88 protein-coding genes, 1 pseudogene and 1 riboswitch (1 of these 90 running past the window's edge) are annotated in these 115343 nt (G+C 45.1%); of the genes and pseudogenes, 38 read left to right on the top strand and 51 right to left on the bottom strand.

The window, feature by feature from the left end:
- The 9 genes from ASG16_RS28010 to ASG16_RS27965 all read left to right on the top strand — a co-directional run.
- Positions 1–7840 carry the 3' portion of a non-ribosomal peptide synthetase gene (locus ASG16_RS28010; protein ID WP_111914527.1) on the top strand. 110 nt of this gene lie to the left of the window's left edge, so only the last 7840 of its 7950 coding nucleotides appear in the window; its start codon lies off the left edge, out of view; its stop codon occupies positions 7838–7840.
- 4 nt (positions 7841–7844) lie between these two features.
- Positions 7845–12524, top strand: coding sequence for a type I polyketide synthase (locus tag ASG16_RS31425; RefSeq protein ID WP_056487435.1), 4680 nt, complete (start codon positions 7845–7847; stop codon positions 12522–12524).
- Positions 12524–17221 (top strand): type I polyketide synthase, encoded by a 4698-nt coding sequence (locus tag ASG16_RS27995; RefSeq protein WP_056487432.1) that lies wholly within the window; start codon positions 12524–12526, stop codon positions 17219–17221. Before ASG16_RS31425 ends, ASG16_RS27995 begins: the two co-directional genes overlap by 1 nt.
- Positions 17222–17244: 23 nt before the next feature.
- Positions 17245–18327 carry a hypothetical protein gene (locus ASG16_RS27990; protein WP_056487430.1) on the top strand — a complete coding sequence of 361 codons (1083 nt, stop codon included), beginning with the start codon at positions 17245–17247 and terminating at the stop codon, positions 18325–18327.
- A 106-nt stretch (positions 18328–18433) separates the two neighbouring features.
- A complete protein-coding gene (locus tag ASG16_RS27985; protein WP_056487427.1) occupies positions 18434–19537 on the top strand; it encodes a Gfo/Idh/MocA family protein in 1104 nt (367 codons plus the stop codon).
- Positions 19534–20475, top strand: coding sequence for an ROK family protein (locus ASG16_RS27980; RefSeq protein ID WP_056487424.1), 942 nt, complete (start codon positions 19534–19536; stop codon positions 20473–20475). Before ASG16_RS27985 ends, ASG16_RS27980 begins: the two co-directional genes overlap by 4 nt.
- Complete coding sequence (locus ASG16_RS27975; RefSeq protein ID WP_056487422.1) at positions 20472–21656, top strand: DegT/DnrJ/EryC1/StrS family aminotransferase; 1185 nt, start codon at positions 20472–20474, stop codon at positions 21654–21656. Before ASG16_RS27980 ends, ASG16_RS27975 begins: the two co-directional genes overlap by 4 nt.
- Before the next feature lie 127 nt (positions 21657–21783).
- A complete protein-coding gene (locus ASG16_RS27970; protein ID WP_056487419.1) occupies positions 21784–26079 on the top strand; it encodes a non-ribosomal peptide synthetase in 4296 nt (1431 codons plus the stop codon).
- Between the two features lie 53 nt (positions 26080–26132).
- Positions 26133–36299: a non-ribosomal peptide synthetase gene (locus ASG16_RS27965; protein WP_198674284.1), complete on the top strand. Its 10167-nt coding sequence runs from the start codon at positions 26133–26135 to the stop codon at positions 36297–36299.
- 346 nt (positions 36300–36645) lie between these two features.
- On the opposite strand, the gene ASG16_RS27960 is transcribed toward ASG16_RS27965, so the two are convergent.
- Both ASG16_RS27960 and loaP read right to left on the bottom strand, forming a co-directional pair.
- Positions 36646–37335, bottom strand: coding sequence for a 4'-phosphopantetheinyl transferase family protein (locus ASG16_RS27960; protein WP_056487416.1), 690 nt, complete (start codon positions 37333–37335; stop codon positions 36646–36648).
- 78 nt (positions 37336–37413) lie between these two features.
- A complete protein-coding gene (gene loaP / locus ASG16_RS27955) occupies positions 37414–37998 on the bottom strand; it encodes an antiterminator LoaP (RefSeq protein ID WP_056487414.1) in 585 nt (194 codons plus the stop codon).
- Positions 37999–39816: 1818 nt separating this feature from the next.
- Between loaP and ASG16_RS27945 the strand changes: the two genes are divergently transcribed.
- The 10 genes and pseudogenes from ASG16_RS27945 (at position 39817) to ASG16_RS31420 (ending at position 49354) form a co-directional block, all read left to right on the top strand.
- Positions 39817–40494 carry a TnsA endonuclease N-terminal domain-containing protein gene (locus ASG16_RS27945; protein WP_056487411.1) on the top strand — a complete coding sequence of 226 codons (678 nt, stop codon included), beginning with the start codon at positions 39817–39819 and terminating at the stop codon, positions 40492–40494.
- The gene (locus ASG16_RS27940; protein ID WP_056487409.1) at positions 40472–42454 is read left to right on the top strand and encodes a TnsB C-terminal domain-containing protein; all 1983 of its coding nucleotides are present in this window, start codon (positions 40472–40474) and stop codon (positions 42452–42454) included. Before ASG16_RS27945 ends, ASG16_RS27940 begins: the two co-directional genes overlap by 23 nt.
- A 13-nt stretch (positions 42455–42467) precedes the next feature.
- Entirely contained in the window at positions 42468–43496 is a 1029-nt protein-coding gene (locus ASG16_RS27935) for an ATP-binding protein (RefSeq protein ID WP_241970846.1), read from the top strand.
- On the top strand, positions 43483–45099 hold the full coding sequence (locus ASG16_RS27930) for a hypothetical protein (RefSeq protein WP_056487406.1): 1617 nt from the start codon (positions 43483–43485) through the stop codon (positions 45097–45099). The genes ASG16_RS27935 and ASG16_RS27930 overlap by 14 nt, the downstream gene beginning before the upstream one ends.
- A 240-nt stretch (positions 45100–45339) precedes the next feature.
- On the top strand, positions 45340–45663 hold the full coding sequence (locus ASG16_RS27925; protein ID WP_056487403.1) for an ArsR/SmtB family transcription factor: 324 nt from the start codon (positions 45340–45342) through the stop codon (positions 45661–45663).
- 16 nt (positions 45664–45679) lie between these two features.
- The gene (locus tag ASG16_RS27920; RefSeq protein ID WP_056487400.1) at positions 45680–46978 is read left to right on the top strand and encodes an arsenic transporter; all 1299 of its coding nucleotides are present in this window, start codon (positions 45680–45682) and stop codon (positions 46976–46978) included.
- Positions 46979–47015: 37 nt separating this feature from the next.
- Positions 47016–47441 carry an arsenate reductase (thioredoxin) gene (gene arsC, locus ASG16_RS27915; protein WP_056487399.1) on the top strand — a complete coding sequence of 142 codons (426 nt, stop codon included), beginning with the start codon at positions 47016–47018 and terminating at the stop codon, positions 47439–47441.
- Between the two features lie 11 nt (positions 47442–47452).
- The gene (locus tag ASG16_RS27910) at positions 47453–47920 is read left to right on the top strand and encodes an ArsI/CadI family heavy metal resistance metalloenzyme (protein ID WP_056487397.1); all 468 of its coding nucleotides are present in this window, start codon (positions 47453–47455) and stop codon (positions 47918–47920) included.
- A gap of 57 nt (positions 47921–47977) precedes the next feature.
- A pseudogene (gene trxB / locus ASG16_RS27905) lies at positions 47978–48919 on the top strand (thioredoxin-disulfide reductase); the annotation flags it as partial.
- The gene (locus ASG16_RS31420) at positions 48914–49354 is read left to right on the top strand and encodes a protein-tyrosine phosphatase family protein (protein WP_255413064.1); all 441 of its coding nucleotides are present in this window, start codon (positions 48914–48916) and stop codon (positions 49352–49354) included. The pseudogene trxB and the gene ASG16_RS31420, both read left to right, overlap by 6 nt.
- An 85-nt stretch (positions 49355–49439) precedes the next feature.
- Here the strand turns inward: ASG16_RS31420 and ASG16_RS27900 are convergent, their stop codons facing one another.
- The 3 genes from ASG16_RS27900 to ASG16_RS27890 form a co-directional block, all read right to left on the bottom strand.
- Entirely contained in the window at positions 49440–50486 is a 1047-nt protein-coding gene (locus ASG16_RS27900) for a flavin-containing monooxygenase (RefSeq protein ID WP_056487394.1), read from the bottom strand.
- A gap of 63 nt (positions 50487–50549) precedes the next feature.
- Positions 50550–50834 carry an ArsR/SmtB family transcription factor gene (locus ASG16_RS27895; protein WP_198674283.1) on the bottom strand — a complete coding sequence of 95 codons (285 nt, stop codon included), beginning with the start codon at positions 50832–50834 and terminating at the stop codon, positions 50550–50552.
- A 718-nt stretch (positions 50835–51552) separates the two neighbouring features.
- Positions 51553–51882 carry an ArsR/SmtB family transcription factor gene (locus ASG16_RS27890; RefSeq protein WP_056488493.1) on the bottom strand — a complete coding sequence of 110 codons (330 nt, stop codon included), beginning with the start codon at positions 51880–51882 and terminating at the stop codon, positions 51553–51555.
- A gap of 145 nt (positions 51883–52027) precedes the next feature.
- Here ASG16_RS27890 and ASG16_RS27885 point away from each other — a divergent pair, with 145 nt between their 5' ends.
- The 5 genes from ASG16_RS27885 to ASG16_RS31710 all read left to right on the top strand — a co-directional run bounded on the left by ASG16_RS27885 (position 52028) and on the right by ASG16_RS31710 (position 55510).
- The gene (locus ASG16_RS27885; protein WP_056487388.1) at positions 52028–52477 is read left to right on the top strand and encodes a MarR family winged helix-turn-helix transcriptional regulator; all 450 of its coding nucleotides are present in this window, start codon (positions 52028–52030) and stop codon (positions 52475–52477) included.
- Between the two features lie 54 nt (positions 52478–52531).
- The gene (locus ASG16_RS27880) at positions 52532–53398 is read left to right on the top strand and encodes a permease (RefSeq protein WP_056487386.1); all 867 of its coding nucleotides are present in this window, start codon (positions 52532–52534) and stop codon (positions 53396–53398) included.
- Between the two features lie 186 nt (positions 53399–53584).
- Positions 53585–54109, top strand: a complete 525-nt coding sequence (locus ASG16_RS27875; RefSeq protein ID WP_056487383.1) for an arsinothricin resistance N-acetyltransferase ArsN1 family A — start codon at positions 53585–53587, stop codon at positions 54107–54109.
- A 478-nt stretch (positions 54110–54587) separates the two neighbouring features.
- Positions 54588–55082 carry a hypothetical protein gene (locus ASG16_RS27865; protein ID WP_056487376.1) on the top strand — a complete coding sequence of 165 codons (495 nt, stop codon included), beginning with the start codon at positions 54588–54590 and terminating at the stop codon, positions 55080–55082.
- 89 nt (positions 55083–55171) lie between these two features.
- The gene (locus ASG16_RS31710; RefSeq protein WP_056487375.1) at positions 55172–55510 is read left to right on the top strand and encodes a Tn3 family transposase; all 339 of its coding nucleotides are present in this window, start codon (positions 55172–55174) and stop codon (positions 55508–55510) included.
- 436 nt (positions 55511–55946) lie between these two features.
- On the opposite strand, the gene ASG16_RS27855 is transcribed toward ASG16_RS31710, so the two are convergent.
- Positions 55947–56408 carry a hypothetical protein gene (locus ASG16_RS27855; RefSeq protein WP_056487372.1) on the bottom strand — a complete coding sequence of 154 codons (462 nt, stop codon included), beginning with the start codon at positions 56406–56408 and terminating at the stop codon, positions 55947–55949.
- A gap of 138 nt (positions 56409–56546) precedes the next feature.
- On the opposite strand from ASG16_RS27855, the gene ASG16_RS27850 reads away from it, so the two are divergent.
- The 4 genes from ASG16_RS27850 (at position 56547) to ASG16_RS27835 (ending at position 59857) form a co-directional block, all read left to right on the top strand.
- Positions 56547–57059, top strand: coding sequence for a DUF4367 domain-containing protein (locus tag ASG16_RS27850; protein ID WP_056487368.1), 513 nt, complete (start codon positions 56547–56549; stop codon positions 57057–57059).
- 590 nt (positions 57060–57649) lie between these two features.
- A complete protein-coding gene (locus tag ASG16_RS27845; protein ID WP_056487365.1) occupies positions 57650–58282 on the top strand; it encodes a class I SAM-dependent methyltransferase in 633 nt (210 codons plus the stop codon).
- 529 nt (positions 58283–58811) lie between these two features.
- Positions 58812–59243 (top strand): RES domain-containing protein, encoded by a 432-nt coding sequence (locus ASG16_RS31705; protein ID WP_157966786.1) that lies wholly within the window; start codon positions 58812–58814, stop codon positions 59241–59243.
- Between the two features lie 170 nt (positions 59244–59413).
- On the top strand, positions 59414–59857 hold the full coding sequence (locus ASG16_RS27835; protein WP_056487358.1) for a hypothetical protein: 444 nt from the start codon (positions 59414–59416) through the stop codon (positions 59855–59857).
- Positions 59858–60891: 1034 nt separating this feature from the next.
- On the opposite strand, the gene ASG16_RS27830 is transcribed toward ASG16_RS27835, so the two are convergent.
- The 9 genes from ASG16_RS27830 to ASG16_RS27790 all read right to left on the bottom strand — a co-directional run bounded on the left by ASG16_RS27830 (position 60892) and on the right by ASG16_RS27790 (position 68081).
- Positions 60892–61581, bottom strand: coding sequence for a DUF4241 domain-containing protein (locus ASG16_RS27830; protein WP_056487357.1), 690 nt, complete (start codon positions 61579–61581; stop codon positions 60892–60894).
- Positions 61582–61662: 81 nt separating this feature from the next.
- Positions 61663–62370, bottom strand: a complete 708-nt coding sequence (deoD, locus tag ASG16_RS27825) for a purine-nucleoside phosphorylase (protein WP_056487356.1) — start codon at positions 62368–62370, stop codon at positions 61663–61665.
- Positions 62371–62554: 184 nt separating this feature from the next.
- Entirely contained in the window at positions 62555–63328 is a 774-nt protein-coding gene (locus ASG16_RS27820; protein ID WP_241970845.1) for a glycosyltransferase, read from the bottom strand.
- Positions 63276–64142, bottom strand: a complete 867-nt coding sequence (locus tag ASG16_RS27815) for a glycosyltransferase (RefSeq protein ID WP_056487354.1) — start codon at positions 64140–64142, stop codon at positions 63276–63278. Before ASG16_RS27815 ends, ASG16_RS27820 begins: the two co-directional genes overlap by 53 nt.
- A 185-nt stretch (positions 64143–64327) precedes the next feature.
- Positions 64328–65548 (bottom strand): D-alanyl-D-alanine carboxypeptidase family protein, encoded by a 1221-nt coding sequence (locus tag ASG16_RS27810; protein ID WP_056487349.1) that lies wholly within the window; start codon positions 65546–65548, stop codon positions 64328–64330.
- A 71-nt stretch (positions 65549–65619) separates the two neighbouring features.
- Complete coding sequence (locus tag ASG16_RS27805) at positions 65620–66435, bottom strand: GTP pyrophosphokinase (RefSeq protein ID WP_056487348.1); 816 nt, start codon at positions 66433–66435, stop codon at positions 65620–65622.
- Between the two features lie 14 nt (positions 66436–66449).
- Positions 66450–67325, bottom strand: a complete 876-nt coding sequence (locus ASG16_RS27800; RefSeq protein ID WP_056487346.1) for a M23 family metallopeptidase — start codon at positions 67323–67325, stop codon at positions 66450–66452.
- A gap of 104 nt (positions 67326–67429) precedes the next feature.
- Positions 67430–67687: a hypothetical protein gene (locus ASG16_RS27795; protein ID WP_048033057.1), complete on the bottom strand. Its 258-nt coding sequence runs from the start codon at positions 67685–67687 to the stop codon at positions 67430–67432.
- Positions 67688–67874: 187 nt separating this feature from the next.
- On the bottom strand, positions 67875–68081 hold the full coding sequence (locus ASG16_RS27790; RefSeq protein ID WP_048033056.1) for an alpha/beta-type small acid-soluble spore protein: 207 nt from the start codon (positions 68079–68081) through the stop codon (positions 67875–67877).
- A 250-nt stretch (positions 68082–68331) separates the two neighbouring features.
- Here ASG16_RS27790 and ASG16_RS27785 point away from each other — a divergent pair, with 250 nt between their 5' ends.
- Positions 68332–69210 (top strand): 5'-3' exonuclease, encoded by an 879-nt coding sequence (locus tag ASG16_RS27785; protein ID WP_056487345.1) that lies wholly within the window; start codon positions 68332–68334, stop codon positions 69208–69210.
- A gap of 62 nt (positions 69211–69272) precedes the next feature.
- Here ASG16_RS27785 and ASG16_RS27780 read toward each other — a convergent pair whose 3' ends face one another.
- The 3 genes from ASG16_RS27780 to ASG16_RS27770 all read right to left on the bottom strand — a co-directional run bounded on the left by ASG16_RS27780 (position 69273) and on the right by ASG16_RS27770 (position 72764).
- Positions 69273–69572: a MarR family transcriptional regulator gene (locus ASG16_RS27780; protein WP_056487342.1), complete on the bottom strand. Its 300-nt coding sequence runs from the start codon at positions 69570–69572 to the stop codon at positions 69273–69275.
- 159 nt (positions 69573–69731) lie between these two features.
- A complete protein-coding gene (locus ASG16_RS27775; protein WP_056487330.1) occupies positions 69732–71450 on the bottom strand; it encodes a hypothetical protein in 1719 nt (572 codons plus the stop codon).
- A gap of 12 nt (positions 71451–71462) precedes the next feature.
- Positions 71463–72764 carry an AAA family ATPase gene (locus ASG16_RS27770; RefSeq protein WP_056488486.1) on the bottom strand — a complete coding sequence of 434 codons (1302 nt, stop codon included), beginning with the start codon at positions 72762–72764 and terminating at the stop codon, positions 71463–71465.
- 234 nt (positions 72765–72998) lie between these two features.
- On the opposite strand from ASG16_RS27770, the gene ASG16_RS27765 reads away from it, so the two are divergent.
- The 3 genes from ASG16_RS27765 (at position 72999) to ASG16_RS27755 (ending at position 77280) form a co-directional block, all read left to right on the top strand.
- A complete protein-coding gene (locus ASG16_RS27765; protein ID WP_056487329.1) occupies positions 72999–74393 on the top strand; it encodes a hypothetical protein in 1395 nt (464 codons plus the stop codon).
- A gap of 156 nt (positions 74394–74549) precedes the next feature.
- Entirely contained in the window at positions 74550–75581 is a 1032-nt protein-coding gene (locus tag ASG16_RS27760) for a YkvI family membrane protein (protein ID WP_056487328.1), read from the top strand.
- A gap of 466 nt (positions 75582–76047) precedes the next feature.
- Complete coding sequence (locus ASG16_RS27755; protein ID WP_056487325.1) at positions 76048–77280, top strand: hypothetical protein; 1233 nt, start codon at positions 76048–76050, stop codon at positions 77278–77280.
- A gap of 100 nt (positions 77281–77380) precedes the next feature.
- Here the strand turns inward: ASG16_RS27755 and ASG16_RS27750 are convergent, their stop codons facing one another.
- From ASG16_RS27750 to ASG16_RS27730, 5 genes are all read right to left on the bottom strand, one after another.
- Positions 77381–78316, bottom strand: coding sequence for a DUF4261 domain-containing protein (locus tag ASG16_RS27750; protein WP_056487320.1), 936 nt, complete (start codon positions 78314–78316; stop codon positions 77381–77383).
- A 45-nt stretch (positions 78317–78361) separates the two neighbouring features.
- Complete coding sequence (locus ASG16_RS27745) at positions 78362–79003, bottom strand: hypothetical protein (RefSeq protein ID WP_056487319.1); 642 nt, start codon at positions 79001–79003, stop codon at positions 78362–78364.
- A 173-nt stretch (positions 79004–79176) separates the two neighbouring features.
- A complete protein-coding gene (locus tag ASG16_RS27740) occupies positions 79177–79635 on the bottom strand; it encodes a DUF2628 domain-containing protein (protein ID WP_056487315.1) in 459 nt (152 codons plus the stop codon).
- A 352-nt stretch (positions 79636–79987) separates the two neighbouring features.
- A complete protein-coding gene (locus ASG16_RS27735) occupies positions 79988–80185 on the bottom strand; it encodes a hypothetical protein (RefSeq protein ID WP_056487312.1) in 198 nt (65 codons plus the stop codon).
- A gap of 28 nt (positions 80186–80213) precedes the next feature.
- The gene (locus ASG16_RS27730) at positions 80214–82619 is read right to left on the bottom strand and encodes a peptidase G2 autoproteolytic cleavage domain-containing protein (protein WP_056487309.1); all 2406 of its coding nucleotides are present in this window, start codon (positions 82617–82619) and stop codon (positions 80214–80216) included.
- A gap of 583 nt (positions 82620–83202) precedes the next feature.
- On the opposite strand from ASG16_RS27730, the gene ASG16_RS27725 reads away from it, so the two are divergent.
- Positions 83203–83961: an SDR family oxidoreductase gene (locus ASG16_RS27725; protein ID WP_056487306.1), complete on the top strand. Its 759-nt coding sequence runs from the start codon at positions 83203–83205 to the stop codon at positions 83959–83961.
- Between the two features lie 47 nt (positions 83962–84008).
- Here ASG16_RS27725 and ASG16_RS27720 read toward each other — a convergent pair whose 3' ends face one another.
- The 7 genes from ASG16_RS27720 to ASG16_RS27690 form a co-directional block, all read right to left on the bottom strand.
- Entirely contained in the window at positions 84009–84374 is a 366-nt protein-coding gene (locus ASG16_RS27720; protein WP_056487304.1) for a MerR family transcriptional regulator, read from the bottom strand.
- A 73-nt stretch (positions 84375–84447) separates the two neighbouring features.
- Positions 84448–86955: a DUF4097 family beta strand repeat-containing protein gene (locus ASG16_RS27715; protein WP_056487303.1), complete on the bottom strand. Its 2508-nt coding sequence runs from the start codon at positions 86953–86955 to the stop codon at positions 84448–84450.
- 248 nt (positions 86956–87203) lie between these two features.
- The gene (locus ASG16_RS27710; protein WP_056487301.1) at positions 87204–87452 is read right to left on the bottom strand and encodes a hypothetical protein; all 249 of its coding nucleotides are present in this window, start codon (positions 87450–87452) and stop codon (positions 87204–87206) included.
- A 2-nt stretch (positions 87453–87454) separates the two neighbouring features.
- Positions 87455–87871, bottom strand: coding sequence for a MerR family transcriptional regulator (locus ASG16_RS27705; RefSeq protein WP_056487298.1), 417 nt, complete (start codon positions 87869–87871; stop codon positions 87455–87457).
- Between the two features lie 260 nt (positions 87872–88131).
- Positions 88132–88917 carry a CsxC family protein gene (locus tag ASG16_RS27700; protein ID WP_048033040.1) on the bottom strand — a complete coding sequence of 262 codons (786 nt, stop codon included), beginning with the start codon at positions 88915–88917 and terminating at the stop codon, positions 88132–88134.
- 98 nt (positions 88918–89015) lie between these two features.
- Entirely contained in the window at positions 89016–89900 is an 885-nt protein-coding gene (locus tag ASG16_RS27695) for a hypothetical protein (RefSeq protein ID WP_056487295.1), read from the bottom strand.
- 136 nt (positions 89901–90036) lie between these two features.
- Positions 90037–90261 carry a Ger(x)C family spore germination C-terminal domain-containing protein gene (locus ASG16_RS27690; RefSeq protein WP_157966785.1) on the bottom strand — a complete coding sequence of 75 codons (225 nt, stop codon included), beginning with the start codon at positions 90259–90261 and terminating at the stop codon, positions 90037–90039.
- 203 nt (positions 90262–90464) lie between these two features.
- Here ASG16_RS27690 and ASG16_RS27685 point away from each other — a divergent pair, with 203 nt between their 5' ends.
- On the top strand, positions 90465–91181 hold the full coding sequence (locus tag ASG16_RS27685) for an EAL domain-containing protein (RefSeq protein ID WP_056487290.1): 717 nt from the start codon (positions 90465–90467) through the stop codon (positions 91179–91181).
- A gap of 88 nt (positions 91182–91269) precedes the next feature.
- Here the strand turns inward: ASG16_RS27685 and ASG16_RS27680 are convergent, their stop codons facing one another.
- The 8 genes from ASG16_RS27680 to ASG16_RS27645 form a co-directional block, all read right to left on the bottom strand.
- The gene (locus ASG16_RS27680) at positions 91270–91458 is read right to left on the bottom strand and encodes an alpha/beta-type small acid-soluble spore protein (protein WP_056487285.1); all 189 of its coding nucleotides are present in this window, start codon (positions 91456–91458) and stop codon (positions 91270–91272) included.
- 65 nt (positions 91459–91523) lie between these two features.
- Positions 91524–92828 carry a hypothetical protein gene (locus tag ASG16_RS27675; RefSeq protein ID WP_056487282.1) on the bottom strand — a complete coding sequence of 435 codons (1305 nt, stop codon included), beginning with the start codon at positions 92826–92828 and terminating at the stop codon, positions 91524–91526.
- Positions 92821–93306, bottom strand: coding sequence for a hypothetical protein (locus ASG16_RS27670; protein WP_056487279.1), 486 nt, complete (start codon positions 93304–93306; stop codon positions 92821–92823). The genes ASG16_RS27675 and ASG16_RS27670 overlap by 8 nt, the downstream gene beginning before the upstream one ends.
- Positions 93307–93475: 169 nt before the next feature.
- Positions 93476–93751: a hypothetical protein gene (locus ASG16_RS27665; RefSeq protein ID WP_056487278.1), complete on the bottom strand. Its 276-nt coding sequence runs from the start codon at positions 93749–93751 to the stop codon at positions 93476–93478.
- A 115-nt stretch (positions 93752–93866) separates the two neighbouring features.
- Complete coding sequence (locus ASG16_RS27660; RefSeq protein WP_048035835.1) at positions 93867–94325, bottom strand: GreA/GreB family elongation factor; 459 nt, start codon at positions 94323–94325, stop codon at positions 93867–93869.
- 155 nt (positions 94326–94480) lie between these two features.
- Positions 94481–96391 (bottom strand): EAL domain-containing protein, encoded by a 1911-nt coding sequence (locus ASG16_RS27655; RefSeq protein WP_056487276.1) that lies wholly within the window; start codon positions 96389–96391, stop codon positions 94481–94483.
- 351 nt (positions 96392–96742) lie between these two features.
- Positions 96743–98332 (bottom strand): catalase, encoded by a 1590-nt coding sequence (locus ASG16_RS27650; protein WP_056487274.1) that lies wholly within the window; start codon positions 98330–98332, stop codon positions 96743–96745.
- Between the two features lie 80 nt (positions 98333–98412).
- Complete coding sequence (locus ASG16_RS27645) at positions 98413–99153, bottom strand: 2-phosphosulfolactate phosphatase (protein ID WP_241970860.1); 741 nt, start codon at positions 99151–99153, stop codon at positions 98413–98415.
- A gap of 114 nt (positions 99154–99267) precedes the next feature.
- On the opposite strand from ASG16_RS27645, the gene ASG16_RS27640 reads away from it, so the two are divergent.
- On the top strand, positions 99268–99714 hold the full coding sequence (locus tag ASG16_RS27640) for a hypothetical protein (protein ID WP_048033030.1): 447 nt from the start codon (positions 99268–99270) through the stop codon (positions 99712–99714).
- 156 nt (positions 99715–99870) lie between these two features.
- Here the strand turns inward: ASG16_RS27640 and ASG16_RS27635 are convergent, their stop codons facing one another.
- A complete protein-coding gene (locus tag ASG16_RS27635; protein WP_007729289.1) occupies positions 99871–100074 on the bottom strand; it encodes a cold-shock protein in 204 nt (67 codons plus the stop codon).
- A gap of 431 nt (positions 100075–100505) precedes the next feature.
- Here ASG16_RS27635 and ASG16_RS27630 point away from each other — a divergent pair, with 431 nt between their 5' ends.
- Both ASG16_RS27630 and ASG16_RS27625 read left to right on the top strand, forming a co-directional pair.
- Positions 100506–100844 carry a rhodanese-like domain-containing protein gene (locus ASG16_RS27630; RefSeq protein ID WP_056487265.1) on the top strand — a complete coding sequence of 113 codons (339 nt, stop codon included), beginning with the start codon at positions 100506–100508 and terminating at the stop codon, positions 100842–100844.
- An 84-nt stretch (positions 100845–100928) separates the two neighbouring features.
- A riboswitch (cyclic di-AMP (ydaO/yuaA leader) is annotated at positions 100929–101085 on the top strand.
- 7 nt (positions 101086–101092) lie between these two features.
- Positions 101093–101809: a YkwD family sporulation-associated protein gene (locus ASG16_RS27625; RefSeq protein WP_056487263.1), complete on the top strand. Its 717-nt coding sequence runs from the start codon at positions 101093–101095 to the stop codon at positions 101807–101809.
- 64 nt (positions 101810–101873) lie between these two features.
- Here ASG16_RS27625 and ASG16_RS31090 read toward each other — a convergent pair whose 3' ends face one another.
- The 3 genes from ASG16_RS31090 to def all read right to left on the bottom strand — a co-directional run bounded on the left by ASG16_RS31090 (position 101874) and on the right by def (position 103695).
- Entirely contained in the window at positions 101874–102029 is a 156-nt protein-coding gene (locus tag ASG16_RS31090) for a hypothetical protein (protein WP_186380574.1), read from the bottom strand.
- Positions 102030–102129: 100 nt separating this feature from the next.
- Positions 102130–103140 (bottom strand): homoserine dehydrogenase, encoded by a 1011-nt coding sequence (locus tag ASG16_RS27620; RefSeq protein WP_056487258.1) that lies wholly within the window; start codon positions 103138–103140, stop codon positions 102130–102132.
- A gap of 3 nt (positions 103141–103143) precedes the next feature.
- Positions 103144–103695 carry a peptide deformylase gene (def, locus tag ASG16_RS27615; protein ID WP_056487255.1) on the bottom strand — a complete coding sequence of 184 codons (552 nt, stop codon included), beginning with the start codon at positions 103693–103695 and terminating at the stop codon, positions 103144–103146.
- 178 nt (positions 103696–103873) lie between these two features.
- On the opposite strand from def, the gene ASG16_RS27610 reads away from it, so the two are divergent.
- Positions 103874–105181, top strand: coding sequence for an aminotransferase class I/II-fold pyridoxal phosphate-dependent enzyme (locus tag ASG16_RS27610; RefSeq protein WP_056487252.1), 1308 nt, complete (start codon positions 103874–103876; stop codon positions 105179–105181).
- 135 nt (positions 105182–105316) lie between these two features.
- Here ASG16_RS27610 and ASG16_RS27605 read toward each other — a convergent pair whose 3' ends face one another.
- The 9 genes from ASG16_RS27605 to ASG16_RS27565 all read right to left on the bottom strand — a co-directional run bounded on the left by ASG16_RS27605 (position 105317) and on the right by ASG16_RS27565 (position 115154).
- Positions 105317–106216, bottom strand: coding sequence for a DMT family transporter (locus tag ASG16_RS27605; protein ID WP_056487248.1), 900 nt, complete (start codon positions 106214–106216; stop codon positions 105317–105319).
- A gap of 61 nt (positions 106217–106277) precedes the next feature.
- Entirely contained in the window at positions 106278–107453 is a 1176-nt protein-coding gene (locus ASG16_RS27600; RefSeq protein WP_056488483.1) for an acyltransferase, read from the bottom strand.
- Positions 107454–107582: 129 nt separating this feature from the next.
- Entirely contained in the window at positions 107583–108377 is a 795-nt protein-coding gene (locus ASG16_RS27595) for a YqjF family protein (protein ID WP_056487245.1), read from the bottom strand.
- 5 nt (positions 108378–108382) lie between these two features.
- Positions 108383–109795, bottom strand: a complete 1413-nt coding sequence (locus ASG16_RS27590) for an FMN-binding glutamate synthase family protein (protein ID WP_056487239.1) — start codon at positions 109793–109795, stop codon at positions 108383–108385.
- Between the two features lie 220 nt (positions 109796–110015).
- Entirely contained in the window at positions 110016–111221 is a 1206-nt protein-coding gene (locus ASG16_RS27585) for a DUF418 domain-containing protein (protein ID WP_056487237.1), read from the bottom strand.
- 128 nt (positions 111222–111349) lie between these two features.
- Positions 111350–112693, bottom strand: coding sequence for a branched-chain amino acid transport system II carrier protein (gene brnQ / locus ASG16_RS27580; protein ID WP_056487235.1), 1344 nt, complete (start codon positions 112691–112693; stop codon positions 111350–111352).
- Between the two features lie 188 nt (positions 112694–112881).
- The gene (locus ASG16_RS27575; protein ID WP_056487233.1) at positions 112882–113574 is read right to left on the bottom strand and encodes a YheC/YheD family protein; all 693 of its coding nucleotides are present in this window, start codon (positions 113572–113574) and stop codon (positions 112882–112884) included.
- Between the two features lie 38 nt (positions 113575–113612).
- Entirely contained in the window at positions 113613–114005 is a 393-nt protein-coding gene (gene panD / locus ASG16_RS27570; protein WP_056487231.1) for an aspartate 1-decarboxylase, read from the bottom strand.
- Positions 114006–114089: 84 nt separating this feature from the next.
- Positions 114090–115154, bottom strand: a complete 1065-nt coding sequence (locus tag ASG16_RS27565) for an Ldh family oxidoreductase (protein ID WP_056487221.1) — start codon at positions 115152–115154, stop codon at positions 114090–114092.
- Between the last annotated feature and the right edge of the window lie 189 nt (positions 115155–115343).

The following is a 115343-nucleotide window of genomic DNA, read 5'->3' as shown; positions in this document are numbered from 1 at the left end:
TGAGGCCGAAAAAAATACCAGTACGGATATCGCCATCATTGGCATTTCTTGCCGGTTTCCTTTTGCAGACAATCTAGAGCAGTATTGGGCCAACCTGCTAAACGGGATGAATTGTATAACTGATTTTCCACTCAAGCGACGCAGGGATACAGACCCCTTGCTACAGAACCGCTGGGGTGAGCCTGAATATGCGAAAGGCAGCTATCTGGAAGACATAGATCGATTTGACGCAGACTATTTTCGTGTCTCTCCGAAGGAAGCCGAGTTCATGGACCCGCATCAGCGCTTGATGCTGGAAGTCACAGCGGAAGCGATTGAAGATGCGGGATATATGGGTGATAAAATATACGGTTCCCATACGGGAGTATTTATCGGAAGAGATCACCATTCTTCCGGTCTTTATCAACAATTCATCGATTCTTCCAACGAATTGGCCATGACCGGCAATCTGCCCAGTTTTCTCTCTGGCAGGATTGCCTTTTTCTTTAATCTTACCGGACCGAATCAAGTCATTGATACCGCTTGCTCATCTGGTTTAGTGGCGGTCCATCATGCCTGCGAATCCTTGATTAAAAAAGAATGTCAATTGGCCATCGCCGGAGGCATCAGTTTGAATTTGGTGCCGATTGCCAACTCCTCTTTTAAAATCGTGGAAAACAATGACGGCATCGTAAGGCCATTTGATAGCCAAGCCAAAGGAACCACATGGGGGGAAGGACTGTCGGCCATCCTTCTGAAGCCTTTGCAGGACGCCTTGAAAGATGGGGACCGGATTTACTCGGTGATCAAAGCCAGTGGAGTGAACAGCGACGGGGCTTCCAACTACATCACCGCTCCCAACCCGCAGGCACAGGAGCAGCTCCTGATTGATGTGTGGAACAAAGCAGGGATTCATCCCGAAACCATTACCTACATCGAAACACACGGTACCGGTACCGTTATTGGCGATCCGATCGAAATTAAGGCGATGAGGCACGCTTTTCATCAATATACGAGCAAAAAACAGTTTTGTGGAATTGGTTCCGTAAAATCTAACATCGGTCATCTGGTAGGTGCTTCGGGGATGGCATCGCTGCTTAAAGTAGTTTTGTCGTTGAAGCATAAACAACTCGTTCCCACGATAAATTTTGAGGAGCCAAATCCCTATATCCCTTTCTCCGAATCTCCATTTTATATGGTCGACCAGCCTATCGCCTGGAAAACCGGTGATATGCCGCGTCGAGCTGGTATTAGCTCGTTTGGCTTCAGCGGCATGAATTGCCACGTGCTATTGGAGGAATGGAAACAAAATGATACGCAGAAGGACGAGCATGAGACACCCCACATTTTTACCGTGTCTGCCAAAAACCGTACAAATTTATTGGATTTATTGCAACGATACTGCCAATATTTGCAATCGAATCAGCAGGAAAATTTCCGCAATCTCGTCTATACGGCACAAGTTGGACGGGAGCATTTTTCTCATCGCTTAGCGATTATTGCACAGAGCACCAGCGAACTGTTGAACAAAATCGCTTCGGTTCTCTCGCTGGACTTGGACAATTTGCCTGAAGTGCTTGGATATTATGGACATTCTCCTATCGCTCAGAAAGCAAAAAATCATATGATTCAACCAGACGCATGGGAGAAAGAAAAACAACCAATCCATGAAAAAGCTAGCCAAATGATTCATAACTGGACAGAAATCGGGGCAATGGCTAATGCTGACTCTCTCCATGAATTGGCGAAATTGTATGTACAAGGTGCCCGAGTTCACTGGAGGAAGCTATACGGAGGTCAAACTCTCAAAACAGTCGAACTGCCTTTCTACCCATTCAGCAGGGTGAGGCATTGGCCGACCGATAAGAAGACAGAGACAGCTACTGAAAAAGGACAGTCATTAACGGGAGAGTGCGTCATCTCTACCACCGGTTTGCGCGTTTACGTAGCGAAGGCATCGATGCGAGAGCTTTGGATGTTGCAGGAGCATCGCATTTTCGATAACGGAGTATTGCCAGGAGTGGCCTATCTGGAGATGGCAAAGGCCGCAAGCGAGTACTTTTTCCCGAAAGCAACCGTGGTGATTAAGAATGTTACTTTGCAAAGTATGCTGACATGCTCTTTGGATGAAACAAGGATTGTCCATACAATCATCCATGAAGAGCATGATCACATCACCTTTACGATCGCCAGCATGAAAGAAAATGATCCTACAGAGAGTTGGATCACTCATGCACAAGGGGAAGTTCATCGGCAGGAAGATCGCAAAAAACAGACTCACTCGATTGAGCAGATCATCCGCAAGATGGATGAACAGGACGTAGAAAAATTCACCCCTCTCTATTCGGGATTCATTCAGTACGGTTCACAATGGAAATGTATCGATCAATTTTATGAAAACGCAGGATCTGCACTGCTTCATGTCCGATTGGCAGATGAGCGAGAGCGTGGCCAGTATTCGCTTCATCCGGCAATGCTGGATACGGCACTGAGCTTCTGGCATCTGTTGAAACAGTCCGAAGAAACCCACGTGTCTTATTACTTCCCGTTTTATTACCAAGCGTTCCATCTCTACCGGGACATGCCCACTTCTTTTTACAGTTATCTGCGAAAGAGGGAAGCGCGGGGAGATAACCGGGAGACGGTTTCCTACGATATCAGCCTGATCGACGAGCAAGGAAATGTATTTGCGGAAGTAGAGAACTATACGTTAAAACGTGTCTCTTCTGCCATGGTCGCCCAAGATTTGTTTTATCAGATTCGCTGGGTGCAATCACCGCTTAAAGGAAGCGAGAATATCACAACGGATGGCAGTGTGCTGTTGTTTGGTAACGAAAACAGGACAACTCGAGAGTTGATGCAACGTTGGGAAGCGAGTGGAGTTGAGCTGATTCAGGTCGCTAACGGCGATGGCTATCGAAAAGAGCGAGAAACGAAGTATGTGGTAGGCCACGATGAAACCGATTATCATCAACTCTTTTCCGATTTGAAAGAGCGAAAGATAAGCCGGATTGTTCATGCCTATGCCCTCGACGAAAACAGTCCAGCCCCCAGCCTTTCCAGACTGAAAACGATTCAGGCACACAGTATCCAGAGCTTGTTTTATTTGGTGAAATCACTCGTTCAGGCAAAATACAAGCAAGAGCTGGAGCTTGTCGTACTGGGCCGGAACGGCTGGGAAGTGACGGGAAGCGAAGAAGAGATTGAGCCGTGTCATACGGCACTGTTCCAACTGGGAAAAGTAGTGAATACGGAGTACCCTAATGTGAAGTGTCGCAGTATCGATCTCGATGTGGATACGGATTGTGAAAGTCTTTTGGCAGAAATATACACGGAAACAGCCACTTACCAGGTTGCCTATCGTGGAAATGAACGGTATGTGGAGGAATTCGGCCGTTGTGCAGTTGAGGAGCCTGTTCAGCCACTGGAGCTGCAAGAAAACGGGTTGTATCTCATTACCGGCGGAACTGGCGGGATTGGATTGGAAATTGCCAAACATCTGGCATCCCGAAGCAAAATCTGCCTGGGTTTAATCAGTAGAAGCGGACTTCCCCCTCGTGAAGTTTGGGAGGAGCTCAAGCAAAGTGACACGGATAAGAAAACACGGCGAATCATCGAGAGTGTGGAAGAGATTGAGCGATCAGGTAGCAAAATTATGGTCTGCTCGTGCGATATAGCCGACGAGCAGCAGGTAGCAGCTACTTTGAAACAGCTACGTGAGGAATTCGGCGAGGTCAAAGGAATCATTCATGCGGCAGGAGTAGCAGGCAGCGGTTTTCTGTTTACGAAAACATGGTCCGACTTTACGAAGGTCACCAAGCCGAAAATCGAAGGCAGCTATTTGCTGTACAACTTGCTGGAAGAGCGCCCTGACTTCTTCATTCTGTTTTCCTCCGTGGCGACCGTGGAGGGCAGCCCGGGACAGAGCGATTACATTGCCGCGAATGGGTATCTGGACGGCTTCGCCTCTTACCTACGCAAGCGAGGCATTCGTGCCACGACGATCAATTGGACCGCGTGGGAAGAAACTGGCATGGCGGCGGACTATGGCGTGACAGACGGCAACGGACTGTTCAAGCCGCTGAGAACGGCTCAGGCCATTCAGGCATTTACCTCCCTACCTGAGCATCCACGGGTAATCATCGCGGATATACGCTTTGAGCAGATAGATGAATCACTAGCCAAACGTTTCCCGTTGCGGTTGGCACCTGGCATGGTCCGGAAAGTTACCAATCGAGCAGCATCGTCTGCCGCTGGGGATGCTCTTTCTATCGACATTTCCATTGTCGGAAAAAATCAAGATGAACTCACAGACACCGAGAAAAAATTGGCACACGTCTGGGCTAACACATTTGGGTTATCAGAGATTGATCTGCAGAAAAGCTTCTACGAAGTCGGCGGAGACTCTATTATCGCTACGCAAATGGCGAATCTCTTAAATACGCATCTGAATAAGCCTATCTCTATCGCTGAAATTTTTGAATTTCCAACGATCCCTGAGCTTTCGGCTTATTTGGACCAATCTTTGCTACCATCACAAGCGACACCTGTGAAGCCATCCGCAACAACTGAGCAAAGCAATGGGCATGATCTCTCCAAAGCACAGTATCGGATTTGGTTTTTGCAAAACTATGATCGACAAACGACCGCCTATCATTTACCAGTCATCAAACACGTGAAGATGGCGGTTGACCTGGATGTGCTGCAGCAAGCCCTAGACGTCTTGACGAAGCGCCACGCCTCGTTGCGTACCGTCTTCAAAAATGTCGATGGTATTCCGAAACAATTCGTTTTACCTGATTGGAAAAATGTCATTCATTACAGAGATTATCAACAGGAACCTCTTCGAGAGGAGCTGTCAGCCAAACGACTGGATGAGCAGAATGCCACTCCGTTTGATTTTGAGCAACCATTGTTCAGGATGGAATTGCATCGTTTGTCTACTGTTGAACATCGTATTTGTGTAAATATGCATCACATCATTTCGGATGGCTGGAGTGTCGGTTTATTTTTCCAGGAATTGATGGAGCTGTATGAGCAAATTCGTTCGAAGCGTGCAATCCAGTTACCAGCGATTCCTTTACAGTATACAAACTGGGTGGAGCAGGAGAGAAGATGGCTCGATTCTGAGGAATTCCAGCACATGGAAAACTATTGGATGAACGAGCTCGCTAAGCCGCTTCCGGTACTCAACTTACCAACCGATTACGAACGCCCTTATTCTCTCGTCTACGACGGCAGTTATATCAAATTCATGGTATCGAAAGAGAAAACCGAACAATTACGTTTGCTTGCGAGAAATCGATCCACCACTTTGTATATGACAGTCTTGGCTGTCTATTTTCTTTTCCTGCACAAAATTAGCCAAGAAGACGACATCATTGTCGGGTTCCCAGTTTCCGGCAGAGAAAAACAGGAGTGGGAGAACGTCATCGGTTTATTTATGAACATGGTTTGCATTCGGGTCGATTTTGGTGGACTTTCCCGTTTTGACGAGGTTCTAGAGGCCATCAAACACAAATGTGTCAGAGCTTATGCTAATGGCCGATATCCGTTCAATACACTCGTCGAGAAGCTGAACCCGGATAGAGATCAGAGCAGAACGCCTGTTTTCTCCACGATATTCCAGCTATACGATAACGTCCCGCAAGATAATGACCGCATCAGCCTCTATGATCTGAGCTGCATTTGCAAAATGGAGCAGGAGCAAATGGAAGTAAGGATGGAATACAAGACGACGCTGTTTGCAGAGGGGACTATTAAGAAATATGTTGACTATTTTTCATTTTTAATTGATCAGGTCATTGGTAATCCGGAAGCCTTGCTTAGCCGCTATGAGTTATTGGATGCCGAGCACAAGGCAAACATGTTCGGAATGTTCAATCCGCCCTCTGTCGTCATGGATGCCCCGAACCAGGTACATCGGTTATTTGAGGCGCAAGTGAAGAAAAATCCCGATCAGATCGCAGTGGTTTTTGAGGCAAGGAGTCTTACCTACAAACAAATAGATGAGCAATCCAACCAATTGGCCGCATTCCTTACGCAAATCATCGGTCATGAGTCGCGGGAACCAATCGGCGTCTATTTGCCAAGAGGCATCGAGATGGTCATCGCGCTTTTGGGGATACTTAAGTCCGGTCGTCCGTATATACCGTTGGATGTTGATTTTCCGAACGAACGCATTGCTTATATGATCCGTCATAGCCAACTGAAAACGGTTTTGTCGGAAAAGGGCTTCATTCCAACACTGGAGGAAATCGCAGGGACTCATCTGGAGACGATTGTGGATGTATCGGGGGATGTCTTATTAGCAGAAACGACTGGTCATCTTCGGTACTATGGCAATTCACATATCCGCAAGCAATTGACGGATACTGTTGATGGACCGGAATCTGAGTTAATGTACGTTATTTATACCTCAGGCTCGACTGGAACGCCGAAAGGGGTCATGGTTACCCAGCAAAATGTCATCAATTATCTCTTATGGAGTCAGCAGCAATTCCGTTTGGGATCTTCGCACAATATGATGCTGGTGACTTCCATCAGTTTTGATATTTCAGTTTTTGAAATGTTTGGCTGTTTGGCGAGTGGAGCAACCTTGCATATTGTGTCACCAGAGCGCTTAAGGGACCCCGCTTTGTTATTTTCCTATCTAGCGGAAAATCGGATTAATGTCTGGCATTCTGTTCCTACTTTGATCAGTCAATTCATGCTTGGTCTTGCTCAACAGGATGGGCAACAATTGGCTTGCTTGCAACAGTTTGAAACTATTCTGATCGGCGGAGAAGCCTGGAGTCCTATGCTAGCCAAAGAGATTCGAAGCTATTTCCCCAATGCCAAACTGTACAACATGTATGGACCGACGGAAGCAACCATTTGGGCTACGTGTTACGAAGTGGAAAGTGATTTGAAGGGAAAATCGATTGTTCCGCTTGGTCAGCCAATTCTGAACAACCAAATTTATATTTTGGACAAAGATGGAAATTTATGCGGAACTGGCGTATCGGGTGAAATTTGCATAAGTGGTGCTGGTGTTACCCCTGGGTATTTCCGTGACAGGGAGAAGACCGCACAAGCATTTCGCTCCCATCCCTTTACGGATCAGATCGTCTATCATACCGGAGATCTGGGCAAATATGGGATGGATGGACAGATTGAATATATTTCACGCAACGATGGAATGGTCAAAGTAAGAGGATACCGGATTGAAACGGGGGAAATCGAACATAAAATCGAAGCAATGCCAGGGATCAAGTCCGTTGTCGTTGTAGCTGTCAAAGAAAGTGAATCCAATAAATTGATTTGCTATTATACATCGACCCGAGACATCGGGGCTCCGGAATTTCAAGAATTTTTGCGTCAGTCGCTTCCTTCTTATATGATCCCGGCGAGATTTGTACGCCTGGAGGCGATGCCCGTCACCTCCAATCAAAAAATCGATCGAAAAACGTTGCAGGCTATGACTCTTCCACATGATTCTGTGGAGCAAGGTGAACTGCATGTGCCTGGAAATGAAGTGGAAAGCTTTTTGCTCCAGATATGGCAAGAGTTGCTGGGCATCGAACAGATCGGGACAAAACAGAACTTTTTTGATCTCGGAGGAAATTCGCATCTGATCGTTCAATTGCAAGCCAAAATTGAAGAGAAGTATCCGCATCGAATCAAGGTCATCGATTTGTTCGAGTGCAAAACGATTAGTGCCATGGCGCAGCACATCCAAAAAGTCCAGTCAGATCAAGGACAGCCAAGAGTGAAGAGGGAAGGGCAATCAGAAGAAATCGGCGATATTTTACAGCTATTGGATGAATTTAGCGAAGGGGAAGCATCGGTAGAAGATATCCTGAAAAAATTAGGAGAGTAAGCTTATGGCAAAAAAAGAAGAGATGTACTCCTATATCCTGAAGCATGTCGGCTCTGGCCAGTTAGATAAAAACATTGCCGCCCACCTCATTCATTATTTGCGACAGGATCAGCAGAAGGAAGTAGAAAAAGATATTGCCATTGTGGGAATCGCGTCTCGGTTAGGCCATGCTGACAATGTTTCCGGGATGGAAAAGCTTCTCCACTTGGGCATAGACTCCATCCAGGATATTCCGGCAAACCGGAGAGAAAATGCCGCCCTTTTTCTCCCGATGCTTCAGGTTGAAAAAGAAAAAGCACGTTTTGACCGCGTGGGATATTTGTCAGAGATTGATCAATTTGATCCTGGTTTTTTCCAGATATCCCCACGAGAAGCCAGCTTAATGGACCCGAATCAACGCTTGTTTTTGCAATTGGCTTGGGAAGCAATCGAAGAAGCTGGCTACGGAGGCTTGAAGTTAGCAGGAAGCAAGACAGGTGTATTTATTGGCTATAGCACGGATTTTGGTGAAGTGTATAAGAGGGGGATTCAGCTCCTAGCACCGGAAGCTATGGGCATCGCTATTCCTGGCAATATCCAATCCATTATCGCCAGCCGGATTTCTTACCTGTTGGATTTGAAGGGGCCAGCCATCGCCATCGACACGGCGTGCTCTTCCTCTCTTGTCGCGATTCATTTTGCTTGCCGCCAACTCATCGAAGGGTCTTGTGACTTGGCGTTGGCAGGGGGAATCAAGCTGAATCTGTTCCCGCTGAAAAGCCACGAGCATGTAAAAATCGGAATTGAATCATCTGACGAGAGAACCAAAACATTCGATGAGAGCTCCAATGGAACCGGAAAAGGCGAGGGAATGGGTGTCGTTTTACTAAAGCCGCTGAAAAAAGCTTTAGAGGACCGGGACCATATACATGCCATCATCAAAGGCAGCGCAATCAACCAGGACGGCAATTCGATCGGCATCACCGCCCCCAATTCCCAAGCGCAGGAGGAAGTCATCTGCCAGGCATGGGAAGATGCTGGAATCGACCCTGAGAACATCACCTATATCGAAGCTCATGGAACGGGAACGAGGCTAGGCGATCCGATCGAAATAGAGGGAATTACACGTGCTTTTTCCCGCTATACAAAGAAAAAACAGTTTTGCGCCATCGGTTCCATTAAGACCAATATTGGTCATCTCGATCATGCGGCCGGGATTGCCGGTTTAGTAAAAGTCATCTATTCCATGAAAAGCCAAAAGCTGTTCCCTTCTCTCCATTTTAAAAAGCCGAATAAAAATATAGATTTTAGCTCGTCGGCTGTCTATGTGAACGACCAGCTACGAGAGTGGACGCCTTCTGGAGGACCCCGAACGGCTGGCATCAGTTCATTCGGATTAAGCGGGACCAATTGCCACATGGTATTGCAAGAGGCCCCGCCCGCACCTTTTAAGCAAAAAAACGGAGCGTCACTCTATTTGCTACCGTTATCTGCCAAGGAAGAACAGGTGCTAACGAGGCTAGTTGCGGAATATACCGCTTATTTATACCAAAACCATCAAGTTGATCTAGAGGACCTTTGCTACACGGCGAGCACGGGACGCGGTCATTACAGCCACCGATTGGCGATCATTTTTACAGATCACAACGATCTGATCCGTAAATTGGAGCATCTGAAAAGACACGGCCTTGCATCGGGGGAGCAGGTGTTGTACCAGGTTCATGAAGGGGAGAGTGGCAACGTTACAGCAGCGGTTCACGACGCTTCAGATAAAGATTTGTCTTCCTATCTGTCCTTGGGTGAGCTATACGTAGCGGGGGCCGCAATCCATTGGGAGCGTTTATTTGACGGGGCTTCGTGCAACCGATTAAGTTTGCCGGTTTATCCGTTTCAGAAAATTCGTTGCTGGATTAATCAGGAGGATTATGCGGATAACAAGCTACTAAGCTCACCGAAGTCCCAGCATCCACTACTCACAAGTTTGAGTGAAAATACTTCTGATCAAGTTACTTATGTAGTCGGATTGTCAGTCAAAGATGACTGGGTCCTGAATGAGCACATGGTCGGAAACGAATATGTCTTGCCTGGCACGGCGTACATCGAGATGCTGCTAGAGGTAGGAAGACAACAAGGCGAGTTCACTGTCATCAAGGACCTTGCTTTTTTGCAGCCTTTTTCACTTCAACAATCTGAGAGTCATGAACTGAAAATCACGATGAAAAAAGAAGGCGACGAAAATCACTTCTCTATCGCTAGCAAGGATCAAACAGATGGCTCCTGGCGCCAGCATGCGGAAGGAAAACTGTGCCGCTCGACGCGTGAGCAAAAGCGCTTAGACCTGTCTGCTCTGCAAAGGACGTTCCATGCGGCTCCCAGCACAACCGATGTGGAATCGAGCGGGGGCTATATTACGACAGGAGCACGCTGGAACAACATGAAGGAGCTGCAAACGGGCGAGACGGAATGTCTAGTTTCCATTCAACTCGCAGATTCCTATCGCGAAGAAACGGCTCATTTCCACTATCATCCGGCCATGCTGGACAATGCCGCCAATATTGCGATACGGAGCATCGATGCTCATTTGTATCTGCCTTTTTACTATCAGGAGATTCGGGTCTATGCCCCTATACCACCTGACATTTACAGCTATGTGAAAAGGCGAGCACAAGGGGAAGGAAACCAAACGGCAACATTTGACATCGACATATTGAATCCCGATGGCGAGGTGCTCGTTGAAATCGAAGGGTATACCATTAAGCAGGTAAATGCCCAGATGACTACAGCGAGCTATTACGAAAAGGATTGGATTTGCAAGGAAGCCCCAACCCCATCCGATGAAAAGCAGCAAGCCGCTTCTGGCGAGACAGTGGCAGTGTTTAGAGGAAAAGGAGAGCTTGCCGAGCGGCTTCGGAAGTGTCTGAGCAATGTTTATGAAGAAATCGTTGAAGTCGCCTACGGGGATGCAATTGGCCAAGTCAAGGATCGTGAGGACTATCACCGCTTGTGGTCGCAATGGCAGGCGAAAAAAATAAAAAAAGTCATCCATTTCATGAGCATGTCGGACACGGAGATTCAGGATATAGGGGGACTCAACGAAGCGGAAGAAAGGGGCTTTTACAGTCTGTATTACTTGCTTGACAGTCTCTTTGTTCATTCTTCTGGTGAAGAGCTGGAAATCATCCTCGTGTGCGATCATGGCAATCGTGTTACGGGGGACGAAACGACCCTCCGTCCCGAACATGGGTGCTTGCTGGGCCTTGGTAAAGTAGGGCGAGAAGAATTCCCTCATGTCCGTATCCGTTTTATCGATATCGATGCATATACCGATCCAAATTTGATCGTCGAAGAGTTTGCTGTAGCAGATGCGCCGTATCAAGTAGCCTACCGCAACAACAAGCGATATGTGGAACGATTAAAGGAAACGACGCTGGAAGTAACAAGCGAAGAACCCGTTATTAAATCTGACGGTGTGTATATGATTACTGGCGGGACCGGGGGATTAGGCCTGGAAATCGGCAAGCAGCTCAGCCGTCTAAATCAGGTAAACATCCACCTGATCAGCCGACAAGGATTGCCAGTCCGAGAGATGTGGGAGGACATCGTAACCCACGGAGGAGAGCAAAGACAAATTGAGCAGATTGCTGCCATCCGCGAAATGGAGAGTAACGGCGCGAGTGTTCAGATTCATGCAGCAGATATCAGTCAAGAGAGTCAGATGCGCCAAGTGATCGAAAAAATCCGCTCTGATTCTGGAGCTATCCACGGAGTGATCCATTGTGCGGGAGTGGCGGGAGAAGGACTGCTCGTTCGCAAGCCAGAAAGCCGCATCCGGGAAGTCATGGCGGCCAAAGTGAGAGGCACATGGATATTGGATCAGCTTACAGAAGATGACGACCTTGATTTCTTTGTGATGTTTTCCAGCATGAACACGGTGACAGGCGGCGCTGGACAGAGCGATTATGTGGCGGCAAACAGTTACTTGGACATGTATGCAGCCTCCATGCGTCTAAGAGGCAGAAAGTCTCTTACCATCAACTGGCCACTGTGGCGAGACGTTGGAATGGGGAAAGCGTACGAGGTGGACAATCGGCATAGCCCGTTCGAGAGCCTTGCGCCAAGACAGGGAGCAACGATTTTCACAGAGCTTTTGCATGCAGACCAAAATCAGGTGATTGTCGGTCAACTGAAACGCCGACTCACCAAGGAAGCCATTGGACACAGCTTGGGGCATGATTATGTGTTAAGCGACCAGTTAGCGAGCTTTTTACGAACGCAGTTGGAATCTCCGCAAGAGGAAAAAGCGGATCGTCCTGCTCAGAAAGAACATCTACACATCTTGGATAAAGATGAATCTGCCTTGTCCGCTACAGAAAGAGAAGTCGCCATGATTTGGGCACAAGTTCTCGGTGTCAAAGAAATTCGCCTTTCTGCCAAATTTAATAGTCTGGGAGGCAATTCTATCCTGGCTGTCTATCTATTCAGGCTCTTGGAAGAAAAATACGGACCGATCTTGAATATCTCAGATGTGTTCACCTATTCAACGATCTCGGAAATGGCGGATTACATAGAGAAAAAGCACCAGCAACTCAATGGCAGCACTGTCAGTGCAGCAACGACACTGGATTTGTTGCAGCGATTAGCCAGTCAAGAAATATCCGTGCACGAAGCACTTGATGCCTACAAAAATAAGGGAGGAGGTGTGTAATGACGGCAGTAGAAAAACTTATTTTTGAACTAGTCGCTACCAAAAAAATGAATCCGACAGATGCAGCAACGCTATTGGAGCAGTGTCAGAAGCTTACAGAGCCGATGATCGACAAAGAAATTGCCATTGTCGGCATGGCAGGCAAATTTCCGAAAGGAGAGGACCTGGCTCACTTTTGGGAGCAACTGAAGCATCAGCAAAATTGCATCGATGAGTTTCCCGATTCACGCGTTCGGGATTGTATCGATGAACGTCTATTGGGGCAAGCGGAAAAAAATCAATGGTTCTTTAAGGGCGGGTATCTGGATCGCATTGATCAGTTTGACCCTGCTTTTTTCCAAATCTCTCCTGTCGAAGCAAAATTCATGGACCCGATGCAAAGGTTGATGTTGGAAACTTCCTATCAAGCCCTGGAAGACGCAGGGTACTATTACAAAGACATCAGCGGAACGAATACTGGTGTATATATCGGTACGGATCATACCTGGGGACAATGGTATCGAGACAATGCGGCGGAAAAAGATCCTTTGTTGCTATCTGGCACGTGGTCAGCCATTCTGTCTAGTCGAATTTCCTATTGGTTTAATTTAAAGGGTCCAAGCCTTGTCATCGATACTTCATGCTCGTCCGGACTGGTTGCCGTCCATGAAGCGTGCCGAGCCATTCTATCGGGCGTTTGCGACATGGCGATCGCAGGTGGGATTCACATTAATTACAGCCCAATCAAAAATCCGATGCTTGGTCTAGTCGAGTCGGAAGATTATCTGATCCGCACATTTGACAAACAGGCGAATGGAACAGTTTGGGGAGAAGGGGTGGGTGCCGTCATCCTCAAGCCTCTTCAGCATGCAATTCGGGATCGAGACCAAATCTACGGCGTGATTAAGGGAAGCGCAGTAAACAATGATGGAACATCAGACGGGATCACGGCACCGAATGCTCGTGCGCAGGAAGAAGTCATTTGTCGAGCATGGCAGGAGGCGGGCATCGATGCCGAAGCGATTACCTACATCGAAGCGCATGGAACAGGAACCCAATTGGGAGATTCGATTGAGATTGATGGTCTTGTCAAAGCTTTTTCCCGCTATACAAAGAAAAAGCAGTTTTGTGCCATTGGAACGGTTAAGACGAACATCGGACATACGGTCGGCGCATCAGGGCTAGCATCCTTGCTAAAAGTGTTGCTGGCTATGCGCCACCGCAAAATTCCGGCGAGCATCAACTTTCTGGAGGCGAATCCTTTTATTGATTTCTTTGCTTCACCCGTCTATGTGAATGATCGTCTCCGGGATTGGACAACTTCGGGGGGACCGCGAATCGCGGGTATCAGTTCATTTGGCTTTAGCGGAACCAATTGTCACATGGTAGTAGGGGAGGCTCCAGAAGTTCAGCTATACACGAAAAAGGACGAGCCCTCTCTCTATTTGCTTCCGCTATCTGGAAAAGATGAGCAGGTACTATCCAAACTGGTGGCAGACTATGTCGCTTATTTATACAGGAACAAGCAAATTGATTTGCAGGACCTGTGCTACACAGCGAGCACGGGACGCGGCCATTACAACCATCGATTGATGATCATCTTCACAGGTTACGACGATCTGCTCAGCAAGCTGGAATATCTGAAGAGACATGGTCTTGCCTCTGGTGAGCAGGTATTGTACCAGATTCACGAAGTGGTTGTCAGCAGAGGATCATCTGCCGATCATCCGCACGAGCTGAAGAAGAAATGGACAGAACGAGAAAAGCAAGAGCTGTCCTTGCAAGCTAGAGACTTGCTCACTTCTAAGGCTACCCGGGGAAAAGAAATGTCCTTCTATCTCTCTTTGGGTGAGCTATATGTTTTGGGAGCGGCTATTGAATGGAAGCGATTATACGACCCGTCCATGTGCAATCGACTAAGTCTCCCCGTCTATCCGTTTCATAAAACTCGTTGCTGGGTAGAAAGCAGCAATCAAGGATATCGACAGACCGCTCCACAAACGTTAGGACACCCCCTGCTTCGCGGATATACTTGCGACACTATCGAGCAGACGGTGTATACGACAGCCTTTTCCGTTACAACAGACTGGGTCTTCCACGAGCACATGGTGGGTAGCGAGTATGTCTTGCCCGGCACAGCGTATATTGAGATGCTGCTCGAAGTTGGCAGACAACAAGGCGGTCTCACTGTCATCAAGGACCTCGCCTTTTTGCAGCCCTTTTCGCTTCAGGAAGAGGAGAGCCATGAACTGCAAATCACGGTAAAAAAAGAGGGCGACGAAAATCACTTCTATATCGCCAGTAAGGATCAGGCAGATGGCTCCTGGCGCAAGCATGCGGAGGGTAAACTGTGCCGTTCCACGCAGGAGCAAAAACGCGTAGACCTGCTGGCCTTGCAAAGTACGTTTGCTTCCAACACAACTGACCTGCAGCCGAGCGGTGGCTTTATTACGACAGGACCACACTGGAACAATATCAAAGGACTTCGAATAGGAGCCACGGAATGTTTGGTTGCGATCCAACTCGCAGATGCCTATCGTGAAGAAACGGCTCACTACCACTATCATCCAGCTATGATGGACAATGCAGTCAATATCGCGATACGCAGCATGGATGACCTTCTGTATCTGCCTTTTTACTATCAGGAGATTCGGGTTCACGCCCCTATCCCTCCTGCTATTTACAGTTATGTAAAAAGGCGCGCGCAAGGCGAAGGAAACCAAACAGCAACTTTTGACATCGATATTTTGAATGCCGATGGAGAGGTACTCGCTGAAATTGTTGGATATACCATCAAGCAGGTAAATGGCCAGATAACCAGGGCGAGCTATTACGAAAAGGATTGGATTCTCCAGGAGGCACCATCTTCCTCCCGTGAAAAGCAGCAGACTGTGCTTGACGAGGCCGTGGCAGTGTTCAAAGGGGAGGGAGAGATTGCCGAGCGACTTCAGGAGCATCTACGCGACATTTATGGAGAACTGAGCGAGATCGCTTACACACAAGCCAAGGATCGTGAAGACTATCATTGCTTGTGGCCGCAATGGCAGGCGAAAAAGATTAAGAAAATTATCCATTTGATGAGCATGACGGAAACGGAGATTCAGGATGTTGACGGACTCAGCAAGGCGGAGGAAAGAGGTTTTTCCAGTCTGTATTACTTGCTAGACAGTCTCTTTGCTCATTCTGCTAGTGAAGAGTTAGAAATCATCCTCGTGTGCGATCAGGGCAACCGAGTAACGGGAGACGAGATGCCCCTGCACCCAGAGCATGGGTGCTTGCTGGGCCTTGGCAAAGTAGCACGAGAAGAATTCCCTCATGTACGTATCCGGTTCATTGATATCGATGCTTATACCGATCCGAAATTGATTATCGAAGAATTTGCGGTCACAGATGCCCCGTACCAAGTTGCCTATCGCAACAACAAGCGGTATGTGGAGCGATTAAAGGAAACGACGTTGGCAGCCACAGGCGAGAAGCCAATTGTCAAAGCAGGCGGCGTATATGTGATTACGGGTGGGACCGGAGGATTGGGTTTGGAAATCGGCAAACAGATTAGTCGTTTGAGTCCTGCGAAAATCCACCTGATCAGTCGGCAAGGATTGCCTGTGCGAGACATGTGGGCAGACATCGTATCTAAGGGGGAAGATCAGAGAAGGATCCAACAGATCGCCTCTATCCACGAGATGGAGAAAAACGGCGCGATCGTGCAGATTCATTCAGCAGATATTAGCCAAGAGGACCAGATGCGTCAAGTGATTGAGAAAATTCGCAAAGAGTTCGGAGCCATCCATGGCGTGATCCATTGTGCAGGGGTAGCAGGGGAAGGATTGCTCGTGCGCAAGCCAGAGAGCCGCATCCGGGACGTTATGGCAGCGAAGGTGAGGGGCACCTGGATATTGGAGCGAATCACACGGGAAGACAATCTCGATTTTTTTGTGATGTTTTCCAGCATGCATACGCTGACTGGCGGTATCGGTCAAAGTGATTACGTGGCGGCGAACAGTTACATGGATCTGTATGCGGCCTATATGCGTCAAACAGGGAGAAAAGCGCTTACCATCAATTGGCCTCTGTGGCGGGATGTTGGAATGGGTCAAGCGTACGATACAGACAATCAGTACAACCTTTTCGAGAGCATCTCGCCAAGTCAGGGAGCGGCGATCTTCACAGAGCTTTTGGAAGCAGACCTTTGCCAGGTCATCGTCGGTCAATTGAAGCCAAAACTCTCAAAGGAAACGATTGGACACAGCTTGGCAAAAGATTATGTGCTGGCGGAGAGTATCGAGAAGGCAATCGATCGCGCACTTGGCAGTAGTATCACACTCGAACACTCGTCTATCCGAGAAACGGCGATCATAAAAGAAGCTGATCATCAGGGGATAACGAAGTGGGATCAGGAAATCGCGCTCATCTTGGCAAAAGTGCTCGGTCTTGAGGAGATCAGCATCTTTGCCAACTTCGAAGATTTGGGCGGAAATTCACTGCTTGCGGTCAGGCTCCAAAAGGAATTGGATGCAGCCTATCCTGGTGTGTTTATGATCTCCGATATTTTCTCCTATCCGACCGTACATGATATGGCTGGCTATCTTGAGAGAAAACGAGCTACTCCGGTAAAACGGAACATGACGATTGAACAAATCATGAATGATTTGGAGCAAGGAAAAATAACAGCGGACGAAGCGGACCAGTTCATCAGAGAGATGAGTGAGCCGGTCTAGGATAAGCGTGGAGGTGTAGATCGTTGGAAGCGTTTTCGCTCCCGGTGGAGCCCTTTAATGGAACATGGATAAATTGCGTCAATAACAATTTGATCTCGATCCTGATGAATCACGATAAAAATTTTGAGTTTACCCCATGCTTAGCAGAAACAAAGTATCAGTTACATTCGCTGGAAGAAGACGATAGGGATAAAGCGACGGAAAACAAAAGTCAAGCACAAGAAGAAGGAATGCTGCTGCTAGATGTTGTTCGCGTGTTAGATCTTTCTTCCGTTTTGGATTTCCAAACCTATTCCTTCGCAAAAGAAGAAAGTGGTCATCCCGCCATCAAGGAATTTTTACGAAACGGCTACTATGTATTTGTGGATTTGGACCGCTTTTATTATCCCTCCGGTGTAGACTCGGAAAAACAGCATATCGTTCACCCTGCTTTTCTTTATGGTTACAACGAAGAGACGAAATCATATCTTTTGATCGAGGATTGCATGCAGCCAAGTAAAATGGAGAAATACATGCTTCCCTACGATTGTTTTGATCGGGCCTTTGCATCTGCACAGGCCCCGTCTCTCTTAGCGACGCGAATCAAAGAGCAAGAAGAGCAACAATTTTTTTCCAGATGTACAAAAGAGCTGATAAAAGGGAATCTCCATTCTCTCCTTCTGGAAGAACGCACCCAAATCAAGGGGATACATTCGGAAAATTCACCAATCTATACAGAGTATGGACTGTCAGCCATCAAGCGATTTGCAGATAGCATCGATCAAAGATTGCTAGGGATATCCCTTCCGAATTTTCAGCGTAAGGCCGTGGCGATCAAAAATCCGTATTTCTTTCGGAAATCTACCATTCATTTGCCTCTGATTCTGTATAAAAATGACTGGGTGAATGAGACTGCATTCGACCGGTTGACCAGCGAATATAAAAAACTGTGTCATGATTGGGAACTATATGGAAACACGCTCATTAAACTATATTACAAGTCCAGTTACAGTAGGGGTGCCAACCAATCGCACCAGAGCGAAATGGAGTCATTACGAGAACTACTTATGGGTATGTGCGAAAAAGAAAAAAGGGTGACTTCCTTCACGCTTGAACTGTTGACATAATCCATAGTACCAAGTAGAGATATGGTAAAATTTGATAAAAATGAAAAAACGTGAAGGGTAAATGTTTCCTAGAACCGAATGAGTCAAGAGCAGGAACATACGACAAATGAAAAGGATGAATGCTTTGGCCCAAAAGAGTCAGATTTCCATAGGGATTATTGGAGCGGGTTGGATCGCAGAATACGCACATCTCCCCAGCTTTATGTCGATGGATAACGTGTCAGTTCAAGCGATTTACGATACAGATGCAACTCGCGCTGGCCGTTTGGCGAAACAAACAGGCGCAATGGCGTGTTCCAGTCTTAGTGAGATCGGACAAGTTCCTTTGGATGCGGTGATTTTATGTACCCCCAATCATACTCATTTCGAATTGACGAAATTTTTCTTGGATAGAGGAATCCATGTCTTATGTGAAAAGCCGATGACGACGACAGCAGAAGACGCTGTAGCTCTGCGCCACATTGCACAGGGAACCGGAACTGTTTTGTTGATGGGGTTCGTGAATCGTTACCGTGACGATATTCAAGAGTTGCGGTCAAGAATTCGGTCTGGACAGATCGGCAAGATTCAAATCTGTGAAGTCAGTTGGCGTCGAAAGAAAGGAATACCCCGTCCAGGTAGCTGGTTTACCCAAAAACAACTTTCCGGAGGCGGGGTCCTTATTGATCTGGGCAGCCATATGATTGACCAGTTGCTTTATTTGACAGAAGCCGATGAGCCAGTTGCTTGCCTGGCGAGTATTTATTCTCGCCCTGTTTCCACTCAGGAGGGGTATAGCAATTGGCTGGGCAGTTTTGAATCAGAAAAGGTTGAGGTGGAAGATACTGCAGTAGGCATGATTCAGTTTGCCAACGGCGTGCTCGGCAAGCTTCATGTAAGTTGGCAAGATGATGTAGACGGGGATTTTGTGGAGATTCATCTGAAAGGCGAGCGGGGAAGCCTGACTTTACGCACCCTGTTCGGCTTTAGCGATCAGGGATTGTACAAGCAGCCCCATCTGCTGTTCACTCAAGCTGGTCAAGAAGCGCAGTATATACCTTTCCCTACGAAACCAGATCCGCTCCTTGCTTTTAAGCGCCAAGCTGATCATCTTGTGGCGTGTATCAGAGAAAAAAGTCAACCAGGCATCTCGGTAAGGGACGGGGAAAAAGTCGTTCAGCTCATCCAGCTTCTCTATCAATCTGCTCGTAAAGGACTTGTTGTCACATGAGAGAATGCCTCGTTACGATTGATCTTGGAGGCTCCACAGTAAGAATGGCTCTTGTTGATCTCGAGAGTGCAACGATGATGGAATCCATGAGGATCGATTTGGATAAGGACACGGGTCCGCTTCAAGCGATTTCGCAAATGGCTGGTGTAATCAGTAATTGGGAAGAGCTGGCGCAAAGAGAAATCCGCGGTATTGTAGCTGGACTCGCTGCGTTGCATGATGCCTCAGGAACGATTGTCACCTGGCCGAATCGTCCCGAATGGAATGGCTTTGCTTTTCGTGATACGTTCGCAGCCTTGGTGGGCAAGCCTATCGTGCTGTTTGATGATGCCAATCTTGGAGCCTTGGGAGAATACGCATTTGGACTCGATCACTCGGTTCAACAACTCCTGTATGTAGTAGTTGGGACCGGAATCGGCAGCTCGCTGGTCTTACAGGGAAATTTGTATACGGGGGCAAGAGGAGCAAGCGGCGAGTTGGGCCATATAACGGTTGATCCTTGGGGAGAGCGCTGTCCTTGCGGAGGTATCGGCTGCTTGCAAATGCACGCATCTGGCAGAGCGATTGAACGAACAGCTCAATCCAAAGGACTGTCTATTACGAGAGCGAGCGAAGTGTTTCATTTAGCCTCTCAAGGAAATGAAACTGCCCAGTGGATTGTAACCGATTCCCTTCGAATGCTGGCTATTGGTATTGCAAACGCTATACGTCTCTTTGACCCCGAAGTGGTGGTCGTGGGAGGCGGCATGGCTAGCAGATTCCCTGACCATTATCGATCCCTTGAGAAACACATTCAAGATTTCCTGGGGACTCTGCCGCAACGGAATGTCAGCGTAAAACTTTCCGCCCTGGGAGAGGATGCGGCGCTTTGGGGCGGTATTGCTTACGGTTTACGAATGTTTGGAAAAATCGAAGAATTGGAAGGTGTTCGCAAATGAGTAACCTGACAGAAAGATTCCCAAGCTGGCCGATGGCGAATGAAAGCGAAGAAAAAGAATTGTTGGAAGCCTTACGCAGTCATCAGTGGTGGCGCATGTCTGGCACTAAAGTAAAAGAATTTGAACGAGTATTCGCCGAGATGCATCAAACGAAGCATGCTTTGGCCGTTACAAACGGTACACACGCGATCCAGTTGCTTATGTCGAGCTTGGGAGTAAAACCGGGGGATGAAGTGATTGTTCCCGCCTTTACCTTTATCTCGACCGCATTGCCTGTAATGAGCCTTGGGGCAATTCCTGTCCCCGTGGACGTCGATCCCGGTACTTTCTGCCTCGATCCCGAAAAAGTTCGGGAAGCTGTGACTAGTCGTACAGTAGGGATGATTCCGGTGCATATGGCAGGACATATGTGCGATATGGACCTACTCCAGCAGATTGCTGATGAGTTTCACCTGTTTATTATCGAAGACGCTTGCCATGCACACGGTGGAGAATGGAAGGGAAAACGAGCAGGTAGCATAGGAGATGCTGGGGTTTTCAGCTTTCAGCAGTTTAAATTGATGACGGCAGGGGAAGGCGGCGCGCTGACCACCAAGTCACAGGATCTGTATGAACAGGCTTTTCTGTATCACAATGTCGGCCGACCTTTTGGAGATAAGAAATATCAGCACCTTGTCGAAGGCTCCAATTATCGGCTTTCAGAGTTCCAAGCAGCTGTCTTGTTGCCGCAAACCTCCCGTCTCACTGAACAAAACGAGCTTCGCGAGCGCAATGCTCACATTCTTGATGAGGAAATGAAAAAGATCGAAGGAATCATTCCGCAAAGCCGTCAAGAAGAGTGTACGATTCATACGCACTACATGTACATGTTCTACTACAATCCTCTAAAATTCGGCGGGATCCAGAGAGAGCGGTTTGTTGAAATGCTGAACGAGCAAGGCATTCCAGCCTTTATTGCATATACGCAGATTCACGATACGCCAATCTTCAAAGAATTCGTCGCCAGTCTGGGGGATACCTATACTTTCCCTAATCAGTTGAACTGCCCTGTTTCTAAAAAAGTAGCGGAAGAAGTGATCTGGATTCATCATCGCGCACTGTTGGGTGATGCAGAATCAGTAAAGGGTATCGCCCAAACTGTTAAGGAACTGCAAGCCGGCGCAGAAGCAAAGATATCATAGCAGTTGCATTTGCATGCTGTGCCTGATGGGTTGACGATAGCTGATGTGTTGGGAGAACGGGTACCGGAGCTAATGACTCTGGACCCGTTCCTTCTTTATCCAGCTCCAAAAGGAGGAAATGCGGACGATGAACGGAACCACCCAGACAAAGCTTGACGATGTCGAAGAAAAACTAAAAGCGATTTGGATAGATGTTCTTCAACTAAATGACGTAGGCATTCAGGACAATTTTTTCGAAGTGGGTGGACACTCACTAAAAGCGTTGGAGCTTGAGGTCCGAATTGGTGTCGAATTTGATATCGAAATCTCTTTGGAAAATATCTTTAGCTACCTTACGATCAAGGAGTTAGCTGAATATATCCGCAACTCACAGGAAAACAAGTTTGCATTAATAAAACCTGTCCCGGACAGACCTTATTACCCTGTTTCCTGGATACAAAAAAAGATGTACTTAGCTTACTTCGACGGACTTGAGAATGCCGTTCTCGATTTTCGAAAAGTAGCGTATGAAATTGATCCTTATGTGCTTGAGAGGGCTTTTCAATACATAATCAAACGGCATAAATTGCTGCGTACCACGGTTGGGATCAAGGATGATGCCATCGTTCAGTTTGTTCACGATGAATCAGAATCGGATACGTTTCGCCTTTTCTACTGGGAAGCTCCTGGGGAAAAAGAGTTGCAGGAGGAGTTTATTCAAAAGTGCGTGGCAGAAATCAATCAGCCTTACACACTTGACCAGCTTCCACTCTTTCGCGTTGGTCTTGTTCGTTTGCCCGGAGAAGGGAGTTTATTGATTCTTCATTTTCATCATATTATTTTTGATGCGTTTTCCCTGAAACTGGTGTATCACGAGTTGGATTGCATCAGCCAAGGAAGGTTGTTGCCTCAGCTCCATCTGCAATATGCCGATTACTGCGTATGGCAAACCGAACTTGAGCACACGGAAGCCTACGAAGAAAAGAAAGCTTTCTGGCTGGATATGTTTGCCGACGATCTGCCAGTTTTGAATCTCCCGCTAGACCGTCCCCGTAGCAATGGTCTGATAGCTACCTATGGAAACAAAAACTTCTTCCTAGATGAATCGACTGCAAAGGCTATTCAGAGCGTCGCCAAACAGTATCAAGTCACGCCAAGTATTTTGTTGACAGCAATCTATGGGCTCCTTCTTTCCAAATACACCGCTCAAAGTGACATCACCATGGGCATTCTATCGTCGCGCAGATACAGCGGACTCGAGAACAGTATCGGTGTGTTTATTCGAACTGTTCCGATTCGCTTCCAAATTACGACGGAACAAACACTGCCTGAATATTTACAGCAGGTGAAGAAAATCTGGATCAGCGCCCTTGAACATCAGGAATGCGACATCGATGAAATGGAAGAAATCATTTGCCGACAGCATCTTCTCTCCAAGACGGATCATCCCTTGTACCGTGTCTCGATGAACATCCATACCGAAATGGACTCGGTCATGGAATCCATCATTGGAAGGGACGGAGATACGTTGCAGAGTGGAAACAGGCAAGATATTGCCTGCGGAGTCTACTTTCTCGATTCCGGAAAAATCTGCTTGAACATGGAATACAACATGGAATTGTTTGATCCAAGCACAATGCAGCGAATGGGCGAACACTTCATCGGTCTGCTTCAAGCAATCCTGTCGGAACCTGAACGCAGAATAAGGGAGTTTAGCCTGTTGACAGAGGACGAGAAAGACAAAATTTTGCATCACTTCAACAGGAAAATGTCCGATATTTCCACCGAACAAACACTGCAAGCGATCTTCGAACATAAGGTCCAAACATACGCAGACAATATTGCGGTTGTTTGTGCCGATCAATCGCTTACGTATCGGGAACTGAACAAGAAAACCAACCAACTAGCGAGAGTGCTTGTGGAAAGGGGCGTTGGCCCCGGTGTAACGGTAGGCGTAATGCTAGAGAGGTCTGTTGATATGATGGTAGCCCTTCTGGCGATTTTGAAAGCAGGTGGTGCGTACCTGCCGATTAGCCCGGACTATCCCCAAGATCGCGTGCAGTTTATGCTAGAGGACAGCCAGGCCAAGGTCGTGCTTGTCAATCAAGACACTTTGGAAGGCAGCCACCCAAAAGAGAAGATGTACCTAAATGTTCAGAACCCTGCACTGTATGTAGGTGATGATTCCAATCTTGTACCGAGAAGCAGTCCAACTGATCTAGCTTATATTATGTATACTTCTGGTTCCACCGGCACTCCAAAAGGAGTCATGATTGAGCACCGCTCGGTAATGAACAGACTAGACTGGATGCATAAGCAGTTTCTCATTACAGAAGATGACTGCTTTTTGCAGAAGACACCTTTTACCTTCGATGTTTCCGTATGGGAACTCTTTGGATGGTATTTTCAAGGGGCGAGAGTTTGCTTTCTGGAGCCGGGCAAGGAGAAAGATCCCGAAGCCATTCTCGCAACGATTGCTCGTGAGCGAATCACGCTGTTGCACTTTGTTCCATCTATGTTGAGCAGCTTTCTTTCCTACATAGAGCCTCGTATGGAGCGGGAGTCAGAGCGACTGTCCAGTCTTCGCTTCATGTTTGCGAGCGGAGAAGCCCTACTCCCTAATGCAGTCAACACATTCAATCGAATCATTCATGAGCGGAGCGGAACAAGGCTCATCAATCTATACGGTCCGACAGAAACCACCGTAGAAGTCTCTTGGTTTGATTGTTCCGAAGGCTATGGGACACAACCACCGCGAACGATCATTCCGATCGGAAAACCCATTGACAATATCCGTCTGTACATTGTGGACAAGGAAGACACCCTCCAGCCGATGGGCATTCCAGGTGAGCTGATGATTTCAGGGGTTGGAGTGGGGAGAGGTTATTTGAATCAACCTGAGATCACTGCGCAAAAATTTATCAACGATCCGTGGTATCCAGGTAACAGAATGTATCGAAGCGGAGATTTGGTTCGCTGGATGCCGGACGGAGCTATCGAGTATTTGGGCCGAAAGGATGAGCAGGTCAAAATCAGAGGCGTGCGGATTGAATTGGGCGAAATTGAAAATGTGTTACTCGAATTGCCAGAGATTGAGGCAGCCGTTGCGGCCATAACGATAAGCCAAGCAGAAGAGAAGCTGCTGTGCCTTTATTATGTGTCTTCTGATATGTTGGACTCCGATGTGCTGAAGAGCTATCTAACCAGTCGACTGCCACGCTACATGGTACCGGATGCGATTATGGCGTTAGAGGAGATTCCCTTAAACTCCAGTGGAAAAGTAAACAGAAAACGGTTGCCTGCCCCCGTTGTTGAAGTGGATCAAGCAACAGATGGGCTGCCTACTAGCGACGTAGAAATAAAGCTGACAAACATATGTCAAAAGATATTGCGTATCGATCAGCTTGGCATTCGAACAAATCTGTTCTCAGTTGGGGCTAATTCGCTGAAAATCATCTTGATTGCAAGCCAAATTCGCCAAGAGATGAACGTGGACATTCCTGTTAGTCATGTTTACACCCATCCAACAATCGCAGAAATCGCTTCTTACATTCAATTGGAATCTTTGCCTGTCTCGGCTAATGGCGATCATGGCCTCGTTTTAATCAACAAACGATCGACGGAGGCTCCCAATCTCTTTTTGATTCACGACATTAGCGGTAGTATCGACGCTTATTTTGACCTCGTAAACCACCTTGGTGACAGATTTACCTGCTATGGCATTCCAGCAGAAATGAGCAATGGCGAAAGTAGCCAAGATGTCACCATCGAGGGGCTAGCAAAGAAATACCTGGAAAAAATGAAAAAAATCCAAAACGACGGCCCTTACTTTTTAGCTGGTTGGAGTCTAGGTGGCCTATTGGCATTTGAAATCACGAGGCAGCTAGAAGCTGCTGGAGATGAGGTGGAGATACTTGTTCTCATCGATTCTTCCTCACCGCTGCTGCACCAGCATCTCCAAATTCCAGATCCATCGGTTGTAGACTCATTCAGACAGCAGATTACACAAGTGTTGTCTGCTCCTGAACTGATTTCTCAAATGGAGAATGAATCGACGCTATATGGTTTGTATAAAAAGACTGCGCAGTACATGGAAGCGCACAACCTTACGTTTGAAGCATTGGAAATCCTGATGCCCAAAGAGATTCTGCAAGCAATTCCAGCATATGCACAGAGTAGTCAAGTAGACTTTTACCGCTATTTAAATTTGTTCATCGATTTCCAGAATGCCTATGTCCACTATCATCCCCAGCGAAAAGTTTTTGCACAGGCTCATTTGATCAAAGCGAAAGAATCTTCGATAGAAGAAAAGCAATGGAACGCATTTTTTTATAGTCCAGTCATTCTACATGAAATGGAGGGGGATCATTTTTCCATTTTCAGAGATCCTGGCGTTAAAGAGATGGCTTCATTCTTTGAATCTATTTCCCCCAATAAAGGGTGATACGAAGGAAAAAAGATGATCCTCTAATCCTGATGTCAAAGGAGAGCAACTCAATGATTCAGAAGCTTGCTGGAACTGCCAATAGGAACGGCCAACTACCTGGAGACGTCGAACAGAGGCTGTATGATTGGCAAGTGGATGATTATTGGAGACACATATTGGCAAACCGTGAACAAACATTAAACATGCCATTAGATTGTGTTCGCCCAGCGGTTAAAAGCATGGACAAAGGTTATGTCGCACAAAAGACAAGCCTCGAGTTAAAGAGAAAGCTGGAGCTTATTGAAGAGAAAGAAGCCGTATCCATGGAAATCATACTTCTGGCTGCTTTCATACTACTGCTCTCCAAATATTCTGGCCAAGACCAAATCTTCGTAGGGTGGACGTCTGATTCGTTTCAACAATCTGGTGGAAACCAAGCATCTTGCACCTCTGTAATCGCTGGCCACGTGGATCAGGAAATCACTTGGCGTGAGTATGTAGCCATCATCGAGCAAGTGTGCTTGCAGGCTCTTGCTCCGAAACGTTTCTCTTACGAAGAACTAGTGAAAACACTCGATTTGGACCAAGATCCGAGCAGAAATCCACTCTTTGATGTTCTCTTCAAAAAGAAAAATGAAGAGATTGAATGGAAGAAGTATGACTTTTCATTAGAAATCGATGCAGAAAAAGAGGGCATCTTTGTCAAAGTTCAATATGATACAAACCTCTTTTTCAAAAGCACAATGGAGAGATTGCTTTGCCATTATTTCAATCTGCTGGAGCAACTGGTCCGTAACGCCGACCAATGTCTCGCAGATATGGATATGCTCTCAGCAAATGAACGAGAGCACCTTGTTTATGGCTTGAATCAGACCACCACCGAATATCCATTTGATCAAAGCATTGCACACATGCTGGAGAAACAGGTTGAACAGCGTCCCGAGGAGATCGCTGTCGTGTTTGGTGAACAACGCCTCACTTACCGCCAACTACATGCGTCTTCCAATCGCATCGCCCATGCCCTGCATCACAGGGGAATCGGAGAGGGAGATGTCGTTGTCGTGATGGCCGAGCGTTCGCTGGAACTCATTACAGGTCTACTTGGAGTCCTAAAAGCTGGAGCTGCCTATACCCCGGTTGACCCTGGCTATCCAGCGGAGCGTCTTCGTTACTTGCTACGCAATTCAAGTGCGAAGTTGTTGCTCGTCCAGCGTGCGTTTCAAGACCGTATTACCGACACAGATGCGGATATTGTTGCGGTGGAAGACCTGCTAGCTGCTGAGTTGCCTAGCGAAAACCTGCCACTTCCCTATCATCCTGAACAATTGATGTACGTGCTTTATACCTCTGGATCAACAGGAAATCCGAAGGGAGCCATGATCCGATCGCATGCATTTGTTAATTTGCTCCATTGGTATACCCAAGAATTTACGTTTACCGAAAACGATCGGGTTCTGCTCATTGCTTCAGCCAGCTTTGATCTGGCGCAAAAAAATCTATACGCGCCGTTGATTACTGGCGGACGCTTAATCCTTTTTGAACCGGGTTTGTATGATTACGAACAGATGTCGGCGACCATTGAACGCGAGGACATTACCGTGATCAACTGCACACCTAGCGCGTTTTACCCGTTGCTCGAGGAGAATGCGGACGACGACTATAAAAAACTGAAAAGCTTGCGGTGGATATTTTTGGGCGGAGAACCGATCCACATGACCAAGCTGGGTCCATGGCTGCGCAGCGAGAACTGCCAGGCAGAGATCGTCAATACCTACGGCCCGACTGAATGTACTGATATTGCCTCCTATTACCGTATGCGTAGCGAAGACTGGCAAGGCGAAGCCGAACTGCCGATCGGCAAGCCAATTGACAATGTCCGGCTGTATGTAGTGGACAAAGAGATGAAGATTGTCCCGGAAGGAATGGAAGGCGAGCTTTGCATCGGAGGCGTCGGAGTCGGCCTTGGGTATTACAATGCTCCCGAGTTGACGGAGGAACGCTTTGTACAGAGCGACGAGTTGCCCGAAAGAGTCGTGTACAAGACGGGGGACGTAGTCAAGCGGTTACCAGATGGCAACGTTGCGTTCATTGGAAGGGTGGACCACCAAGTCAAAATCCGTGGATTCCGTATAGAAATTGAAGAGATTGAGAAAAAGCTCCTCGACCATCCACATGTGAAGGAAGCCGTAATCACTGCTGTACAAGATGCAGATGGAGACACATCACTTCGGGCATATGTAGTGCCGGTCGTTAGCTTGACTATCGACCAAATCCGCGATTACCTGCAGATGGAACTGCCAGCGTATATGGTCCCGCAGTTTTTCATATTGCTAGAGTCATTACCGCTGACTCCAAACGGCAAAATCGACCGCAAAGCGCTGCCCTTGCCATCCGAGAAAATGAGGCCAACAGAGGAACCTGATCTCAACGATGAGATAGAGCAACGATTGGTCGCCCTATGGCAGGAAGTGCTTGGGATCCGCAAGATAGGCATCCAAGACAGCTTCTTTCGTTTGGGAGGGCACTCGTTAAAAGCGATTGCCCTTCTCTCTCGAATTAAAAAGACATTTGGAGTGTCCATCCCGATTCAAACTTTATTTCGATCGCCGACTGTTCAGCAGCTTGCCGAGGTCATCCGGCGATCTCCTAAAACTAACGTCGTATCAATTCCTACTGCTGAGAGCCAAGAATATCATCGGCTTTCCTCGGAGCAAGAAAGGCTCTATGTTTTGGAACAGTTTGAGGATGTAGGCACTGCCTACAACGTGCCATGGGCGGCTCACGTATATGGCCCATTGGACGCTGACCGCTGTCACGAAGCATTTACCTCGTTAAGCCGTCGGCATGAATCACTTCGCACATGCTTTGAGATGATTGGCGATACGGTTTTTCAAAAAGTGTTGAAAGAAGTGAAAGGCTTCTTCACCTATGAGGAAGCGATTGCTGGAGTGCCTGACCAACTAATCAGGCAGTTCGTGCGTCCATTCGATCTGAGTGTAGGTCCGTTGTTCCGAGTGAAACTCATCCGGCTCGGCGCAAATGAACATCTGTTTCTACTGGACATGCATCACATTATTGCAGACGGTATTTCTATACAGATTTTACTGAAAGAATTTTCCGCCCTCTATGAAGGGAAAGCTCTAAACCCACTGCCGATGCAGTACAAAGATTATGCCAATTGGCAAAACAAAAGGCGGGAGACCTTGCAAGAACAGGAGCAGTATTGGCTCGACTTGCTACAAGGGGAGCTACCTGTACTGAATCTCCCCCTAGATCACCCACGGCCACCGTTACAAAGCTTCGAGGGCGACAAAGTAAGTGCCCACTTGGACGCTCCACTTGTGAAAAAGCTAAGACAGGTAGCCGAGGAAACGGGAACCACCCTGTATATGGTTTTGCTCGCGTCGTATCAAGTGTTGTTACACAAGTATACGGGACAAACCGATATTATCGTAGGCTCACCAATCGGGGGAAGGCAACAGGCTGAATTTGAAAATATAGTGGGAATGTTCGTCAACACACTGGCGCTAAGGAACTTCCCGCACCCAGCCAAGTCATTCCGTGCCTTTCTTACAGAAGTACGAGAGTGTTGTCTGAAAGCCTATGAACATCAGGAATGGCCGTTTGAGAAGCTGGTGGAGAAATTACAGTTCTCTCGGGATTTAAGCCGCAATCCGTTGTTTGACACCATGTTCGTGCTGCAAAACATGGAGAGCTACCTTCCAAGTATGGAAGGGGTAAAGATGGTAACTCATCCGATCAACGCCCATGTTTCTCAGTTTGACCTGATGCTGGAAGCAATCGAAAGAGGAAATGACACCATTCATTTGAATCTGGAGTTCTGCGTCAAGCTGTTTGCCAAAAATACGATGGAGAGGTTGCTACGCCATTACCTCAATCTGCTGGAGCAACTAGTTCATAATGTCGACCAACGTGTGGAAGAAATGGACATGCTGTCAGCAGATGAACGAGAGCGCCTTGTCTATGGCTTGAATCAGACCACCACCGAATTTCCTTCTAAGCTAAGCATTGCACACATGCTGGAGAAACAGGTCGAACAACGCCCGGATGAGATCGCTGTCGTGTTCGGTGAACAACGCCTCACATACCGTCAACTGCATGCATCCTCCAACCGTATCGCTCATGCCCTGCATCACAGGGGAATCGGAGAGGGAGACGTTGTTGTCGTGATGGCCGAGCGTTCGCTGGAACTGATTACAAGTTTGCTCGGGGTGCTAAAAGCCGGGGCTGCCTATACCCCAGTTGACCCCGGTTATCCAGCGGAGCGTCTTCGTTACTTGCTACGCAATTCCAGTGCGAAGTTGTTGCTCGTCCAGCGTGCGTTTCAAGACCGTATTGCCGACACGGATGCAGATATTGTTGCGGTGGAAGACCTTCTAGCAGCTGAGTTTTCAAGTGAAAACCTGCTTCTTCCCTATCATCCTGAGCGATTGATGTACGTGCTTTATACCTCTGGATCAACAGGAAATCCGAAGGGAGCCATGATCCGATCGCATGCATTTGTTAATTTGCTTCACTGGTACACCCAAGAGTTTACGTTTACCGAAAACGAACGGGTTCTGCTCATTGCTTCAGCCAGCTTTGATCTGGCGCAAAAAAATTTATACGCGCCGTTGATCACAGGTGGACGCCTGATTCTTTTCGAACCGGGTCTGTATGATTACGAACAAATGTCCAGCACTATTGAACGTGAGGGCATTACCGTGATCAACTGCACACCTAGCGCGTTTTACCCGTTGCTCGAGGAGAATGCAGACGACGGCTACAAAAAACTGAAAAGCTTGCGGTGGGTATTTTTGGGCGGAGAACCGATCCACATGACCCATCTGGGTCCATGGCTGCGCAGCCCGTACTGCCAGGCGGAAATCGTCAATACCTACGGCCCGACCGAATGTACCGACATCGCTTCCTATTACCGCATGCGCAACGAAAACTGGCAGGGTGAAGTCGAGCTGCCAATCGGCAAGCCAATTAACAACACCCGGCTGTATGTCGTGGATAAAGAGATGAAAATCGTGCCAGAAGGTATGGAAGGTGAGTTGTGTATCGGAGGCGTGGGGGTCGGTCTTGGCTATTACAATGCTCCCGAGTTGACGGAGGAACGATTTGTACAGAGCAACGAGTTGCCCGAGAGGGTCGTGTACAAGACGGGAGACATCGTCAAGCGATTACCAGATGGCAACATAATGTTCATAGGAAGGGTAGACCATCAAGTCAAAATACGTGGATTCCGCATTGAGATCGAAGAAATCGAAAAGAAACTCCTCGATCACCATCAGGTGAAAGAGGCAGTGGTTACGGCTGTACAAGATGCAAGCGGAGACACGACGCTCCGTGCATATGTAGTACCGATCACTAAGCTGACCACTGACCAAATCTGCAATTACCTCCAGATGGAACTGCCAGCGTATATGGTCCCGCAGTTGGTAATGATCCTCGAGGCATTACCACTGACTCCGAACGGCAAAATCGACCGCAAAGCGCTGCCCTTGCCTACTCAGCAAATCGAGCGAACGGAGGAAAACGATCCCAACGGTGAGACAGAGCAACGATTGGCGACACTGTGGGAGGATGTTCTTGGCATTAGCAAGGTTAGCCTCCAAGACAGTTTCTTTCGTTTAGGAGGACACTCCTTAAAAGCCATTGCCCTTCTCTCTCGGATCAAAAAGACATTTGGTGTGTCCATCCCGATTCAAACTTTATTTCGATCGCCGACTATTCAGCAGCTTGCCGAGGTCATTCTACAAACACCGAAGACAAGCATCGTATCCATTCCTACAGCAGGAGGGCAAGAATATCATCGGCTTTCCTCAGAGCAAGAAAGGCTCTATGTTTTGGAACAGTTCGAAGACGTGGGCACTGCCTACAACGTGCCATGGGCGGCTCACGTATATGGCCCATTGGACGCTGACCGCTGTCACGAAGCATTTACCTCGTTAAGCCGTCGGCATGAATCACTTCGCACATGCTTTGAGATGGTTGGCGATACGGTTTTTCAAAAAGTGCTAAAAGAAGTGAAAGGCTTCTTTACCTATGAGGAAGTGATTGCTGGAGTGCCTGACCAACTAATCAGGCAGTTCGTGCGTCCATTCGATCTGAGTGTAGGTCCGTTGTTCCGAGTGAAAGTCATCCGGCTCGGCGCAAACGAACATCTGTTTCTACTGGACATGCATCACATTATTGCAGACGGTATTTCTATACAGATTTTATTGAAAGAATTTTCCGCCCTCTATGAAGGAGAAGTACTGGAATCATTGCCGATGCAGTACAAGGATTATGCGAGTTGGCAAAACAAAAGGCGAGAGACCTTGCAAGAACAGGAGCGGTATTGGCTCGACTTGTTGCAAGGGGAGCTACCGGTATTGAATCTGCCCTTGGATCACCCGCGGCCACCGTTACAAAGCTTCGAGGGCGACAAGGTAAGCATCCACGTGGACGCCTCACTGGCCAAAAAGCTGGGACAGGTAGCCGAAGAAACAGAATCCACCCTGTATATGGTTTTACTTGCTGCGTATCAAGTGTTGTTGCACAAGTATACGGGACAAACCGATATCATTGTCGGATCACCAATCGGGGGAAGGCAACAGGCTGAATTTGAAAATATCGTGGGAATGTTCGTCAACACACTGGCGCTAAGGAACTTCCCGCACCCAGCCAAGTCATTCCGTGCCTTTCTTACAGAAGTACGAGAGCGTTGTCTGAAAGCCTATGAACACCAGGAATGGCCGTTTGACAAGCTGGTCGAGAAACTAGAGTTCTCTCGGGATTTAAGCCGCAATCCGTTGTTTGATACCATGTTCGTGCTGCAAAACATGGAGAGTTACCTTCCGCGCATGGAAGGGGTAAGGATGGTAACTCATCCGATCAACGCCCATGTCTCTCAGTTTGACCTCATGCTGGAAGCGATCGAGAGAGAAGACGGAGGCATCCAGTTGAATCTGGAATATTGCGTCAAGCTGTTTGCCAAAAACAAGATGGAGAGGTTACTACACCATTACCTCAATCTGCTAGAACAACTGGTCCGTAATGCCGACCAGCTTCTAGAAGATATGGACATGCTGTCACCGGAAGAACGAAAGCGCCTTGTTCATGAATTGAATCAGACCACCACCGAATATCCATATGAGCTAAGCATCGCACACATGTTGGAGAACCAGGTTGAACAACGCCCCGAGGAGATCGCCGTCGTGTTCGGTGAACAGCGCCTCACTTACCGTCAACTGCATGCGTCTTCCAACCGTATCGCTCATGCCCTGCATCACAGGGGAATCGGAGAGGGAGATGTCGTTGTCGTGATGGCAGAGCGTTCCCTGGAACTCATTACAGGCCTACTTGGAGTCCTAAAAGCCGGAGCTACCTATACCCCAGTTGACCCCGGCTATCCAGCGGAGCGTCTTCGTTACTTGCTACGCAATTCCAGTGCGAAGTTGTTGCTCGTCCAGCGTGTGTTTCAAGACCGTATCGCCGACACGGATGCAGATATTGTTGCGGTGGAAGACCTTCTAGCATCTGAGTTTCCAAGTGAAAACCTGCTGCTTCCATATGATCCTGAGCGATTGATGTACGTACTTTATACCTCTGGATCAACGGGAAATCCCAAAGGTGCTATGATCCGGTCTCATGCCTTTGTCAATTTACTTCACTGGTACACAAGGGAGTTTAGGTTTACCGAGAACGAACGGGTCCTGCTCATTGCTTCAGCCAGCTTTGATCTGGCGCAAAAAAATCTATACGCGCCGTTGATTACTGGTGGACGCTTAATCCTTTTCGAGCCGGGTTTGTATGACTACGAACAGATGTCGACGACCATTGAACGTGAAGGCATTACCGTAATCAACTGCACACCTAGCGCGTTTTACCCGTTGCTCGAGGAGAATGCAGACGACGGCTACCAAAAGCTGAAAAGCCTCCGCTGGGTATTTTTGGGCGGCGAGCCGATCCACATGACCAAGCTGGGTCCATGGGTGCGCAGCGAGAACTGCCAGGCGGAGATCGTCAATACCTACGGCCCGACCGAATGTACTGACATCGCTTCCTATTACCGTATGCGCAGCGAAGACTGGCAAGGCGAAATCGAGCTGCCGATCGGCAAACCAATTGATAACGTCCGATTGTATGTGGTGGACAAAGAGATGAAGATTGTCCCGGAAGGTATGGAAGGTGAGTTGTGTATCGGAGGCGTGGGGGTCGGCCTTGGCTATTACAATGCTCCCGAGTTGACGGAGGAACGCTTTGTACAGAGCAACGAGTTGCCCGAGAGAGTCGTGTACAAGACGGGAGACATCGTCAAGCGGATACCAGATGGCAACGTGGTATTCATTGGAAGGGTAGATCACCAAGTCAAAATACGTGGATTCCGCATTGAAATTGAAGAGATCGAGAAGAAGCTAATCGATCATCCTCTAGTAAAGGAAGCAGTGGTTACGGCTGTACAGGATGTGGACGGGGACGCGATACTCCGAGCATATGTAGTTCCGGTCAGCTCTTTGACAACCGACCAACTCCATCATTACCTGCAAGACGAGCTTCCAGGATATATGGTCCCGCAATATCTCATATTGCTAGAGTCACTACCGCTGACTCCGAACGGCAAAATTGACCGCAAAGCGTTGCCTTTGTGGCCCGATAACGTGGTTCTGACTGAGGAGGACGAACCGAGGGGAGAAACAGAGCAACAATTAGCCGCTCTGTGGCAGGAAACACTTGGAATCCGTAAGGTGAGCGTTCATGATCATTTCTTTCAGTTAACAGACCAAACCTTCAAAGCGCTTGATGTAATTGGCAAAATAAATAAGGCTTTTGGCGTTAAATCGAATCTTAATCTGTTGATTCGTAATCCTACCATTCGAGAACTAGCTAAACAGATCGAAAATTGCTCTGTGAATCCATTGCCTTCACTGGAAGTAGTTGCCGAGCGTCCTTTCTACCCAGCATCCTCAGCACAAAAGCGGCTGTTTATGATCAATAAACTACTAGGTAGCGGAACAACTTACAACGTTCCAGTCATACGCAGAATGAAAGGGAGACTGGACATTCAGCGTGTTGGGGAGGCCATGAAGGAACTTGTCCAGCGACATGAATCACTTCGGACATCCTTTCAATTGGATGTGGAATCCGGTGCGTTGCTCCAAAAGGTGCATTCTGACGTTTCGTTTACCTCTTTTGTATATGAACTGACCGAGGCAGAAGCGACAGAAATGATTCAAGATTTTGTCAGGCCGTTTCGCCTGGATAGACCACCGCTGTTTCGATCAGCGCTAATCAAGCTGATAGATAAAGAAGAGTGCATCCTCATCATTGATATGCACCATAGCATAACAGACGGTATGTCAATAGGGATTATACTAAAAGATTTAGTAGCCCTTTACGAAAAAAGACAGATGGACACCCCCAAGCTTCAATATAAGGACTACGCTGTCTGGGAAAATCAGCTCATGAATACGAGAGAATGGCAAAAGCAGGAGAAATACTGGCTAGAGATATTCAAAGAGCCTGTTCACCCGATACAAATGCCAGTCAGTCGCCAAGCTTCCTTGACAGCAGATACCAAAACCCGTACGATCTATTTTTCCCTTGAGGAAAACACAACTGTAGCCTTGCAGAACCTTGCTCAGTCAACAGAGACGACCCTTTTCATGGTGTTGATGACCACCTTTACAATTCTGTTGTCCAAGCTGTCTGATCAGGAAGATATTGTGGTTGGTACTCCAATCTCCGGAAGACATCACGATGGACTGGAGAATATCGTAGGAATGTTTGTCAATACGTTGGCCATTCGTAACTCGCTACGACGCAGCCTGAACTTTCTGGAGTATTTGAATCAAGTGAAGGAGCGACTGCTAGAAGCATATGAAAATCAAGATTATCCTTTTGATCATCTGGTGGACAAACTGAACGTCCCGCGTGAGCTCAGCACAAACCCTTTGTTCAATGTCATGTTCCAATTTGCACAAAAGGACGAAGTAGAGAAAATTGCGGGTCTGGAGATGCTCCCTGTCGAATATGATTGCGCTCCAAGCAAATTCGATATCCACTTTGTTGTCGTACAAGAAGATCAGCGGACCCTGTACCTGGAAATGACATACCGAGATGCGTATCTCCCAGATGAATCGGCTAACGAGTTCATTGCTCAATTTATTGAATTAGTTCAGCAAATTGTTAATGATACGAGTATTTGTCTTAAAAAGATCATGACCAGCCAACGAGTACAACCGTAGCTTTTGGACATAGTCCCGCCTTCTACATTGGCGGGATTTTTTTACATCCTCACCCTGAAGTAAATATAGGAAGCACCCCCGAACACGAGGGTGCAGACTGTAGCGTCTAATAGAAGGGAACACGGACAGGAGAGAGATTGAATGATAGCTAGCAACGTTTTGTTTAAGGAGTTTGCAGTTTTGAAATCGGACAAAAAGAGATTATCATAAAAAAACGAGATTGAAATGGGGGATTTTCCCTGAATACCAGAGCAAAACATTAGTTGGTATTATCGAGGCTTTCGAGTTTCATCAAAGAATAAACAAAGTAACTTCACAAATTAAATAGCAAGAGTGCTGGTCACCCTCAATCATTTAGAAAAAACTGAACAAATGTATTCAAGGCAATGATCTCAACCGTTTCACAAAACTTGTCGTTCTGCGCGCAAGCAGTAAGAGTATATTGGTCATCAAGAAAGAATATTTTAAAATACCAATTACATTGATCATAGACACGTAATCCCTCAACTCCACCTCCTCGAACAGTTGAAAAGCTATTTAGGGGAATCGAGAGTCCATGGCCGATTGCTTTGACATAACTCTCCTTGGCCGTCCAGACTTTAAAAAAGCGAGAGTATCTTTGCAGAGCATCCTGTTCATTCTCAATAAATTCATATTCTTCTTGTGCAAAAAACTGTTTTGCAATCTGTAGATCAACCGTATGTATTCTTTCTATATCAATACCCACAGGGTGCTCGTCTATTATGCAGACTATCCATCTGCCCGAGTGTGAGATATTAAAATGAAGTAGGTTTAACGGCATGTAAAGGTACGGTTTTCCAAATGTGTTCTTGCTAAATAAGATACTTTTCAGAGGAATAGCAAATTTTTCAGAAACGATTTTTCTAATAAGGAGGTCGCCCAATAGTCCTCTGATCAGATCTTCACGTTGAAGGAACTTGGACAGTCTTTGTTTCTTTTCTTCAGTAACAAAGGTTAAGAGGTGTGAAATGTACACATCTGGTAATGTAGATATAGGGACAGCGTATATTTGCATAATGTTCAACCTCCAGTACAGTTGTCATGCTTTCAGGGGATTTGAACATTTAGCATTTACCTATGATGGCTAAATGAATTACACACTAGGCTCAATAAATTCAATACCAAGGTCGATAATTCGCTCATCTCCCATAAGGGAAACAAGCACTTTTACCCTTCTCCTGTGTTTATCGATTTTTTTAATAATACCTTCCATTCCTTTTAATGGACCTGATTCTACATATACTTTAAAATCTTGCGTGTATACTTGGGAAAAATCGATCTGATCATCATTATTCAGAAGTTTAAGAATAATCGACATTTCTTCTTCGGGAATCTTTTTAAAATAATGCGCTTCTTCATAATTTTGATTCCCACGGCAGTTTCGGGGGGAAACGGTACTATCGTATGTTAGGTCTATCTTATTTAGATAGTTTAGTATGCGGATGATTTTTGAATGCCGTTTAATGGAGTAGTATGTTGAAAAATTCATTTCTGTTTTTACAAAAATATATCCGGGGAACAAATTCTTCTCGACACGCAGAAGTTCACCGTTTTTTTTCTCAGGAACGATTCGTTTTGGAACGATTGAGTATAAAGTTTCTTTATCAAAGGCTTTATTCAGCCAATCTTTTACAGAATGTTCATTACCCGATTTAACAAAGAGAACATACCAGTTCATATAGGTGATTGACTCCTTTTCGAGATGTTTCTCAGATAATTGGTAGTAACAGCAGCCCTAGAATTAAATGCTCAACAGTACTTGAGTCATGTAAAACGTTGTCGTCGTGTAACAATTATTGAGACCCTCTACTCTGAATCCCTTGATCGAAAACTTTTTCAAGTCCATCCACTTAAAAAGATAAGAGACATTTAGATTGTAATTCAAATTAGTTGAAAAAATTATCATTTTTTATATTTATTACCAACACTATGGTAACCCCACACTAGCTTATCGTCAAGTTCATTCTCGCATTTCGGTTGAGGTTCAATTGCTTTCGAATTATAAAGGAAAAGCTGTCCTGCTGGTAAATTCCATGCCTTTGTCCATATTGTTCAGCACGTTCGGAATGCCAGACGTTACAGCTATGATCCTACAAAAAGGATGGATTCATCTGTAGGGAGGAGTAGTGATACAAAATCATATTGACGTCCTGAATTCATAACCTACGAAGAGAGTAGCACAGGTTTTAGTCAAACGGTAACCAAAACCATTGTAGTAAACGAGGGTTAAGAGGGGGAGGTTCAAAACAAACGAAAGAGCGTATAGGGAAATTGAGAATACAGTGTGTGAACGAAAGACTATGTAGAAGAGGAATTATGGCAAAGTCAATAAAGGGAATCATCTGAAAATTCGGTTTTGTTAAAAGTTCGATTAAAAAATCTATAGTTTTAATAAAATTAAATCTAGTTCATAAAATTGCTATTTCATGAACTGAAAGCAAAAACGATAAACCTCCTCTCTATTGAGATACCGACTTTTAGAGGGGAGGTTTATTCCTTTCAAAATCAAATCGAAAAGATTGAGCCGCTTGTTTCTTTTGTTCCAGATCTACATGGGTGTAGATGGACGTAGTTGCTAAACTTTCATGGCCAAGAAGCTCCTGCAGCGGTCAGATATCCACTTCGGAAGAAGAATCATCCTGTGAACGTAACAAAGATGTTGAAGAACTCCTTTGAATGCAATCGAAATGGTTCTCACTGCTCCCGATACTTCAGAATCAATGGTAGCACCATTGGATGAAGAGGGAGGACTCTCTCTTTGTTACCCTTCTCGTAAATTCGTACGGTATTCCACTCCAAGTCAAATTTTCCCACGTTAAATCTAAATCCACTAATTCTTGCCGACACATGCCGGTTGTCGCTAGAAGCTTGAACATCACATGGTTTCGCTGCGCGAATTTTCGTTTGTCATTCCAAAAACCGAAATAACTGTTGCAGCACGATTAATCTCATATAAACTGGCAATTTTTTATTTGTTTTCGGCGCTTGAATGCCCACCATAAACTCTACTGTGATCCAATTTTCCTTTGCACAAAACCGACAAAACGATTTTAAGCAAGAAATACGCTTTTGCAGCGTCCTTGGCCGTGTCTGATGCTCAATCACTTGATCTTGCACGAAACGCCGTATCGTCGAATTATACACGTGCTGCAGCTCAGTTGTTCCGTGAACTTTCTGTAAGAATGCCTCAAACTACAGATTCCTGGTAATCTAGATCATCTGTCTAGTGACACAAACATGTATACCAAAAGTGTAGCTGAAAACGACGTTAAATCAAGTTTTTTGCATCTTTTAGTATACTTGTTTGTGTCATTTTTTTGAGACACAAACAAGTATACCAGCACGAATTGTGACACAAACATGTATACCGAAGGTGCGGAACGAGATTCTGTTATCGTTTGAGAGGAAAATATAAAAATAGGTAGAATTTCTACAAAAAGGTATAATCTTTAACATTTTCAGAAAAAATAAGATCATTAGCTTGTGGAGGTGACTCATGTACGAACAACCGGTCATAACGAAACGAAGTACTAGGTATGGCAGTAACTATTGGCATGTTTTTAGCCCCAAACTCCAACGAATGGTCCATTTTTTCAGTGACCTTGAGTATGAACATTGGCTACTAGTAGAAGCTGACCAAACAGTTAAGCGGTTCTGTGAACAACCAGTTAGAATTGAAGGTTTGTACGAAGGTGCTAAGGTAAGTAGTATTTTTGATATGTGGATTGAAAGAGTAGACGGAAGCCAAAGTTTTATTGAAGTTAAATATACGCAAGAATTAGATCCGCGAAACCAAAGATCCGAGCGCTCTATTAGGCAAACAACCATTCAAAGAAAATGGTGCGTACAAAATAATTTCAATTATGAAATCAAAACGGAGAAAGATATTCGTGTTAATCAAATACTTCTTGATAACCTAAGAGTATTGATCCCAACGATAAAGAATCAATTAATCCCTAATGAAATTGACCGGCACCAAATATTGAAAGCAGTAGGTAGTCACCGAATGTCAATAAGACACCTTCGTACGGAACTTCCACACTTTTTACCATCTCGCCTAAATGAAACGATATTCAATATGATCTATTTTGGGGTTTTTTACTCGAATATTGACCAAACGCTTTTGGGATTAGATACGGAGGTCTGGATTCATGGCTCACAGGAAAATACTTGAGGGGAAATCCATTGACCCTTCAGACTTGGATTTGTCCACATGGCCAGGAGTCTTACTCGATACCCTAACTGCTAAAGACAGGGAAACTTTTTTGTCTCGAAAACGAGCTATTGAAATGTATATGTCTCCTCATTTTACTTTAGATCAGATAACGCGGGAGACAGGGGTTTCAAGGAATCGTCTTATAGACTTTGTAAAACGTTGTTTGTCTGAAGATTCGAACGGTGTGCTTTGGGGCTACCGTGCCTTGATCCCTCAAAAAAAACTAAAGTCTTACACTCGAACCAATCTATCCTCAAAATCAGAAAAACTCACAGGAATCTTCAACCATTTCTTAAGTAAACATCCCCACATTAAAGAACTCATCCACGATCAATATTTGACAACCAAACAAGGAAGAGCCACTGATCCTGTGAAAAAACCCAAACATATACATGTAACATTTCTAAATGCTTGCAGATCCTTAGGGTTATCAATGAAAGACTATCCCTTTAGTACGAGGGATTTAGGGAGACGATCGCTTTATCGGTACTTAAAAAAACTGGAACAAAACCTTCCAAATCAAGCTGCCAATCGATACGGTGACGAAGCTGCCCGACATATCCGGCACACTGGCATTGGTCATAAAAATGCGGATCATATCCTAAAACCCTTTCAACGAGTTGAGTTTGACGGCCATCAAATTGACCTTATTCTCACTATCAAATTTAGAAATCAATTCGGGGACGAGTGCGTAGATGTGTTAGAAAGGATATGGCTACTCGTTATTATAGACGTTGCCACTCGAGTCGTTATTGGTTACCATATCTGTCTTCAATCACAGTATTCAGCTAGCGACGTATTAGCTTGCATCCGTAATGCAATTGTTCCAACATCTCCTAAAAAGCTCACCATTCCAGGATTGAACTATCCTACAAAAGGCGGTTTTCATTTTGAAGCCATTCCTCAAACACAATGGGCGCTTTGGAGTGAGTTCTGCTATGACAATGGAAAGGCCAATCTGGCAAAGATTGTGACAAACAGACTAGCTAACGTCGTCGGTTGTGCTATGAATCCTGGTCCCGTAAACATGCCGGAGCGACGTCCATTTGTGGAGAGATTCTTTGGGCTCCTAGAAGAAAACGGTTATCATCGTTTTGTGAATACAACTGGGAGTCATCCTACTGACCCCCGTCGAACTCATCCAGAAAAGATGGCAATTAAATATGAGATGGATGTGGAAGAGCTTGAACAGATCACAGCTGTCCTGATCGCAAATTACAATCATGAGCCACACAGTAGTTTGGGATATCTGAGTCCACTTGAAGTCATGGAACAAAGGGTGGTGCATAGAGGTATGGAGCCAAGATGGTTGCCTGAAGAGCTAAGAAAAGAAGTTGAATTTTTTGGTGTACCTGCTATTCGAACTGTTCGTGGAAATATTAAACAGGGGAAAAGACCCTACATCACATTTGAAGGAGTTGAATATAGAAATGAACTACTTTCTAATACATTTGATCTGATTGGGGAAGAAATTTATTTACTAGTCAACACAAATGACATTCGGTATTTAAAAGCGTTCCTCAAAGATGGAGGAGAACTGGGGTACATTACCGCTACGGGTAGATGGGGTATTACTCCTCACACATTGCAAATGCGAAAACAAATTAACGCGCTACAGAGAAATAAACTTTTGCACTATGCTAATAACGTTGATCCAATTGAGGCTTTAAATAAATACTATGAAGAAAAAGCGACCAACAATAAAAAGGTCCGTAATTCATTAGCTACACATCAAAGATACATAAAACAAATGGAGTCCCAGGTTCCAGAACAAAAAAAGGACATGTCTGAAACGAAACCTTCAGAACATGCGAAACCCATAAATCATGATAGACAATCGAAACAATCCAATAAGGGTGGTAGTCAAGCATCAGATCTATCCAAACTACGTGAAAAGTTTAAAACCATAAATTTATAAAGGGGAGTACTCGGTGTCCAAAGATCATTACGAACAGATATCCTTTGAGAACCTCCTAGAGCAGCCTCGACCTCATGTGCCTACTGGAACGCATCCAATTGAAGAACAGTCCTACATTATCCCAACAAATGAAGTTTTACGAATGTTTCAAGCTATTTCAAAATGGATCAAATACCGTTCACCAGGAGGGATTATTTACGGTCGACCACGCTTAGGAAAAACACGTGCGATTGAATATCTATTGCGAATTTTGCCAAACGAATTTGGGAATGATTTACCCGTATTCCACATTCGCACTTTACATACGAAGCTTGCCAATGAAGGTGTTTTCTTTGAAACACTGTTAAAAGATGTTGGTCATGGAGTCCCATTTTCCGGAAAACCCAGTATCAAAAGGGATCGTTTAGCCAAATTCCTAGCAGAAAAAGGGGACACATCCAGACATAAGAGGATTGTCATGTTTATTGATGAAGCGCAATGTTTGCATGAACTCAATTATGGTTGGCTAATGGATATTTACAATGAACTTGACCAGAATCGAATTGCAATGACTGTGATATTAGTGGGACAAGAAGAATTGTTACACCGTAGGACTCTGTTCATGGAAACCAAAAGACACCAGATTATTGGTCGTTTCATGGTACATGAGCATCGTTTTACAGGAATTAAAACCAAAGATGATTTAAGCATTTGTCTTAGTGGTTTTGATCAGCTTGCAGAGTTTCCAAAAGGATCAGGATGGTCATACACGCGGTTTTTCTTCCCTGAAGCCTATGCAGTGGGAAATCGGCTTCAAGATTGTTCCGAGGAACTATTTGATGTTTTCTCTTCTTTGCGCCAGCAAGCTAAAATCCGAGGAACCTTTGAGATCCCTATGCAATATTTAATAACCACGATTGAATACGCTCTCTTAGAGTTCGGAGCAAACGGTCGGAATATTGGTTGGGTAACGAAGGCATTGTGGGAAGAAGCGATATACGCTAGTGGTTATATTCATGCTGAGCTTCGCATTCCGGCAGTAGAATTTGATGAATCCTTATGACATATCAATTTCATCAGAAAGTGAGGTCGATCAAAAGCTGATGAATCCCTACACATGGAGAAAAAATTGGATACGGCCGTATGAATCATCCTGGTCTATTCTTGAAAAGTTCAAATTCGCCAATACATTAACAGCCAGAGAAGTATTGAAAATACTCGGAACGGACCGGGTAAAAAGTCTGAAGGCAGGAATTGGGAGTTGCCATCGAAATCTGATAACTTTATCAGGCTTTGATTCACATACAGTTCAAGATGTGCTAGGCTTTGATATGGTTTCTTTCCATCAAAAAATAATAAACCAACTCTTATCACCGTTATTAGAAAGGCATCGTACTACTTTTTTTCTCCGCGAAGATCTCGCCATTTGTGAAGCATGTCTTAAAACAGGCTACCATAGCATATTCCATCAATGGAGGTTCCTACACTACTGCCCCTTTCACTTATCTCCTCTACATTTCGCATGCCCGAATTGTAGTCAAATCTATACATACGAAATGACTGATGATGGATTTCTATCCCCTTATGTGTGCAAATGTGGCCATTTTTATCTACAAGAAAGCGCTGCTCGTTTTTTTTATAAGGAATGGGGGACAGATGATGCTATTCAGTGTAACAAGGTAAAAACTTGGTTATCCGAAGTTAATTACAACAGTAAGAAGATGGAATCTATCTATTTGTTTACAGAAAAGGGATTACATCAATCTCCAACTCTGTTTGAAGGAGTATTAAGTTTTCTTACTAATGAAAACAGCAAGACACCAAAACGGTATATATCTCAGATAACTACCCCAAAAATTAGTATGATTAAAGGGGATCAAGAGAAATATGAAAATATGACATATTCCAAGAAAAGTTATCCCCATATCGGTGAGTATTCATTGGGAAAAAGTCGATTGCGTGTACAACAAGAGGACTTATTCCTTTCGTATAATCAGCTAATTTCTTCTATCGCAAGAAATCTCCGTAAAACCGTACTAATGAAACACAAAACTTGCATAGAACGTTATTTTCTTGCTGACAATGCAGCCCCTAAATGTCCTTATGCGTTTGCTTATGTACATTGGAGATCATTTGTTCAAGGCTTCCAATCGCCAAGACATGTCACGGCTAGATACAAACGCCCTAAAACGGTTGATCATCGATTTGTTCAATTTCCGTTTACCTTGTACTCAGAGTTTTTTGAGGATGTAGTGGATTTATGGAAATCACAAGTAGAAGATATTAGCAATGAAAGTAGAGCTTCGTTAAAGTGGGTACTGGGACGGAGCATTGCTCATGTTTCCATCTCCCTTTTCTGGACGTGGTTATCTATAGCTAAAAAGCTTATGACTAAATTCATAATGTTACAGTTGCCACCGTTTTCATACGAATACCTGTCACCGTTTTTTCTCGTTCTTCCGTTCGGTGAACAAAAGGTATATGAGATTCATTCTGAAGCAATTCCTGACAAAATAAATATTATCAGTGAGCAAATATGCCCTTTTCAAACTGTAAAGAGCAGAAGAGATCCTAAAAGGAGAGAAAAGATACAACATGCCAAACAGCAACTACGCTACTACAAAATAAGTAAGCCGAATTATTCCAACTCTGTAAAATGGGATTAACAACACAACAGCTTTATTAAATCGATTGATTAAGGTCGAGGAACCTTCCTGACATACTTAGAGTATTATACGTATTGCTAATGCGAATTTCTCAGATCTATTGCAAATTATGAAGAAGCTGTAACGTTGAATAGAAAGAAGAAGGGACTGAAATCTTTACAATCGACATATTGAAATAACCATATGGTTATAATAGTATAAGGTTATTGTTGATGAATGGAGAGGAGGTAAAAAATAGACATGGACACAAAGCAAATGGTCAACGCATTAAAAGCACTTGCGGACCCTACCCGGTTAAAAATAATTAGTTTATTAAACCATCGAAGTTGCTGTGTTTGTGAATTAGTTCCCATTTTTGGCATTTCGCAGCCTGCCGTGTCTAAGCACATGAGTAAGTTAAAAAGTGCAGATTTAGTCATTGAATCCAGAAGAGGACAGTGGGTCATCTACACTCTGAATCAAGAGCGTTTAGAACAACTTCGCTTCGCTTTAGGGAATCTCCCCGATTACTCAGAGGAGTTCGAGAAGTTGGCGGCACAAGGCCTCCTCGTAACTTGCGAATAGCGAAAGGAGAGAGAGCATGTTTTCTGTTTGGATTGCCTTTCTGATCTTTGCTGTGACATTGACATTTGTCATCTGGCAACCGAAAGGACTTAACATTGGCTGGTCAGCAACAGGTGGTGCTATCCTAGCATTAGTTTTTGGTGTTGTCAGTTTTGCCGATGTTGTGACGGTAACGGGGATCGTTTGGAATGCAACGCTGGCGTTTGTCGCCATTATTTTGATATCGCTGATCTTGGACGAAATCGGTTTTTTTGAATGGTCTGCCTTGCATATGGCTCGGATGGCCAGAGGAAATGGTCGGCTGATGTTCGTCTATGTCGTTCTATTGGGAGCAGCTGTTGCAGCTTTTTTTGCAAATGATGGCGCAGCACTCATACTGACACCAATTGTTCTTGCACAAGTGAGAGCACTGAAGTTCCCGGATAAAATGATTCTGCCATTCATTATGGCGAGTGGATTTATTGCGGACACTACTTCGTTGCCATTGATCGTTAGCAATCTTGTCAACATTGTCTCCGCAGACTTTTTTAATATCGGTTTTGTTGAGTATGCTACCCGTATGATTGTACCCAACTTTTTTGCGATGGGAGCAAGCTTAATTGTATTGTTTCTTTATTTCAAAAACGATATTCCCAAACAATATGATTTAGGTGCGCTAAAACAACCTCATGAAGCGATAAAAGATGTTCGTCTATTCCGTCTCTCGTGGATCATTTTAGGTATTCTTCTGATTGGATACTTGATGAATGAAGTCGTAGCCATCCCGGTATCCGTCACAGCAGGGATTGCAGCCATTATCTTTATCGTGGCTGCACGGAGCAGTAAAGGCATTGAGACTAGGAAAATCATCAAAGATGCACCATGGGCAGTAGTGGTCTTCTCCATCGGGATGTATGTCGTTGTTTACGGCCTCCGTAATGTTGGATTGACTGACATGCTTGGACAATTGATTCAAGCACTTGCGGACCAAGGGCTGTTTACAGCAACAGTAGGCATGGGATTTCTGTCTGCGATCCTTTCCTCGATCATGAACAACATGCCAACCGTAATGATTGACGCTTTGGCCATCCAAGGAACGAATACCTCTGGTATTATTCGAGAGGCGTTAATTTATGCAAACGTGATCGGTAGTGATTTGGGGCCTAAAATTACTCCTATCGGTTCACTTGCAACATTGCTATGGCTGCATGTGTTATCCCGTAAGAACGTGACGATTACGTGGGGACAATACTTCAAAACAGGAATCATCCTGACAATTCCAACGTTGTTTATCACGCTTGTTGGGCTATATCTGTGGCTACAAATCATCGTTTAACATCTACGACTATTTGTAATAAAGGAGACTGAACTACATGGAGAAAAAACCACTTATCTATTTCCTTTGCACGGGGAATTCTTGCCGCAGCCAAATAGCAGATGGCTTTTTGAAAGCGTTGGGGGGAGAGCGTTACGAAGTGAAAAGCGCTGGTCTCGAAGCGCATGGTCTGAATTCAAGAGCCGTTCAAGTAATGGAAGAGGCTGGAGTGGGCATCAGCAACCACACTTCTGATGTGATTGATGTAGAAACATTAAATCGTGCTGATTACGTCATCACGCTTTGTGGGCATGCAGATGAACATTGCCCTGTAATCTCCAATAAAAATGTTGTGAAGTGGCATTGGGGCTTTGACGACCCTGCGAAAGCAACGGGAACAGAAGAAGAGATCATGACTAGTTTTCGCACTGTCCGTGATTCCATTAAAGCACGTATTGAAAAATTCCTTGCTGAAGGCAAATAGGGGGTAGGGTCATGATTAAAAGAATGCACGTGGCCGTAAATTGTACCGATCTCGAAGCTTCTCTTAAATTTTATCGTAGCTTCTTTGGAACCGAGCCAACTAAAGTGAAGGACAACTACGCTAAGTTTGAACTGGATGCACCTGCCCTCCATTTCTCGCTGAATGTACGCCCTTTTGAAAAGAAGGGTGTGCTTAATCACTTAGGATTCCAGGTAGACCATACTGAAGATGTGTTAAAGATGGGAGAAAGGTTGCGCGAGGCAGGTTTGTTAACCATTGATGAGATGGGAACCACATGCTGCTATGCTGTGCAGGATAAAGTGTGGGTGTATGATCCAGACGGAAACGCGTGGGAAATTTTCTACACCAGCGCGGATTCGGAGTTTGAATCTGCTGGTGAACCACGTGACATATCCTTGTGCTGTGCACCACCCACAAGCCCCGTGCAGATTGAATTTGGCTCTTGGAAAAAGGAATGACATTCATACCCCTCGCTTATGAGGGGTATTTTACTAAACCATTCAGGAGGGAAACGCATGCATAAAGTTGTTGTCCTCGGTACAGGTCCTGCTGGTCTAACTGCAGCGATTTATCTTGCACGTGCGAATATGCATCCACTTGTGGTCGAGGGGAATGAACCCGGAGGTCAATTGACCCTCACAACAGAAGTGGAGAACTTCCCAGGGTTCCCTGATGGAATCATGGGCCCAGAGCTCATGCAAAACATGCGTAAGCAAGCAGAACGCTTTGGAGCAACATTTCAGACGGGGTGGGTAACCAATGTCGATTTATCAAAACGTCCTTTCACACTAACCGTTGATGAATCAGTCCAAATCCAGGCCGAGTCTCTCGTCGTTTCTACAGGTGCTTCCGCAAAACTGCTCGGTATTCCTGGTGAGAAGGAAAACATAGGACGTGGGGTAAGCACGTGTGCCACCTGTGATGGTTTTTTCTTCAGAGGGAAGAAGGTTATCATCGTCGGCGGTGGTGACTCTGCAATGGAAGAGGCGAATTTCTTAACCAAATTCGCCACGGAAGTAAGAGTGATTCATCGCAGAAATGAACTGCGAGCATCAAAAATCATGCAAGATCGGGCGAGGAATAACCCGAAGATTACATGGAGTTTAAACGCCACTCCCATTGAGGTTATCGCTAATGAAAAAGGGGTAACGGGGCTAAAAGTAAAACAGAATGACACTGGTGTGGAAGAAACGATCGATACGGATGGCATTTTTGTAGCGATTGGCCATCGACCGAATACAACTTTCCTTAAAGGGCAAATCAAAACAGACGAGACAGGATATATCATGGTAACACCAGGTACAACTGAAACCAATATTCCTGGCGTGTTTGCATGTGGTGATGTGCAAGATCACCGGTATCGCCAAGCCATTTCGGCAGCTGGGACAGGCTGCATGGCCGCACTTGATTGCGAAAGGTTCCTGGAAAGCGATGCCGTCCATGATTGGAGCATGTCGGAACCAAAACAGTACCAGGCATTAGTAGAAGATAAAATTTTCGTTGGGAGTGCTTCAGATGTAGAGTCCATGATCCAAAACGAAGGGGTAGAGGTTGTTGTCGATCTACGTGGAGAAGCTCAGCAACCAGCGTTTTCAGATCCGAATGTACAGTGGATTCAGATTGCCCTCAGCGATGAAGGAAATTCCGATCAAAGTACACTTTTTAAGCAAGCGATTGAGGAAGTAGTGAAGGCTTACAAAAATGGCAAGAAGGTAGCCTTCCACTGTAATGGAGGACGCGGCAGAACAGGTGCCGTAGCAGCAGGTACACATCTTTCTCTTGGATTAAGCAGTACGCTGCAAGAGGCAGAAGAGAAAGTAAAAGAAATTCGGTCAGAAATCAACATTAAGCCTAAACAAAAAGAAGCTTTACACAAGCTGTTTTCTGAATAAAAGAGCAAGCAATGGAATACCAGAAAAAGAAAATCGATAAACGAAGAAACGACCATGGGGTTACATGGTCGTTTTTCCATAACGTTTAGCTGTTATGCATATGTTTTACTACATATTTTGCATCACTGCCGACCCCACGTAGGGTAGCTGATGCTAGGGAGCGTTGCCAGGGGAGTCCAACATAAAACAGACCTGGAACTGTTGTACTGACGCCGTTTTGATGCAGCGGAGAACCATCTTCGGCCAAAGCATGAAGAGAGGATAGGTATTGGACGTTGGGACGATAACCAGTGGCAAATATGACTGTATCCACTTGTTCTTGAGTACCGTCTGACCAAACAACGCCTTTATTCGTAAAGTGGGTGAACATTGCTTTTCGATCAGGTTTTTGCTTTTCGATGGCCATTTGGTATCTTCCGGTATCCAATACACCTTCAGGTTTCGATTGAAGTAGCCACTTTCCAAAACCTGATTGGTCTAGCCCCAGTACAGTGACCCAGAAGTGGATATCCTTGCCGAAAAGGATCTGCGGTTTAAAGACAATGGGTGATCGTGTGGCGATAGTAACCTCAGCATCTGTAGCCAACTCCACTGCAATTTGAACCGCAGAGTTACCAGCACCAACCACGATGATGCGTTGGTTTTGAAAAGGGGTAGGGTTTTGATAGTCCTTTGAATGGAGAGTCATTCCCTGAAATTGTTCAATCCCAGGTACATGCGGAAGATAGGGTCGACTAAATCCGCCCGTCGCAGCGATAATATGTTTGGCTCGAAATACCTCATCTGATTGGGTTTCGACCAAAAATAAATCCTTTTCTTTTTGAACATTCGTTACAGTCGTACGGGTCAGAATAGGGAAGTTAAATTGTTTGGCGTAATGGATCAAATACGCAACGACCTCATCACGTGTAGGGTATCGGTTCGGGTCACCCGGGAAAGCAAATCCCGGAAGAGATGAGTAGTTTGCAGGTGAGAACAAGGTAAGGCTGTCATAATACTGAGACCAAGAGCCAGCAGGTTTATCGGTAGCTTCGAGAATAAGAAAGTCACGCTGCTCTCGCAGAAGGTGATAACCAGCGGCCAAACCGGCCTGACCGGCACCAATGACAATACAATCATAAGTATGGGTCATGTTCTTCTTCCTTTCGTCAAATCGGGATTTAACGATATGTTTCTTAAAAAAGATTGTAAGTTTTCACTTACAACAATTGAGCAAGTAGGTATTGAGTTTCTGCATAGATGCTAGTATCTGCTCTCGGTTCGGAGAATAAAAAACCTCTTTTCCGTCCTTACGAGAATGAACTAAGCCTGCTCTTTTGAGTATGGCAAGTTGTTCTGACGCTGTTGATTGACCAATCGCAACCAAATGGGCAACTTCTCCTACCGTAAGTTCTTTACGATCTGTAAAGAGAAACATGATTTCCTGCCTTTTTTCACTTGCGAGAGCCTTTAAGAACGATTGTACTTCGTTAAACTGCACCAACCAGAAACATCCCTTCCGTCGTTATATCGGAATTTAACGATATAATATGTCTAATTTAGGTTGATGTCAAGGACGGTACCTATGAAGAGTCTCTGTATCGTATCTTTACGTTTAATGAAATGCGGGACAGGGGCATCCCGCATTTCATTTTGCGACTTTGTTATGACACCTTGGAAGTGTTTCAGTCGTATTCAGCAACAGGACAGATTATTGTCTTTGGTATCAGAAGTGCAGCACGAAGAATTGTTTCCTTGTTCTTCGGCAGCGCAGCATGGTGCCGGTGAGGTCATTTCTCCCCCGCAGCATTCTCCTTTTCCATTTTCGGATGGACCTTTAACAAAGTTTGTCATCATGAATTCCTCCTAAAACGATTTTATTTGAACCCCGTATTAAGGGAGATTCAATAGTTTTATAGACAATATCACTTACCACATTGAATCATTTAACGATTGGCAGAAAAGTATCATCAGCATGTTGCGCATGGATGTTTCTGGATTTGGAGGGGTGTTGTTTGTTGGCGTGAGTTGTTTGGAGTTTGCACATTCTCTCCTTGATGGAACTGCCATGCCCTTCGTGTGACGAACTCAAGTTTTTGTTTTTGTTCTTCAAAAAGCAATTGTGCGAGTACATCATGCAAAATCATACGAATCAACTCCTGCATCAAGATTATTTGATGAATATATCAAAAAAAATTGATTATAAGGTGAAAAAAAAATTAGCAGCAATTATTACGGCGGAAGATACAGCAAAGTTCTTCAGATAAAAGGTGATTCACTTCATCTGGATTTAGGGAGTAGTAGTTCATGGTACCTTCGGTCTCTTTCAGAATCAGATTAGCATCTAAAAGGATCTTCAAGTGATACGAAAGTTTAGATTGGGCCATATCTACAATTTCCGCTAAATCGGTGACACAAACTTTCCCTTTTTGGGTTAGTTCATACATAATCTGAAGCCGTTTTTTATCTGCTAGAGCTTTAAACTTTGCTTCATACTTCTCAAAGAAGGTATCGTTATTCGTATGTAGGATCGGTAGCTCTTTTAACATATGGTCACCTTCATCAATTTTTCTTGATGACATTACTATACTCCTCCAGTTGGAAATTGGCAATGGGCAACATCAAATTTTTTTGATGAAAAAATGATTGCACTTCGCAAGTATTGTGTGTATAAATAGGAGGAGAGGTGAGGAAATGGAAAATATGCGTGAAATCGTACAAACGATGACTCGACGTATTGGACTGTTAAATAAGAATTGTTGTTCGGTTGATGGGATTGACATATCGGTTGCACAAAGCCACATCATCTATGAAATACACCGGAATCATCAACCATCCATCCAACAAATTGCCGAGATTCTTGGAATGGATGTTACGACATTTAGCCGACAGGTTCAAGTATTGGTCGATGCGGAGCTCGTGAAAAAGACGCCTTATGCAGAAGATCGTAGGGTACAGATTCTTTCCTTAACAGAAAAAGGCGAACGCATGCATGATTACATGGATCGGACGATGAACGCGTATTATGACGATATCTTTTCTCATATGTCCGAATTTGAAAAGGAAACGGTTATTCGATCCTTAAAATTGTTCAATCAAGCAATGTCAAAAACCAAGCAATGTTGTAATCCGATGGGTGATTAAACCCATTTCTCTTTCGATAATACTTGCAAAATGCAAATAAAAAGGGTGGTACATATGTGGCTTGAAGTACTAAACAGCTTTTTATGGATTGCTTTAGAGTTGACTGTATTGTTCATTGGGATCTCATTTGCGATCAGTTTGCTCCAGAGCTTTATCCCGTATGAAAAGGTTGAAAAATTCTTGGCTGGGAAAAACGCAGCCTTGGGAGCCCTCATGGCGTTGGTATTTGCTTTTGTTACACCATTTTGTTCCTGTTCAACGATTCCGGTCGTTGTTAATTTGCTAAACAAAAAAATTCGATTCGGAATCGTAATGGTGTTCCTTTTCTCCTCACCAGTACTGGACCCAACCATTATTACTCTCATGGCAGCGATGCTTGGCGCAAAAGTAGCCATTGCTTATACGATCATCACTTCTGTGTTATCGGTTATCATCGGGTTTACTCTTGAAAGGTTAGGGTTTGAAAGACAAGTGAAACAAGTCGTAATGACAGGATTCAACGAGACAAGTAAGTCTTTTAGCCTGAAGGCAGCTCTCGTGGAAACGATAGGGTTGATGAAAACCGTATACCCATATCTCATCATTGGTGCTGCTATTGGAGCCGTCATTCATGGTGTAGTACCGACTGAGTGGATTACGACCTATATTGGTGGTGATAAGTGGTGGATGGTGCCGATCGCAGCCATTATTGGTATACCACTATACATTCGATTGTCGACCATGATTCCCATTTCACAAATTATGATTGCTAAAGGAATGGCGCTTGGTCCAGTAATGGCATTAATGATCAGCTCTGCGGGAGCAAGTTTACCTGAATTGGCTTTGCTCAACTCCATTTTTAAAAAGCGATTAGTGGGAGCCTTTGTTGTATCTGTGTTCACTATGTCCACCATTTCTGGATTGTTATTCTATATCATCTAAAGAGGAGTCTAACATGGGATTCTTGAAAAGTTTGTTTGGAAAAAAAGAAGGTTCTTGCTGCAATGTGAAGATCGAAGAGGTAAAAGAAACGAAAGATGCCTGCTGTAATCAAGAGGAGACAGTAAAAAAAGAAGCAGAACAAAAGAACGATTCTTGCTGTAAATAAACTGTTCGAAGGAGAGGCCTATCATGAATCTTTTCGTTCGAAAAGCAAGTTACGTAGACCTTGAATCCATCCTAGCTATCTACAATCAGGGGATCGTTGATCGAATTGCCACGCTTGAAACAGAAGTAAAGGATTACACCTATATCCGAAAATGGTTTGATGAGCATCAGGGACGGTATACAGTCCTTGTGGCAGAGATGGATAATGCCATCATTGGATGGGCTTATCTCAATCGTTACTCGAATCGTTGTACCTATGATGGTGTCGCAGATTTATCTATTTATATTGAACGAGATTTCCGTGGGAAAGGTGCTGGAAAGGTACTTTTACGTAAGCTTGAAGAGACTGCCCGATCCCATCAGTTTTATAAAATCGTGTTGTTTACCTTTCCTTTTAACGGACTAGGGCAAGGGCTTTATAAAAAATGTGGGTACCGTGAAGTCGGCGTGTTTCATAACCAGGGAATCTTAGATGGAAGCTTTGTAGATGTGAGGGCCATGGAAAAGATTCTTATAGGAGATGAGGGGAGTAATGAAGGTAAATAGGGGCAGCGTGCTTAGTAAGGAGTACTTTCTTGCGTATCTTAAGCACGTTATGCGTGTGTTTCAATGTAATGCGGATGATGCAAAGGCAAGAACAGTTGAACGCTTTTTTCGAGGGGATTTAAATACTTATGGTGGAGATACACAGCGGAATTTATTAAATGCCTATGATGAGCTAACTTCAGCCAGCTGATACTGAGTGCGGCAATAACTAATTGACATTGAAAAACGTCTTACTTGTATTCGCTTATATTATCTATTTCTAACGCTAGTATTATTAGGTCAGCCCGTTTTTACTGGTTGACCATTTTCAGTATATGGGGTACCGCCAGCAAACCATGTTTATCTTAACTCGATTAATTTATGCTATTCATAGTAAGCTAAGTATCGCATTTCACTGACGCAACCACTCCCCAAGCTAAACTCGAATATCTAAACCTAAAAATGAATATTTTAATGTTTAAAGGAGGTAAATTAAACTATGTTCATCAGTAAGCTACTGCCAATTTTATTAAGTCTAAGCATTATTCAACCAATTGCTCCGAAAGATCCTTTGGACGTTGATCCAAGTAAACCCCTGGGGAATGTTGCCCCAATTAAAGTATCTGTAACCCAATTTGAAAATACATATAAAAAAGATACCTTGCTTCCCCAATATATCCCATTTACCCCTACTCATACAGGCGGTGTATTTAGTGAACTTCAACAAAAGCTAACCGTAGATTACCTCGACCAAAAAACAGATGAACGTCTATCGATGACTATTCATTACAAAATCGGAGGTGATTTAAAAATCCAACCGAAAATAGTCGACTTAGTAAATGGTACAAAAGCTGAGTATCTTCATGACGAATATTATTTAGCTGATTTTATCCGTTTTAAAAAGAGCGATTTAATTTATGTAATAGGAATTTCAAAAAATGGCAGGGGAGAAAGATTTGACGATCTAGTAAAAGTCGCAAATTCTCTCCACTAACCGCTGAAACCACAATAAACATTAAAAGAGAAAGGCGCCCTAGTGAAGTAACTTCACCCTTAAACGCGATTGCTCAGCAGCAACAGCGTATGGATAAACTGCTATCCTTGAGTGGAAATGGATTATCAGAGATCGTAAATAATATAGACCGCTGGACGTCTCTAAGGGATAACTGGGCATTTAATTTAACAGAGGAAGAAGAAGATAAAGTAAGAGATGCCCTGGCCACATTACCCAAGCCCTATAAACTAAACATTCATGCTTCAACCAATCTTCAACCTAAATCCGAAGAAAAACCGATTGTTCTGGCATCACTCATGGCTATGGGTACCAATATCGGCTTAACAAAAATGGCCAATGCTGCTCAGTGGAGAATGTACGATGATGCAATGAATAGGGTTTACTTTCCGAATCCCTTAATGTTATAAATCCCCGTTTTGCTTGGCTGTGAACGCTCGCCAAAATGTTGACCACTTTGCTCATCATAAAGTTACCCACCTGGAAGACTGAACACACATCATCATTTTCACACCTATTAGCAACTGTTTTTGCTGAACCGAGGATCGTCAAGGCCTTGCGTATCAAGGGGCTTACCCTCTATCCTTGAAGAGCATTGGTGCAGGAAATAAAATGCTACTTTGTGTGAAATGAAGCATCCTAGGTAGTCAACTCGAAGATGAGCGTCTGCCCCACAACTGGTCAACTTTTTGATTAGCGTTTACAGCTGGCGTACCCCATTATAAAGAAAATGTTCTAGTCTACCACTTTTTATGTAAGCGTAAAGCAGTCCCCACCTTGTAAAAAGATAGGGACTGCTTTACGCTATTTATTTAATACGCCTAAATACTAGATGAATTCTATCGGTTATTGCGAAACTTCCCCAACTGGAATTTCAACGTAGAATCCTCCTTCAGTCTTGTTATTCGTCATTGAATACCAAGTCAGTTTATATTTCCCTGCATCACGATACCCTAGATTGTAAATAGTCTCGTTGTTAACTTCACCAATAATTTTATCCCACACTACGTCTCCGTAGGTATTAGTTAATGTCCATAATGTTTTAGCTTTTTGGCCACTATGAATCCCCTGTTGCTTAAGATGTAATGATATGTAACCTTCTTCATGCAATGAAATATTCACTTCGTCATTATCTCCAGTAGTAGTAGGACGAACTAAATATGGTCCCCATTTTTTATAAATAGCTAGCTTTTCAATTGATTCTGATGAATTTCTATTGATTTTACTTTCTGTTGCAAAACTAGGTGTGAAAGAGCTAAATGCCAACCCTAAGGTAAGAGTGGAAATCAAAACTTTTCTAAGCATCATATTTAACACTCCTTCATTATTTATAATATTTGGAATTCTACAATTATGCACTTTATCCTTCCTTTTCTTACATAAAATGAGAATAAGATTTGCCTATCTTAGAGAAACTAATATTACTTTACAGCTAAGGGTGAATTTATGAGGATTTTTCCTGGTTTTTTTCTAAGTCTATGTGTCGTATTAAGTCCAATTACCACTGTGGTACATGCAGTAACCTTCCAATATGGTCCGCATAACACAATTACGATTGAAACACTGCAAAAAGAAATTGATTTCAAATTACTTGTACCAACCAAAATCCCTAAAGATTGGATATTAGAAATAAAAGAGGGTCCTCGGACAGATGGAAAACAAGATTATTGTAATTTAAATTTTTTGGACAAAAATGATCAATACTTAATGATGTCTCTAAATCAAAAAAAAGCTATTTTTAAGGAACTAGATTCTTACCAAAACAGGCGCGACAATACTGAAATCGTTCAAATAAATAACTTTGAAGGACATTTCGAAGCTTGGGTTGGTGGCAGAAATGGTGCAAATGATACTCCTGGTGGGTATTTACGTTGGATTCAAAAAGGCACTTATGTCGAAATGGAAAGTTCTAGACTGTCTAAAGAAGAAATGATAAAAATCGCAAAATCACTAAAGTAGAGTAAGCGTAAAATAGTCCCCATTTGCGTATCACAAGCGCAGCCTCTAGGCCAACGTCTCGTCGCGACCGTCAAGCCGATGAGCTGTTGACAACAACCAGGAGGACATCCGTTCCGCATGCGCGTGTAGCGGCCGGCAGGGAGTGCGCGAGCATGCATCTGCTCAACACCGCATTGATTAGCAAAGCTGGCGAGCTGCAGGACTAAAAAAGAACCATCGCCAGCGTCCGAAGCTGCTTGTGTACAACATGCGCCGTCTCTGGCCAACGTCTCGTCGCGATTGGTAAAGCAGATGAGTGGCTGCGATGACCAAGATAAGATCCGTTCCGCATGCCCAATCATTGAGGCCATTGAATCAAGGATAGCAATAAAGCCGGTTACACCCTTAGCGTGGTGAAAACCGGCTGTTTTTGCTTTCTTAATCCCTTAACGTTGTAAATCCGCGTTTAACTTAACTAGTCAGAATGGGTGACTTTACAGTATTCAATGTAGAGCTGCCCATTCTTTTTATTTCATCAAATACTAGATATCTATATTCAATTTTATAGTATTCATAGTACATTGAGTTAGGTGTTTAAGGAGGTTCTGACCATGACGAAACGTTCAGAAGCTGAACATTGGAACGAGGTGTTTGCCGATGTGAATCTCGGCAAGCCGCAAGAGGATTTTTGGCTGGAAAAATACGAGCCGATGCTAGCATCGGCCCAAGATGGACCGGTCATTGATCTTGGCTGCGGATATGGCAGCGACACTTTGTTTTTAACGGAACGAGGTTATCGGGTCATCGCCTGCGACTTCTCCTCTGAGTCGTTGGCGATTATACGCAAATATGTGCCAGGTGCTGAAACAAACCTATTCGATATGACAGGAGGATTGCCGTTTCCGGATGGTAGCGCGAGGGCGGTTGTCGCGGATTTGTCCCTGCATTATTTTCACTGGGACGATACTATTTCTATTGTTAGCGAAATCGCGAGAATTGTCGGCACTGGTGGATTGCTGCTAGCCCGCTTGAATTCCACGCGCGATGTTCATTACGGTGCCGGCCAGGGCATCGAATTGGAACCCCGTTATTACGAGCATGAGGGGCGGCGGAAACGTTTTTTTGACGAAGCAGATATTCGTCGGTTGTTTGACGGATGGGCGATCAACGTGTTGACGGAAACGGACATGCACCGCTACCGGAAGCCGAAAATTTGCTGGGAGATGGCAGCTTGCGTCCGCTGATTGCAGCCTCGGGAGGGGAGCTGTGTGTGCCGACGTACGGAGATTAGCTAACTTGCCGATGTGAATCCGACCGTCGGGACAGCTGGTCGAAAGCAGTCGGACAAAGAGACTTAAACCTTTTTTGTTCCGCCAACAGGGATCGATAGTGCAATAAACCAAAAAACAATCTAACACTTTATTTTCGTGTTATTGACTGGTCTTTGGTTTATAAAGCTGGATTAGTCTAAATTTTCCTCGAACAGAGATAATTAAACAACATTGAATACATGTAAACAAAGTGACAACCATTGATTTAACAATGATTGTCACTTTCGAGTTAAGATAAATGCGGTTTGCTGGCGGTCCCCACTTTAGAGGATGTTCCTAGTACTCTCGGTGTCATTGATGTAGTTTCAAATATTACGAGTGATGAGATCTTTTCCTTTTATAATCATTTGGTAAAATATCCGATGTTGGGTTTAGAACATGAAGTAGGGAAAACGAATATTGGAACAGATAGAACATTCTAAACCGTTTCACAGCTACAGATTTGACCATATATCGAGCTCGGGAACGCAAGCGTGAATTACCTTTTTCGGACATTGAAATGTTTGAAGCTCCGTTTGGATTAGCTGGCCACGAAAGATTTAATGTTTGGGGACAAGGCGAATTATACACTTGTGATAATAAAGAAACTGCCATCGAAGAATTGAAAGTTACTAGTGCATGTGTTGATGTAGTTACGTGGAGTTTACAAACTCCTTTAGATGTATTAGATCTTGTCGAGGTCGATTCACCACTCGTACGATACTGTAGTTATACTAAACAAACAGCGACAAACCTTGCAAAATTTGTTGGCATTCATGGGATTAGATTTAGAAGTAACATGAATAACCAAGTCATAAATTATGTTTTCTTTGATTTTGAGCATAAATTCTTCAAAACAGTAAACTTAGAACGGAATTATATAACCCTTGATTGAGTTTTTACTCTTATATTAGGCAGCCTCCTGACGGCTGCCTTTATCCAATTTAGGGTAATAAAGTTTAATTTAAATTTGAATACAGATAAGAAATAAAAATGATATCAATTTACTAATACATACTCTGTTTGGAAAGGATGAATAGGAGGAATGTAATTAGGAGTGATATCATGCACTATACATTAGCAACAATTCTTCAGCCTATCCAGATTGAAAATATAGGTGAATACACGATTAAATATGATGACCTCAATTTTTACTCAGTATGGTACGAGGAGCACTGTTTGTTGGAGAATAATACACTGAATGTTGCAAAAGAGTTCTGCAAAGCAAGACTCAATCGGGATGGTAAAATCGCATTTGTGTTTAACACATATTTCTTAAGTATTAGGGGAGAGACCTGCTCAAAATACTCGAATGAAAACCGTTGGCATAGAAGATACCATTTTCCTTGGCTTGGATTTTATCCGATACCTCAAAAGATAGAAAAGGGAACACCACTTTATGAAAGCCTAATCGATGAGTTTGTTGAAGCAGAAAAAAAGAGAGAGATTTCAAGTGTTTATAAGTCTTACTTCACACAGAAAGAGCGTGAAAGGTTCAACAGAATTTAATGTCTATAAAAGAGTAAAAATAATACCGAAGTTTCAGTACATGAAATGTCCCTTTTATGAACTGAAATGAAAAAATCAATAAACGCACGCCAACTTTCCATTTGATAGTAGTAATTTAGGTGCTACGCGAGTACATAGGTATATTCCAGTATATTGTTATCATAATTGATTACTTTCTTATGCTGGTGTCGTTAACATTAATAAAACTGTGACACAAACAAGTATACTAAATTAAGAACTCTGGTATACATGTTTGTGTCACAGTTACAGCAAAGAAGTGTTAGTATACATGTTTGTGTCACTTTGGTATACATGTTTGTGTCACTAGACATCATCGGAACTTAAAACCTTTAGTTATTGTCCAACTTGCTCTTTTTATGAGTTTACATAATATATATTATCGGACTCAAATAGAAATCCATAATTTCTAAGAGGGGTACTCACCTGTTTATAAACTACGTGTCACAAACTCATTCGTACTTGGATCAAATTAAAAGATGATGCAAAACAGCTTTTTCTCATCTGTCGCTGCCATATGACATCCAATGCATGCACCGAAACTTGCTATTATAAAAATCGAATTACTAATAAGGAGCTTTTCCGGTATTTTTATCAGCTTCACAATAAGACATTACCAGCAGCAACCAAACTGCTGATCATCTAATAAGGCTACTCAGTCATTTAGCACCTATCTACATGAACTACCGAAATTTCATTAGAATAAAAAAATTCATTTAAAATAAAAAAATACTATTTACATTTATTGTAAATTTAGTTATAGTATAATCAAGATCACTATAACTAAAAACGCTCGGAGGTCCCCAAATGACCAAAGTAATCCCAAAATCCAAAACGATCAGCACTACATCCCAAAAAAGATCGTACGAAAATACCTTGAATAACCTGGCGCAATACCTCGAACGAAATAAGAAAAAATAACCAATAAAAAGAGTGCCCGGAGGCACTCTACTTTGGCGTCTATAAGCTGTTCTTCTAGCTGTTCTTCTCTCTTCCTTCCCCGTTTCCCCCAACTTTTATTCTTCAGCCGTTCCCATCCAATCCAACAAGTAAAAATCTGTTACCAAACGTGCGATTTGTCCCTCGGCATCATAACCGATATAGCTCGCGTAGCTGCCGTCTCCCCATCCTGTTGAAAACATGGCCACATTACAGCCTTCCGCTAAATCTATTAAACCCCAACTACGCGTATGCTTATACGTTTGATCCATTTTCTTCGTCAAGGTCTCATAAAACATCTCGTCCTTCTCTATTTCGCGTTCCAAAAGCGTGCAAGCTTCTGCATCCATGAACGAGCCTGTACCCGCATCCACACCATAGCCAAAAAACTCACCTTCGCCAAGCTGTGACACATCTGACTCCGCCCAAACAGCCATTTTCCAGGACACGACAGGTTTCTCTGAGAAGACAATCCGTGCCAATGCTACCCGTTCATCTGGCTCCAGAGAGTTATCTGTTTGCTCTTCCTTTGATTGGGATTGAACTTGCGCGATAGCGAGCTGTACGGAGAAGCTCCCTTTTGGGAAAACCTCCACAAACGGTTCTGTCTCAAACATGACAAACGGATCGTTCGCCACAATTTTTCCTGTATTCACCTGAAGCTTGCCCACATCTTGGCGGAAAAACTGATATAAATAGCCATCCTGCTCTTGCGTATACCCTTCGTCAAATGCCGTTTCAAAAAAGGCAGGGCAATTATGTTTCATGATTCCATCCCCTTTTTTCTATCCTCTACATAAAATCCCACTGACGATAGTTTGCCAGTGGGATGTCGTCTGCATGCTAATTTACTTGATCAGAGCTGCGTCAAGTGCCACTTCAATCATTTCATTGAAGGTCGTTTGGCGCTCGTCAGCAGAAGTTTCTTCACCGGTTAGAATGTGATCACTCACGGTGAGGATTGACAATGCGTTGCGCTTGTATTTTGCAGCTAATGTGTACAACGCGGAAGATTCCATTTCAACAGCAAGCACTTGATAGGAAGCCAATTTTTTGTACAAATCGAGGTTCTCGCGATAGAAGCTATCGCTCGTAAAGATATTGCCCACTTTAACAGACAGATTGCGCTCTGTCGCTGCTTGATACGCTTTGTGCAGCAAATCAAAGTTAGCAGTAGGAGCAAAATCAACCTGGTTGAGCAGGAGACGATTCATTTGAGAATCGGATGATGCAGCCATACCAATAATCACGTCACGTACTTTGATGTCTTCCTGGATCGCACCGCAAGTGCCTACACGGATCAGGTTTTGGACGCCATAAGATTCCATGAGCTCATTGACGTAGATCGAGATAGAAGGAACTCCCATGCCCGTTCCTTGTACAGAAACGCGCTTACCTTTGTATGTACCTGTGAAGCCGAGCATGCCACGCACGTTGTTGTAGCACTCTGCTCCTTCGAGGAAAGTTTCAGCAATGTATTTGGCCCGTAGCGGATCGCCCGGCAGTAGGATGGTTTCAGCAATTTGACCTTGCTGTGCTCCAATATGGATACTCATAATCTGTTTGCTCCTTTATCAAGAAAAAATGACCTACTTGCCTATCGTACTACAAAAACCGAACAATGCAAAGTCAAGAGATCAAATGATTCCAGCAGCTTATGATGACACGTTTGCACGAGACTTTTTGAAAAGAACGAATAAGCGATACCGACAGATGGCATCGCCTCGACAACGGTTTCATTCATTTAAGGGACATCACGTAATCCATTGCTTCCAGGTGATCTCCCAAGATCGTCTGGACAACACTCGGTTTATTCTTTCTTTGTGTCGCTCTTTTTCTCGTAAGCTTTGCGGATGCAATGTAATGAGATGGCACGACTCGCAATTGATTGTGCAGAGCAATGGCGTGTGCAACGGCAGGAACAACCAAATGTTGAACACCGATGATAGAGGCAGCTTGTCGCGTCATAGCAAAAGGTAAATCGTACATCGAGGAAGTTCCGAGTTCATGTCGTGAAACCAAGGTATTGAGAAATGTCTTCGCTAGCAAAACGGTATCCGGTTCCATTGATGATTGTCGAAGTGGTGCCCTGCCCTTTCTCAAGGCGATGTCTGCTCCTCGGTAACATGTTCTAACAAAGGACTGCATGTCATTTGCAGCTACAACATGATCTGCATCGAGAAACAACCATACATCTCCTGCGGCCTCCTTGGCACCAATTGCTCTCCATACATCATCCCCTAAAAGAAACGGGTACACAAACGCCGTGAGTGGACACGAGGAATACGTGAGAATCTTTTTCACCGATTGATCCGGGCAACCATCCACAACGAGTACGATTTCCATGGGCCGAAGCTTCTCAATTTGTTTGAGTACTTTTTTGATTGTCTGCTCGTGGTGAACAGAGAGGATGACACTTAATCGATTTACATTCTGGCATTTTTCTTTGCCATTAATGTGCTCATCTCTGCTTTTTTTTGTGGGATCTCGCATATTTCGCTTTGCGTTTGCCATCCCATCCACCGCCCTCCTTTCCGCGCGATTCCTGATGAAAGACCGAGCGCAAATGCAGAACGCCTGATGAATGCACCAAGTCGCGGTGTCGTTGTCCATCCTGATCTGCGTGTCGAAGCTTCGTTCCACCGGTTAGTAACTGGATTGCCTTCGCATGCTCCCGATAAATCGTACGGATGTCTTTTCGCACGATATCTCGAGTGCCTGTTGGTTGTTTTTCCGTGGCAAACGGGGCGATTGTCGTCATTTTGAGCCCCAAGACTGACGCTTGAACCAAAGCAAATGCAGGATTGCATAAATTTCCGGAACCAATTGCCTCTAGAGCATTTCGGCTCAAGGCAAATGGAATATTTTCAAAGGAAGCGGAGCCCATTCTTTTTTGACCAAGAAGATGATTCAACAAGCAATACGCACTTCTTGGTGAACGCTTTGCTCTTCTTGATACCGCGTGGTCCGAACAAGTCGTCATGATGACATCTGATCCCTTTTTGACCAGCGTGACATACTTCTTCAAGTATAAAAGAGGCATCGCGAGAAGTTCGTCGATAAAGAGGACAACGTCTCCCCTTGCGTGAGCAGACCCGATCGCTCTTGCCTCATGGCTGTCTACTTCCAAACCGGTTGATATGATTTGTGCTCCCCATTCATTGGACAAGAGAACATCTTGGCAGCCCACTTGGTTGCATACGACTATTACTTCCGTGTGTGGATCTATTCTTTTGACAACAGAGAGCAGTTTTTTTATATTCCTGGCGTTGTCACTTATTGGGATGATGACGGACACGGCAGGGTGATCATCGATTCGGTTGTCCATCTCACTCCCCCTCACCAGATGATAAATGATACTATAATGTACGCTCGTTTTCCACGATTGGACACGGCATCTACCCCTCACAACTCAACAAGAGACGATCTACACGAAACACTCGGTTTCCCCGTCATATCGCAAAAAACAGGACGTGCTTATAGCCACGTCCTGTTGTAATTCTCATTTTCGTATTAATGGAACCGCCGTTGAAGACTACGCTCGCGAATTCGTTTATTCCTCTGAGCACGGGAAAACGTATACACGATTAAGAATAGGTTCATTCCTAACCAGACAATTAATACGCTATAGCGGGCTAGTGGATGTGTGTTGCCACTTTCTGAGTCCCCAAACACAGTTGCAGGAGCTGGAGCAGGCGGATCATGACGAAGCAATGGATACGAGACGGCTAGCTTGCCAGCCTGTACAGACAGGCTCCCATCTGCTTTTAGCTCTACCAAAGGCTCCGCGCCTTTGGGAACCGTCGCATACAAATCCTCCTTGGCTGTAAAAGTCACAACCGAGGTGTTGCCAGGAACAGCTACTTCTGAAAAAGAATCTCCTTTTTTGGCAATGGATTTGGTCTCAAATCCTTGAAAGCCAAAGTCCAGTAGCTTTTTCACATCTTTGTATGCATTTGCACTTGTAGAAGCTTTCATCGTGACAGCGATGAGCTCCATTTCTCCACGCTTGGCGGAGCCTACCAGCGTATGCATCGCCTGATCTGTGAAACCGTTCTTCATTCCCGTCGCGCCTTCGTAATCGCGCAGGAGCTTGTTGTGATTCACCAATACTGTTTCCCACGTTTGTCCATGCCAAGGCAGCCGCTTCGTACCGACAATTTCCCTGAAAACGGGGTTTTTCATCGCGTACTGCGAAATTTTGGCCATATCAGAGACAGTTGTGTAGTGATTCGGATCATGCAGTCCGTGTGGATTGGTAAAATTCGTTTCGGTGACTCCTACTTTTTCTTTTAAATAAGCGTTCAAATCCACTGCAAAACGCTCTGTCGTCTGGCTCATATGCTCAGCAATCGCTGTACCAGCGTCGTTACCTGAATTCATGAGCAGTCCGTACAACAAATTGCGTAGAGAAATCCGTTCTCCCTCTTCCAAATAGACACGTGTTCCTTCTTCACGGCGTGCTTTTTTGGAGACAGTGACAGTGTCATCCAGATTCCCTTTTTCTATCGCGTAAATACCTGTTGCGATTTTTGTAATACTAGCAGGGTACAACTTCTCATGAGAGTTCTTTTCAAACAAGACTTGTCCCGTTGTAGCATCAATCAGAATGGCTGATTGTCCAGTGAGAGTGTTAGGCTCCAGGCTTGATGACTCCTCGGCAAAAGCGGAAGGCGTGCCAAGGTTGAACAAAACCATCACCACAACGAGTAGGTTCGTTAGCAAAAAGCGCATGTTAGTCAATATCCTTTCCTACTTTGTCGCGTTTTTTCAGGTTACATGTGGTCTGAAGACAACAAAAGACGTTATTTCAACCGGATTCCCAACAAATCGTGAATCATTTTAAACTTAGGATTGTCAGCAAAAGCCTCTTCGAAGCCACTGACATGTTCTCTGTACAAGGCTGCAGCAGAATCCAAATCCTGCTTGACGTACAGGGAAAATATTTCTTCCAATTTTTCTTCCAGTGTTGTATCAACTTCTGCTGGTGTGAGAATTTCTTGACGTAAATTGTTCATCAACACGTCGAGTTGATGCGTGATCACGGACGCTTCATGAAGCTGCTCCAACACATCTGTTGGAATGTTGCCCGCATACTTGTAGCGCAGTTCGTGTTCATTTGTCGCCCAGAAGTTCATGCCCAATGTACGAATTTGGATCTCACAAAATAGTGTTTTCTTTTCGCTGCCATGGTAGACCGTATAAGAAACGATCATGTGAATACTTCTATAACCGGAATCCTTTGGAGCTGCGATGTAGTCTTTGACATCGTGAATGACGATATCCTCCCGCTCCTGCAACAACTGCTGCACCTCGCGTACATCGTCTACATAGCGGCATACGACTCGAAGGCCCGCGATATCCTGGACTTCCTTGGCGACGTCATTCTGCCAATGATCTCCCAAAAAGTCGATTCCTTTTTCATTCGCCTTCTTTACTAAACTGTCGACTTTTTTTACTCGTCCGACAACAAATTCAATAGGAGAATAACGGCCACTTTTGAGAAAGCCGTATTTAATTCCTTTTAATTTTAACTTTAGCTCTTCGACTGCCTGTTCATACGGCGCCAAGAAATGAACCATGTTGTTGAGCACTTTGCTTGGCACATTTGTGACTCTCATGAAGACACCTCCAATTACTTCCAGAGGAAAGGTGATGCATCAAAAAACGGCTGCGGATTTACATACGTATTACCCACTAACATGCCGTAATGAAGGTGAGGACCTGTAGAAAAACCGGTGCTACCCATTTGTCCAATCACCTGTCCCTGTTTCACTTCTTGCCCTGTCTTGACATCTAGCTTGGACAAGTGAGCATATATGGAAAAAATATTTAACCCGTGATCGATGATGATGGTATTTCCTGTTAAGTATAAAGAGTCGGCCAGAACCACTTTCCCATGGTTGCTCGCCAAAATTGGCGTTCCTGTTTTGTTCGCGATGTCAATTGCCGAGTGCCGGTTGGCCGGTACACCATTTACTACGCGCTGGTAGCCGAATGGAGTCGTTAATTTTCCGACTGCTGGCTGTGTAAACGGCTCCGAGAAATACGGAATCGCTCTCGAGTTTGATCTGGCTGCATTGATCTTTTTTTGATCTGCATTGATTCGTTTTGTATCCTGACGCATGTTGTTGAGCTGTTTACTTACTGTGAGCTTGTCTACTTCAAATTTTTTCGGTGCGATTGTCACTGTTACGGAAAGTTTTTTGTCAGCAGATGTAACTTTATAGGTCCCTGCTTTCGTGTTAAAAGGAATCGGGATAAACCGGGCATACTCATCCTGTGTCTTTTTCAATCGATAGTTCTGAGAGAATACCGTTACCGTTTGTGGCTCTTTACTGCGTACAAAAATAACGTCCCCAGGATATGTTTTGGCTGGTGTCACGCTGATCGCTGGCTGTTGTTTCGTTGTTTGGGCGTAAACCCCTTCTACTGTCTGGCTGAATATGCTTGTCCCAGAGACGAGCGTCAATGCTGTGACCAACATAAGACTAACCATTGATTTGAACATAGACATGCTCCCTCCCATTTTCTAGTATAACAAAACACACTCTGAAAGGAAAAAGAAAAAGAAGGCTAATGAGCTAGCCTTCTCCAATCATTCCAAATGTAATCTTACTGTTTCTTCGAATAATCCGACATCATTTCCATGATGGATTGCACGCCTGTCAGCATTTCACTCGCACGTTTGGTTTTTTGCGAGATGCCTTCAAAGTCAAGTAGCCCTTTTTTTCGGTCGTTCCATCTTTTAAACAATTCTTCCGCCATACCGGGGTTGCTTTTGACCGCTCTAATCCGCATGGAATCCTCGAGAACCCACGCTTCAAATTCGGGATGCTGTTTTAAAAGCTGCTTCACTTCTTTTTTCTTCATAGCCGGACGTCGCTCCTTTCCACTGGACAAACGAGGATAGTTAACTGTTCGTTACACCATATGACTAGTCCGCGATTGTGCTTGTGTGTTTGCACCACACCGGAAAGAAAAGGGCTTTTCATGGGCAAACATAGAAAGGCCCCTAAAAAGGGACCTCTCTTCATCCAGCTATTTACTTGTCAGTACGTTAAACTTGACGACCTGCCAATTGTTGCTCAGCGAAGCTCACCAGACGCTTGGTAATTTCGCCACCAACAGAACCGTTTTGGCGAGAAGTAGTGTCTGGTCCGAGATTTACACCGAATTCAGATGCAATCTCATACTTCAGTTGATCCAAAGCTTGGTTCGCTTGAGGAACTACCAGATTGTTGGTTCCACCTTGGTTGTTAGCCATGATTGATTCCTCCCGACGCGTTTTTTCTCCCGGGACGGGTTTGAACCGCCAGCGTTTTGCTTCTCGCCTTGAGACCGGAAGTTGATTTTCAAGAGGTGGTTGTTGACCTCTTGTGGTACTATCATCCCACCGTAACAAAAGTACATGCACGCTTTCTCACGTTATTTCAGTTGTAAAATCTGACAAGGTTGTCCCGCTCCTTTATGCTATAATGGTGCGTATAGTTTGGTAGTGAGAGGGGCAAAGTTTTGTGAGTGATTCAGGAAAAGTACTGCTCATCGATGGCATGAGCTTTTTATTTCGCGCCTTTTATGGTTCTGCTTGGGGTGGAGCCTATCGCCAGACTTCAACAGGTGTGTACACAAATGCGGTTTATGGATTTACCAAAATGATGCTCGACTACGCAGAATTGACACGCCCTACTCATCTGGTGGTGGGCTGGGATGTCGCTTCCCGCGAGTCTTTGGTGCGCAGCCAATGGTATGACGGCTATAAATCAAATCGTCAAGCGGCACCGGAAGAGCTCATTCCACAATTCGATTTGGTGAAAGAAATAACGGATGCGTTCTCGGTTCCGAACTTAGGTTGCCCTGGCTATGAAGGCGATGATGTATTGGGTACGCTCTCCACACGTCTTTCTGAAGAAGGGCACGAGGTCATCATTGCGACAGGTGATTACGATAGCTTGCAGCTCATATCTGAGCGAGTTAGTGTTAAAATCCTGAAAAATGGTGGCAAACACGAGCATTATAATCCAGCGAGCCTTTTGGCATTGCGTGGAATTTCACCTGAACAGGTCGTTGACGTCAAAGCTTTAATGGGAGATGCATCTGACTGTATTCCAGGTTGCCCAGGAATTGGTGAGAAAACAGCGACAAAGCTGATTACTGAGCATGGTGATCTGGACAACCTATATGTAAATCTGGCAAGCTGTACGCCTAAAATGCGCAGCAAGCTGGAAGAGAATCGCGATCAGGTGTACTTGAGCAGAAAGCTGGCTACGATTATTCGAGATGTTCCGGTGGAGTATGCGTTGGAGGATGCCGTGTGGGAATACGATCGTCAAGTCGTTCAGAGCAAATTCGATGAGCTTGAATTCGGACGTACGATGGCAGCGAGAGTCGGCTAATTGAAGTTATAATCATCGGCTGAGAAAGAAGCGGTCTATCCACTTTTTTTCAGCCGATTCCTTTATGCACTGCATAATCGCTCCGTCAGGGAAACCCAGACGATTCGGCGATCCGTTCGGTCTCGGAATCTTCGCACCAAATTTTCCTCCTCCAGCCTGCTAATTAAGCCTGAAGTTGTGCTGTTTGACAAATTAACAGCCTTGCTGATGTCCCCCATTGTTTTTGGCCCGTTTCCTAGAAATTCAAGAATCAATACTTGTTGCCAATTGAGTTCATTTGTCTCTAGCTCTTTTTGTGCCATATTTGAAAACAAGACATTGGCTCCCCGTATAAGCTTGGCCAGCTTGATCAATTCCTTCATCGTGTCCTCCTTTTACCATTTACCTTTTGCTAGCTTACGCTCAGAATAGGCGAAACTATTAAAGAAAAAAGTGGGTAAGAGTTAAACTTTTTCTTAAACTACATGAAAAAAATCCCGTCCCACAAGAGGAGACGAGATTTGGAAGTGACGTCGAATCACTTATTTGGCTGTTTGAAATACATCCAGGAGCAGTCCTGTGTTCTCCTCCCCATCCGCTTCCCAGCTCGTCGCAAATTTGACACGGTGAGAAACACCCAGCAAATCATACGCTTGTACGAGATGCTGCCTCGCAGAACCCACAATCAAGCTGTGCAAGCGAACTTGTTTATGCTGACCCAAAGAGATGAGTTTTTCTTGGACATAAGGAGAAATGCCTCCGATTCCATCTGTTACCATGACAAAATCTGCTCCACGCCACGCTTGTTCCTTTTCAACCAGCTCGATGGCTCGTTTCATCGGGGCGTCGAAGTGAGTCCCACCGCCGAACGCCATTTGCGCAAGTCCGTAAAAGGCAGGCCAATCTGGCTTTTTGTGATAAAGCGGTTGCTCTCTGATCTCGCCTTTTGCCCCGAACAAGAGGAGGATAAAATCACGCTTTTCCAGCATCGAGAGGGCGGCAAACGTCATGAGGAAGATTTGCGCAAGTCGCAGCTTACTTCCGCGCATCGAGTGAGATGTGTCCAGCATGCAAATTACTGGACCTTTTGGCGGTTCTTCCACCCATCCCGAGGTATCGTAGGTCATCAGCTTTTGCTCCAGCCATTTGAGCATAAAGTAGTTCTCAAAGTCCGGATCAGCAAGAAGCACAGCTTCACCAGGCAGCATGTGTGCAATATCGCCCGATTGCCGCAAATCATAGTATTCCTCAGGAAAATGTCTGGAGCGAATTTCTTTGCTCTTCACACGAAAGCGATGGACTTGCCTGCCTACCTCGTTCAGAAAAGCAATCAGGTCAGGATGGCGCTTCAATTTCTCAATCCATTTCAAATACTGCTCAAAGCTTTGTCTGCGCAGCTTGCCTAGCTCATGCCCCCAGCTTCGGTTGGCAAAACGCTGACTGGCCGTAAATACCTCTTCAACAAAAAGCGTATCGAGTTCTTCAGTAGATAGCGTCGCCTTTAACGATTGCTCCAGCCATTGCCCGAGCTCTTTTTCAATAGCGGCAATCGCTTCCTTCTCTTGCTTTTCCAGTCGATCTAGCTGCTTTTCGCGTTGGGCGAGGTCAGTTTCCAGTTTTTTCACCTTTTGCAGGAGCTTGGTCCGTTTCGTGAACTGGATTTTCATTTCTTCTTGCAGCTCCGTTATGCGATTTTGCAAAGACAATACCTCTGCCCGCACTAACGGCTTGGTATCCATGGCCTCTTGCTTGTCTTCCACGACCCGCTTCCCCTGCTGAAGCGTGTAACCAACTAACTCGAGCCTGGCCTTTTGTTTTTCTGTCAAAAGCTCGGAAAGCTGTGCTTGTTGACTTCCTTCCTGGCCTTGCTGGTCTTTTAAGCCGGTTAAGAGCGGAGAAAGCCGTTGATCCTTCTCCCGCTGCTTCACTTCTTCAGAAAACGTTTCTGTCAGCCAGAGCAAGGCCTTGATTGCTGTTTTGAACGACGCGCTTTCCTGCCCGATTGTACGAGGATGAATCATGCGTGTAAAATACTGCTTCATGAGTGTACGAATCATCCAATGATGAAAAGGAGTTGATTCTTGCGTCAGATCGATCTCCGGCTTTTCCAAATAAAAGACGAGGAAAAAATCGGCCAAGAGCTCCAAATCAAACCATGCTGCTCGTGCCCTCGCCTCATGAACCCATTCCTGTGCGGTTCGCGAAGAGGCAAGGTACGTTTCAAATACATAGCGATCAACACCGCTAGCACGAATGATCATACAAGCTACCCCCTACAACGTAAAATCATAGTCCGCCCCGGGGATTTCCTTGTCAAAAATCGTCCGATACGTGCGCTGTAGCTGCTGCAAAATCCGTTCGCCTTCAATTCGCAGGTACGAATATTTGACCGCGTATTTTTCTACATGGGGAATCAAGCGGTTTTTTTCCAGGACGTAGGCATGCAGATCGTGCTCGCGCTTCTCCCATTGAATGAGTCGATTTCGCAAGTCTCGCGCCGTCTCTTCTACCTCTTCACGACTCTCCTCCAACAACCGGACATTGCGCTCCATCGCTTCCTTGCCCAGCTTTGCGCCCACTTCCTTTTTAAACTGGAAGGCATGCAGCTCCGATTCTTTTTCCTTCCATTTATCTGCAATTTGTCCGAAGCGTTGGAGTGGCAATTCATTCTCCATATCACTCTTCAGCATTTCCGTAAATTGTTGTTCGAACGCTTCCTGCATAACGGTTAAGTCCTCAGGGACATCCCACAGCATATGCGGAGTGAAAACCGTGTCCCAGATTGTCACCTGCTCACGTCCATGCAAGGCAGCAGAAGTACGCCATACATGCGCGATTTTGCTCCAGCGACGGTCGGATAGCACATACTCTTTTGCTTCTAGGTCTTGTTTTAGACGGTACAAGAAATAAATCATAGTTTCTGGAATAACCACTTGCTTCGCTGCCGCTTGAATATCCTTCACGTCATACAGAGAGAACACAACAGGAAGAGGCGTCGTGGGCAATGAAAACATGCGCTCGTAACTGGAAGCATGTTTCAAATAGTGAACTTCATAGCGAAACAGGAAGCGGTCATAAAGAGCGGTCAATTGATCATCGTCATCAGGAAGTTCATTCGATGCAGCGATTAAAAATTGCAAAGGAACCTCCTCTTTTTCTCTGCCATTGAAATAAATTCGTTCGTTCAATATTGAAAGCAACGCATTCAGAATCGCGCTATTCGCTTTGAAAATTTCATCCAAAAACGCAAACTGAGCGTTGGGTAAATAGCCTGTTGTTTTTCGTACGTATTGATCCAGTTTCAATTGTTGAAGGGAGACCGGACCGAATATCTCATCGGGTGTCGTAAAACGGGTAAGCAAATACTCGAACCAATGTTCCGATCCGAATAGCTGAGAAACAGATCGTGCTAGCTGAGACTTGGCTGTTCCCGGCGGACCGATTAACAAAGCATTTTCCCCGCTCATAATACCGAGCATTAAAAGGCGAATCAGTTCACTTCTTTCCAGGAAACGGCGTTCCAAAAGCTCAATTGCCTGGTCCATTTTACGTTGGATGGGTGTAGTTGAATTCATCGTAGTTGGCTGCACGACGGACTGGTTACAGACGTCGATGTGCCGATCCCCCTCTCTTGCTTGGAACCCAAATTTACGTCATTCATTAATAGTGGCATATCATGGACAAAAATGCCAGTTCTCCAGTGGATTCACTCGTCCTCACTAGAGTGTGCTTTCACCCATGGCCTATTTTTCGCATATGTTGTGACATCAAGGTACTTACATCGGAGTAACGAAAAAGGAGGGTGCGACATGGGGATCGAGCTTTTGTGGATACATGGTGTGTACGTCTTGTTCGTGATTGGCATTATTCTCGTGATGGTTTTACGAAAAGATACGAGTCTGATTAGTATCGTGGGCATAGCAATTCTCGGTTTCGTCGCGACAGGGTCTGTGACGACAGCCGTCGGCGGAATATTTGGCAGCTTCATCTACGCGATTACCGAGCTATTGCCAACGATTTTAGTTATCTGCATCATCGTTGCCATGAGTCACGTTTTGACGGATACGGGCGTAAACGAAACGATGATTCGGCCGATGACTCATTTAGTTCGAAATCCTACATGGGCGTATTGGGTGATCGGGATCGTCATGATGGTCATTTCCTGGTTTTTCTGGCCTTCTCCAGCTGTCGCACTAATCGGTGCTGTCATGTTGCCCGTGGCATTGCGCGCTGGCCTGCCGGCGATGGGTGTTGCCGTTTCGATGAACTTATTTGGACACGGGATTGCGCTGTCCGGCGATTACATTATTCAGGGGGCTCCCACTTTAACGGCCAAAGCCGCAGGAATCCCTGTCTGGGACGTGATTTCAGCCAGCGTCCCTCTCGTTATCATTATGGGCGTCGTGACAACTGCCATCGCATTCTGGTATTTGAAAAAAGACATGAAGCTCGGCGTGCTCGCGTCTCCCAAAGAGACAGTCGTACCCGATGAAGTTTTTACTTCCGCACGAGTCCCTTTGTCAGATGGCGTGCGTCGTGCGTTGGCTGGACTTGTACCGGTTTTATTTATCCTCGATGTCGTGGCCATGTTTGCTTTCGATTTACGCGGAGGAGATGCAACGGCGCTTGTGGGCGGAACCGCCTTGCTCATTCTCATTATCGCAACGATGCTCGCGCACAAGCAAAGTGGTCTCGAGCAGGTAACCACACATCTGATTCAAGGCTTTCAGTTCGGCTTTAAAGTATTTGGTCCGGTCATCCCGATTGCTGCTTTCTTTTATATGGGCGACAGTGGGTTTATCAAAGTATTTGGGGAGGTGCTACCGCAGGGTTCACACGGAATCGTGAACGACCTCGGCGTGGCGCTTGCACAGACGATTCCCATTAACAAGGAAGTAGCTGCTCTTACTGTATCCGCAGTAGGGGTTATTACAGGGCTCGATGGCTCAGGGTTCTCTGGTATTACCCTGGCCGGCTCTTTGGCTCAACTATTCGCAACTGCTTTGGGTGCCGGTGCCGCTACGTTAACAGCGCTCGGACAAATTGCCGCCATCTGGGTCGGCGGTGGTACGATCATTCCTTGGGCATTGATTCCTGCTGCGGCGATTTGTGGAGTAGACCCTTTTGAGCTGGCGAGACGAAATCTGTATCCCGTGGCGATCGGACTTTTGGTGACGACAATCGTGGCGATGTTTTTTCTGTAAAACCGTCGGTATCAATACGAAAAAGCGAATGGTCTCGTGCCGTTCGCTTTTTTCCTTGGTTGGGTGATGAGATAGACAAGTTTTCTCATTCTGTTTTTCTCCGAGACTCATACACTTGTACTAGCATCTATTTGGATGGGAAAGGAAAAAACCAGTATGAAGTTGTGGGGAAAAAGTATCCAGGTCGCAGCAACGTACATTGGAACCGTCGTAGGCGCCGGGTTTGCGAGCGGTCAAGAAATCCTCGCGTTTTTCACCGCTTACGGCCATGCCGGAACAATCGGCATCCTGCTCGCCACATCTCTTTTTGTTTGGTTGGGCTACAAGATGATGCTAATCGCTCATCATTTGCGCACACCCTCCTATGAATCCTTTAATCAAAAACTGTTTGGACCGATGATCGGTCGTGCCATGAATATTTTGGTTTTTCTCACCCTTTTTGGCGTAACGACTGTCATGCTGGCAGGAGCGGGCTCAGTCTTGGAGGAGCAGTTTGCCATTCCGTATTTGGTCGGGACCATAGCCACCGTTCTATTTGCCCTGTTGATTCTGCGAAAAGGGTTGGAGCAACTACTCGTCGTGAATGCGATTGTCGTTCCGTCCATGTTATTGTTCGCTTTGCTTATTTTACTGGATGGCACCGCAGATTCCCCCATGCCTCTCTCGACCCCATCCGATTACTCCTTCTTATGGAAAACAGTCTTATACGTGTCCTTTAATCTGGCCATGGCCCAATCCGTTCTCATCCCGATCGGCTATGCGATCCGCGACAAGGTTGTTTTGTTTCGGGCAGCCGTCATTGGCGGGGTCGTGCTTGGATTTATGCTCCTCGTCGTCCATACTGCCATGTTGGCCAACTGGGACGACGTCCGTCTCATGAATATCCCGATTCTTTTTGTAACGGACCAATGGAACGAGTGGCTCCAGTTGTTCTTTGTTTTCGTGCTCTATTCCGAGATTTTTACCACATTGATTTCGAACGTGTTCGGGATTGGTCAGCAGCTACGTGAATTATTGGACGTTCCGGAAACGCGCCTTTACTTGTATTTGTTCTCTACTGCTTTCGTATTGTGCCTGATCGGGTATAGTCAGTTGCTGATGTTTTTGTATCCATTGTTTGGGTATTTGGGGTTGTCTACGCTCTGTCGGATTTCGGTTCCAGGGACGATCCCTCGGCATAGATTTTAAAAACAGACGACCACTTCTCAAATCAAGATCAAAATCGCATATTGTTCGTGTTTAGGATAGCTACTTACGATAACCAAAAGTATTACCCCCGAGATTTTTTTTAACGAAGTGAGATGGTGGCTCGATATTCACGAACGATTTTAATTAATATTAATGTATAGTTCGTAATTAATTTGCATTTCTCAACAGTCATTCACATATGTACGATACGTAAAAGCCGACTCTCCGTCGTGAAGCAGTCGGCTTTTTACTATAAATGATCAATTGTTCACTACTATAGCGATTGAGCGAGCGTAAATCAGCGAGAGCACCTACCATAGCCATCGCGAACCATATTGTGTACCCGCCAGCCATATTCATACTCGAACTCTTTCATTTATTCACAAACGAATGGTAACATTTGTCACGATTGATCCGTCATAGTGTAAGACTAACCTCATCAACCTACTAGAAAGGAATTCCTATCGTGAAATTTTCTAACCTATTAAAAACCATGCTCATTCTGTTCCTCACGTTATTCTCTACTTCGCCAATCAAGGCTGAAGAGCAGGAAGACCCATTAAATCCACCGCAATTACCAGTGGTGTATCAAAACCTGCAAATACCGTCTCATTTGACAGAGCCATTCTTTCTTTTCACGAAGCAACCACTTTACAAGCACGATTCACCTCCAAAGGCTTACACCATGTCATTGGTTTCACCGTCTGGAAAAGTAATAAAAAGCAATTACCTCGTTTATAAAAGTGAAGTGTACCCGCTCCGAAATGGGTACGGTTATTTTTATAATGGCAGCTTTTTTAAGCATAGCGAATATTTGGTCTACGATAAGCAGGGCAAAGTTACACCGATGGGTACCTGTTGCGATGTTGCTTTCAAGCAGATACACGGGGAATGGTTTACAGGCACGGACTATCCGGGAAACCTGCCGTATCTGTACAATGCCAAAACAGGGAAAATTACCAAGGAATTTCCAGACGCGGATCATCCATTCTACTTAGCCGAACCGACTACGAAAACGTTTGATCCGTACTACTTGCCCTATGGTGAAATGGTAAAAGACGCAAAAGGGGAAGAATACTACAAGATGGGCATGAGAAATATTCATGGAAAAATACTGAGCAAGCCATTTTTTGATGAATATTACGGATATGGTGAAGGCTGGCATCGTGTGAAAATAAATGGCCAGACACATTTTATCAGCAATGAAGGCAAAATTATGCTGAAGCCTTCCCGTAACTATAAAGTCGAATCGAATATGCACAGTGGAGCATTCATTGTCTCAGGCAAGCTGGGGAACGAAGAATTTTATGTGCTGATGAATAAAAAGGGACTCATTTTTTCCAAAAAGTATGCGTTTATCCACCCAACACCCGATGGTCACTTTCTGGCTGTGACGAAAACCAACAAGCAATATACCTTTACCAAAATTAATGCGGCAGATAAAGTCGTCTCACCGCAACAATATGTGCTAAATAAGCCAGAACTAATGAAAGAGCTCAAGCAGACGGGACAATTGTTTCATACTGATTCCCAGATCATTGCGAACACAGCTAACAATCAAAGCTTCAACTTTCCACATCAATTGCTGATCACTCCTACGAATGAGACAGTTGCCATCGAGTACACCATCTCGGGGACCAAAAAGATTGGCGTGTATACGCATGACGGCAAGCTGATCTATGAGGAGATTATCAAATAAGTAGGTCAAACAAATAAAAGCACGACTATGCCCTGTTAAACAAGGGGTATGGTCGTGCTTTTCCTATCAAGTTCCTTTGGTCTCCCAAGTGATAGCGCAATTATTCCAATCCCGCAGGTTTTTCCCTTCCATCCAATGGATACCAGCGAAGCACATCACGCGGTGGGCTTGCCAACCCTTCTTCCAGCAAGAAACACTTCCAAACTTCATCACCCGGCCCATCGGTTGTATCTCCGTCATTGATAACAGGACCATTCTCATATACATAGTTCGATATATTTCGCAGGAAACTCGCGACCTCATTCGGATCGTAGGCATCCCCATTAAATACCGCCTCATGATCGATCACATCCAACTGCTGCATGCCGACGGTATCCATCAAGAGCCATCCCTCTGGAAGATTGAACAACCGGACATTGGACCACAGCTCCAGCGGAAGAAGCTGGATTTGCTCATAGCGTAGATTCAGCTCTTGCATCAGCTCGGCAGACGCGAGGCACTCCCCATTCGGATTAAAAAAGCAAAGGGCTTCTGGCATTTTCAACAGCGACTCAGCAATGGCAGTGACCGTCATCAACTCCGGGAGCGCTTCATAATCTTCAGGCAGCACAGGAGCCTGGTCGTCCGACTCCCCTAGCACAAAAGAAGAGCGAATACGGATAAACGCTCCGTGCTCGGATGCGGCTTGCCGCCCTTCGGGATATCCCCACGATTGCTGAGCTGCCCGCTCCAGGCTATTTGAGAACGTAAACGGTCCGAAAAAGCCCATCGACCAAGCGCCAAACAGCATCGTATCTTCTGCCGGGTCTCCCATTGCATCCGGCCAAGGCTTATCGACGACATCGACCTGAATATATCCGTTTACTTCTGGACGATACGGAATAAGCAAGCTAGGGCCGCTAAACACCCATTGGTCGAACGTTTCCATGATGTTCGCAATTTCGAATTGATTTTTGAGCATGTCTGCTATTTTGTGAATCGGAACCGCCGTTGACAGCAAGACGGCAACTCCTTGAGAATACATACCTTTTGGCATATCGTCATCTTCTTTCCAATGTGGTTTTATGAGTCATGGCGTCCTTTACGTAACTGTAAATCCGATCGCTTGAAGCTCCTTCATCGCCATTTCCAGATCAACTTCCGGATTGAGCTCCATCATCATCTCTTTAGTGATAGAAGTATTTGAAAACGTGTAACCAACTACAGCAAGCGGGACCTTCACCTCGTAGTAGGCCTCTGCCCACTCTACATAGTCTTCTGGACTATCATATATCATCCCAAGCAAAAAATCTGAGCCGTCATCCAGCCCTTGCGGATTATGTACGTCTCCCGTTTTCCATACGTGATCGGTAGATTCTCGCCAAAGGCAAAATGTAACTTCCTCCTTGGTTAACGCTTCGTCATCGAGTCGATGAAGCAAAGCGAGAGGGACTTGCTCATAGATGCCAGGCCAAACCTCGTATTCTTCCCTGGCATGTGGACTCATTTCCGATTCATGATCGAATCCTTTTACAATAACGCCCTCGGGGGTGAACAGGATGTAAAGATCGTCGCCAGCTCCGTTGTTAATGCTCGCGAATGTTGTGCTTTCATCCCATTGCGGATCGAACTGATATCTGCGCAGCCACTCCTCCTGACACATTAAAATATCCAGAGCACTCAAGACGAGCATGCGCTGTTTTAATACTTCAGGTTGTAGGAAAGTCTTTGACCAACTTTTCATTTGCATCCACCTTTATGATTTAGATATCCGGTTCATCGCAGCAAATGGCTGCCCCAAACGAATCAAACCCTAATCCCAATCCAAAAAACCTTCCACGGACAACTTTTCCTTTCCACATTCGGGACAAGGCGGCGAATACCCGTGATCCAGCTCCTTGTCTGAGGAATTTCTCTTCACGATGTGAGTAGTACATCTAGCAGACTAAAGCCAATATTGACAAACACAACCACTACTACGCCTCGAACACTAACGCCACCAAGCTTTCTTGTATCTTCTAAATCAAGCATGGCATTTTTACTATAAGCTTTTTTTATTTTACGAACAGCCGAAACATAGTATAAAAAATTGCAAACTAGTCCAAGCAGCACGCGTTGAAATAATGCAAAGAGTAGGTACACTTCATTAAAAGAAGCTTCATCGAGTACCATTGCACCCAAGGCAAAACCCACAAAGAGATTCACCAAATAAATAAAGGTCGCCCATCCATACATCTTCCGATAGGCAAACCATGCTACGCCAAAAAGTGCTGCTCCCCAATTCCATGAGAGTCCTTTCGCCCGCCAGGCCTCCAAGTAGTACTTATGCTGGTGGACATAGGCGGCTAAGAAATTCAGTGTAAGATGAGTGTCCAAGCTTTCTCCCCCAAAACTAATTATCTGTAACTAGTATCTATTTTTCTATTATTTCCTTCCCCTTTTGCGATCTTTGCTGGCGCGTACGTTCTCATTCTTACTTTTTCAAGTAGTTGAATCCCCAAGCCCTCCCCCTCTAATTATACCAAAAATAACCAAGCCATTCGATATCGAACCATGTATATAAGAGGTCAGCCAGTTTTACTAGTTGACCTCTTTTCATTAAGGAGTCGCACCATTTAGGTCTCGCATCACAGGCAATTTCATGGAACTACAAGCAGTAATTAGAGGTTACCGGCAAAATCTTTGGAAAGGAAGAGATGTATGAATCCAGTCATCAGTCTGCTATCGTTCAATTTTTGGAATACCAACGATATTCTGTGTTGCGAATGTCATTCTCAATTATTTCGATACTGCTCTTTATCAAATCGATCGTCTTCATCTGTTGCTCTCTCAAAGGTTCAGGAATCACTCCCAGTCTTGCTTCCATTTTGGAGATCTTCTCTTTTTTCTTCTCAATCCGTTCTAAGCGTTTCTCTTGAGAACTCATTTTTCTATCCCCCTTTCAGAATATTCTTCTATACTCTGTTCCCATTAAACAATATCAAGATTTGATTCTCTCCTGTTCGTTTCATTACCCGATAACCTGTACTCGATGCCGTCGCCATTCCTTCGTCGTTCGGCTTGCAATATCCCCCACCCCGGCACGTTCCATCGTCGCGAAGAAGCAGTTTACCGATAAGACCGATAGCCACCCAGTTGGGCAGTTCTTTCCGTGTTTTACACTTCCGGTTTGGATCCCAATACGGATTGATTTTAGGTCTCTGCTCTGTTCGTTCGGGGATGATGATATTACCTTCTCGATCGGTTACTGCCGGAATCACAACCTTTTGGTATTGGATCCGACTCCACTCATCGAGCACGAACTTGCTGCACCCCGGATCTTCCACATCCGCCAAAATCGCTGGATTGGAGCTGGTCACTCCCAGGATATATTCGTCGTTGGAAGTGGCTTTCCGAATGGTCTCACTTTCTCCGTCAAAGGTTACAAAATAACCTACATCAATCGGCTGGCCATCCGCCGTCTCAAACATCTCAGCAAAATCGCAAGCGCCGACGGCTATGTTGAATGCCGAAGCTGTGACGGTCGAGTCGAAACACGCACTGCCGTTATTTAAAATTTTGGCTTTGACGCCTGTAGGGTCACATGGAGCTGCTCCATTAACGAGGTACCAGGAAAATGGCAAGTCTCCCGCTGCAGGGTTGGGAGCACCGTTAACTCCCATCACATGCACTCCCCCAAGTGTGCCAGCGCATGTGCCCAAACCTTCTACATGGGAGAAGTTTCCATCTGCAAGAGTGTTAACACCCTCCGCATGGGATGCAAATCCAGTGGCATTCGTAGAATTACCCTCCGCATGGGCCGCAAATGCACTGGCCACTGTATGAAAACCCTCCGTATGCGACACTTCTCCACTTGCCACTGTACCAGAACCCTCCGCGTGGGATGCAACTCCAGTGGCATCTGTCCCATCCCCTTCTGCATGGGAAAAATTCCCGATGGCATCTGCGAAATTACCCTCCGCATGCGACGCAAATCCAACGGCATTTGTATGAAAACCCTCCGCATGCGACACATTTCCACTTGCCACTGTGCCAGAACCCTCTGCATGGGACGAATTTCCAATAGCATCTGTCCCATCACCCTCTGCATGAGAAAAACTTCCGATGGCATCTGCAAAATTCCCCTCTGCATGGGCCGAAAATCCAGTGGCATTTGTAGAAACACCCTCCGCATGCGATGCAATTCCACTGGCATTTGTATGAAAACCCTCTGTATGGGAGAAATTTCCACTTGCCACTGTACCAGAACCCTCGGCATGGGACGAATTTCCAATAGCATCTGTCCCATCACCTTCCGCATGAGAAAAAAAACCTATGGCATCTGCGAAATTACCCTCCGCATGCGACGCAAATCCGCTAGCATTTGTAGAAACCCCCTCCGCATGCGACGCAAATCCACTCGCCTCTGTAGTCACACCCTCCGCATGGGATGCTATTCCACTGGCCTCTGTCACAGAGCCCTCTGCATGGGATGCAAATCCACTCGCCTCTGTACCAGAACCCTCCGCATGGGATCCTAATCCACTGGCCTCTGTATTAGAACCCTCTGCGTGGGAAAAATTTCCGCTCGCAACTGTAAAAAGCCCCTCGGCATGGGAGGCAAATCCACTGGCAATTGCCCGAGCACCCTCCGAATGGGATGCATCTCCGCTGGCTTCTGTCTCACGACCCTCCGCATGGGAAAAATCACCTAACGCCTGTGGGCCTGGCCTCGATAAGATACTTAAAGTTCCTCCTTCGGCATGAGACGCAAACCCACTTGCGATTGTTCCAACCCCTTCTGCATGAGCACTTTGACCACTGGCTAGGTTAGGAGCGGGATTACCCAATTGATCTACACCACCGCCCTCTACGTGGGAAGCTCTTCCACTAGCGGTGTTTCCTTCCCCTTCAGCATGAGAATTCATTCCACTAGCGATGGTAGATATACCCTCGGCATGAGATTGATCCGCTTGCGCCTTTGTGCTATTCCCTTCCGCATGTGAAGCGCGTCCACTTGCCGCCGTAGATATCCCTTCCGCATGGGCAGCCAGTTGAGTTGCTGTTGTTAGGAGTCCCTCTGTATGCGAAATCAGTCCGCTTGCAATCGTCCCTTTCCCTTCCGCATGCGACTCATCTCCACTTGCTGTCGTGTTGAATCCTTCCGCATGAGACGCCAGTCCGCTTGCAGTTGTTCCGATTCCTTCTGCATGAGCTGCGAAATTGCTTGCCGTAGTTTTGAATCCTTCCGCATGCGATCCTTTACCGCTGGCTGTGGTGTTTACTCCCTCAGCGTGGGAGCCTTCACCACTCGCGACTGTGCCTATTCCTTCCGCTTCGGAACACAGCCCGCTTGCGATATTGTTGCAACCATTTGGCATACGATACCCTCCCCTCTAATAAACCGTTATGGTATCGTATGCCATGAGAAGAATGGTGGACTGGTCGGCTTAACGATGGATAAGGGTGGAATTTTTCCGTAGGACAAACGAGACAACCCATCCTGCTAACACGATGCTGATACCATTGGGTCGAAGTGTTTTCATCGTCCGCGAAGACGTCGTGATGAAGTTAATTACGCACGCCAAATCTCACTTTCTTCGTCGGACATTCTCCTAATCATCGTAGAAAAGTCGATAGCTTCACATTGGAGACGGACCAGATGGTTCTCGGATACAAACTTTTTCAAAATATCCTCTTCTATCGGCCCTGCATGTATTTGCACGAAATGAGGAGCCTTTGAAGTCGTTAGCAGATGGTTCAACAAGCCGGTCAATGTCATGATTATATGGGAAGCACTGCGATGAGCACCGCTGACAGCATAAGAAAAAGGAACCGTACAATCGTGATGATCTTATTTCGTTGGAAGTCTCTTTTTTCACTATAAGTCCTTGACCTTCACATTAGCGTGAACGTTTAGACTACACGCAGAAAGATAACTCATCCACTCAAGGAGGAACAAAAATGAACAACTATAGAGGGAAAAGGGCAGTCGTAACTGGGGGGACACATGGCATGGGCTTGGCCGTGGCAAAAGCATTGCTGGCAGGCGGCGGCGAGGTCATCGTCTCTGGCCGCAATCCCAAAAATGTCGAAGAAGCAAAACGTGAGCTAGGCGAACGGGCACATGTTGTGGTGTCTGACGTATCGAGCATGGAGGATGTGCAAGCATTCGGAGACTATGTTGAAAAGCATTTTGGCAAGATCGATTTTCTCCATGTGAATGCAGGTACTTCTATTCTGGAACCATTTTTGGAAGTCACTGAGGAGACCTACGATCGGATTTTTGAGGTAAATACGAAAGGGGCATTTTTCACTGTCCAGCGCTTGGCACCGCTTATTCATGAAGGAGGTTCGATCGTATTTACATCTTCCGTAGCAGATGAAGGCGGCTACCCCGGCATGAGCGTATACAGTGCATCCAAGGCGGCATTGCGCTCTTTGGCCTCCGGGTTTGCAGTGGAGTTGCTTGACAAGGGCATTCGTGTCAATGTCGTGAGTCCCGGTTTCATTGATACGCCTTCCATGGGAGTTGCCGGTTTCTCGGATGAACAACGCGCTACCTTCCAGGAGCTTGGCGATAAGATTACACCAATGAAACGTCATGGTTCATCAGAAGAAGTGGCGAAAGCGGTGCTTTTCTTCGCCTTTGACGCTACCTTTACGACTGGTGCGAGGCTAACTGTGGATGGTGGCATCGGGCAAAACTTACAATCCTTTTAAAAAGACGGCCCCGGAGCAGTTGATCGCTTCGGGGCCGTGACTATGAACTAGCTCGTAACCTTTTTTCCGCGGGTAATGGATATTTGCCTCTCCAGCGTTTTCTTCCACTCTTGGAGTGCCTCAATCTGTTCGATCACTTTGCTGAGCTTTTGTTCGTAAATCGCCAGCATTTCCTCGCAATATTCGTAATCGTCTGGAGTCGCAACTTCCCCTCTGAACATCGTTCTGATTTCATCCGCTGTTAACCCCAGCTTTAAGTACAGTTGAATCATCTTGACGCGCTTGACTGCCGATTCATTGAAATGGCGGTAATCATTTTCCAGTCGTTCTGCCTGTAACAAACCCTTTTCTTCATAATGGCGGATCGATCGGGTACTGACATTGGTTAATTGGGATAATTCGCTTATTTTCACGCAGTAAAGTACCTCCTCGTATGAGAATGCTATCCCAATTATATGCCAGAATGTCAGGGTATCCATATCGCATTTATATGTGAACTCCAGAATTTTTTACATGATAAATAATATTTGATCGTTCTATAGAGTCAATATCAAGAGGAGGTAGTAAAATACTATCACCTAGAAGGGTTAGCGAAGGTGTTTTTGCGTTAGCTGAATGGATAGCATTTACATGAAGTGCACTCGCCCCGACATAAGGTCCATCAACTATTTCATCCATTAATTGGCTGTCTGTCAGGATCACTTTATCAGAAATGACATTTCCTGTTGATTCAATATTTACATGTCCACTTGATACAGAAATAGATTCACTTACATCTAAAATTTCATCCACTAATTCACCTTCTGTTATTAGAACCTCGCTTAGTCGAGACCCCTTTTTGACGAAATTTGCTGTATCATTGATAGAAACGTTAACGCTACTTCGTATCCCATTAGCTGCATCTACTATCTCATCCACTAATTCACCAGCAATAATTTCAAGTTTATTTCCAGAAACTTTAGCTGATGAAGTCATGGTAAGCTCCATCACTGTATTGGTAAAATCATCCTCAATATCTACCGTTTCATCAATAAGTTCACCTTCGATAATTTTTAATTCGTCACAATCTATATTACTAGTATTGCTAAGATTTATTTTCATTGTAGAGGCATTAGAAATTTCACTATCGATTACTTCGTCAACTAATTCACCTTCTTCAATAAACAACTGTTTTCCATAAAAGTTTGAAGAATCATTAAAATCTATTTGAATATTGGAAGTATAATATCCCTCACCATCTAAGGTTTCATCAATTAACTCCCCTTCGTAAACAGACAATAGTGGACTAGTAACATTTGAAGTCCTCAATAGATTCACATTTATATTTGACGTATAAATATTTTCCATATCAAGTATTTCATCAATAAGTTCACCATCTGCTACTTCTACCTTAGTCTGAGCATGAACGTTTCCGGCATCAACAAATTTTACATCAATGGCACTAGAAATAATGTCTTCCGAGTCAATGATTTCATCGATTAATTCACCATCCATAATGGTAATTGATTTTGATGATACGTTACCGGATTTATCCATATTAAGATTGATTTTACTATTTGAAATTACTCTACCATCTATCATTTCATTAATTAATTGCCCCCTATATATTCGCAGGATTCCGGTATTTGTCCCTGATTTTGATGTAACGTTAGCGCTATTCGTAATATTCACATTAAATTCTGCGGAGTCAATCGTTGTGGATGCTGCATCAGAAAGTACGTTTATAACACTTTCAATCAAACTTCCACCCCCTATATGTAATGTAGAGTCATTATTAGCGAAAGTAACATTTGCTGAATTATTGATATTTACGTTTACACTACTTTTGGAAGCAATAGTCCCAATTATTAAATCTTTAATGAAAGCTGGCTCTATAGAAGATGTATTTTCAAGAATATGATCATTTTCATCGTAGTTTTTTTCTCCTACTATAAGCGTATTTAAAAGTTCTACATTGGCGCTATTATCAATGTTTATAGTAACTGAGGCACCTTCCCCTATATTTCTAATTAAACTAGGGATAAGTGAACTCGAGTCTGTATCAAAATGAAAATGATCAAAGGTTAAATTTTTATAGTTTGAAATAGAAATTACGATGTTTGAATTTGGTTCTATATCAATTGGTGATGGTGAATGAAATGGCATTTTTTCACCACCATCTTTTTGTATATAAATGCCCTCATACCTATTACTCATTGAACTATGTCTAAGGGGTGGGATAGGTAGTGCTTTATCATAGGTTATGTTTCCAGATCCAGTTTCTTTAAGAATTAAGTCCCCAACTCTTTCTACATTTATATCACCAGATCCATCATCAATAATGACTTTTTGTTTAACATCTTCAACATTTATCGTACCAGCATCATCTATAATATCAACATTACCAAGGACTCTGCTAACATGAACATCGCCGGATCTATCTACTATTTTTATGGAACTATTAATATTTCGTAAATCAATACTACCAGAGCCATCCTCTATATCTAATGTTTGATTGGAGCTTGGAGCATCCAAGAGGCTACTATTATTGACTTTTATATTCCCCGATTTGTCTTTAATTGATAAATTACTTGTATTTTCAATATAAATGTCTTCTTCATTATCAGTAATAGATATTTCTCCAGAGAGATCATATAATTCAAGGATGCTTTTTTTATCAAAAATTTCGATATTTAAATGAGGTGGCAAAGTAATTACTAAATCTATTATCTCTGTTTTTCCAACCTTTGGATTTATTGATAAATATGCGATTTCCTTATCTTGAGTTAAGTTAAAGTCTAGATGATCAAGATTATTTATCGTTGTTAAATCGGCATCTATAGATGTAGCATTCGGAGTGCCTCGAATCGTAAGTTTGCTGACTGAAGAATGAATAACCAATTTTGTTATATTGTTTTGAGCTATAGGCAATGTTTTGGCATAAGTAAGATCTGGACTTATAAAGATAGACGTGAAAAATAAGGTAATAAGAAGAAAAAGTGGTAATTTTCTCATAAGACCCCTCCTGGTAACATTTGGATTTAATGCAATTATATAATTAAACAAGATTAAAATCTTTAAAATTGTTAATTTTTAGAATATACACTCTTTGGGTGGCGTTCAAATTTACCCACTTTTTCGCTACTTCCTAGAGAGCGACATCCAGCACGAATTTCTGAAAAAAAGATAGCCTTCACCTAAATTGCTTTTGCAAGGTGTAGGGCTATCTTTTTAGTAATTACAGTATCCGTGTCCTTGAAAATTTACCGTCCATGTTCCTTCTTTACCACGTTCACTTTTTCCATATCGACTACCTTTCCATCCATTGTCACCGCTGGCAATGCTTCAATCCCATATGCCTGCGTTTTCTCCTCAAATTCGCCCTCGACACTCTGTTCCAGCTTGTTATGAACGACGACCTCACATTTGGAACAGCATAACGCTTTGACCTTTTCCACAAAAGCAGGACTGGAATGACTGCCTTCTACAAATATTTCGATTTTTGCACCCATGACTACTCCTCTCCTTTCGCACATTTTTGCATGATCGGGCATTGCTCCCTTGAGACGGACCACATCGATGGTGGACGTTTCGTAGCTTCCTCAAGTAATGCTTTGAAATGTTGAAGCTGGCTTATTTTTTTGTTGATTTCTTCTACTTTATCTAGGGCGAGCTGGTACATTTCCTGGGTGGGAAGCTCCTCGTCTTTTTTGTACAGAATCAAGAGGTTTTTGATCTCTTCTAACGTAAAGCCAATGTCCTGTGCACGTTTAATGAATAGAATATCAGTAACGGTTTGCTGAGAGAACATGCGGTAGCCGGATTTATTGCGGGGAGCTGCGGCGATGAGTCCCCTTTTTTCGTAGTATCTGACTGTTTCGCTATGCACATTGGCTTCACTGGCTACTTGGCTTCTCGTCAACCCATCCATAGTTTCCTCCTCAATCGTTATGATAAAGGCTGTAGTTACGTACAGAGTCAATCAGAAAAAAATTGTCTGTTTGACAACCCTTGTCTGAAGCTAAAAGCTCTATTTCGTTTTTGGGTTCTCGATCTCCTCTCACGGTTGAATAAACATGTACGCCGACTTAGGTGGATTGGCATGCCAGCCTAAGTCGAAACCAATCACTTCCTCATGAAAAAGAGACACCCAGTAGCCCTGAAGTGTCTCATCAAACGTTTTTTTTCGTACTACCATTTTTTCTTAGGTGGACATATCGGTTTGCAAGGTGGTGGAAATGTCGGTTTTGGTGGTGGTGTCGGTGGTGGTGTTGTTGGAATAGGAACTTGTTGATCCTGCAAAACCTTCAGACCAATACGCAGGACGATTTTTTCACGGACGGTCGAGAATGTTTTGGTTGTGTCCTTGCACCGCTTATTTTCCAAACCAATGTCTAATTCGGTGAATTCCGTGAATAACAGCTCACAATACGGTCTTTCGTTGTAAACTTTTCGGTTACCGAACAAACCTACGTTGATCTTTGCCGCATGACCTGATTTATTCAAATATTCTCCGTGTGACTCGAAATCTGGTGCCAGTTGCAAAGTCGGTCCTGTAGCCGGAAAGGTCAGATCCGTACAGAAATCGAATGGTATCAGCGCCGTTGTATGTCGTACGTCACCGCATACAGCAGTTCCCGTTACTTGATCAACTGTGGTGTACTCGATATTTTTGCGAATAAAACCACTGACGAACAACTTTGCAGACAACGGGTTGAATGTGGGAACCAGCTCACATTGTTCCAGAATAACACTCTTTAATACTCGAATGATCTCTAGTGCAGGCCTCTCCAAATGAACATTCGCTTCCACACATACGACAACGGCCGTTTCTGCCAACGTTACAGGTACTTTAATCGTTTTAGGAAAAGCGGTTTCGGTCGAAGCCATTCCGAAAACACGGGCGTTTTCCACCGTGCAACTGTTTTGCGTAACTTGAGTTTGGCCACAGTTACAGCCATCGCCATGTATACCCATTTTTACTCTCTCCTTTATCACCAACTTACTCTCTTTATATTATATGGACTAGATTCAATATGGATTTGGCTGATGCCAAGCGTTATCTGCCCTTTTTTCTAGAAAAGACTGTTTACCTTCTTCGTTATGTATGGAGGCGGAACGGGAACAAGCTGCTTCCGATACCACCATACACGACCGCTAATGGTTGCCAAGCCGCTGAACTCCTTCCATCCTGATTGCGAATGGGTGAGCGGTTCTGCCGTGATGTTGATTTGCCAGTCCCCCGTCTCTACCCATCTATTCGTCGGACAAGCTGGTGCTGTAAGGAGAATGGCACTTGTTCCTACATTTTCTTTGGGCAAGGAAGGGCGTAATACTGTAGAGGTAAATGGCAAGCGAATCGTTTCATGCTCTACTTTTTGCGAATCGACAGTGACCCCCACACCCTTAATTTCCAATTCACCTGACAGCCAGACAATCTTTTTGCTATCATCGTGGCGAACGTGCTGAACATCGATCTTACTTTGGCATTCCACCTCTTTCCAATCGAGCTTCCAGGGCACGCGCAAGGAATGAACCCACTCTACATCCCAAATTTCTTCTAGGATAGCAACCTGCATGAGCGATTGACCTGCGTTTTCCACGTAGACTACTTTTGCTTGAATCAGTTCTGGCTGAGATCTGTTGTTTTCTTTCGTATGATCCTTGGCATCCTTGGAGATGGGAGGAATGTGAGGAGCGGACTGCGGTGGGATTTGTTCAGTAGCTGTCTGCTTAACCGGAGCTGGAGGCGCATGGTTTCGTTTGCGCTTAGGTTTCTTGGAGCGATACACTTTCTGCTTATCGATGGCACCTTGCTGAGGCTGCATCTGTTCCTTCGGTACTACAAAAAGGAGCGGGAGTGATGCACTCGACTTTTTCAAAGAGCCTCGATGGGTAAGAATTGGCTTTCGATTCTTCGGATTTTTCTTGTCGTTCGGCATATCCTCACTCCTTCCCATCAAAATACTCCTCCCATTATCCATACGTGATCGCCCGTCTGGTTGTATAGACACTTGCCCTTTCTCTAAATAATTCGTCTTCCCCTAACAAAAAAGAACAACCCTCTCCCGAAAAAACCACGAAAGCCGTTGTCCTTTATTTTTTTAACGCTCCGACACTTATAATCTTGACCTCAGGATGTATCGATATCTTTGCTTTGGAAAATGCTTTTCCCCAGTCATCCTCCACTTTCTTCCATTCCTCATAGGCATAGGCACGAGCATATTTGCCCAACCCTATCGGATCAACCTGTTTTTTCTGGAGCTTGGCAACGACACCTTCCATTTTTTGTTTCATCACCGCAGCTATTGCACGCTCCATTGCCATTTTGTCCTTGATGACTACAATTCTTCATTTCCTCAAAACTTCAGAAATCCTGACCTGCGAGTAGTTTTCTAGGGCTTTGCATGAATCTCGCATTGCAAACAACACCGCTATATTGTAAAATATCGACAACTTATTTTTCCTGAAGGAAACAATTTTTCTTAAGGTCAAATCTTTGGTGTAGGAAGGAATATGATTCCATGAACGTCGTATTGACAAAGGAACAGCCATATCCTGTTTTTCAGCCCCTGGTGCATTTGACTACAGGACAATGTTTCGGGTACGAAGCACTTCTTCGCTCAGCTACACATTGCTCACCAGAATTCCTTTTTCGAAAGGCACGTGCAGAAGGACACTTGTATGAATTGGATACGTTGTCGATGAAAAAAGCAATGGAATCATACTTTACGAACGTGATTTTTCATGATCATGTCCCGCTTTTGTTCATCAATGTGTTTCCTTCTACGTTGTTGAACCCTGCTTTCCTATCGTTTATTACCGAGGGCTTGTTTGAGTCGTGGAACAGTCGAATTGTCTTGGAAATCAACGAGGCCAATGAAGAAGACAAGATGTGGGAGATAAGATTGTTGGGGCAAAAAATACGTGAGCTGCGTCAGCATGGATTCCTGATTGCATTAGATGATGTCGGCTCGGGTGCCGCTTCATTAAAAAAGATCGTGGAGTATGAACCAGATATCGTTAAGCTCGACCGGTACTTTGGTAAACAATTGTCCTCCATACCGAATAAACAAAAGCTCGTCTCGCTTTTCGTCCAATACTGCCAAGATCAGACGCAGCTTGTACTGGAAGGAATCGAGGAGCCGGAGGACTTATCTGTCGCTTTGGCACTTGGCGTACCGGTTGGTCAAGGTTTTTTGCTGGGGCACCCAGAACCACTTCAAGCAACACAAAAATGACGATGAAAACTTTCTCGTCGCTCTCCCGTAATGATACGCGATATTTCGGTTACGTTAAGCGAAAGAAAAAATCCCTCACAAGGAGGGATTACAGGCGAAACATTTGCTGTTCCGCGTATTGTACCAAACGCTTCGTCATCTCTCCACCGACAGAGCCATTTTGTCGTGCCGACGTATCAGCGCCCAACTCGACTCCAAATTCAGCAGCGATCTCGTACTTTAATTGGTCAAGTGCTGCACGAGCTTGTCCATACACCAAGGAATTCGAACGTGACATTGCTGTTCACCTCTGGTTGTGATTGTTTTCGTGAATGGTAGTATGTGCAGATTATGGGAGTGTATTCAAACATGCTCCGACCGTAGTCTTTGTTCTTTGGAAGCCAGGCCACTCACCATGTAAATTGGCGCGCCTTCCTCCGCATATACTTTTCTCGCAATGTTCGTTTGCTCCCATTTTTCTAATAACATCGCAGCTTCATCCATGGTGATTCTGGCATTGTAAGCCAGCTCGTAAACCGCTAAAGCACCGCCCTTTTTCGTAGCTACTTGCAGGGCGATTCGCTCCATTCTCTCTAACTCCGGTTTTTGTGTGAAGGCAAAATAACCGTAGATCCCTCCTATGGTCGTACAAGCGAGAATGAAAATTAGGCTGTTCCAATGTACAAGGGCATAGCCGCCTACAAAGGTGAAGACAAATGCTAAACAGCAAAAGAGCAGAAATCTCGACCTTTTATCGATCCATGCAGGGATCGGATCATACTCTTCGTCATATTGGTACACTTCCGACTCATCCGTATAATTCGGAAAGAAATAGATGATTCCACCATCTTCTTGATGCGTAATCGAGCAGTAGTTGCTTTTGTGCCACTTATCGATAATGGGCTCAATCGATTGATAGCTTTCATGCGTATAGTACGGAATCTCTTTCGGATTGAGTTCCCCTGCACTATCCATGACATACGTCAAAACATCGTGTTCCGAATGCCGTTGATCCTCTTTCCGATGCGAGGTCAGTATGTAACGTCCAATTAATATAAGAAAGAAGATTGCAATTGTGGCCGCTGAGATATACTCTCTCATGTTCCAGATAATTTGTTCTTCGGAGATGGCAATCAATGTGCCAATAACTCCACCCAATACGGCTTGTAAGATTCTTTTTTTGCGTTTTCGCTGGCTCTGTTCCAGTTTGAGCGCTTCTTCATCAGACTGGTCCTCATAGTCACTTTCATAAGGCATATGTCCGTATACATAATCATCCAACTGATAGACGGCCATCTTGCCAGGCATAGTGGACGTGCTCAGAACCTTTCGTTGTTCCATCTCTCTCAGAATTTGCTCACACTGCGATAGCGGCAACTGCGATTCGAGAGCAAATGATGCAACAGAAACGACTCCATGATTTTGATTTGCGACTGTCATTGCGACAGCTTGCTGTGTTCGTTGCATTTGCTTTTTTGCCAGCCTTCTTCCTTCCATGTAAAAGAACGCGTAACCAATGGAAATGAGGCTCATGAAAATTCCTAAGAAGATTGTGTTGTCTAAGATTTTATAGATGCCATCGATGACAAAATAGCCAGTTAGCAAAGCAAGTATGAGAAAAACGCCAATAACAAAAAGAATCACCAAGCTACCTAAAAATTTATTCATCCGCCGCTCCTTCCTCACCTTCTCTAAAGCCCGCGAAATAATAGAGAATGTCACCCTTCTCGGTTACACTCAGGTCAGCAAACCCCTTTTTTTGAAGCTTACTTAAAATATCTTGCGCTTTTTGTATGGTAAGAGTAGATTGGGACGCGATATCCGCTGCTGTCACATAGCCCTGCTGATCACGCGCAACAGAAAGAATATACAGGATATTGTCGGACTCGAGGCTTTCAAGAAACTTGAGCTTCTTGAGCCATTTTGATTTTGCCCTTTTGTATTTGATTTCAAGTGGCAGTCCGAAGATGAAACCAAGTGTCATGGCATTCACCACATAATGCAAGGCTGTCATTTCATAAGGAATGTACGCTTCGTATCTGTCCCCATAAAAAAAGAGCAGAAAAGCCTCCACATAAGCTTGTAGGATCGGATACAACCAAAGTGATAACAACCAAATACAAATCATCATCCCAAAAACAATCATGAAATCCCTTCTTTTCACTTCTATATTTCAGAAATATCGTTCGACTAAATTTTACCTGAATAAATAGAAAAAGACACCAAAAAAAGCTAGTGTCTTCGGACTCACTTTCCCATGACTCGGGAATTATATTTGCTCTTCTATCTTTAGCAGTTGGATGAACACCTGCCATTCAGTTCTCTGAATTGCTTTTTTTGATTTCTCCAAACCCAACTCTGGAGGGAAGGTTCTTTACATCCTCATTGTGATAAGCATTGATGATATCTGGTACATACTCTTCCGTTAATCGTATGCCTGCAAGGATCATTTCCTTTTCTTCTTCTGTCACGCTGAAAAACTGGTCACCGCATTTTTCACAAGCTATCACCCACCGCTCCTCCAGCTTCTGCAAGCGATTCATATCCCATTGCACATCTTGCTCACACGTTGGGCAGGCAATTATTTTCATCGTCTTACCCTCCTCTACGTACAGCTTACTTTTCTTGCATTTTACTAGAATGAACAAAAAAAGACACTAACCCGTGTTAGTGTCTTCTCTGATGATCGATGCGATGGGTAGTTTTCTAAGGTGAAGAGAATCCCCCCATATATGTAAAGCTTATCTCCCGAACCTGCACCTGTTGCCTGCCAACCGGACTTTCCAGCACAACAGAATCGTGTGGAGCCGCTAGCAGCAGTTGCCTGCCTATTGGCGATAAGAATGAAATTCTGTTGTTATCCGGGTCAATGTCTGTGGGATACACCACAGTAAATGACTCCTCAAATTGATCTTCTTCAAATAGCACTTTTACGCTGCTGCCTAATAAAGTAATTGCTTTAAGCGATTGAAAGAGTGCACTGTCTTCTTTTGACAAAAGGCTTTCAAGTGTTTGCTTGTAACGCTCGACAATCTCATCGATGGCTTGCTTTTCTTTTCCATAATTGCGTACATATTGATCGTAAAAGAGTGAATACTGCTCGTCAAAAAAGACAAGCTGGTTGATCAGATGATTTCTGGTGCCATTCAAAATACTAGGGTTCATAGTAAATTTCACCCCCCAGTTGCTTTTCATAGACATGTTTGATGAACGTAATGTTCTTCATCGAAAAAACCCTCCTTAAAAAAATAGCCCCCGAAGGGACTCTCATCATTGTATCAATAATTTCAAAATGATTCCATCGACTGTTTAGAAATGCTTTACAGAGGATGATCAAAACCCTCGCGCACCGGCATGAAGAATGCTTCCTCCACTTTCGTTGCAGGTAATGGGTGGCTAAAGTAATACCCTTGGATTTCCTTGCAGGCATTCTCCGTAAGAAAGTCTAACTGTCCCTGGGTCTCGATCCCTTCCGCAATGACATTCATGTTTAGGTGCTTCGCCATGGAAATGATCGTTGCGACGATCGCCTGATCACTGGGATTCCTCGTGATATCCGTAATGAACGAACGATCAATTTTTAGCTTGTGAATGGGCAGCAGCTTGAGGTAGCTGAGCGAGCTGTAACCCGTTCCGAAATCGTCCAGGCTAATTTTTACCCCATATTCATTCAATTCCTTTAAAATTTCTGTAGAAAGCTCTGCGTCCATCATCATGCTTTCCGTTATTTCCAATTCCAAGTACTGCGGTTCGAGTCCGCTCTCTACCAGGATTTGTCGGATGTAGCCTACGAGATTGGGTTGGTGGAATTGACGCGAGGACAGATTGACTGAAACGGGAATCAAGGGTCCACCCGCATCATGCCATTTCTTCATTTGTTTGCAGGCTTCCTTTAATGTCCACGTGCCAATCTCAAAGATCAAGCCCGTTTCCTCCGCAATCGGGATGAACACACCAGGTGACAGGATTCCTTTTATCGGATGATTCCACCGAACGAGTGCTTCCACGCCAATGAGCTGATTGTTCCCTGTTTGAATCTGTGGCTGGTAGTACAAAACTAGCTCGTCATTCTTTACCGCTTTTCTCAAATCCCTCTCCAGTTCAATACGCATCAACACTTGTTCATCGAGCTCATTGGTAAAAAACTGAAATCCGTTTTTCCCGTTTTTCTTCACTTCGTACATGGCAGCATCAGCATTTTTGAGCAATTGCTCCTCACTGCATCCGTGATCGGGATACACCGCTACGCCAATACTCGCCGAGACGTAATAATCTTTTCCTTGCAAGAGATAGGGGATCTCGATTTCCTTGACCACTTGATCAGCCAATGTCGAAAACTCGTGATCGCCCTCAACATTCTGGCAGATCAGTGTGAACTCATCACCACCCATACGGGCAATCGTCACATCGAATCCTTCCGCGCTTTTTTTGATCCGATCGCTCACTTCTTGCAAAAATCGATCTCCATACGTATGGCCTAGAGAGTCATTGATCATTTTAAAACGATCTATGTCCAGTACCAGCACCGCAAATCGAGTACCCTGTTCGCTATTGTTAATTATCGCCTCCTGTAAGGCTTGATGGAGCTTCCTTCTGTTCGGCAAGCCGGTTAATTCATCGTGAAACGCCTGATATTCCATCATCGACTTGGCGTCCTGCTCCAGCATACGTGTCTGGTCTTCGTAAGCCTCCAGGACCAATTGCTGCTCAAAGCTGAGCAGCTTCGTAATGGCTTGTGCCAGTTTTTTCGAGTCAGGATAAACCTCTTTCCGATCATCTATCATTCGCATGAGTGTGCCTAACAGGTTTTGAAAAGAACCCATGTACCACTTGGGAGGAAGTCCGATTTTTTGATGAACCATCGCAATCTTCAAGCGTTTTTCAATGAAGGCAGGATCGATCCGGCCGTCAAACATCTCGATTAAATGGTTCTTTAAGGCTTGACGTAATCGTTCAACGGTTGTATGCTCCATCACAATTTGTTTCAAAGAGTCTACATGGAGAATCGATTCATAAAAAGAAGAAGTAATCTGCTCAATTTCATTCTCAATGACAGGGCGAAACGCTGCGATCAACTGCAAATCCTCTTCCGTCAAGTTAATCATGTTCATTTGTGCGATAACTTCGGTGTTTCCCTCTATTAAAATCCGTGCAGAATCGTCTGCCGGCGAAATCGACGGTTGGCAGCATGCAGCGCTGTTTTCCTTGGACGAATTTGATGACTTCTGCATTTACATAGATTCTCCTTTTCCCTAGAACCAACGTACGTATAGGCTCATGCTTATTCACAAATATTCATTCGACATAATTCTACATTTTCCTCCATGTTTATCCATGACAACGATGAATACTACCTCTCAGGCAAAAGGAAAGAGTCTGCACGATTTATGTACAGACTCTAACAATATGTTGATGTGTTTTCTTATCTTTTGACATAAATGACGTCTCCTTTGGCAAATCGATCCCATACGCTTTAGCCTACTGAATGTTAAGTCAAATGGTAACGGATACAAAAAAAGAGCTTTACCATGGGTTCGGTAAAGCTCCGTTGCTTATTTCGTCTAGATGATTCACTCGGGTCATCAGTAAGGCTTAGACGGACGAGACTTTTGTTCGGCGTCCTTGACAGCCGCTCCGGGATTCGTTGCGCCCATCGGTCCGCCCATCTCTTTGCTGTTTCCGCCATTGCCCTGAGCGATTCCCGATTTCAAACGCTGGCCGTACTCTTCGTCACATTGCGAGAAGTAGCCAAGCATTTTCTCTTGAATGCGACGATCACAGGAGAGGAGTGCATCCGTCAGATTGGCAATGAGGTCTTCTCTTTCCCAGTCTTCCAAGAGGCGATAACGTTCTCCTGCCTGTTTGAAATCGTTTGTGCGATCAATCTTTTGACGAACGACCTTTCCTTCCACTTCTGGCTGATGATCGGGAGCGGCTTGCTTGGCTTCCTGCAATCCGCCAATCGTCGATGGCTCATAGTTAATATGCCGCTGCGTCCGATCTACATGATACAGCATTTGACCGCCTTCCTGGTTGGTAGCGACATGCTTTCTGGGAGCGTTAACCGGAAGCTGCAAATAGTTGGCGCCAACCCGATAACGCTGCGTGTCGGAGTAAGAGAAGGTCCTTCCTTGCAGTAGCTTGTCATCAGAAAAATCAAGTCCATCTACCAAAACACCTGTCCCAAAAGCAGCTTGCTCGACCTCTGCAAAATAGTTATCCGGGTTTTTGTTCAGTACCATTTTGCCTACAGGAAGAAACGGGAATTGATCTTCGGGCCATATTTTCGTTGGATCAAGCGGATCAAAATCGAGCTCTGGGTGATCGTCATCACTCATGATCTGGACGCACATTTCCCACTCCGGATATTCCCCTCGCTCAATCGCTTCATACAAGTCCTGCGTGGCATGATTGAAGTTTTTCCCTTGGATCTCTTCCGCCTGTTTTTGTGTCAAATTTTTAATCCCTTGCGTTAATGGTTGCCAATGGTATTTGACCAGGACCGCTTTTCCTTCGTGGTTTACCCACTTGTACGTGTTTACGCCAGAGCCTTGCATTTGCCGATAGTTCGCTGGTATTCCCCACGGGGAGAACAAAAACGTGATCATATGCATGGCCTCAGGCGTGTTCGAGATAAAGTCAAAGATCCGTTCCACGTCTTGAATGTTTGTAACAGGGTCAGGCTTGAACGCATGGACAAGATCAGGAAACTTCATCGCATCCCGAATGAAAAAAACTTTGAGGTTATTGCCAACCAGATCCCAGTTCCCGTCCTCTGTATAAAACTTCACCGCAAACCCACGTGGATCGCGCAATGTTTCGGGCGAATGTGTGCCATGATTAACCGTAGAAAACCGTACAAACACAGGCGTTTTTTTCCCACGCTCCGAGAACAGCTTCGCCCTTGTGTACGTAGAAATCGGCTCGTCTCCTACGGTTCCATACGCTTCAAAATAGCCATGTGCTCCGGCACCTCGGCTATGCACGACACGCTCAGGTGTTTTCTCCCGATCAAAATGTGTGATTTTTTCCAGAAAGTCGTAATTCTCCAGAACGGTTGGCCCGCGATTTCCAACCGTCCGCAAGTTCTGGTTGTCTGTAATCGGATGGCCTTGGCGATTCGTCAGGGTATTTTCTTCTGACTGGTTAATGGACTTATTGTTGTCATCCATATGAATCCTCCCTGTCCAGTTTTTCTCATATGTGGTTCATAACCATGGTTACCGAATGAGGGATTCTTTATGCGAAAAGACTAAATCGCTTCGTAAGCAAAATCATCGTTAAGCACTGGAACCGTGCCACTCTGATTCCATTGTGCTGCAAGTGCGACATCTTCCGGGTACCCCATGCTGATCAGTTCTTGGCCGGAAGCACATTTCTGCAAGTAAGCGGGAAGATGAGATTGGGCCGATCGGAAGGCTGCCACCGCCATTTCTGCCTCTGGCGACAAGCGATACCCCTCCAATTCGTGAAGCAGCGCACCTGCCGCAATCATATCCTCAATAGCAGGTCGCAATGCTCCATTTCCCCACCGTTCACCGCAAGCGATGACCGTCACAGATCCTTGCTGATGCTGTATGTATTTGGCGACGGATGACGCATTTCGCAAGCACGCTGCGATTACCTTCGCCCCTGTTTTCTTTGCCAACACGGTACAGGTCGATCCGTTTGGCGAGGGTAATACAATTCTGCTTCCCATTGGAACCGTTTTCAGACAGGCGGGTGAAAGGGATATTGGTTCTCCACGTTTTCCAGCGAGTAGCGCCGCTTTTTGTTTCGCGAATGCTAGGGCTGACTCATCCTTTACCTGATAAGGATAGACGATACCTCCACGTCCCGTTACGATATCGACACACGTGCTGAAGGAAAGCACATCGATAATAACGATCATATCCGATGCAGCTCCGACATGTTCCACCCCTTCATATCCCCAATCAAATCGTGCCGTGTAATCTAGTTGTTTGCATACAGGTGTTTCTCCCAAAACCTCCACCATCCTCTATCCAAAATAGTTACTCGTACCCTTACGTTCGCCGTTACAAAATAAGACAAGAAACAATATCGTATTATTGTCCCACTAGATTACACAAGAATGGAGTGAACATGGATGTCTGAAATCGAACACGACGACGATCAAGGTAATACTGAAAGAAGAAGTCACAGACGCCCAAAAAGAAATACTGTGAGAACAACTGGTATTTTGCAAAACAACCTCGCCCGTGCTCTCACCGCTCACCTCGACCTGGTAAATCTGAACACAGAAGAGGTTGAAGTACGTGTGCAAGTATTGAACTGGGGTAACGCAGTTACGCAAACGAATCCGGTTAGCACCTTGCTTGACATCACGCAATTTATCCCTGCGAATACTCGCACTGCTTTTAATGCGCTGGTCCCCGCTTCTTTCCACTATGAAGTGCGCCTTACCGTAGCAGAAAACAATGAAAATGTCCTTCTCACCACTTATGGCCGTACTTCTATCGGCGGCGGTCAAGTTGTTGGTCTTTCAGTTCTTGACAGTCAATTCCAAACTGTCGAAATCGAAACTTGTATTTAACTATTTTGCACGAAAAAAATGAGGAATTATGGTGGGACGCCATAGTTCCTTTTCTAATCCATTAAAAGGCGCTGGGGACTATCCCAACGCCTTTTTCCTTTTACGACCACGACAAAAAAACTGCCCTCGAAAGGACAGTTTTTTTTAAAGGGAGACTTACAGTTTTACTACGTTCTCAGCTTGTGGGCCACGGTTGCCTTGAACGATGTTGAATTGAACTTTTTGACCTTCGTCCAAAGTTTTGAAACCGTCACCTTGGATTGCGCTGAAGTGTACGAATACATCGTCTCCGCCTTCTACTTGAATGAAACCGAAACCTTTTTCTGCGTTAAACCATTTTACTGTTCCGTTCGTTTGCATTTAAAAAAACCTCCAAAAATTCAATTTGAATATGCTAGTCATATTTACCGAAGCAAATAAAGCTCACATATCATGAAGAAATACCAAATCATGTGCTATGATACGCCTTCATGATATGTGAATTTTACCTACTCAGCCAATATACGAATGTCATAGGACGGAACTGCAAAATTAAAAACTAAACCTTTTGAAAACCTAAAACAATGAAAGCCCTTCCTCTCTTCCATCCTTGCGGCTCCGATGACCGCGCCAGTGTGAATCGGGGATTCAAAAATGTTATCCATCAGCATACAAATACACCTCGATGAATGATTAGGTATCAATTTTTCAAGTAGCAACCTCATTCTACCATGGTTGTCCAATAAAAGCAACCGTTCACCCTTATACTGGGAAGGCGGTACTCTGTTACAATAGCATTGGGAGGGATTTCATTGCATACTTTGACAACCATTCAATTATCCGAATTGCTTCAAAAGAAAATGCCAGTACTTTTATTGGACGTACGCGACGCCGAAAAATTTATTTCTGGCAGCCTCGTTCATGAAAACGCATCGACACGTAACGTCCCCTATCTTCTAATGAAAGAACAGGACAAGCCGTTTGATGAAGAAACCGAAAAACTTGCGCAAAATGTGCAGATTGTTACCCTATGTACAACAGGTAACAAAGCACAAAAAGCTGCCGCTCTTCTTCGTGAGAATGGTTTTCAAGCAAATGCATTGGAAGGCGGCTTAACCGCATGGAAGGAACAATCAAACGAAGCGAAATGAGCCTAATTTATCAACGATTCTAGCTATTTGCCATATATTACTCCTTTATTTCGATTGGGATTGTCTGATATTGTTGTTCATGCCAAACGAAATAAGCCGAGACTTCCTCCTGAAAAGGAAGTGCGGGGGACTTTTTTGTGGATGAGATACTCCACATTGGGGTGAATCGCCGAACTGGCGTAGGGTTGTTTCCTCAATCCGAATCCGACAACTAACCTCGTAGGCAAAAAAAAGGAGAGATTTGTTTTATGAAACGTTTTGGTTCTGTTACAATCGCGATGACTCTTGGTCTGGGCTTGGCTCTAACAGGCTTCGCTACTTCTGCTTCGGCTGCTTCTAATTGCCCTGTTCCTGGCGGACAATTCCAATATTATATGCCACAATTCCAAAAAGCTCCAAATTCCCAACAATTTTGGAACTTCTTTCAACAAAAACAAGGCTTTGCCCCTGGACAATCAATGCCAGTACAACAGCCAATGACGCCGATGCAACCAGCAAAGCCGGTACAACCAGCTCCAGTTCAAGCTGCACCAGCGCAACCTAGCAATAACGTCACTCAACCTGCCGCTCCAGTAAATCAAGCGGATCAAGTAAAAACTGGTGATTTTGCGAAACAAGTCGCGGATTTGGTGAACCAAGAGCGTGCAAAAGCAGGTCTCAAGCCTGTTGAAATGGATGCAGCACTGTCCAAAGTAGCGTTGGCAAAAGCACAAGATATGTCTGCTAACAACTATTTTGACCACAACAGCCCAACGTACGGTTCCCCATTTGATATGATGAAGCAGTATGGAATTCAGTACTCGACTGCAGGTGAGAATATCGCCATGGGTCAACAGAGTCCACAAGAAGTTATGCAACAATGGATGAACAGTGAAGGCCACCGCCAAAACATTATGAACCCTGCGTTCACCAAAATTGGTGTAGGCTTCACAAATGGTTACTGGGTACAAGAATTTATCGGATAGAACGCTTTGCACGAAACGAAAAGCCGGTGTCTCTTAATCGAGACCCGGCTTTTTCGCGTAGGCACTATTCCTGCTGTGCTTCGGATGCCTGCTTTTTGGGGGTACAACAGCAGCTATCCTGCTCATTTACCAAAGCGACGTCCTTTTGATGCATTTTTTGCTTGGTTGGGTAAGCAGATACTTGCTGCAGCTCGGCATTGACATCAGACGATTGGTTCATCCGTATAGCCCCCTTGCCGTTTTTTGTGGTGCATCCCTAGTATGCTCGCGGTTGTAAACGGCTCATTCCTAAGGAACATTGGAAGCACATGCAAATTAGCCTATCTGCTAATAATATGTTCAAGGTCTTTTAAGGCAGCCGCTGCTGCCGCTACAGGATCTGATTTTCCTCCAACGACTAATAAATCCCCCATGACATCTGTTTCAACCCGTATCGCTTTGGTCGTACCTGATACAGAAGCAAATGGATGAGTATAATCCACTGCACAGAGCTCCACTGCTACAGAATGCGTGCCATTCGCTTCCTTTTGGATAGTTCCGATCAGCTTGGGAATCTTCGAATGCTTTTTCCACGTCTCGATTTGTAACGAGGTTATTTCGCGAATACTTGCGCGTGTGATATCGGTCAGATTTACTTGCATGCCAAAAGCAGCGTTTGCCAAGATCGTGAGCTTCGAAGCTGTATCCCAACCATCGATATCGTACGAAGGGTCCGGTTCGGCAATCCCCATCTTCTGAGCGAGCTCGACTGCTTCCGCACAAGTGAGCCCCTCTTCCATCATTTTTGTGAGCACGAAGTTCGTCGTTCCTGTAAAAATGCCTTCGACTCGTTTCACTTCACAACCTGCCAAGTTATATTGCAATAGATCGATCGTCGGTAGAGCTGCTGCTGTTGCTCCACTCACTTTCAACGCGACGCCATTTTTTTTGGCTAGAGCGGCTAATCCAGCATAATCGACAACGAGCGCACCTTTTGAAATCGCGATTGCATGCATAGCATTTTCTAATGCATGACGAATATAAGTAAGACCGGGTCCTCCCTCTTTTTCAGATGGACCTGCCTCGATGAGCACGTCTGCTTGAGCTGACTTGATAAATTCCAGCGCGTTCCAAGATCGGTTCCTTGTTTGTTTTGTATGAGCATAGTCTTCCCATTTTCCTGAATCGATTCCGTTCTCATCGTAGAGACCAGAAGCTGAACGAACGACTCCCACGAGTCTGACATCCGCTTGATAAAGCTCGCGGTATCGCTCCCGTCGCTGCTCCAACAATCTGGCTACCTGACGTCCTACTGTTCCAAAGCCTGTTAACATAATATTCCAACGTTTCATGAGTCAATCTCCTTGCTGTCTATTCCGTTTATTTCCGCCATTTTTTCTACTTTTCGCCTGTAGCCGGTGCAAATCCCTGCCATTCAGTTTCTTTCCTGTTTTTGCTGAGTAGAGCTCTTCCGTATGATCAATAAACAAAATTCCTTCCAAATGGTCCATCTCGTGCTGAATACATCGAGCAAGGAAATCTTCCGCTTCGATTGTCCTTGTTTCTCCTTGGCGGTTCAACGTCTGAACTTTGACATAATTGGCCCGATGAACGATCCCAAAAACACCCGGTATCGAAAGACAAGCTTCTTGCCCTATCTGCTTACCTGATTTTTCCATCAGCACCGGATTGATCAGTTCAATCAAGCCACTACCGCAATCCATCACAACTAATCGCTTCGGAATGCCAATCTGGATCGCGGACAAACCTGCTCGACCCTTCGCAGCGTAAATCGTTTGGGCCATATCATCCAAAATCTTTTCAACCTGTGGAGTAATGGATGGTACTCTGTTTGAAGTTTCACGCAAGATAGGGTCTCCCAGGCGAACGATCCTCCGTTCAGCCATCTCCTTCTCCCTCCCGCATTACTCAGTTTTCGATTTCAAGGTAGCAAATCATGTCCTCACTGTCAAAAGGAACCTTGCAAAATCTGAAATATCCCGTTGGGCAAGGGTGACAAATGCATGTAGATACGCTATCTTTATTGGTAAAGATAGATGTTTGTATATGAAAAGGGAGGCTACCATGCATTCATTAGCATCAACGCTGAACGAAACCATCCAACGCGAAAACCCACACGTATATGAAATGCTGTCCAATATCGCCAAGCTGATTTATTTCCCGAAAGAGGGGATTCTCAGCCAGTCGGCAGAAGCGAAAGCAAAAGCGAAAAAGTACAATGCAACCATCGGGATTGCACTGGAAAACGGTCAACCGATGCACCTTAAGGTCATCCAGGATAATCTGTCTGCTTACCAGCCAAAAGACATTTACGAATATGCTCCCCCAGCAGGAAAACCTGAGCTGCGTGCAGCATGGCGTAAAAAAATGATCGAGGAACAGCCTTCACTGGCTAACCGTACGTTTAGTAACCCAATCGTTACAAACGCATTGACGCATGGACTGAGTATCGTATCTGACTTGTTCGCTGATAGCGGCGACAGTGTCATCATCCCAGACAAAAACTGGGAAAACTACGAGCTTACCTTTTCGATCCGCCGTGGTGCGGAAATGGTCTACTATCCATTGTATAACGACGAGATGAAATTTAATGCTGCTGCTTTGCGTGATGCCATTCTCGCACAAAAAGACAAAGGCAAAGCCATCGTCGTACTCAACTTCCCTAATAACCCAACTGGCTATACACCAGGTCCAGAGGAAGGAAAGCAAATCGTTGCTGCACTCAAAGAAGGTGCTGAGGCTGGAATCAACATTGTCGCAGTGACAGATGACGCGTACTTCGGCTTGTTCTTCGAGGATTCCATGCACGAATCTCTCTTCGCTAGTCTATGCGACGTTCACCCACGTATTCTGCCTGTAAAGGTAGATGGAGCTACCAAAGAGGATTACGTATGGGGCTTCCGTGTTGGCTTCATTACGTATGCATCTTCATCCAGCGACTTACTCAGCGCTTTGGAGCAGAAGACTATGGGAATCATCCGCGCGACTCTTTCCAGCGGATCGCATCCTTCCCAAACATTCGTCCTGCAAGCAATCACTGCACCGGAGTACAAAGCACAGAAGCAGGAGAAATTCGATATCATGAAAGGCCGCGCCAACCGCACCAAGGAAGTGCTCGACAGCGGTAAATACGATGACGTGTGGACCTACTATCCATTCAACTCCGGCTACTTCATGTGCCTCAAGCTAAAGACTGTCGAAGCGGAAACATTGCGTCAGCACTTGTTGGAACAGTATGGCGTCGGTACGATCGCTCTCGGTCAAACCGATTTGCGCATTGCCTTCTCTTGCATTGAAGAAGAAAACATTGCGGACTTGTTCGAATTAGTCTACAGCGGTGTAAAAGATTTGGAAAATGCATTGACCAAATAAATGTAACGAGCTCTATTGAAAAAAGCGTCTTGACCTCGTGTCAGGGCGCTTTTCGTTTTCTTTCAAAAAAAGTCCCGGAAACCCGCGAAGTTTACATGCGAGGTTTTCCGAGACCTTTCCATCATGCTTTTTCTATTAGCTTTCAATCGATGAACGCATACGCCGCGGCTGGTGTGTACCGATAAAAATGGAGGCGAGGACCAGGATCATCCCTACCCCATGCATCCAAGTAAATGCTTCGTTCAAGAAAAAGACAGCGACGAGAGCAGAGCTTATCGGCATCATTCCGGTGAACAAGCCCGCTTTGGAAGCCTCCACCTTCTCCACCCCTTTGTACCAGAGAAAAAAGGATAAGATGCTTGCCGTAAACGCATAGTACACAAGAAGCCACCACACATTTGCAGGTACGGCACTCCAATCAAATTGCAAGCTTTCCCAGATCGCAAACGGAAGAAACAAGACAAAGCTGATGACATTTATCGCGGCCGTCATTTGGAAAGGAGTCATTTTCCCAGAAAGTCTTTTGGCGAAAATCGTGAAGAGCGCCTCGCTAACGACCGCCAAAAATACGAGCAAATTGCCCAGCATGCTTATCCAGTTTTGTTCCCCGCCGCCTCCAGTAAACGTAATGAAGCCGATGCCGCCCACTGAAAGACCGATCGCCACTAAGCTATTGGCGTGTAATTTTTCCTTGAGAATCCAGAACGAAAACAAAGCGATGCAGGCAGGTACCGTACTCGTAATGATACCCGCTGCAGTAGCGGTCGTCCACTGAACACCATACAGCATGCAAATACTAAACAGAAACACGCCGAAAAACGACTGCCAGAATAAGACCTTGCCTTCCTCACGGCTCCAAGATGTTTTCCATTCCCCACGCATAGCTAGCAGCGGCAATAGGATGACGATCGCAAGCAAAAAGCGCAGCTCCGAAAACAAAAACACAGGAACATGGGAAACAATTTCTTTACCGATGGAGATATTGCCCCCAACCAAGGCCATAGCCAAGGCTAACTGAATGTAAGCTAACAGCATGTCGACTCGCTTCTCCCTTCAACCTCCTACAATTCTCTGCATCTGGCCAAACTGCTTGCGATTAACCTGCGTTTTGCCATTCTTTTTGAGATGACGGGAGCTTTTTTGTCTTTTTCTCTGCTGCCCCCACCAGCCAGGAACCAAACGGCAGTTTACCCAGCCCATATGATATAGCAAAAGAAAGAATGGAGCACAAGACGAAGGCTACTATACTTCCCCACACGCCCGTGTGAAAAAGCTGAAGCTCACGTAAAATCTTCATCAAGTACGTTAAGATCAGCGCATGAATCAAATACGCTCCGTACGAATATTTCCCAAGGAGTCCCAGCCAATGTGTCCATTTGGACTGCTTTTTGCTCATCCATAGGCAGAGAGCGTACACAGCCAGTAAGCAAGCCATCGTATAGAGGAACATCGAAGGTTTCAAGGATGTCGCGACGTTTAAATTGATCTGGCCTTGCCCTGAATCACGGAAAAGTTCATAGCCAATGACGGCGTACAGGACACCAACCGAAACGATGATCCATTGCCAGTATCTTTTCAGCATGGCACGGAATGCAGGCAACGTGCAGGCGACCAAGCCACCGAACAAAAAGTAATAGAAATAATAGAACGCATTTCGATCGCGGTATTTAATGAAATACGTATCAAGCCAATTCATATCGAATCGGAAACCGTGCGCCGGGATGTACCGCGCTGAAAACCACATGAGGCCCGCATAAACCAATCCACTGACTCCAAGAGCGACAACGAGACGGAAGCGATTGGTCACGAATCTGCGGGAAAGTTCAAATACTCTTTGCCAAAACGGATACAAAAGATAGAACTGAAAAATCATCACGACGAACCACAGATGATAAGAGGATGTCCCCGTCAGGAAATTTTTGCTTACATTCCAAACGAACGCTGCTCCCTCACCCAAGGGCTTTTCCATCAAATAAAGGTAAACCACCGACCATATTCCATACGGAACCAAAATCTCCGTTATTCGCTTACGCGTGAAGGAAATATAGTTTACTTTTTCGGAGTAGTTGTAAAACAAAACAAGACCTGTGATGAAAATGAATGCTGGTACCGCGAATTTTAACAAATGAAACAACATTCCGTAGATGATCGACACCTGCCCTGTCAATCCCGGCTCACGGATATACACACCAATGACATGCTGGTAAACCACAGCCAAGAATGCAAAGGCCCGGATCAGATCCAACTCGCCAATTCGTTCTTTTCGAGCCATAACCAAATACCAGATCCTTCCTATTTTTACGAAAAAAAGTGCTATCTTTCATCTTACCGACCAAAAGTCAGTCTGGCAAGTCTCAAATCGAAAAAGACTGATACCCTTTTGTACTGGTATCAGTCACTCTTATCCACCTTGATCCGAAGATAGATCGGCTAGACTTCGAATCGGCCAAATAAGACTTTGTACCCCACGTGAATACAGTGCTAGATGCGGAGAATCTGTGAGTGGGATCGACAGGTTTTCGGTCATCGAGTTTTCACGAATATGAAAGACTGTCTCCTGTAGCTGCCACGGCTCGTGCACCACATCCGCATACATCATTTGCTTTGTTCTGGTACACCTGCAAAAGAGCGTGTATCGCTCCGTCAGCCAGTGGATTAGCGTTCCCTCATTGGCGAGAAATCTGTCAGCGAGAGGCTGGTAGCTGCCTTCGAACATGGGAGACTGAGGTAGACCGGATAGACGTCGAGAGGTAAAATCGATCCGATCTCCTTGGCGCTGAAAAGTCATTTGAGCCCGATAATACGGCAGTCGGTACCAAAATTTCGCAATCTTGATTACCATCGGATTCGACGTATCCAGCGAAAGAAAAAACACGCCTGTTTTCCCTTTCGCCTTCACATACGTCCGGACATTGATTTCAGGGAAAGTCGTCGTGAATGGTACGGACGGCATCCGACGCAAACGCACGCCACTCAGCAAAAACGGGATCATACTGATCCATGCCTTGCCATCGTAAGTATCGAGCTCAAGTCCTTCTGGAATGAGTCCTTTGATAGACGCTGGGGAAATCGCCCAATGTAAAAAAAGTAGATGCTCCCATGTCTGCGTCATGGTCCATCCGTTATACTGTGCAGGTGACTTGATTTGGATAATCCTCTGTTCGATACGAATCCCTCCCATTCGTACGTCGATCATGCTGATTAACTGGAAGAGGATGAATGATAGGCAAGGGGAACCTTCGTCACTTTGCTCGTCATCTCATCGAGTGAGACGAGATCCGCAGCCGTAACTTCACGAATAGATGTTTTCCCCAGCGCGAGGATGGCAATTTCCATCTCATCCACAAACGAAAGAAAAAAGTTAGCCAAGTATTTCGTGGCTGAATCGGGGTCGAATTTGTTTTTCAAGCTCCCTGGATAGGTGATCAGCTCTGTCGGCGGTTCCCACGGTATTGCTTTTGTCACCTGATCATGAGTCATCGCCCACAAAAGAGCAGTCCCCATAAATATGCCGTCTGCTCCCAAAGCAATTGCTTTCAGGCACTCACCCGGGGTGTTATATCCGCCCCCAGACAATAAGGTAATTCGTTCCTTCACACCTTTTTTCTTCAAATAGCGCACAGCGCGGGTCAATGCATAAATCGTCGGCAAGCCGAAATCATCCTCAAGGATGGGAGGTCCTCCTTTTGTCCCCGCCTGTCCGCCATCGATACTGATAAAATCTACACCGGCTTGGATCGCAATCTCCAGGTCTTTTTCAAGTATGGCACTGGCACAGATCTTGACTCCAATTGGAACACCGTCTGTTATTGTGCGCAACTTGTCTATGAGCTTCTTGAGATCCTCCGGATTTGATACTTCCGGCTGCCGCGAAGGAATGATGATCATTTCTTCATTCTGCACGCCCATGATTTCAGCAGCTCTTCCCTGGATATATTCAGCGGGGATAAAGCTCGCGGCCGCTGCAGTCGCCCCTTGCCCAAAATGGATTTCGATGGCGTCCGCCTGTCGCAAAATCTCCGGTTCCTTTCCCCACTTTCCCGAGTTGTATTGGAGAATCAGGTGTTTGGCGAATTTCCTCTCTTCCGGTAATAACGGACCTTCACCGGTATTCGTCAAAGTCCCCACTGCGGCCGTTCCTTTTGCAATCGCGATTTTTACATCAGCACTTACACCGATACCGTACCCCATTGCCCCTGCCATGAGCGGAATGTCCAAGGTTAACGGCTTTTTTGCCATGGGTCCAATCGTGATTTGCATATCCACTTCGGTATCCTCACTCGAAGGCAGCTTGGCCAGTTGTGCAGGAGAAAATATCAAGCTATCGAAGTTCAAGAACTTACGCGGACTTCCGAAAGGACGCTCGATGGCTTGTCCAGAAGCTGCTCGCAAGCTGTTCTCCAGGACGTAGCGTGGACTGACTTTGGTCATTGCGGAGACCATCTCAAAAATATTTTCCGGATAGCGGTCTGACATGAGGCGCTTCATGAACTTGGCGAGCAGCCACTGGGTAAGAGGTCGAAAAAGACAGATCAAAAGCAGTCCCACCACGATGAGTGCAGCAATCGATCCTACAAAGGAGCCGATCAAAAACGAAATCCAATTGCCAGCCATCCTCTTTCTCCTTCCTACTGTCAGAGCACTGCTGCTTGTTAATAGGTATATGAGATAGGAAAATTTTGCCCCAATCATGCCACTTTTATCCTACGCTGTTCCTGACCGTTGAAGGTAGAAAAAACGCCCAGCTTAACTGGACGTTTTCGAGCAAAGCCTTTTCCACAAATAAAAATAACAGGACGTCATCACAAGCACGACAGCAATTGTCATGAGAGTGTCAAATCGCATGAGCTCCTCCTTTTCGTTTCATTGGTACAAATTTGCCGTATGTCAAACAGCGCCAAAGCCATTCGGCAGGACCAAACTGATAATTGGCGAGCCACCAGCGACTAACGAAGATTTGCGCAGTGAAGATCACCAAGCTCAACACCAATCCGAGAGCCAGCCCAGGCGTTCCGTACAAATGTCCACCACGCACAAGCAATACAGCGATGATGGTTTGGCTCAAATAGTTGCTTAACGCCATTCTGCCGACCGGTTCCAAATGCTTCAATATACGCTTGCCGCTCTCTTTCCGATAAAGAAGCAGCAGTGACGTGATGTAAAAAGCGCATAGACTAAGACCGCTCCAGGTAACAAATGTCTGAACGGCAATCGAGATCGAGGCAGGAAATTTTACGATGCCAAATTGAACAAGCGGGATCATCGGTACAAGCACAACACTTAAACCCAATGCCAGCCACCATACGCGGCGAATGGCTGGAATAAATTCTTCCGTCCTCTCCAATACTCCCCGCTTGGCTGCCAGAAATCCGAATAAAAAGAGCGGTAGTACAGATAGGATAACAATGAACTCAAGGGAGAGAACGACTGGAATTTCGTAAGCAACCCGGAATAGCAACCACTCGATCATCGACCCATCGGTATAAGCATCGATAGCTTTTTGTATAAGCGGTGATTGATCTGGCACAGGAACGAGGTCCTCAGGAACGGTCAGCATCAGAGCAGATAGGGCCTGCATACCAATCAAGAGCGTCCACGCCCATCTTTTGATCGTCTTTTCTTGCCTGTGGTAAAACAGCAACAGAAGAAAACCGGCTAGGGCGTACGTATGAAGAATGTCGCCATACCAGAGGAAAACAAGATGTGCCATCCCCACAATCAGCAGCACCAATAATCTGCGCGTAAACAGGCTCTGATATGGCAACTGTTTGCTCTCGGCACGATGCATAAACAGAAAAAAACCTACCCCAAACAAAAACGAGAAGATCGTGTAAAACTTCGTCTGTACAAACATGTTAAACAAAAGCCGTATCCAACCATCGATTTCCGAATGGGTATTGACCAGCCCTGCATCTGGTAAGAACATAATGGGATACAAAAATGACGGCATATTCACTAGTACGATCCCCAAGAGAGCAAAGCCTCTAATCCCATCTAGCTGCCGAATTCGCTCACCTTCCGCGACAGGTGCTACTTTCACGTAATGAACCTCCTCAACTACGCTCTAGGCTTTAACACTTTTAATACGAATGAACCTTGAAAAAAGTAACATGCTTTTTGCACAACAAGAGAGCTTCGCGAAAACGAAGCCCTCCCTTACGTGTTGCCTTATTTTGATGGGGAAGTTGTTGTTCCTGTTCCTGTGCGGTTTGTCCTTTTCCGAAAGTCGAGCAAAACACCGACAAAACCAGCAAATATCGCTGGCATGATCCAACCAGCGCCTTCCTTATAAAAAGGAAGAACACCCAAGATATCGCTCCAGCTCTGATTAAAAAACGTAAGATTCATCAAATCCACGACACCAAAAACGGTCACAACTGCTACAGTCGTCATATACACAGACGAATGCCCAGGTATCCAGCGCTCTAGTAAAGCTAGCAAAATGAGTACGATAGCAATCGGGTAAATTGCGCCCAAAATCGGGACAGATACACTTAAAATCTCCGATAGTCCCAAGTTTGCGACTCCCATGCTGAGGACACAGAGAATGATCGCCCATCCTCTGTAGGACAAACCTTTGAATCGTCCATGAAAGTATTGACTGCAAGAAGTTACGAGTCCGATCGATACACAAAGGCAAGCGACGGTAAAGATGACACCAAGAATCAGCGTACCGCTTGTCCCAAAAAGCTGCCTCATGATAGCTGTCAGGAGCAACGCGCCATTCTCCGGACTTCCTAAAGAGGCACCGGATGAACCGAGCAATCCCAAAATGACATAGATGAATGTCAGCAACAAACCTGCTCCGAGACCTGCTTTGATCATATTCGCAGACAGTTGCTTTTTGTCTTCGATTCCCTTGCTCCGCAGCGTATTGGCGATCACGATACCAAATACGAGTGCAGCCAAAGCATCCATCGTTAAATACCCGTCCAGAAAACCTTGCACAACCGGATTGGTGGCATATTTTCCTGCTGGTACCCCCGTTGGACCGAGTGGTGTGAATAAGCTCTTGATGTAGATCAATGCAATCATGGTCAGCAGTGCAGGAGTCAGTATTTTCCCAAAGCGATCAATCAATTTGGAAGGACTCAGACTAAACCAAAAAACAATGCCAAAAAATACGATCGTATAGAAGAAAAGGCTCCAGGTGGAATCAGCGGCTTGTGCCGGCAAAAACGGCGCCATTCCCATCTCGTACGCGAGACTGCCAGCACGCGGGATAGCAAGTGCGGGTCCAATCGACACATAAATCAAAATAGGAAAAATAAGAGCAAAGCTTGGATGTACACGACTCGCTAATTGGTAAAAGCTTCCTGCCTTTGCAATAGCAATCACCCCAAGGATGGGCAGACCGACAGCCGATAATACAAAGCCTGCAATCGACAGCCAAACATGGGTACCAGCTTCTTGACCCAGATAGGGTGGAAAAATAAGGTTCCCTGCACCAAAAAACATCGAAAACAGCATAAAACTGACCAGCAACATTTCTTTCTTAGACAAGGTTATCATCGACGTATATATTACCTCCCACCTTATTGAGAGGCATTCTATCAACTTTTGCGTCCCTTAGCTAGTAGCAACGCCATAGTTGTAATTGTAAGATCATTATCATTTTTCCTACTATAATTGAAAGTAAAAAAACAAGGGAAACCACCTGCCATATCTTACCGTTAATACATCGACAAGTGGTTTTCCTCTTATCGTTTTCGCATGGAGACAATTCGTTTGTAAAAGGTCTTATCCTCCAGCTTTTGAAAGAGAGAAAGAGAAGGTCGGAAGTTGGCTTCAATAATCCATGGTTTGCCATCCACATCAATCCCTAAGTCTAAACCGATCTCCCGGAGTGTCGGATAGGCTCTTCCCAATCGATTAGCTACCGCCGCAGCTACCATGCGGATATCACGCAGGAGATGCGGGCCTGCTTTTATATTCGACAGCTTGATTGCGGTCTGGATGGGCAAAACTTTCCCACGGCTGCGAGCCACATTTGTCACGACATAGCCCGGTCCTGCAAGCTTTGCACACCACCCCGTTATTTTCCACGGCTCATTGTTGCTCCTTCGCTGGATCATAACACGCACGTCAAAAGGCTTGCCGTTGATTCTGCCGAGTGGGATACGTGGCTGGAGCAGGTATGTTTTTGGTCGAAACAACGATTCCACGTATCGGATCGTCGCCTCTTTCCCATCCACAAGGCGACGACGACTCCCACTATGAACCAAATATTGCTCTTCTCCTCGCGCTGTTACTTGAATAATTCCTGCCCCACCGCCGCCTCCCGAAGGCTTCAGCATCACATGTGTAAACGCTTCTGCATACTCCCATAGCTCTTCAGGAGAGTACACGCGGGTTTTGGGCAAATACTCCTGCAAAAGTTCGTCTTTGACCATGTGCTTGTGCTTGCCCCATTTTCCTACGTTTGGCGGTTTTATGGCAGTGTCTCTCCATTCTTAATCAGATGATGCTCCTCTATTTTCGTGATACGATTCTGTTCGTCCACAAACACGACCTTGGGAACGAGCTGTTCGATCTCGGATTCTTCGTACATACCCATACTCAAAATAATGACCATATCTCCTGGCGAGAATAGATGAGCAGGTGGACCGTTCAGACAGATGACTCCGCTACCCGATGCTCCGGGTAATGCGTATGTTTTCCAGCGCGTGGCATTACGCAAACTGGTTATTTGCACGATTTCATATGGCTTGATATCTGCCGCTTCCATGAGAGCAACGTCAATTGTGATACTCCCCACGTAATCCAATTCGGCCTGCGTAACTGTCGCCCTGTGAATTTTTCCTTTGCACATGTGTCGTTGCATAGGCGGTTCACTCCTTTCCAAACCGATGACATTAGTCTATGTGGGATGGATTGTCCATGAAACCACCTGCGAAAGGAAATCTGGTTAGGGGATGTAATACGCTGCCTGCAAATCGACCCCGTAGGTGCGGCATAATTGGCTGAGTTCTTTCGTCACATTCGGATCAAATGGGATACCCTTTTCTATGCGTTCTTGCTTTTTTCGGCTCTCGATCTCCCCAGGTATGAAAATTTCGGATACCCCTTCTTTCGTAGGTACGCTTTTCACCTCACGAATGTATGCATCCATATTGGTGCAGAAATCGGACAGTGGCATAAATCGTTCAATATCCACCGTCAAGAATAAATGTCCAACGTTTTGTGGATCGCTCCAATTGTCATACAGGCTTTTTACATGTGGTCCCGTTGCTGCACCCGTTAGCAGCCCACACAAGATATCAATGAACATCGCCATTCCATAACCCTTTGCTCCTCCGATCGGCAAAAGTGAGCCTAGCAAGGCTTGGGTGGGATCAGTCGTTTCCTTCCCAGTGGGATCGATGGCCCAATCGGCAGGAATCGTTTCCCCTTTTTTAACGGCCAAGGCGATTTTTCCCCTGGCAGCGACACTCGTAGCCATATCTAATAAAAAGGATGGCTCTTCCCCTGCCGGTATTCCCACCGCAATTGGATTTGTTCCGAAAAAAGGGCGAATCCCTCCTGTAGGTGCTATTGCTTCGGGTGCATTGGAAAGGACAAGAAGAATTTTCCCTTCTGCGATCGCTCGCTCTGCATAATACGAACAGGAGCCAAAGTGATTGGAATGACGAACACCAACTACCCCGATTCCCATCTGCCGTGACAATTTGATCGCTTCCTCCAAAGCCGCCACACCGACTACCGCACCCAACTGATTTTTGCCGTCTACCAACGCTGTTGCGCCCTCCTGTTTCCATATCACTGGTTCATCGTTCAGTTCGATCAAGCCTGCTTCGATTCGTTGGATGTAAATCGGCAGCCTCGCCAAACCATGGGACTCAATACCTCGCAAATCAGCATGGACGAGAGATTCTGCGACAAGCCTAGCATGCTTGGGTCTGGCACCTGCCTGTACAAGCACCTCTGTTACAACTTGTTCCAAACGCTTCCAATGAAAGAGTGCAGGGTGCATCTTCTCTTTTTCCCCTCCTTCATCGCTGTTCTGTACTTCGCCTGCTTCCTAATCTGAATATAGATATGTCACCCGCTGTTTGACCGCTACAGGCATTGACCCAGTTCAGTCGACGATACCAACGGAAAAAGGAGCTCCCGATATTGAGAGCCGTGCAAAATACTCTCTATCTTGAAAAGAGACGTTCTC

Source organism: Brevibacillus sp. Leaf182, from assembly GCF_001423865.2.
GTDB lineage: Bacteria > Bacillota > Bacilli > Brevibacillales > Brevibacillaceae > Brevibacillus > Brevibacillus brevis_C.
Note: the sequence above shows the minus strand (reverse complement) of the source record. Positions and strands in the feature narration are given on the sequence as shown.

Coding starts and splice junctions, on each gene's coding strand:
- ASG16_RS31425 (WP_056487435.1), top strand. CDS start 7,845: ATGGCAAAAAAAGAAGAGATGTACTCCTATATCCTGAAGCATGTCGGC.
- ASG16_RS27995 (WP_056487432.1), top strand. CDS start 12,524: ATGACGGCAGTAGAAAAACTTATTTTTGAACTAGTCGCTACCAAAAAA.
- ASG16_RS27985 (WP_056487427.1), top strand. CDS start 18,434: ATGAAAAGGATGAATGCTTTGGCCCAAAAGAGTCAGATTTCCATAGGG.
- ASG16_RS27980 (WP_056487424.1), top strand. CDS start 19,534: ATGAGAGAATGCCTCGTTACGATTGATCTTGGAGGCTCCACAGTAAGA.
- ASG16_RS27975 (WP_056487422.1), top strand. CDS start 20,472: ATGAGTAACCTGACAGAAAGATTCCCAAGCTGGCCGATGGCGAATGAA.
- ASG16_RS27970 (WP_056487419.1), top strand. CDS start 21,784: ATGAACGGAACCACCCAGACAAAGCTTGACGATGTCGAAGAAAAACTA.
- ASG16_RS27965 (WP_198674284.1), top strand. CDS start 26,133: ATGATTCAGAAGCTTGCTGGAACTGCCAATAGGAACGGCCAACTACCT.
- ASG16_RS27960 (WP_056487416.1), bottom strand. CDS start 37,335: ATGCAAATATACGCTGTCCCTATATCTACATTACCAGATGTGTACATT.
- loaP (WP_056487414.1), bottom strand. CDS start 37,998: ATGAACTGGTATGTTCTCTTTGTTAAATCGGGTAATGAACATTCTGTA.
- ASG16_RS27945 (WP_056487411.1), top strand. CDS start 39,817: ATGTACGAACAACCGGTCATAACGAAACGAAGTACTAGGTATGGCAGT.
- ASG16_RS27940 (WP_056487409.1), top strand. CDS start 40,472: ATGGCTCACAGGAAAATACTTGAGGGGAAATCCATTGACCCTTCAGAC.
- ASG16_RS27930 (WP_056487406.1), top strand. CDS start 43,483: ATGAATCCTTATGACATATCAATTTCATCAGAAAGTGAGGTCGATCAA.
- ASG16_RS27925 (WP_056487403.1), top strand. CDS start 45,340: ATGGACACAAAGCAAATGGTCAACGCATTAAAAGCACTTGCGGACCCT.
- ASG16_RS27920 (WP_056487400.1), top strand. CDS start 45,680: ATGTTTTCTGTTTGGATTGCCTTTCTGATCTTTGCTGTGACATTGACA.
- arsC (WP_056487399.1), top strand. CDS start 47,016: ATGGAGAAAAAACCACTTATCTATTTCCTTTGCACGGGGAATTCTTGC.
- ASG16_RS27910 (WP_056487397.1), top strand. CDS start 47,453: ATGATTAAAAGAATGCACGTGGCCGTAAATTGTACCGATCTCGAAGCT.
- ASG16_RS31420 (WP_255413064.1), top strand. CDS start 48,914: ATGTCGGAACCAAAACAGTACCAGGCATTAGTAGAAGATAAAATTTTC.
- ASG16_RS27900 (WP_056487394.1), bottom strand. CDS start 50,486: ATGACCCATACTTATGATTGTATTGTCATTGGTGCCGGTCAGGCCGGT.
- ASG16_RS27890 (WP_056488493.1), bottom strand. CDS start 51,882: ATGTTAAAAGAGCTACCGATCCTACATACGAATAACGATACCTTCTTT.
- ASG16_RS27885 (WP_056487388.1), top strand. CDS start 52,028: ATGGAAAATATGCGTGAAATCGTACAAACGATGACTCGACGTATTGGA.
- ASG16_RS27880 (WP_056487386.1), top strand. CDS start 52,532: ATGTGGCTTGAAGTACTAAACAGCTTTTTATGGATTGCTTTAGAGTTG.
- ASG16_RS27865 (WP_056487376.1), top strand. CDS start 54,588: ATGTTCATCAGTAAGCTACTGCCAATTTTATTAAGTCTAAGCATTATT.
- ASG16_RS31710 (WP_056487375.1), top strand. CDS start 55,172: ATGGATAAACTGCTATCCTTGAGTGGAAATGGATTATCAGAGATCGTA.
- ASG16_RS27855 (WP_056487372.1), bottom strand. CDS start 56,408: ATGATGCTTAGAAAAGTTTTGATTTCCACTCTTACCTTAGGGTTGGCA.
- ASG16_RS27850 (WP_056487368.1), top strand. CDS start 56,547: ATGAGGATTTTTCCTGGTTTTTTTCTAAGTCTATGTGTCGTATTAAGT.
- ASG16_RS27845 (WP_056487365.1), top strand. CDS start 57,650: ATGACGAAACGTTCAGAAGCTGAACATTGGAACGAGGTGTTTGCCGAT.
- ASG16_RS27835 (WP_056487358.1), top strand. CDS start 59,414: ATGCACTATACATTAGCAACAATTCTTCAGCCTATCCAGATTGAAAAT.
- ASG16_RS27830 (WP_056487357.1), bottom strand. CDS start 61,581: ATGAAACATAATTGCCCTGCCTTTTTTGAAACGGCATTTGACGAAGGG.
- deoD (WP_056487356.1), bottom strand. CDS start 62,370: ATGAGTATCCATATTGGAGCACAGCAAGGTCAAATTGCTGAAACCATC.
- ASG16_RS27820 (WP_241970845.1), bottom strand. CDS start 63,328: ATGGCAAACGCAAAGCGAAATATGCGAGATCCCACAAAAAAAAGCAGA.
- ASG16_RS27815 (WP_056487354.1), bottom strand. CDS start 64,142: ATGGACAACCGAATCGATGATCACCCTGCCGTGTCCGTCATCATCCCA.
- ASG16_RS27810 (WP_056487349.1), bottom strand. CDS start 65,548: ATGCGCTTTTTGCTAACGAACCTACTCGTTGTGGTGATGGTTTTGTTC.
- ASG16_RS27805 (WP_056487348.1), bottom strand. CDS start 66,435: ATGAGAGTCACAAATGTGCCAAGCAAAGTGCTCAACAACATGGTTCAT.
- ASG16_RS27800 (WP_056487346.1), bottom strand. CDS start 67,325: ATGTTCAAATCAATGGTTAGTCTTATGTTGGTCACAGCATTGACGCTC.
- ASG16_RS27795 (WP_048033057.1), bottom strand. CDS start 67,687: ATGAAGAAAAAAGAAGTGAAGCAGCTTTTAAAACAGCATCCCGAATTT.
- ASG16_RS27790 (WP_048033056.1), bottom strand. CDS start 68,081: ATGGCTAACAACCAAGGTGGAACCAACAATCTGGTAGTTCCTCAAGCG.
- ASG16_RS27780 (WP_056487342.1), bottom strand. CDS start 69,572: ATGAAGGAATTGATCAAGCTGGCCAAGCTTATACGGGGAGCCAATGTC.
- ASG16_RS27775 (WP_056487330.1), bottom strand. CDS start 71,450: ATGATCATTCGTGCTAGCGGTGTTGATCGCTATGTATTTGAAACGTAC.
- ASG16_RS27770 (WP_056488486.1), bottom strand. CDS start 72,764: ATGAATTCAACTACACCCATCCAACGTAAAATGGACCAGGCAATTGAG.
- ASG16_RS27765 (WP_056487329.1), top strand. CDS start 72,999: ATGGGGATCGAGCTTTTGTGGATACATGGTGTGTACGTCTTGTTCGTG.
- ASG16_RS27760 (WP_056487328.1), top strand. CDS start 74,550: ATGAAGTTGTGGGGAAAAAGTATCCAGGTCGCAGCAACGTACATTGGA.
- ASG16_RS27750 (WP_056487320.1), bottom strand. CDS start 78,316: ATGCCAAAAGGTATGTATTCTCAAGGAGTTGCCGTCTTGCTGTCAACG.
- ASG16_RS27745 (WP_056487319.1), bottom strand. CDS start 79,003: ATGAAAAGTTGGTCAAAGACTTTCCTACAACCTGAAGTATTAAAACAG.
- ASG16_RS27735 (WP_056487312.1), bottom strand. CDS start 80,185: ATGAGTTCTCAAGAGAAACGCTTAGAACGGATTGAGAAGAAAAAAGAG.
- ASG16_RS27730 (WP_056487309.1), bottom strand. CDS start 82,619: ATGCCAAATGGTTGCAACAATATCGCAAGCGGGCTGTGTTCCGAAGCG.
- ASG16_RS27725 (WP_056487306.1), top strand. CDS start 83,203: ATGAACAACTATAGAGGGAAAAGGGCAGTCGTAACTGGGGGGACACAT.
- ASG16_RS27715 (WP_056487303.1), bottom strand. CDS start 86,955: ATGAGAAAATTACCACTTTTTCTTCTTATTACCTTATTTTTCACGTCT.
- ASG16_RS27710 (WP_056487301.1), bottom strand. CDS start 87,452: ATGGGTGCAAAAATCGAAATATTTGTAGAAGGCAGTCATTCCAGTCCT.
- ASG16_RS27705 (WP_056487298.1), bottom strand. CDS start 87,871: ATGGATGGGTTGACGAGAAGCCAAGTAGCCAGTGAAGCCAATGTGCAT.
- ASG16_RS27700 (WP_048033040.1), bottom strand. CDS start 88,917: ATGGGTATACATGGCGATGGCTGTAACTGTGGCCAAACTCAAGTTACG.
- ASG16_RS27695 (WP_056487295.1), bottom strand. CDS start 89,900: ATGGGAAGGAGTGAGGATATGCCGAACGACAAGAAAAATCCGAAGAAT.
- ASG16_RS27690 (WP_157966785.1), bottom strand. CDS start 90,261: ATGGAGCGTGCAATAGCTGCGGTGATGAAACAAAAAATGGAAGGTGTC.
- ASG16_RS27685 (WP_056487290.1), top strand. CDS start 90,465: ATGAACGTCGTATTGACAAAGGAACAGCCATATCCTGTTTTTCAGCCC.
- ASG16_RS27680 (WP_056487285.1), bottom strand. CDS start 91,458: ATGTCACGTTCGAATTCCTTGGTGTATGGACAAGCTCGTGCAGCACTT.
- ASG16_RS27675 (WP_056487282.1), bottom strand. CDS start 92,828: ATGAATAAATTTTTAGGTAGCTTGGTGATTCTTTTTGTTATTGGCGTT.
- ASG16_RS27670 (WP_056487279.1), bottom strand. CDS start 93,306: ATGATTGTTTTTGGGATGATGATTTGTATTTGGTTGTTATCACTTTGG.
- ASG16_RS27665 (WP_056487278.1), bottom strand. CDS start 93,751: ATGAAAATAATTGCCTGCCCAACGTGTGAGCAAGATGTGCAATGGGAT.
- ASG16_RS27660 (WP_048035835.1), bottom strand. CDS start 94,325: ATGAACCCTAGTATTTTGAATGGCACCAGAAATCATCTGATCAACCAG.
- ASG16_RS27655 (WP_056487276.1), bottom strand. CDS start 96,391: ATGCAGAAGTCATCAAATTCGTCCAAGGAAAACAGCGCTGCATGCTGC.
- ASG16_RS27650 (WP_056487274.1), bottom strand. CDS start 98,332: ATGGATGACAACAATAAGTCCATTAACCAGTCAGAAGAAAATACCCTG.
- ASG16_RS27640 (WP_048033030.1), top strand. CDS start 99,268: ATGTCTGAAATCGAACACGACGACGATCAAGGTAATACTGAAAGAAGA.
- ASG16_RS27635 (WP_007729289.1), bottom strand. CDS start 100,074: ATGCAAACGAACGGAACAGTAAAATGGTTTAACGCAGAAAAAGGTTTC.
- ASG16_RS27625 (WP_056487263.1), top strand. CDS start 101,093: ATGAAACGTTTTGGTTCTGTTACAATCGCGATGACTCTTGGTCTGGGC.
- ASG16_RS31090 (WP_186380574.1), bottom strand. CDS start 102,029: ATGAACCAATCGTCTGATGTCAATGCCGAGCTGCAGCAAGTATCTGCT.
- ASG16_RS27620 (WP_056487258.1), bottom strand. CDS start 103,140: ATGAAACGTTGGAATATTATGTTAACAGGCTTTGGAACAGTAGGACGT.
- def (WP_056487255.1), bottom strand. CDS start 103,695: ATGGCTGAACGGAGGATCGTTCGCCTGGGAGACCCTATCTTGCGTGAA.
- ASG16_RS27610 (WP_056487252.1), top strand. CDS start 103,874: ATGCATTCATTAGCATCAACGCTGAACGAAACCATCCAACGCGAAAAC.
- ASG16_RS27605 (WP_056487248.1), bottom strand. CDS start 106,216: ATGCTGTTAGCTTACATTCAGTTAGCCTTGGCTATGGCCTTGGTTGGG.
- ASG16_RS27600 (WP_056488483.1), bottom strand. CDS start 107,453: ATGGCTCGAAAAGAACGAATTGGCGAGTTGGATCTGATCCGGGCCTTT.
- ASG16_RS27595 (WP_056487245.1), bottom strand. CDS start 108,377: ATGATCGACGTACGAATGGGAGGGATTCGTATCGAACAGAGGATTATC.
- ASG16_RS27590 (WP_056487239.1), bottom strand. CDS start 109,795: ATGGCTGGCAATTGGATTTCGTTTTTGATCGGCTCCTTTGTAGGATCG.
- brnQ (WP_056487235.1), bottom strand. CDS start 112,693: ATGATAACCTTGTCTAAGAAAGAAATGTTGCTGGTCAGTTTTATGCTG.
- ASG16_RS27575 (WP_056487233.1), bottom strand. CDS start 113,574: ATGGTCAAAGACGAACTTTTGCAGGAGTATTTGCCCAAAACCCGCGTG.
- panD (WP_056487231.1), bottom strand. CDS start 114,005: ATGCAACGACACATGTGCAAAGGAAAAATTCACAGGGCGACAGTTACG.
- ASG16_RS27565 (WP_056487221.1), bottom strand. CDS start 115,154: ATGCACCCTGCACTCTTTCATTGGAAGCGTTTGGAACAAGTTGTAACA.